Genomic DNA, 115,343 nt, shown 5'->3' with positions numbered 1-115,343 from the left:
CCGCCGCCGATCGAGGACGACTCGGAGTTCTCGCAGGCGGGCGACCCGCGCTACGCCGACCTGCCGCCGGAGCTGCGGCCGCGCACGGAGTGCCTGGCCGACGTCGTGGCGCGGATGCTGCCGTACTGGTACGACGCGATCGTCCCCGACCTGCGGCGCGGCCAGACGGTGTTGATCGCCGCGCACGGCAACTCGCTGCGGGCGCTGGTCAAGCACCTCGACGACATGAGCGACGAGGCGGTCATCGGTCTCAACATCCCAACGGGGATCCCGCTGCTCTACGAGCTGGACGAGCAGCTGCGTCCGGTCAAGGTCGGCGGGGAGTACCTCGACCCAGAGGCCGCCGCGGCCGCGATCGAGGCGGTCAAGAACCAAGGCCGCCGCTGAGCCACGGTCCGCTACTGAGGCGCAGTCCGCTGCCGGTCACCCGTTTCCTTGACGGTGCCCCGGGCCACTCCTAGCTTGGCGAGAGAGGACATGGGACGTCCTACCTCTAAGGGGCGTCCCATTTCCTGTCCAAAGACCGGCGGTCGAGGGGTGACCCTGGAGGCTTCTTCAATACCCCTCGCCTTGGGCGGGGTTCCGCTGGATCCGGTCGAGCGAAGTTGATCAACGGCGGCCGAACCGGACACCCGCAGCCGTGAACGCCCGAAGTCGGCACCGTTGATCAACTTCACGGATGCGCGGGCCACCACGAGGAAGAGATCTCGGCGCTATGTGACCAAGCGGGCAAGACAGTGGAGCATTTCCCCATGCGGAGCAACGGAAAAGCTCCACTGCTCTGGGCCTGCCCCCGCGGCGGCCAGTTGTCTCACGAACCGGGCGACTGGCGACCAATTCAAGATCAACATGCAGTAACTGTCCAGGACCCGCGCGATCAGGTGCGGCGGACCCGACAACTGTGTCCGGTGCGGAAGCTTCCGGCCTCGCCGCACCGCGACCGGGGAGGTTGTGCTCGCCACCCCGGGGGGAACCTCAAACTCCGTTGCAGGGAAATCGCTTCCCTGGCGCGGGTGCGGCGTTCGTCGGCAGGTTCGAGGGACGCGACGACCAGTTCATCGGAGGCCAGGTGGCGGGAGATTCACCCGGACGGCTGGTGGTAGCGCCGGATCGAAAAACTTGGGATCGGTACGCAACCGGCGCAAGGCGTCAGACGTTTGAGTGTGCGAGGCAGGCCAGGTGATTTCGCGTCCGTGTGGGCCGGAACCACCACCGTCCAAGATGTGGAAAGCGGTCGCGGACCACGTCGGGCGGGGCTAGCCTCGTACACCAAGGGACGATGTAGTCCAGCTCTTCTTGCCCGCCCACAGCTGCAGTCGAGGTGCGTGCGCGCCATGCAAGCGTCACATCGGACGCTCCGTAAAGATCTCGCCAACCGACCCGTCGTCCGACACTACCCGCGCGTTCCCGCGTACTTCTTCCCGTCCCTTCTGTGACAGGAATTCCCTGCACGGGTGCCTAGAGCCCAGTGCGGGATAGGGAACCGCCGGATACGGGCGAGCTTCATCGGTCAATCCGTTCTCGTGGTCAGGCCACGAGCCCACGACAGCAGGGCAACCAACCCCGTCGCGACTGCGTTGTCGCCACATGTCAACCGTTCCTTGCCTGGTTATGGTTAGTGCCAGGGCGCGTTGACGTCGGGGAGTGGGAACACACGGCCTCTTCGCGGGTGAACGGATTTCGGCGGGTGGCTCGCTTGATGCGGTGGCGCCTTGTCTCGCCGTGGGCTCGGCTTCGGACCAACCTCGCCGTCGGTGGGGGCATCCGTGCGTGGGTTCTTCCCGACACACCTTCATCACCACCGTCGGTGGGAAAGTCCTACCGTGTTCCCGTCACGGGCTCATACCCATGCCCGCTCGAATTCCACCATCCCATCACCTCGTACCACTCGCCTCTCGACCAACAACAGCAAACGAACGCAGGAAGACCCGCCTGCTGGTGAAGCGACGCCGGACTCGAACCCTCCTGTCAAGGGCTGGTTGCGCTGGCTCTCGCCGTACCTCGGGCGGCACAGACAGGCGCTCGTTCTGTCGCTCGTCGCGGCCGCCGTGTGGACCGCGGCGCTGGTCAGCGCACCGTTGCTGCAGAAGGTGGTGGTCGATGACGCGATCATCGCCCACACCCAGCCGGTCCTGCCCTGGGTGGCGGCGCTCGTCGCGATCGTCCTCCTCCGGGCCGTCACCAGCGGTCTGTGGCGTGAGGCCGGCGGCCGGCTGAGCATCCACGTCCAGAACGACATCCGCGACGACCTTTACGCCCATCTACAGCGCCTTGACGCGGCCGCGCACGAACGCATGCAGAGCGGCCAGTTGGTTGCCCGGGTCAACTCCGATCTCGTCCTCATCCAGCAGGCGGTGGGTCTGCTGCCGCCTGTGCTCGGCACCGTCCTTCAGGTGGTGCTGGCGCTGGTCATCATGGCGCTGCTGTCACCCCTGCTGGCCTTGGTGTTGTGCGGGATTCTCGTCGCGCTGGTCGTGATCGCCCGGCGGATGCACATGCGCGTGTACGCCGCTTCCTGGGACGGCCAGCAGCGCGAGGCCGACATGACGACAGTCGCCGAGGAGGCGATGACCGGCGTTCGGGTCGTGAAGGGTTTCGGCCAGGAACAAGCCGAGCTCACGCGGTTCATCGAGTCGTTGACGCAGATGTTCCGCTCGCGGGTCCGGGCGATCCGCGAACGCGCGCCCCTGCTCGCCACCCTCCAGGCGTCGCCGCTGGTCGGTCAGGTCCTGGTGCTCATGCTGGGTGGCTGGCTCGCCCTCAACGGTCACCTCACGGTGGGAACGTTCTTCGCCTTCCTTGCCTACCTTGCCGACCTCAACGGTTCGGCCCGGCTGCTGGCGATGGTGCTCACCTTGCTGCCACGGGCCCGCTCGGGTACGGAGCGGGTCGCCGAGGTGTTCGCGGTCGAGCCGTACGTCAAGGATGACGCGGCGCGGTTGGCCGCGGAGCAGCCGGCGCCGGGCGTTCAGCGTCGCGATGCCGACCCGCGTGACCGCGGCCGGCTTCCCCGCGCTGAATGCGGCGACGTCGAACGCGGTGCGTTCGTGTCCTTCGAGGACGTGTCGTTCAAGTACCCCGAAGGCCCGCGGGCCCTCAACGGCTTCAGTCTCGACGTTCTCCCCGGTGAGACCGTCGCCATCGTCGGGCCGACCGGCTCGGGGAAGTCGACGGCGCTGCAGTTGGTGTCCCGCCTGCGGGACGTGACGGACGGCCGCGTCCGGCTCGACGGCGTCGACATCCGCGACCTGCCGCTCGCCGACCTGCGCCGCCGGGTCAGCGTCGTGTTCGACGAGGCGATGCTGCTGTCGGGGTCGATCCGGGACAACATCGCCTATGGCCGCTCGGACGCGACCGATGCCGAGGTGGAGAAGGTGGCGAAGATCGCCGCCATCCACGATTTCATCGTCGGCCTGCCTGAGGGCTACGAGACGGAGGTTGGCCAGGAGGGGCTCAGCCTGTCGGGCGGCCAACGGCAGCGGATCGCGCTTGCTCGTGCCCTGCTGGCCGACGCCGACGTCCTGGTGCTCGACGACGCGACGTCCGCGGTCGACGTCCATGTCGAACGCCGGATTCTCGACGCGATGCAAGAGATTGTTGACGGTCGTACGGTGATCGTGGTGGCCTACCGCGAGTCGACCGTCCAGCTCGCCGACCGGGTGATTCTGGTCGAGGGCGGCCGAGTCGTCGACCAGGGCACGCACGAGGAACTCCTCGACCGGTCCAGGCTCTATCAGGACCTGATGTCAGAGCTGCCCGACCATGCGGAGGACCTGCCAGGCGACCGTCAACCCGACCTTGCGGCGACGGTCACTCCCGAAGCCTGGCAGCCGTCGGACGCTCCGGTCGACCCCGTCCGTGCGCGGGTCGGTGACCCCGTCTCGCCGGAGTTGTTGCACGCGCTCGCCGAACTGCCGCCGGCAACGGACGAGGTGGGCGTGGACGACACGCATGAGTCGACACGGAACGAGCGGTTCCGTCTGTGGCAGATGGTCCGCCCGCAGCGGTGGCCCATCATCCTGGGTCTGGTGCTGCTCCTGGTGGACGCGCTCGCCGTCCTGGCCGGGCCGCTCCTCGTCCAGAAGGGCCTCGACGGGGCCCTCGGTGACCGGTCGATGTCCCTGCTGCTGCTCACCTGCGCGGCGTTCGGGGTGGTGGCACTGATCGACTGGGGTGATGTCTGGGCGACGCACTTCGTCACGTCCCGCACCACCGAACGCATCCTGTACGCCTTGCGGGTAAGGCTTTTCGCCCATCTGCAGCGGCTCGGGATGGACTACTACGACCGGACCCACGCGGGCCGGATCATGACCCGGCTCACCTCCGACGTCAACGCGGTGGCCGAGTTGATCCAGGCCGGGTTGACGAACGCGTTGGTCGCCATCGTCACGTTCACGGGCATGACGGTGGTCCTGCTCGTCCTCAATCCGACGCTGGCCCTCGTCGTCCTCGCGGTGATCCCGCCGGCGACGATCGCGACGATCTGGTACCGCCGGGTCGTCGGGCCGGCGTACGAACAGGCCCGCGAGCTCAACTCGGCGCTCAACACCTACCTGCACGAGACGCTCGCGGTGCTGCCGGTGACACAGGCGTTCCGGCGGGAGGCCGCCAACCTGGCGCACTTCCGTGGCCTCGCCGATCGGCAGTACGTCGCCCGCCGGACGAGCAACCGCGCGACCGCGATCTATGTCGCGTTCATCGAGTTCCTCGCCGGCCTCACGGTGGCCACCACGCTGGTGGTCGGGTGGCAGCTCATCGACGCGGGGCAGCTGCGGGTGGCCGAGCTGGTGCCGTTCCTGCTCTACCTGGCGTTGGCGTTCGCGCCGATCCAGCAGATGGCGACGGTGTTCGACGTCTACCAGCGGGCGAAGACCGGTGTCACCCGGATCGCAGCGCTTCTGGCCGAGGAGGTCAGCGTCCCGACGCCCGATGTCCCTGCCCAGGTAGGTAAGTTGCGCGGCAACATCGAACTCCACGGTGTCACCCTGCAGTACAACGGCACCCGCAAGCCCGCCTTGCGCGAGGCCGATCTGCGAATCGACGCGGGCGAACGCGTCGCGTTCGTGGGCCAGACCGGCGCCGGGAAGTCGACGATCGCCAAGGTCATCACGCGGTTCTACGACGCGACCGGCGGGCAGGTCGAGGTTGACGGTACGCCGGTGACGAGGTTCGACCCGTCGGAATACCGCCAGGCCATCGGCTACGTGCCGCAGGAGCCCTTCATGTTCTCGCGGACCGTCCGCGACAACATCGCCTACGGCATGCCGGATGCGTCGGATGAGCTGGTGGAGGCGGCGGCCCGAGCTGTCGGCGCGCACGACTTCATCACGCAGCTCGACGGCGGCTACCTGCACGAGGTCCAGGAACGCGGTCGCTCGTTGTCCGCGGGCCAGCGGCAGTTGCTCTGCCTGGCCAGGGCTCTGGTGCTCGACCCGCGGGTGCTCGTCCTCGACGAGGCCACCTCGCACCTTGACCTCAAGAGTGAACGCCGGGTCGAGCAGGCGATGCGGAAGGCGGCGAGCGGGCGTACGACCATCGTCATCGCGCACCGGCCGCAGACACTGCGCTGGGTCGACCGGATCGTGACGGTGCATGACGGCCAGGTCGTCGCGGACCAGGGCGCGGAGGAGTTCCAGGCGGCGCGCCTGTCAAGGGTGTCCTAGGCCCCGGCAAGGGTTGGTTGACGGAGAGGCGCTCCACGGGGGCGCCTCTCCGTCGTTCCACGGAAAAGCCGAGTTGTCAGGACACAGCTAGCTGTCTGGCGCTGGGCTCAGCGGGTGTGCGTGGGCACGTCACCCGTCACGAGGTAGATGACCCGGCGCGCCATGGAGACGGCGTGGTCGGCGATGCGTTCGTAGTAGCGGCCCAGCAGGGCGATGTCGATTGCCGCCTCCACGCCGTGCGACCAGTCCGTGTCGAGCAGGGTGTGGAAGAGGGAGCGCCGCAGCCGGTCCATCTCGTCGTCCTCCTGCACCAGGTCGACGGCGCGGTTGACGTCGGAGGACTCCACGGTCTTGGCGACCTTCTGGACCATGTTCTCGGCGACCGTTCCCATCTGGGCGATGGTCTCGCGGAGCTCGTCCGGGATCGCGCACTCGGGGTAGCGCATCCGGGCGATCTTCGCGATGTGCTCGGCGAGGTCGCCCATGCGCTCGAGGTCGGCGACCATCCGCAGAGCCGCGACCAATGCACGCAGATCGCTCGCCACCGGTTGTTGTAGGGCGAGCTGCTCGAAGGTGCGTTCTTCCACGAGCGTCTGCAACCGGTCGATCTGGGCGTCGGCCGCGATCACCCGCTCGGCCCGCCTGGCGTCGGCATCGAGGAGCGCGGCCGTGCCCTCCCGCACCGCGACCTCCACCAGGTTGGCCATCTCGACCAGCCGGTCGTTCAGGTGTTCGAGCTGCTCGTGGAATGCGTCTCGCATAGCGAACACCGTAGGCGATACTGGGCGGCCGGGCGAAGGCCAGCGCTGAACACACGGTGAACTCTGGACGTCAGGATCGCCGTATGGCCGACCGGATGGGAGCACTGGCCCGAAACGCGGCTTACCATCGAGGACGTGGACGCGACACTCGCCGCCACCCTGGGTGGCCTGGTGGGCCTTGCCATCGGCGGAGTGGCTGCCTTCGCGTTCCGGTACAGCGAGCGGGACCTGGCTCGGGGTCCGGAGCTTCCGGAGCCAGCCGTTCCCCCCGATGTCGCCAAGGTCCTGGCAGTGCTTCGTTCTGCCGCGGTCGTTGTCGGTCCGCATGATGACGTACGCCAGGCCAGCGCGCCCGCCTGGTCGTTGGGCATCGTACGCGGCTCCCGGATCGTTGTCTCCGAAGTTCTCGATCTTGTCCGCCAGGTGCGGCGCGACGGTGAGATCCGGCAGTGCGACCTGGAGATCCAGCGCGGGCGATTCGGACATGACGTGGTGTCGGTGTCCGCACGGGTCGCGCCGGTGGGGAGCCAGCTCATCCTCGTTCTGGTCGAGGACCGCACCAAGGAACGCCGTATCGACGCGATCCGCCGCGACTTCGTGGCCAACGTCAGCCACGAGCTCAAGACTCCGATCGGTGCGCTGATCCTGCTGGCGGAGGCCGTGCAGCACGCCGCCGATGATCCCGAAGCCGTCCAGAGATTCGCCGGCCGGATGCAGATCGAGAGTGACCGGCTGACCCGCCTGGTCCAGCAGATCATCGAGCTGTCCCGCGTCCAGGCAGACGACCCGGTGGAGGAGGCGTCCCCCGTCTCACTCGACGCGGTGGTCGACGCCGCCCTCGACCGCTGCCGGGTCGACGCACAGTCCAAGAGCATCCCGCTCGTCCGCGCGGGCGAGCGGGATCTCGTGGTCCACGGCAGCGAGCAGCAGTTGGTGATCGCGGTCGGAAACCTGGTCGAGAACGCCGTGAGCTACAGCCCCGAACACACCCGCGTCGTGGTGGACGTACGCCGGAGCGATCCGGTCGGTGACGACGCTGACGGCGCGACTTCGTTCGTCGAGCTTGCCGTCAGCGACCAGGGTGTCGGCATCCCCGAACGCGAGCTGGAGCGGGTCTTCGAACGCTTCTACCGCGTCGACCAGGCCCGCAGTCGCGAAACCGGCGGCACCGGGCTCGGTCTCTCCATCGTCAAGCATGTGGCCGCCAGTCACGGGGGCGCGGTCGCGGTCTGGAGTGTCGAGGGCGAAGGTTCGACCTTCACTATCCGGCTTCCGCTTCGCGGTGAGTCGGTCCTCGACTCCCTACCACGTCCTGGCCAGGAGTACGCACAACCGGCGGGGCCAGAGCCCGCACCGCAGGACGGCGCGGCCGGCCACAGCGCCTCAGGACAAAAGCGTCCGTCGGTGCTGGCCAGTTCGAGCGTCGTACGTCGCCAGAAGGAGGCAACCCGGTGACTCGTGTTCTCGTCGTCGAGGACGAGGAGAGCTACAGCGATGCGCTCTCGTACATGCTTCGGAAAGAAGGGTTCGAGGTCGCACTGGCCGCGAACGGCAACGTCGCTTTGGAGGAGTTCGATCGCGGTGGCGCCGACATCGTCCTCCTCGACCTGATGCTGCCCGGCATTCCCGGGACGGAGGTGTGCCGTGAGCTGCGGCGCCGCTCCAACGTTCCGGTCATCATGGTGACCGCGAAGGACACCGAAGTCGACAAGGTGGTGGGTCTCGAACTCGGCGCCGACGACTACGTCACGAAGCCGTTCAGCCCGCGCGAGCTCGTGGCGCGCATCCGGGCCGTCCTACGGCGGGGCACCGAGGTGAGCGAGGTCGTCCAGGCGGTCCTCGAAGGCGGGCCGGTTCGGATGGACGTCGAGCGGCACGTGGTCACGGTCGGTGGGTCCGACACCCGGCTGCCGCTGAAGGAGTTCGAGCTGCTGGAGATGTTCCTCCGCAACACCGGGCGGGTGCTCACCCGGGGGCAGCTCATCGACCGCGTGTGGGGCGCCGACTACGTGGGTGACACCAAGACGCTGGACGTCCATGTCAAGCGACTGCGGGCGAAGATCGAACCCGACCCGTCCAACCCGCGGCACCTGGTGACGGTCCGCGGTCTCGGCTACAAGTTCGAAGCCTGATCACGAGGGCGACGCTTGCGGGCGGTGGGGAATGATCACGTTTACGTGATCATTCCCCACGATGCGTCGTGAATTGAGCTTGCATCGTGGGGATTTGCCAAGCAAACGTGATCGTTCCCGAGCGGAACGCTGTCAGCGAGGGCTGACCGTCGTTCCGTGACCGTCGTTCAGTGGCCGCCGTGGTCCTCAGCCTTGGGAGACGGCGTGGCCGGGACCGGAGGCGCGCTGACCGTCGGCCTCAGTGTGGCGCCGGGCGCGGGCACCGTGGCGTACGGTCCCTGATCCGGGACCACGAGGACGTCCAGCGTGACGCTGCCGGCGCGTTCGAACTCGAACGTCAGTGGAACGACCAGGCCGCTCTTGAGCGGGCTCCCCTCGAGCGCGACGGGTACGGCCCGGCCGAGGCTGGAGTCGACACCGAGCACCCGCGGCTCGCGAGCCGGCAGCGTGATCGGGGACGTCCCGAACGCCGCCCGCCCGCCGCGGAAGGTGACGTTGACCAGCCGGTCGTCGCGTGACCCGCCGTTGAGGATCGTGCCGATCAAGGTGGCGGAGCCATCCTTCGGCGAGACCGCGAGGATGTTGCGCAGCTCGAGACCGTCGGAGTTGGCCCACACCCCGTCGGAGGGTGTGTAGGGCTGCTGGGTCTCGGCGCCGTAGCTGGCGGCACAGGCGGCGAGGGCGGGAAGGCTGATGGCGACCAGGCCCGCCACGAGCCCGCGCTTGACCTTCGATGACAGCACGGCGTTCCTTCCTCGGTCGAGCACACTCAGCGCGGACGACAGCGTATCGGGCCCACCCGCGCGACCGGCGCGAAGGTGACCCGCCACCGGCGCGACCTCCACGTCGGTGGCCCGGTGGCGTGCTAGCGGTGGCGGTGGCGTTCGTGGTGAGGGCGGCGATGGATGGTGTCTGGCTGGTGACGGAACCGCTCGTAGGTCCGTTCTGAGTACGTCTGGTACGAAGTCGACTGGCCTCTTGATGCCGTCGGGCCGTTCACGCTGCGTCCTCGGGTCCCGCGGTGGGATTCCGGGGGTCGGCGCCGGCCGGTCGTGACCGGTCGACACTGGCGGTGGTCACCAGCCATTTCGTCCCTGTGACAAACGGCACTGAGTCGCCCGCAACCAGCGCCATGGCCCGCGCGAGCACGACGACTGACGGCTTGTCAAGCCCTCATCGGGGCCCTGACCTGCGGAAACGCCGAGGGCGTCACGATCGCCCCGTGTTACCCTTGTCACCAAGGAAGGGGTACCTGACATATGACTTTCAAGGTCGGCGAGACAGTGGTGTACCCCCATCATGGGGCTGCCGTCATCGATGACATCGAGACTCGCAAGATCAAGGGCGAGGACAAGACCTACCTCGTCCTTCGCATCGTTGCACAAAGCGATCTCATTGTCCGGGTCCCGGCGGACAACGTCGACCTGGTCGGCGTCCGCGACGTGGTTGGTCAGGATGGTCTCGAGAAGGTCTTCGAAGTTCTTCGCGCACCGCATACGGAGGAGCCCACCAACTGGTCGCGGCGCTACAAGGCCAACCTCGAGAAGCTTGCTTCGGGTGACGTGATCAAAGTTGCGGAGGTCGTTCGCGACCTCTGGCGCCGTGAGCGCGACCGCGGGTTGTCCGCGGGTGAGAAGCGGATGCTGGCGAAGGCTCGCCAGATTCTCGTCTCCGAGCTCGCACTTGCCGAAAACACCAACGAGGACAAGGCCGAGACGCTTCTTGACGAGGTGCTCGCCTCCTGATGCCGCACAATCCTTGGCTCCGGTTCCGACCGGGGCCAAGGATTCTCGGCGGCACCATTGACGTTGGATGTGTCGTCCTTCTGCCTGCCCTCTGGCTCTGAGCCCTGCCCGACTGAAGTTGATGAGAACCGCTGCGATCGTTCCTGCCGCCGGGCGTGGTGAACGCCTTGGTCCTGGCACTCCCAAAGCCCTTCGCACCATCGGCGGCGCGCCGTTGCTGGTGCATGCCGTTCGTGCGCTCGCCCGGGCCCGGGCGGTCGACCTGATCGTCGTCGCGGCACCGTCCGACGACGTCCTCGCGGTCGAACGCCTGCTTGCCGACTTCGAGTGGGGTGCGGAGGTGCGGGTACTCCCGGGCGGCGAAGACCGTCGCGAGTCTGTGGCCCGTGCTCTCGCCGCGTTGCCGGCCGAGGTGGACGTCGTTCTGGTGCACGATGCCGCGCGGCCGCTCGCACCACCGGAACTCGTGGATGCGGTCGCGGCAGCGGTACGCGAGCGCGCGGATGCATGCGTACCCGTCGTACCCCTCGCCGACACGGTGAAGGAGGTCGCGGGCGGCACCGTCGTCCGTACGCTCGACCGCCAGCAGCTGCGGGCCGTCCAGACGCCACAGGGCTTCCGGCGTTTCCTGCTCGCCAAGGCCCACGCCTGGGCGGCTGAGGCAGGTGAGCAGGAACTCGCCACCATCACCGACGACGCCGGCCTGGTCGAGAAGCTGGGCGGCTGCGTGGTGGCGATCCCGGGCGCCGAGGAGGCGTTCAAGGTGACCCGGCCACTTGACCTGGTGGTTGCCGAGGCTCTGCTCGCGAAGCAACGGGCCGATGGCGCTCGCTGATCCCATGCCGCTGCCGAGGGTCGGCACGGGCGTCGACGTCCACCCCTTCGCGTCGGGGCGCGAGATGTGGGTGGCTGGTCTGCTCTGGCCCGATCAGGACGTGGGCCTGTCCGGACACTCCGACGGTGACGTGGCCGCACACGCCTGTTGCGACGCCCTCCTGTCGGCGGCCGGGCTCGGAGACCTTGGAGCGCAGATCGGTACGTCGGACCCCGCGTGGGCGGGTGCCTCCGGTGTGGCGTTGCTCACAGAGATGGCCCGCCGGGTCACCGAGGCCGGGTGGCGGATCGGGAACGTCGCGGTGCAGATCGTGGGCGTTCGTCCACGGATCGGGCCGCGTCGCGAGGAAGCCGAGCAGGTCCTCAGCGCGGCCTGCGGAGCGCCTGTCTCGGTCGCGGCGAAGACCACCGACGGGCTGGGCTTCACCGGCCGGGGCGAAGGGTTGGCGGCGTTCGCCACCGCGCTGGTCGTACGCCTCGACACCGGCGCGTAGGCGGCGCCGCGAATCAGGTGATCGGCGGACGTCAGTCCTCCGTTTGGTGGATGTCCTCAGTCCTGTTCGCTCATTAGCGTCCAAGACGGTCTGAACGTGTATCCACGCATCCTGGGGGAGTTGCTGTTCATGTCTGAGGTCACCCGTCGCGGACTTCTCGGCGCCGCCGGTGGAGCGGCATTCGGCCTGGCCGGGGGTGTTGGGCTGGCCCCGGCCGCTCCAGCGCACGCGGCCACCACGCCTGCACGCGAAGGCGCGCGCGTCGTGCCGGACGATCCGCGATATGCCGACCTGGTGCTGCGCGGCAACAACCGCCGGTTCGTCGGCACGCCCGACTACGTCACGGTGGTCGACTCCACCGAGCAGGTGGTGCGGGCCGTCGAAGACGCTGTCAGGTCCGGAAAACGGATCGCCGTACGCGGCGGCGGTCATTGTTTCGAGAACTTCGTGGACGACCCGAAGGTCAAGGTGATCCTGGACCTTTCACAGTTGTCTGAGGTCACCTATGACGCGCGGCGGCGGGCGTTCGCGATCGGCGCTGGCGCGACGTTGGATCAGGTCTACAAGGCGCTCTACTACGGCTGGGGGGTGACCGTTCCCGGTGGCGGGTGCCTGTCGGTGGGCGTCGGCGGGCATTTCTCCGGGGGCGGATATGGTCCGCTGTCCCGGCTCTTCGGCTCCGTCGTCGATCACCTGTATGCCGTCGAGGTTGTCGTGGTGGACCGTGCGGGTCGGGCCCGCCCTGTCGTCGCCACCAGGGAGCCATCCGATCCGAATCGCGATCTATGGTGGGCGCACACCGGCGGTGGCGGAGGTAACTTCGGCGTCGTCACCCGCTATTTCATGCGGAGCTCTGGTGTGTCTGGCACGGATCCCAGCCGGGCGCTGCCGAAGCCGCCCGCCGCGTTGCTGAGTAGCTATGTCGTCTGGGACTGGAAAACGGTCACGAAGGCGGGGTTCGCGCGTACCCTCTCGAACTTCTTTGGCTGGTACGAAAAACACTCCGCACCGGATTCGCCGTACGCCAGTCTCTACAGCCCGTTCCTGATTCCCACCAGCGCCAATGACGGATTCCTGCTGTCCACCCAGATCGACGCGGGGATCCCGGACGCGAAGGCTCGGCTCGCGGCGTTCCATGCGGCCGTCGTCGAGGGAGTCGAGCCCACGCCGTATGTCGGTGAGCCGGTCGAAGGGCCATTCCTCGCCTCGACCCGGGCCCGGTCGATCCAGGAGACCGCCACGCCCAACCGGGCGAAGCTGAAGGCTGCCTACCTCCGGAAGGGTTACTCGGATGGGCAGATCACGACGCTGCACAAGCACCTGACCAACCCCGACTACCGCAACCCGAACTCTCTGGCGCTGCTCGTGCCGTACGGCGGACAGGTCAACACCGTCACGCCATCCGCCACCGCGACCGCGCAGCGGGACTCCATCATGAAGGTCGTCTACACCGCCTCGTGGGACAACCCCGGCGAGGACGCCGAGAATCTCGCCTGGGTCCGGTCGGTGTACCGCGAGGTGTACGCCGACACCGGTGGTGTCCCGGTGCCGAACTCCGTCAACGACGGCTCGTACGTCAACTATCCCGACGTCGACCTCGCGGATCCGGCCTGGAACACCTCAGGCGTGCCGTGGCATGCGTTGTACTACAAGGAGAACTACCCGAGGTTGCAGCGGATCAAGGCGCGGTGGGATCCGCGTAACCTCTTCCGCCACGCGCTGTCCATCGAGTTGCCGGACTAAGAGGTCGCGGGACCTCTGAGGGGTCGCGGAGAATGCCCCGGTCGATCGTGGCTCACTGGACGTCGGAGGCCGGGGCCTGGTAGCTGTTGCAGCGGGCCGCGTCGTTCGCGTCGAACCCACGGAAGATCCAGCGGCCCTGCGTGGGTGGGGATCCGTGGCTTCGTTCCGTTGGCGGAGCGCTCTCGGAGTCGCCGAACGCACGGGTGGCGTAGTAGGCGAACGCCCGCCGCTGCGTGCCGGTAAGCGGATAGCTCGCCTCGATCGACCGGACGAACATGCCGGCGAAACAGGACGCCTGGACCTCCGTACGCCGGGACAGCTCCATGTCAAGCTCGGGTTGCGTGTAGGCGAGAGCGCTTTCGGCGTTGAGGATTCCCGCGACGTTCTGGAGATGGTGGCCGTACTCGTGGGCGATCACCAACGCGTAGGCGATGTGGTGCTCGCTGGGGAAGCTGCGGGCCATCTGGCGTACGTCGGCGTACATCGTCGCGTTCACCGGGCAGTAGAACGCCAGCGTGGTGCCCTCGCGCGGGCGGAACGAACCACACGGGCTGCTGCCGGGCGAGTCGAAGACGAACAGCTTCGGACTGGTGGTCGTCAACCCCGCCTTGCCGAGGAGATCGGACCAGGCGCGGACGAGGCAGCCGAAGACGCGTTCGTCGTACGTGCGCTGGGCGCGGGTGGTCGCGCTGGCCAGGGAGGGCGCCGGGCAGTCCACCTGGGAAAGCCCGCCGACCGCGTAGAAGCGATTGCGCTGCAGGACGGTGACCGCCGAGCGGGCGTGAGATGACGTGCCCACCCGATCGTCAAGCCCGCCGGACGCCTCGGGGTCGGTGGTTTCTTGAGAGTCGCCAGGAACCCGTGAGCTGTCAGGAATTCCGGGGAACGTGCCGCCCGGCGTACCGCTCCCGGGCAAAGTACCGGCGAATTGGTTCTGCAGGATCGAGGCGACGAACCCCAACAGGGACAGGAAGACGACGACGCGAACCAGTCGAGCGAAGAGCCCCGGACCGCGTCGTTGTCGGCGGCGGCGCATGCGGGCGTGGTAGGACCCGGAAGGCCATCCGCCGTAGTCGTACGACACGCTGCCTCCTTCGGGTCCGCGGCTGACACTACTGTGTGGACATGGTTCGCGGACGGCTCTCCTTGATCGCCGTGGCCCGCGGGTCCGCCCTTCTGGTGGTACTCCTCGCGGTGGTGGTCGCCACGCTGGCGGTGGCGCTCCGCCCGGTTCCGGCCGCGGCGGCGGTTTCCGCGCGGCTGATGGAGCTCGATGCCAAGGTGCGCCTCGCCGCCGATGGCTCGCTGCACGTGGTCGAGACCCATCGATACGACTTCGGGGCTGAGCCGGCCGGCGCGGTCCGGCGTACCCTCCAGACCCGGGCTCGCTACGACGAGGCACACGACCAGGTCTTCACGGTCACCGGTCTGAAGGCGTCGCTGGATGGCCGGCCGGTCCGCGCGGAGCGGTCAGACGAGGACGGTGTTGCCAGGGTCGCGCTCGCGTTCACCAGGGCGCAGACCGGGCGGCACACGGTGCGGCTGGAGTACGCGATCAGCGGGGCGGTCCGGCGTACACCCGAAGGGCTCGAGCTCAGCTGGCCCCTGGTGCAGGGCATGGAGGCAGAGGTCGAGTCGGTGCACGCCACCGTGTCCGTGCCGAGGGTCGCGTGGGCGGCCTGCCTGGCAGGCGGGGATGGCTCGAGCATGCCCTGCACGGCAGCGACCGCGCTGCCTCATCCGGAGTTCGTCCAGGAAGATCTCGCTCCGGGTGAGCGGATGAGGATCATCGTCGGGCTGCCGGTGAACGCTGGCGTGCACGCTGACCAGGTGCTCGCCCGGCGCTGGTCGCTCGCGCGGGCGTTCGCCCTCACACCGGTGGCGGTTGGGACCGCGCTCGGCCTGCTCGCGCTGGCCGCGGCCGCGGTGGTCGCCTTGTGGTGGACGCGCGGCCGCGACACGAGGTCACCTGGCGGCGAGCCGTACCACCCGTTGGTCGATGTGGATGGCCGGCTGGAGTTCGTGCCACCGGATCGCGTCCGGCCCGGGCAGCTCGGGACCATCGTGGACGAGACCGCCGATGTCATCGACATCGTGGCGACGGTGCTCGATCTCGCGGTCCGCGGTGTCCTCGTGATCGAGGAGGTCGGCCGGACGTCGCCGCATCGCCGGCCGGACTGGCGGCTTCGCCGCACCGACGCTGGCGAGCAGGAGTTGCTGCCGTACGAACGCGTCCTCCTCGATCTGCTCTTCGAGGGGCGTGACTCGGTGCTCGTCTCTGGGCTGGCGGGTACGTTCACCAACGGGTTGCGGCGGGTGCAGGAGCAGTTGTACGCCGACGTGCACGCGCGTGGATGGTTCCGCCAGCGTCCTGACGCGGTGCGCACCCGGTGGACAACAGCGGGCGGCGTCCTCGCGCTCGCGGGACTCGTCATTACGGTCGTCCTCGCGGCGTTCACCGACCTGGGTCTGGTTGGCTTGGGCCTCGTCCTCGCCGGCGGGGTGCTGGTGTGGGGAGGCGACGTGGCGCCTGCGCGGACGGCGCGGGGAAGTGCGCTGCTGTCCCGGCTGCATGACTTCCGGGCGTACCTCGCGCGTGCCGACGGCTCCGAACTGCCGGAATCCTCGCGGGCCGAACTCGTCGCGCGGTTCCTGCCGTACGCCGTGGTGTTCGGGCTGGAGGACCGCTGGGCGGAGATATCGGCCGCGTCGGGACGGCCGGGCGAACCCGATGCCGGGCTTGGTTGGTATCACGCGCCGGAGAACTGGCACCGCGTTGACCTGGCCGATTCGGTGGACGCGTTCGTCACCACGCTGTCCGGTGCGATCTCCGCGTCCAGGCGGCTACGGATCTGAACGCCGCTCCTTCGCCCGTTGCGTACAACCCGCTGACCTCGACGGGTTGGTTTCGGCGGCTGGGACGCCAAGGAGTGGAGACCTTTCTGCGCTGACCTGAATGATCACGTATACGTGGTCAATGCATGCCTTGCATGGCACCGACACCATGCGAAGCAGGTAATGACCACGTATACGTGATCATTTGGGTCCCCAACCAAGGGGAACTGGCGCGTGACGTCGCCTCGTCTCGCATCTGGCTCATCAGCTGGTGGTGCGAGTACGCGCGGCTCGGTGGATCAGGTAGGCGGCCGTGGCAAAGGGGGCGAGCACGAGCAGGATCCCCACCGGTATGCCCGCCCACAACGGGAGGACGAAGCCCGACGTCACGCAGTCCATCTGGTCCCCAGGCGCAGAAGCACTCTCGTCCATAGCTCCGCTGTCCGTGACCACGGTGCCCGAACAGGACTCGTAGCCCACGGTCAGGGTGTCGAGCAGGAAAACGCTCATTAGGCCGCCGGGCCAGACGAGGGTGCCGAGGAGCTTCTCGCGGATGGTCCAGCGTGCCGACGACCACGTCATGACCAGGCCGACGATCCAGCCAACGCCCAGGGCGAACCCTCCGACCAGGAGGAGGATGACGGCGATCATCTCGAACGCAGGTGCGCGTGAGCGGGCCGGCGTGGAGCGCGGGGCTTCCGTAGCGCCAGGGGCCTCGGACCCGCTTCCGAAACGCGGGGATCCGTCGGCCTCCATGGCTTCGCGGACGATGTCGTCGGGGTCGCCTAGCCGGTCGAGGGCCTGGCGGACCGCCGCCTCGTCCTGGTCGTCGAGCTCTCCTCGCAGCGCGTCGAGATGCTCGCGGACCTGTGCCAGAAGCTCGGCGCGGGGTCCCGGCGGAAGTGACTGGGCCGCGGCTTCGAGCCGGCGGAGGTAGTCGTCGAAGGCTGTCCCGGTGGAATTCATGCTCAGCTCTCCGTTTGGCCGGCAAGGAAGGAATCGACTCCGTCGCGGAACCTCGTCCACTCTTCGGTGAAGTCGGCGAGTGCGCGCCGGCCGAGACGGGTGAGGCGGTAGTAGCGGCGAGGCGGACCGGCTGGCGACTCCCGCCAGGTGGTCTCAACGAGGCCCTGACGGCGCAGGCGGGCGAGCAGCGGATAGATCGTGCCTTCGCTCGTCACCATGCCGTCGACAGCGCTTAGGAGCCGGACGAGTTCGAAGCCGTACCTCTCACCGCTGCGTAGGACGGCGAGCACGCAGTAGGCGAGCGTGCCGCGTCGCATCTGCGTGAGCACATTTCGTGCGTCGCCGGGATCCATGCGTCGCATGGTAGCTGTCACTGCCGGGGACGCGGAAGGTGCACGGGCACACCGCCAGCCGGACCTCGCTACGTTCGGAGAGGCTCCTGACCCGCCCCCAACCGCGGCACTGCGGAAGGCGCTGGTCTTGGGTGGTGGCCTCCGAGAACCTGCTCCTGCGCCTGACGTAGTGCCGGGTGGGGTTCGGGTCACACAGCGGGCGCCAGGGCCCTCAGTTGTCGGGCGTGCCCGGGCAGCTCGTTGGTGCTCAGGCCCTCAAGGAGGCGCCGCGTGGGCAAGGCGGAGGAGGGAGGCGCACTGGTTTTGTGCGCTGACTGACGCCGAACCGGCTTACCCGGTGCTGTTTGGCGCGTGCAGCGATCATGGCTGCTGGCGAGATCTGATCTCAGCGTGAGAAGACCGGCCCGCCTACGGACGGCTTACCGACGTTCTCCACCAGAAGTGGTGTTCAGTTGGCCTCGACGATTGTGCGGGTCCGGGAGGTCGGCATAGAAGTTCTCCCACAGGAAGGTGCAGCCCAGCCCGGCGTCGCGGATCAGCTGCTCGGTGTGGAAGCGGGTTGGGTTGTCACCGGGCCATTCGCGCCAGGCTGGTGGGCTGCTACTGGCCGACCCGGCCGTCGATCCGCTCGCGGATCAGGTCGGCGTGGCCGCAGTGCCGGGCGTACTCCTCGATCAGGTGCACCAGGACCTCGCGGACGGCGATCCCGTCACCGGACGCCAGCCGCTCGCCCACGTCCGGGTGCGCGGCGACGGCGGCGTCGGTCGCGGCCATCTCCTGGTCCCACAGCGCGAACGCCTCGGCGACCACAGTCTCGTCACCCACAGCGCCGTCGAAGTCGTCATCGCCGGTGAACGGCCGCGGCCCGTCCTGGCCGCCGACCACCACGGTGCCCCAATAGTGCTCCACCCCGGCGAGGTGCCGGACCAGGCCGAGCAGGGACATCGTCGACGGCGGCACCGAACGGCGCGCGAGTTGTTCGGCGTCCAGCCCGTCGCACTTCATCCGCAATGTCAGCCGGTAGTTGCGCAGATAGTCCAGCAGTGTCGGCAGCTCCCCGTCCGGGACGGCTTCGTCGCTCTCCCGGGGGTCATCGGCCGGGTCCACCCACATGTCGTCGTACACGGTGCCCTTGGTCCAACGGTCGGGCACGGACTCGGTCGCGGCCGCGGGGACCTGCTCGGCTTCGGTCACGCCGGCCATACTCGCGGCAACCGGCCGGATCGGCCACCCGTTATCGGTCCACCCGCACCCAGTAATCGGAGGGCCGCGCGGAGTAGGCGGGGTGTCGTTCCACGGTTGTTGCCTGGCCGGACTCTTCATCAGACCCGCTAGCCTCCGTCGCTGGCACGCGTGGAAAGGGGCGGGAGATGGCGACTGGGTGGCGGGCGGCGATAGCCGTATCGATGTTGGCGGGTTTCTATGTCCTCGCGCTGGCGGTCGTCGGCGCACTGGGTCTCGCGGGTTATCTGATCGTCACGAACGCGAACGGCGGACTTCAGATCGTCATCGCCTTGGTGGCAGCCGCGGTAGCCATCCTGGTCGGCCTGGCCAAGGCGCTCAAACGGCCGCGCTTCACCCCGCACGGAGTGCAACTGCTCGAGCACGACCAGCCTCAGCTCTGGGCGATGGTCCGGGACCTCGCCGCACGGGTGGTGACCCGCCCACCGGATGAGATCTGGCTGGTGCCGGAGGTCAACGCCGCGGTGACCGAGGACGCGTCGATGCTCGGCCTGCGCGGTGGCCGGCGCTACCTGCTGATCGGCCTGCCGCTGCTGCTCACGTTGAACGCCGACCAGCTGAGGGCGGTCCTCGGCCACGAGCTTGGGCACTACTCGCACGCGCACACCCGGCTCGGTGAGATCAACTATCGCGGCCGGATCACCATCGGGCGCACGATCGAGCAGCTCAACAGCGGCGGCATCCTCCGCACGCTCGTACGAAAGATCTTCGAGTTGTACGCCCGGCTGTACTTCCTGGTCGAGAGTACGGTGAGCCGGCGCCAGGAGCTGGAGGCCGACCAGGCGGCGGCCGCCGTAGCCGGACGGGTCGCCATGCAGACGGCGCTGCGAGAGCTCCCCGTCCTTGTTGCGGCCTGGAATTTCTACCTCGAGAACTACGTGTCCTGGGCGCTCGACTACGGGATCGCACCGCGCGAGGTCTTCGCCGGGTTCCCCCGGTTGCTCCAGGCCCGGCACGCCGAACTCGCGAACCTACGTGGGCAGGACCTCAACGAATCCACCTCCCGGTGGGACAGCCACCCCTCCACGGCGGACCGGATCGCGGCGCTGCACACCGCACCGGACAGCGGCGCGGTCACCGACCCGCGCCCGGCCTGGGCGCTCGTCGCCGGCATGGACCGCCTGCTGGCTGAGCTCGAGCGGTCGGTGCTCGACTTCGGGGACCGACAGCTTCTCGACTGGCCGGCGTACACGGCGAACGGAATCCTCGCCAGCGAGCAGCGCAGCGTGGACGCGATGTTCCGTGCCCTCTCGCGGGTGACCGGACGTGTGCCCGAGTCGTTCGCGACGATCCTCGCGGCCGGTGAAGCCGGGCGGCTCGGCGAGCTGACTGACCAGCTGTCCAGGGCCGGTGCGCCTGAGGGTGGTCTGGGTTCGGCGCTGGTCGTCGCTGCGGTCAGGAGCGGCGTGGTGCAGGTCGAGCACCGATGGGATCGTCCGGCGGTGCTGCGGTTTGCCGACGGCGAGGAGTTCGATCCGCAACCGGTTCTCGACATGCTCGCGTCGGGTCCGGACGGCGCGGCGCGGGTACGAAACTGGCTTCCGCAGGTCGGTATCGACCCGTCGCGGGCCGCTCCGCAGCAGGCTCGCGCGGATGCCGCCACCGCCAACGTGGTGGGCGCGATGGCCAACCTCAAGGTCGGTAAGCAGAGCATGGATCTGGTCATCACCGATGAGGGGTTCGTCTTCACGCCGTGCCCGAAGTCAGCTGACAAAGGCAAGCAGCGGTTGACAGAACTGATCGGTGGTCGGCCCGTCGCACAGCTTGCCACCGAGCCGGGGAACGTGTGGATCCCGTACGAGGAGATCGCCTCGGCCACGCTGCATCGAGCGGTGCCGGTGAAGGCCGCGTTGGCGCTCCACAACGGAACGACGTTCGACTTCCACGAAACGATGAGCGGTGAGGAACTCGGCAAGTCGAGCGAGACGCTTCGCAAGGTGCTGGAGAACTTCGCGGAGCGCGGCTGACCGAGGCGCCGCCCTGATTGGCCACAAAATCTGGCCGTGCCACTCATCCTCCTTCGCGGGTACGCCGTCTTCAGTAGTGAGACGACACCTTTCGAGGGAGGAACGTGGTGCAGGCACGACGTGGTAGGTGGGTCCGGGGCTTGATGGCGGTGGTGGTCGCGACGGCCACCACCGCCACCATGGCCGCCGGTGCGGCGGCCGAACCACCTGGCCAAGCCAGCGGCAACGATGCTGGCAAGCGAGGCGTGGGCCCAGGTGGAGCGGCGGAGGGAACGCCCAACCCGCGCGGGACAACCAAGACGGTCACGCTGGTCACCGGTGACCGCGTGGACGTCACGACACGGTCAGCAGGGCAACAGACCGTCGTGGTGCATCCGGCCGCGGGCCGGAAGGGCACGAGTTTCGTCGAGCAGCGGCACCAGGACGGCCGGCTCACGGTCATCCCCGGGGACGCGTTGCCGCTCATCGCGGCCGATCGACTGGACGAGCGGCTCTTCGACGTGACGGCGCTGATCGAGTACGGCTATGACGACCGAAGCCGGCCGGAGCTTCCGCTGATCGTGAAGTACGCCGGAAGCGCGGGTGCCCGCAGCGCCGCGCGGCAGGACCTGTCCGACGCCGGTGCCCGGATGGTTCGCGGGCTCCCGAGCGCGGGCGCCGCCGCCATGCGTACGCCGAAAACGCGGGCGGCCAAGCTCTGGAAGGAACTCACCGACACGACGGCCACCGCGACCACGCTGCAGCCCGGGATCGGCAAGGTCTGGCTGGACGGTCCCGCTCGGGCGTCCTTGGACGAGAGCGTTCCGCAGGTGGGTGCGCCCGCGGCGTGGCGAGCGGGGTTCACGGGCGACGGTGTGAAGGTTGCCGTCCTCGACTCGGGCATCGACGCCAACCACCCGGACCTCGCGGACGCCGTGGTCGAGGCGCAGGACTTCACCGAAGGGGGAAGCACCCAGGATGGCTTCGGCCACGGTACGCATGTCGCGTCCATCGTCACGGGGAACGGCGCGGCGTCCGGCGGGCAGTACAAGGGTGTGGCACCCGATGCGGGCCTGCTGGTCGGCAAGGTGCTCGACGATGGCGGATACGGGCTCGAGTCCTGGATCATCGCCGGCATGGAGTGGGCGGCCGGGTCCGGTGCCCGGGTCGTCAACATGAGTCTCGGCGGTTGCGCCACCGACGGAACCGACCCGCTGTCCACGGCGCTCAACACGCTTTCGGAGCAGTCGGGTGCGGTGTTCGTGGTGGCGGCCGGCAACCATCCGAACAACCCGTTCTGTGCCGACGATGACCGGGTCTCGACACCGGCCGCCGCCGACCGCGCGCTCGCGGTGGGCAGCGTCACCAAGCAGGACGCGCTGAGCGACTTCTCCAACACCGGCCCGCGGGTCGGCGACGGTGCCGTCAAGCCAGACCTCACGGCGCCCGGTCAGTCGATCGTGGCGGCGAAGGCGGAGGGCACCTGGCTCGGCGAGCCGGTGGGTGATCAGTACGCCCGGATGTCAGGCACCTCCATGGCCGCGCCCCACGTCGCCGGCGCCGCCGCCATCCTCGCCGAGCAGCACCCGGACTGGAATGGCGAGCAGATCAAGGCGGCCCTGATGGCCAGCGCGGCACCCAAGGGTGACCTGAGCGTCTTCCAGCAGGGCGCGGGTCGGCTCGACATCGCGGCCGCCATCAAGGGCAGCGTCACGACCACGCCCGCCAGCCTGAGCATGGGGGTCGCCCGCTGGCCGCACACCGACGACCAGCCGGTGACCAAGGCGTTCAGCTACCACAACAGCAGCGACACGGCCATCACTCTCGACCTCGCGATCAGCGCCACCGGCCCGGATGGCACGGCCGCACCGAGCGGGATGTTCAGCCTCTCGGCCGAGACGGTTGTCGTTCCGGCAGGTGGATCGGCGAAGGTCAGCGTCACCGCCGACAGCCGGGTCGCAGGCCCCGACGGCAGGTACAGCGGATGGGTCACCGCCAGCCGGGCCAGCGAGGTCGTCGCGCGTACGCCGGTCGGCTTCGACAAGGAGGTCGAGTCGTACGACCTCACCCTCGCCGTACTCGACCGGGACGGCAACCCCGCCCCGGGACCCGTCAACCTCGTCGAACCCGCGAAGAGGTCCGTGCGGACCTACGACCTGACCGGCGAGCCCGTCACGTTCCGGCTGCCGAAGGGAACGTACGACCTGACCAGCCCGATCTGGTCCGGCGAAGGCGATCTGGGGAGCCTCACCCTCGCGGCGCGGCCCGAAGTCGTCCTCGACCGCGACACGACGGTCACGCTCGACGCCCGGAACGGCAAGCCGATCAAGGCGATCGTCGACAGCGCCACCGCGACTCCCGGGCTCCGGCGGGCCTACGTCAACAACGGATCGTTCCAACAGGGCATCGGCACCGACATCGACACGTTCGGCCTCTACGCGACACCGACGAAACCGGTGACGGCCTATCCGTACCACTTCGTCTTCCAGACCGCACTCGCCGAACCCGAGTCGCCCGCTGCCGGCGAGGACGCCTTGCCGCGCGGCTACAACCTGTTCCTCACCAGGGACGGGCAGATCCCGGATCCGGCGATCCGGGTGCGCGACAGCCAGCTCGCAAGGTTCCGGACCAGCCTGCACAACCAGGGTGAGCGGACGAAACGCGTGGGCACCATGACGAGCTTCCCGTGGCCGGCGGGAGCCGACACCTCCTGGGGCCAGCGGTACGACGTACGCCTGCCCAGCAGGCGGATCGACCTCTACTCCGCTGGCAACGGTCTGCGGTGGGACAACGAGCTCGCTACCGAGCAGGGTTACGAGCTGGACTACTACGGCCAGGCCGGGTCGACATACCGCCCCGGCACGACCCAGGCGAGGGATTGGAACACCGCACCGCTTGGCCCGGTCGCCCGCCCGATCTTCGCGTATGACCGGCTCTGGATGACCCTCGCGTTGTTCTCGCCGGGTCGGGTTCCCAACACGTTCTACCCGGCGACCGACGAGGGCATCACCGCCCAGACGACGCTGCACAAGAACGGCGAACTGGTGGGCACGAACGACAGCGTGGACGGCGGGATCTTCGCGATCCCGGCCGAACGCGCGACGTACGAAATCACCACGCAAGCGACCCGGGACGTCCCCTGGTCCGCCCTCGCGACCAAGGTCGAAGCGCGCTGGAAGATCACCGCCGGGCCCAACGAGCGCGGCAACCTACCGATCCCCAGCCTCTGGATGAGCGGTCCCGTCGACCTGCTCGGCCAGGCGCCGGCGGACGAGCCGTTCCCGCTGGGGGTGCGGCTGCTGGCGGCTGACCAGCCGGTCACCGGGGTGGCGTCCCTCGAGGTGGCGGCGTCGTTCGACGACGGGGCGACGTGGAAGCCCCTGAAGGTACGCCCGGCCAAGGACGGTTACGAGGCGATCGTCCCGCCCGCACCAGAGCGCGGCCGGTTCGTGTCGCTTCGTGCCAGCCTGCGTGGTACGGACGGAAGTGAGGTGGACCAGACGGTGATCCGGGCGTACCAGCTGGCCCGCTGACGCCCGGGACCGCTGGCTGACGCCATCGCCGTACGAAGATCAGGGGGAGGCACAACTCAAGGTCACCGGGCCGGTCCCGCGTGGAGCGGCCCGGTGGCCAGAGTCGGTACTCTGAGTCAATGACCCTGCGCCTGTACGACACGCGCGCGCGTGCGATCCGTGACTTCGAGCCGCTTGAGCCCGGCAAGGTCACGATGTACGTCTGTGGCGCCACCGTGCAGAGCCCGCCGCATGTCGGACACGTCAGATACGCCGTCAACTTCGACCTGCTCCGGCGCTGGCTGGTCCACAACGGCAGCGAGGTCGTCTACGTCCGCAATGTCACTGACATCGACGACAAGGTTCTGGCGAAGTCGGCGGCCGAGCAGGCCCCGTGGTGGGAGCTCACCTACCGCAACGAGCGGGCGTTCTCCGAGGCCTATGACCTGCTCGGCTGCCTGCCCGTCACCCTCGAGCCGCGGGCGACCGGCCATATCCCGGAGATCCTCGCGCTGATCCAGCGGTTGGTCGATGCGGGCCATGCCTACGCCAGTGGCGGTGACGTGTTGTTCGACGTCCGGTCCTTCGCCGACTACGGCGCGCTGTCGGGTCAACGGGTCGATGAGGTCCAGCCGGCGGGTGACACCGAGAACGCCGCCGCCAAGCGGGACCCCCGCGACTTCGCGTTGTGGAAGGGCGCCAAGCCGGGCGAGCCGAGCTGGGACTCGCCGTGGGGTCCGGGCCGGCCCGGCTGGCACATCGAGTGCTCGGCGATGTCGACGAAGTACCTCGGTGCGGCGTTCGACATCCATGGCGGCGGGATCGATCTCGTCTTCCCGCACCACGAGAACGAACGCGCCCAGTCGCAGGCCGCCGGCGACCCGTTCGCGCGGTACTGGCTGCACAACGCCTGGGTCACCCTGGCGGGCGAGAAGATGAGCAAGTCGCTCGGCAACTCCCTGCTCGTCACCGAGGTGGTACGCCGTGGGGTCCGGCCGGTCGAGCTCCGGTTCTACCTCGTGGCGCCGCACTACCGCTCGATGATCGAGTACTCCGAGGAGGCGCTGCAGGAGGCGGCCGCGGGCTACCGCCGGCTGGAGAGCTTCGTCGAGCACGCCGTCGAGTTCGTTGGTGACTCGCTCGGTGCGGCCCCGTTGGGTGAGCGGCCGGCTCTTCCCGAGGCGTTCACCGCGGCTATGAACGACGACCTCGGGGTTCCCCAGGCCCTCGCCGTCGTCTACGCGGCGGTACGCGAGGGCAACACCGCGCTGGCCGCCGACGACAAGGCAACGGTGCAGGCGAAGCTGGTCGAGGTGCGCTCCATGCTGAGCGTGCTGGGCCTGGATCCGATGGATCCACGCTGGCGGCGCAGCGGTGGCGAGGATGACGCGCTGCGCCGGGCCACCGACTCCCTCGTCCGCGCGCTGCTCGTCCAGCGCGAGGAGGCGCGGGCACGCAAGGACTGGGCGGCGGCTGACGCCGTCCGTGAGCAGCTGCGGGCGGCCGGCGTTGAGGTCACCGACACCCCGCACGGTGCCCGGTGGTCCGTCGCGGACGGTGCTGGCGCCGGCGGCGCCTGACGCCAGCTCGACGACTCGACAACAAGACAAGCAGGAAACGACGTAGGTGGAGGCCGCTGTGGCCGGTAACAGCAAGCGCCGTGGCGCGATTCGGCAGCGCCCGTCCGGCAACCCGACCGCTGGTTCGGGCGGGCGGGTCAGGCGCGGACTGGAAGGCAAGGGGCCAACCCCGAAGGCCGAGAACCGCCCGAATCACAAGGCGTACAAGCGGGTCCAGGCCGAGAAGCGCGCTGCCGCGGCCTCGGAGGCGCGGCGGTCGTCCGCGCCCGGCCGGAGTGGCAGCGACCGCGCGGAGTGGATCGTCGGGCGTAACCCGGTCGTGGAGGCGCTGCGGGCCGGCGTACCCGTGAAGGCGGTGCATGTCGCCGACCGCGTCGACCGCGACGACCGGGTACGCGAGGTGCTGCGGCTCGCGGTCGATCTTGGCGTCCCGCTGCTGGAGGTGACCCGCACCGAACTCGACCGGCTGACCAGCGGGGCCGTGCACCAGGGCGTCGCCGCGCAGGTGCCGGCGTACTCCTACGCCCACCCCGACGACGTGCTGCGGGAGGCCTTCGACAGTGGTGAGTCGCCGCTGCTGGTGGCGCTCGACGGCGTGACCGACCCGCGCAACCTCGGAGCGGTCGTCCGTTCGGCGGCGGCGTTCGGGTCGCACGGCGTGGTGGTGCCCGAACGCCGGTCGGCGGCCATGTCCGCGGCGGCGTGGAAGGCCTCGGCCGGCGCGGCGCTGCGGGTGCCGGTGGCCCGGGCGGTCAACCTCACCCGCACCCTGCGGGCGTACCAGCAGGAGGGCCTGGCCGTGGTCGGGCTGGACGTCGAGGGCGCCGTTGACCTGACGAAGTCTGACGAGCTGGCCGGGCCGGTCGTCCTGGTGATCGGGTCCGAGGGCAAGGGGCTCTCGCGGCTGGTACGCGAGACCTGTGACCAGCTGGTCCGGATCCCGATGCGGTCAGGCACCGAGTCCCTCAACGCGGGGGTGGCCGCGGGCATCGCGTTGTACGAGATCGCCAGCCGCCGATCCGCCGGCTGAGAGCCGATTCCCGCGAGCGGGGTGTCCCGCGTGGCAGAGTACGTGCGGTACGCACGGTACGCATGCCAGGAGCCGGTCTCGACCGGTCTCGAGCTGGCTCGGGCTGCTTGACCTCGCCGCGGGAGGGCTCCGATGACAGTCGAACGTCTACTTCCGAGCGCGGAGGCCTACGACCTGCTCGCGCTGGTCCGCGAGATCGCGGCGGACGAACTCGCTCCGAAAGCTGCGCAGGTTGAGGAAGCCGCCCAGTTTCCGCGCGAGACGTTCCGGTTGCTCGGCCGGTCGGGGCTGCTGTCGCTGCCCTATCCGGAGGAGTACGGCGGGGGCGCCCAGCCGTACGAGGTCTACCTGCAGATGTTGGAGGAACTCGCCTCGGCATGGCTCAGCGTGGCCGTCGGCGTCTCCGTCCAGTCGCTCGCCTGCTACCCGCTGGCGGTGTACGGCACGGATGCCCAGCGGGACCGCTGGTTCGCTCACCTCCTCGCGGGTGACCTGCTCGGTGCCTACTGCCTGTCCGAGCCCCAGGCGGGTTCGGACGTCGCGGCGATGACGACCCGGGCGATGCTCAGCGACACTGCCGAGGAGTTGCAGGGTCCGGCGTACGTCATCGACGGCACGAAGGCGTGGACGACCCACGGCGGTGAAGCCGATTTCTACACGCTGTTCGCGCGTAGCTCACCCGACCGGACCCACGGGATCAGCTGCTTCCTCGTCGACGCCACGACGCCGGGCCTGTCGTTCGGCCTGCCCGAGCACAAGATGGGGCTCACCGCGTCCACGACGACGCAGGTGCACTGGGATGGCGTCCGCGTCCCCGCCGAGCGGCGGATCGGTGCGGAGGGAGCCGGGCTCCGCATCGCCCTGTCGGCACTGGATTCCGGCCGGCTCGGCATCGCCGCGTGCGCGGTCGGCCTGGCGCAAGCCGCCCTTGACGCCGCGGTGACGTACGCGAAGGAGCGGACGCAGTTCGGGCAGTCGATCATCGACTTCCAGGGGTTGTCCTTCCTGCTGGCCGACATGGCCGCCGCCGTCCAGACGGCCCGGTCGACGTACCTCGACGCGGCCCGCCGGCGCGACAGAGGTCTGCCCTTCACCACCGAGGCGGCGATCGCGAAGCTGGTCGCCACCGACGCCGCGATGAAGGTGACGACCGACGCCGTGCAGGTCCTTGGCGGCTACGGCTACACCCGCGACTTCCCGGTCGAGCGCTACATGCGGGAGGCGAAGGTCCTGCAGATTTTCGAAGGCACCAACCAGATCCAGCGCCTCGTCATCGGGCGTGCCCTCGCCGGCTCGCCACCGGGCGAACGCTGAGCGATCTCCGCGCAGGATTGAGGCTCCTCCAAAACCTCCTCCGCGATGAGCCCTGCCGTCCAGAATCTGGATGCTTTCGCTGTACACAATGTGGCTTACTCAAAACCTCTGGAGCCGGACAGGGTTGTTGGATCTGAGCGGAACCGGACCATGATCAACTTACAGAAATCGCTCACCGAGGTTGCGATGAGTTGGCGGAGGAGTTTCGGCATAGAGGCCGAGACGCCTCCGCCAAGTTGGCTCGCTGTCCTCACGATGCCGCGACCTGTCGGTGTGAGGGTTTGAATAGGTCTCAATGAGGCCTATCCAGAACCCGTCGCGACGCCCACTTCTGCGCGGGAACTGGGCAGCTACTGAAGGTTTCGCGCTGCGACACCTTCAGGTCTGGCCGCGATGTGAGGCAAGGCGGGTGCTGTCTCACATTGTGTACACCTTCTGAGGTGCGAGGCGGGGTAAGTTCTCACCGGGCAAGGCAAATTCGCCCAGTGAGGTGGGGAATTGCCGCGTGAGGTTCACCAAAGGGTGTAAACAATGTGAGACAGAAGCCCGGTTTCTCGTTGGCGACGACTCTGCGTTATCTCCCCTAAGACCGTGAAAACTTTGGGGGGTTAGAGCACCCGGAAGTCTTCACAATCTCCGCGAAGGACCTCCGCGGCTAGGTCGTTTACCTCCAACCGCAGGTCTTCCGGTATCTGCGGGCGACCGCCGTAGGCGGGTCAGGCTGTCGGAATGGAACTCCTTCCAGATAAGGGCGACAGACCACGAAGACAAATATCCCGGCGCGACTTCCTGGTGCCCGCCATACTCGCCCCCGCGCTGGGGCTGGCACTTCCAACCGCATTCGCGGGATCAGCGGCACACGCGTCAACGGAGCGTACGACATCCACGGCGGCATGGTTGCGAAAAATGCCTCGCACACCGTCGTTCCCTGCGTCCATTGACGCGCACGCGCTCTACGTCGGCGGCACCACCTGTAGTCCCACCGCGAAGCCAGGCGTGGTGGATATCAAGAACCTCATCATCAAGACGTACGGCAACCGCTGGTGGGGAATCGTCACGTCCTGTACGGCTCGGGTGACCGAGCACAAGGAAGGGCGCGCCCTCGATATCGCCTTCGACGCGACGTCTTACACCAGCCGCAAGAACGCGAACGACTTCCTCTACTGGCTACTGCGCCCCGACAGGCACGGAAACGGGAATGCGATGGCACGCCGGCTCGGCGTCATGTACGTCATCTGGAACGCCAGGATGTGGCGCGCCTACCGGCCGTGGCTGGGCTGGCAGCCGTACACAGGCACCTCCAATCCGCACAAGGACCACATCCACATCAGCCTGAGCTGGCGCGGTGCACGGAGACAGACGAGCTGGTGGACCATGGGCGGCGGCGCCCTGCCACCGCAGCCACCATCGTCGAGCTGACGCGGGTTTCGGTCGCGGATCAGGGCTCGAGTTCGGACAGCGCGGAGAGGTCCTCCGCCGATGGCAGGCGCTCCCGCTCGTCGGGCCTGGTCCGCAGCACGTCGTCGACGTATGACCGGGCCGCCTCGACCAGCGGCACCTCGCGGCCGGCGTTCTCCGAGAGGTACCACCGGTGTTCGAGGACCTCGTGGAACATCTCGGCGGGTTCGAGCTTGCCGCGCAGGTCGGCCGGCACGGCTCGCACGACGGGCTCGAACACGTCAGTGAGCCACTGGTGTGCGACGATCTCCTCGTCCTCGTTCTGCTGCTCGGTCGCGGCCCGGAACGCGTCGAGGTCGTTGAGCAGCCGACGGGCCTGGTTTTCTTCGACGTCCAGCCCGGTGAGGCGCAGCAGGCGGCGCGAGTGGTGGCCCGCGTCCACGACCTTCGGCTGGATGCGAATGTGCCGCCCGTCGAAGTCGGTGTGGATGTCAAGCTCGGCGACGTCGAAGCCGAGGTCGTTCAGGCGGTTGATGCGCTGTTCGAGGCGGTACATCTCGCCGGTGTCGAACTCCTCCGGCTCGGTCAGCTCGGCCCACAGCTTCTGGTAGCGGTCGACCACCGTATCGGCGAGCTCGAGCAACTCGGCCTCCTCGGCCAGGAATCCGCCGGCCTGCAGGTCGAGCAGCTCGCCGAAGATGTTCGTGTGCGCCAAATCCAGGTCGTACGAACGCTGGCCAGGTGACAGCTCATCGTGCAGGTCACCGGTCTCGGCGTCGACGAGGTACGCCGCGAAGGCGCCGGCGTCCCGGCGGAACAACGTGTTGGACAGCGAGCAGTCGCCCCAGAAGAAACCGGCGAGGTGGAGGCGGACCAGCAGGGCGGCGAGCGCGTCGACCAGGCGTACGACCGTGTCGGGGCGCAGCGTACGGGAGAACACCGCGCGGTACGGCAGCGAGAACGACAGGTGCCGGGTGAGCAGGATCGGGTCGATCGGCTCGCCCTGCGCGGTGGTGCGGTCGAGGACGATGCCGACGGCCTCGACCGCGGGCACGTCGAGGCGTTCGAGGTCGCGCAGGAGGCGGTTCTCGCGAACGACATACCGCTCGGCGGATTCCTTCAGGGCGTAGACGTGCCCGCCGAGCCGGATGAAACGTACGACGTGCCGGGAGATTCCTCGGGGGAGCGCGACGAGATGCTCTTGGGGCCACTCGGCCAGTGGGGTGTGCCACGGCAGGGCGAGTAGGCCAGGGTCGGCGGCAACCGAGACGAACCGAGGCATGAGTTCAGTAAATCCGGTATGTCAGGTGAGGACAAAACGCGGGGGTTCGCCGGCCGTGAGACCGGCGAACCCCCAGTGTCTTGGAGCGTGGCTCCCCAACCGCTCGGGGTGGGGGCCCGGGTGGGCGAAGCCCGCGTGGGGTCGGAACCACACAGGCCATGCCCGTGATCGTTCTCAGCCGCTGACGCGCTCGCCAGTGGTGGTGGAGAACACGTGGATGCGCTCCGGGTCGGCCGCCAGCTTGACCTTGGCGCCCTTCTCCGGAGGACGACGGGCGTCGATCCGGGCGATGATCTCCTTCTGCTCGTCGGTGCCGCCGTTGAGCAGCCCATAGAGGTAGGCGTCGGCGCCGAGTTCCTCGACGACGGCGACCTCGACGGTAAGGCCGTTCTCCTCGGAGCCCACGATGCGGAACGCCTCGGGCCGGATACCGATGGTGGCGGTGGTCTCGCTGCCGAGCTTGGTCTTGACGGAGGCCTCCAGCGGGACGGTGTAGGCGCCGACGTCGACACCGCTGTTGGTGACCTTGCCCGTTAGCAGGTTCATCGCGGGGGAACCGATGAAGCCGGCGACGAACAGGTTGTTGGGCTTGTCGTACAGGTTGAGCGGGGTGTCGTTCTGCTGGAGCAGACCGTCCTTGAGGACCGCCACCCGGTCGCCCATCGTCATCGCCTCGGTCTGGTCGTGGGTGACGTAGACCGTGGTGATGCCGAGGCGGCGCTGGAGGGCCGCGATCTGGGTACGGGTGGAGACACGGAGCTTGGCGTCGAGGTTGGACAGCGGCTCGTCCATGAGGAAGACCTTCGGCTCCCGGACGATCGCACGGCCCATCGCGACCCGCTGCCGCTGACCACCGGAGAGAGCCTTCGGCTTGCGGTCGAGGAACTCCTCCAGGCCGAGCAGCTGGGCGGCCTCCCGGACCTTCTTCAGCCGCTGGTCCTTGGAGACGCCCTGCATCTTGAGCGCGAAGCCCATGTTCTCGGCGACGGTCATGTGCGGGTAGAGCGCGTAGTTCTGGAAGACCATCGCGATGTCGCGGTCCTTCGGCGGGAGGTGCGTGACGTCGCGCTCGCCGATGCGGACGGCGCCGTCGTTGATCTCCTCGAGGCCGGCGAGCATCCGGAGCGAGGTGGACTTACCACATCCGGAGGGACCGACGAGGACCATGAACTCGCCGTCGGAGATCTCGAGATCGAGCTTGTCGACGGCCGGCTTGTCAGAGCCGGGGTAGATCCTGGACGCCTGGTCATAGGTGACTGTGGCCATGGAGTTATCCATCCCTTCACCGGCAGGAACGTGCCGGACGATCCGAGCAAAGGGTTGCTGGCGCGCCTCTCGACGTGCCACGGGCAGGGTCATGGTGGCACGACGTTTACCTGGATGTCATCAGTCAAGTGGTGGACGAGCCCGGAACTGGCCGGACACCGGTGCGCCGAGCGTACGCGGGCGGCTGCGCTGAGCGACCGGAGCGTCTGGGTCGGGTAAGCGCGCCCTCGCGGACGGCAACTGGGGCACAATCCTTGCGAAGGATTTCAGCAAGACCCGTCGGGTTCAGCACAGCCGCTGCGCCTCGTCGATGGTCCGGAGGTTGGTACGCCCGCAGGCGGAGCGGACATCGAGGGAGGTGCCGAGGGGATGCAGCCCGGCATGAGGCCCGGCATGGGACCCGGCACGTCGCCCGGCGGTGTGTCCGCGTCGTCCGGTGTGTCCGCATCGTCTGGAGGAGCGGCGGGCGGGTCGGCCGGCCCGGCGAAGCGCGCGCGGCTCCTTGACATCGCCAAGCAGGCCGGGGTCAGCGAGGCGACCGTGTCGCGCGTCCTCAACGGCCGGCCGGGAGTCAGTCCGGCGACCACGCAGGCCGTGCTCACCGCGTTGGACGTCCTCGGTTACGAGCGCCCCGCCCGGCTCCGGCCGCGCAGCGCTGGCCTGGTGGGTCTGGTCGTACCCGAACTCGACAACCCGATCTTTCCCGCGTTCGCCCAGGTGATCGAGACCGCGTGCGGGCAGCACGGCTACACGCCGGTCCTGTGTACGCAGACGCCGGGCGGTGTGGGTGAGGACGAGTACGTCGAGATGCTGCTGGACCGGGGCGTTTCCGGCATCATCTTCGTCTCCGGCCTGCACGCGGACCTGTCGACTGACACCGCGCGCTACCAGAAGTTGACAGGTCGTGGGCTTCCGGTCGTCTTCGTGAACGGGTACGCCGAGTCGGTGGACGCGCCGTTCGTCTCCACCGACGATGTGGTGGCGGTCGAGCTGGCCGTCCAGCACCTGGTGAACCTCGGGCACCGACGGATCGGCTTCGCGTCCGGACCTGACCGCTTCGTCCCGGTGCAGCGCAAGCTCGGGGCGTTCCAGGCGTGCCTGACCAACCCGGCGTACAGCGAGATCACGGGCGTGGTGGAGCAGTCGCTCTTCTCTGTCGAGGGTGGGCACGCGGCGGCGGTGCGGTTGCTGGACGCCGGGGTCACCGGGATCGTCTGCGGGTCCGACCTGATGGCGCTCGGGGCGATCCGCGCCGGCCGGCAGCGAGGCCTGGAGGTGCCTCGGGACGTTTCTGTGGTGGGGTACGACGACTCGCCGTTGATCGCGTTCACCGATCCGCCGCTGACGACGGTGCGGCAGCCGGTCCACGGGATGGGGCTGGCGGCGGTCCGGGCGCTGGTGGACGAGATCAACGGACATGGGGCGCCGCACGCGGAGTACCTCTTCCGGCCGGAACTCGTCGTACGCGGGTCGTCGGGGCCGGCGCGAACACCGCACGGGGTTCGCTGATCTACCGGCGTTCGTCTACCCGGCGTTTCGTCTACCGGCGTTCAGCCAGCGCCACGAGATCTTTGAGCGCGGGATTGGTGTTGCTCGCCAGCCAACCGAGCCCGAGCGTCCTTGGTGTGAGACCTTCGACCTCCCTGGCAACGATGTCTGGTCGGGGGTAGGTGTGCGGCAGGTGCGCCGCGACGAAGGACACGCATCTGCCGGTCGCGACCTCGGCGAGCATCGCCTCCATGCTGTTGGCGACCGGTCCGCCGAGTGGGGTGCGGCCGTCCGGCCGCGGGCTGACCCGCCAGAAGTCGGTCCAGACCTGGGCGACGTCGGGCCGATGCTCGAGCGTGGGAAGGTCCCGCAGGTCGTCGAACGTCAAGGTCTCCTTGCCGGCCAGCGGATGGTCAGCGGCCAGTACGACCTGACGCGGCTCCGTCATCAGCGGCACGATCGTGAGACCGGCATCCTCGGGCACGGGCAGGCAGAGGACGCCGAGGTCGGCGCGCTGCTCGACGAGGTAGCCGGGTTGTTGGTGATAGTCGAAGCGTTGGTAGCGGAGTGAGACGCCGGGATTGTCGGCGCGGAAGGCGCGCAGCAGGCTGTCGACGGCGGGAGGGCGAGTTCGTTGCCCATGAAGCCGATCGCGAGCTCGCCGGTGCCGCCGGTGCGGTGGAGTTCGGCGATCGAATGCACGGACTCGGCGGTGGCGAGCGTTTCCCTGGCGCGTTCCAGGACAGCGATTCCGGCGGCTGTCAAGGACACCTTGCGGGAGTCGCGGTGGAGCAACGTCACGCCGAGTTCGCGTTCCATCGCCTTGATGGCGTAGCTGAGCGCCGGCTGGGAAAGTCGCAGGCGTTCGGCGGCCCGTCCGAAATGGAGCTCCTCGGCGACCGCGACAAAGTAGCGAAGGGTTCGAAGCTCCATCTGGGCAATGATAAACGGGCTTGATCGTGCGATCAGGAATCGGTCTTGGACGATTCGTGAACGTCCACGTGGGATGGCAGGTGGGCGCTACCGGGCGTGGGCTGGCTGCTCTCGTCCGGCTGGCGCACCGCGTGAGATCTCAACGGTGAAAGGACGTTCCACATGACAAGCACAACCCTGATGCGGATGGCTCGGGCACGACGGGGGTGGCGGCTGGCCGGGGCGGCGGTCGCGGTGACGGGCGTCGTCACCGGGCCGGTCGCGATTGGTCCGGCCGCTCCGGCGGGTGCTGTCGGCGCGGCCGGTGTGCCTGGCGCGGCCGGCGCAGTTGGTGCGGCCGGTGTGCCTGGCGTGGGTTCCTCGGGACAGATTTCCGACCCGACGCCGCACGGGCCGCAGCGGCCGTACGAGCCCGACGTACCCGGCCCGGTGACGACAGACACGGTTGACGTCACGATGGAGCGGGTGGCGGGGACGGCGACCGGAGTCAGGGTGCGCTTCGACCGGTCGAGTCGTACCCTCACGGGCGAGAAGCCCGCGCCGGTCCGCAGATTCGTGATCACCTTCGACAAGAAGATCGGCATCAACGCGTGGGCGTTCCCCACTTGCTCGCTCGAGGCGCTCAAGGAGCGCGGGCCGTCGGCGTGTCCAGCGGGATCGCAGATCGGCTCGGGCTTGTACGTCCCCTGGGTGCCAGCCGGCGAACCACAACCCGAGCCGGCCGAGGTGTACGCGCTCAACGGGTGGGCGCACGGCTATCCCGCGGTCTTCGTCCACGTTGCCGGGATCACCCTCGTCCAGACCATCGAGAAGGTGACCGGCCCGCACGCGCGGACGTACGGGTTCGGCAAGGACGAGATCATCCCGCCGAGCGACACCCCGCCGATGGAGCGGGCCTCGACCGCGCGCTTCGTCCTGGACTTCGGCGCGACGACAACGGTCGCTGGCGTCCCGGTGAGCTACCTGACGGCCAAGCCGGCTCCGGCGTATGACTTCGGCTATTTCACGCAGTTCGTGACAGGGCAGGAGATCATGCCGACCCCCCGGGCGACCGTGGACTGGGGTACGACGAAGGCGCCTGGCTCCTGATTGGGCCGGGTCGCAGTGCCGGCCGGTTTCTGTGGTGTAGCCGGGGCCTGGACCGTCGCCGCACACGCGCGGGCCGGGCGCTGGACGGGACGGGAGCGCGGCTAGGCTGACCCCCGTCCCGCCAGCGTGGCGCAATTGGTAGCGCACCCGACTTGTAATCGGGCGGTTAGGGGTTCAAGTCCCCTCGCTGGCTCAGATAAAAGGCCAGGTCAGACGGCATTCGACCTGGCCTTCTTCCTCCCCACGTCCGAGTACTGTCCATGGCTCTGTCCACGAGTACACTTTCCTCATGCCAGGCAAAGCCGGACGAACGCCCCGGACTCGCGCGTCCGTGCGCAAGCGGGGAAACTCATTCCAGGTCCGGGTTTACGCCGGCGTCGACCCTCTGACCGGCAAGGACAGCTACCTCACCGAGTCCACCCGCGACGAGCGCAAGGCCGAGAAGATCCGGACCCGCCTTCTCGCCCAGGTCGATCAACAACGCCAGGCCGCCACCAAGGCGACTCTCGCGTACGTCCTCGATGCCTGGCTGAAGGTGCACGAGGCCGACCCCAGCACCCTCGCCGGGTACCGCCGCGCGGCGGAGACCAGGATCAAGCCGGCCCTTGGGCACGTGCCGGTTGCGAAGATCACCCCTCGGGTGCTGGAGGAGTTCTATGCCGAGCTTCGCCGGTGTAGGGCACGTTGTGATGGAAAGCCGAACGTCGAGCATCGAACGAGCAAACCGCACGACTGCCATGCCGACGACAAGTCGACAAGGCGTACGTGCAAGGCGCATGTGTGTCGGCCGTATGCCGCGTCGACGATTCGAGAGACGCACGTCATCATCAGCGGAGCATTGTCGACTGCGGTGAGGTGGGGATGGATTCAGAACAACCCCGCCGAGGTCACCAAGAAGCCCAGGCAGCCGAAGCCCGCGCCGAAACCGCCGACACCGAAACAGGCAGCGCAACTGGTCGAGGCCGCCATGGGGCAGGACCAGGCCTGGGGCACGCTGGTCTGGCTGACCATGATTACCGGCGCCCGGCGTGGCGAGATCGTCGCCCTTCGGTGGCACGACGTCCACCTTGACACCGGCATGCTTGAGATCCGCCGCAACTACGTTGACGGCATCGAGAAGGACACCAAGACCCACCAGATTCGTCGGATCGCGCTCGACGACGACACCTGTCAACTCCTACGCGTACACCGCGACCGCTACGAAGAGCAGGTACGGGTTCTCGACGAGGGTCCACGAGATGATGCGTTCGTGTTCTCCTACCAGCCCGATCACGCCCGTCCGTGCGATCCCGACGGGGTGAGCCACCGCTACAAAGCGATGGTTGATCGGCTCGGCATCGATACCCATCTGCATGCCTTGCGGCACTACTCCGCGACTGAACTCATCACCGCCGGCGTGGACGTCCGCACGGTAGCTGGACGCCTCGGTCACGGCGGAGGAGGAACGACTACGCTCCGCGTCTACACCGCCTGGGTCGCCGAATCAGACAAGCTCGCCGCCGACATCCTCGCTCGCAGGGTGATGCCGGCACGGCAGGCGAGATCACCAGGGACAGGCTCGGCTGCGGCTGATTCGGAGGAGGAGGCTGGCTGGCCTCGGGGAACCGTCACGTGAGCGCGGTCCGTTGGCGCTTCTACCGCACAACTAACGGCAGAGATGTCGTCCGCGAGGAGCTTGAGTCGCTGGGCGTACAGGCGCGAGCTGCCGTGGCCGAAGCGATGAAGCGTGTCGCGCGTCGCGAGCATTTCCCGTACGAGCAAGAACACCTCGACGGTGACCTGCTCGCCGTGCGGGTCTTCCTGGATGGCTGCACCTACCGGATGCTCTACGCCAGGGAAGGCGCCCGCGATCACATCCTGCTCGGCCTGCATGTGTTCCAGAAGAAGGACAGAAAGCTGCCGCCGCCGGCCAGAAGGCTCGCTGAGCGTCGGCTCCGTGATTGGCGTGGCCGCCGCGTCTGAGCATGCTGCGGTTATCGGTTACAACCGATATCATGGTTCCGGACCTCAGGTAGCCTCCAGTCGGGCGTGTTGGGCAAATCGGACATAGAGGAGTGCCAGACGTGGGCTCGCGCCGGGATGATCTGGACCTTTTCCTCGACGAGCAGCGGAATGATCCCGCGTTCGCCGCGGCCTATGAGGATGCGCAGGCTCGTGCGGATCTCCTCGCCCGTTGCGTGCGTCTCCGCAAGGAGAGCCGCAGGAGTCAGGCTGAGGTTGCTCGAGCGATGGGGAGCACTCAGTCGGCGGTGTCGGAGTTGGAAAGTGGAGCGACCGATCCGCAGTTCAGCACCCTCCAGCGTTATGTCCGGGCGGTTGGTGGGCGACTGGACGTGACGATTCAAGGCCCAGCCGGAACGAAGAAGGTTACGTCGAAGCCGCCCGCGCGCAAGCGATCGGCCGCGTGATCAGGCGCACCGAGAGGGCCGTCCAGCCCCGGACGACTGGTCTCACGCCTGCTGGCCTGGCCATGAAACGGAGAAGTTCGATCACGGGGTTGCGCGAAGGTCGACGTGAGGGGCCGTTCTACGGCCGGCCGGCGATAGTCGTGCCGACGATGAGCACGACCAGGGCGACCGGGGCCCACGCCGTGTCGCGGGTCACTGCGTCGTCCCGCTGATCAAGGGAGTCGATTTGGCGCGGCCCAACCGTCGCGTGAGGTGCTGAGCGTCCAGGTGGTCGAGCAGCGTGCCGGCCGCGGTCTGACACCATTCGTCGACCGTTGCACCACAGAAGCCGCACGGCCGGGCGAGTACCCGGCGGAGGGTCTTCTGGTCAGCCTCGCTGATCGGTTCCTCGGTCATCGTTCGCCGATGCCGGCCGCGCGTTCGAGGATGGCGACGGCAACGGCGGTCTGTCCGTCACGGACTGCCTGGATTGCCTCGCGGGCGACCTGCGCCAACTGCTCCGTCTGCCCCGGCTGGTCCACCCCGTCCCCCTTTTACCTTCAGGTGGGGTCCGGCGGCCACCTCCGGCCGCCGAACCTACGGTTGAACTGTAGGCCTAGGGGGTTGTGGGGACAACCACCCAGGCTGTGAGGCGGACATAGCGTCACGGAACGATGATCGACCCGCACGCCGACCGGGCACTGTTCCGCCAGCTGGCCGACCTGCTCCGCGACAGGATCGCCGCTGGCGAGTTCGAGGCCGGAGACCAGCTGCCCAGCGAAGCCGCGCTGGGCCAGCACTACGACCTGGCGCGCACGGCCGTACGCGCCGCGCTCGGCGTGCTCAGGGGTGAAGGTCTGGTCGAGCCGGTGCGTGGGCTGGGCTGGGTTGTCCGGGATCGTGGTGAACCGCGGCCGGTCCGGCTCCGGCGCGGCGACGAAGCGACCGTAAGGCTCGGCGAAGGCCTGCCCCAGGTCGTCGTCACCCGCACCGACGGCACCACCGAGCAGTACCCGGCCGACACCGTGATCCTGCGCGGCACCTGACACGTTCCCACACGCGAAGCGGCAAGTCGCCGCCTGTGAGTTCCAGGGAGGCCGCCGCCCGGACGGCTGGCGAGGCCTGTGCTGACGCCTGCTGTTCTGGGAGCCGTAGATCGTGCGGGCGTAGGAACTCGAAGCTCGCGCCGGAGCCGTGGCCCTCTGGGTGAAAGAAGCGATGGGCCAGTAAGCGTGGCCAGGTTCATCGCCGCTCAGAGGAGCGAGCACGGGATACCCCATGCGGTGGCCTGCCGGGCGTTGGGGGTTTCCACATCCTGGTTCTACAAGTGGGTAGGTGAGGACACCTCGCCGCGTAGGGCCAGGCGCAGGGTACTGGCTGCGCTGGTCAGGGGGCGGTTCCACCAGCGGAAGGGCTGCGCGGGTTCCCCAGGTATCCATGCCGACCTGGTGGAGGCCGACCTGGTGGAGATGGGGTGGGCGGTGAGCAAGAACACCGTGGCCGTGTTGATGGCCGAACAGAATCTGGTGGCCAGACGGCGCAGAAAACGCCGTTGCACGACGAAGCAGAACGCGAGTGCGCGCAAGGCCCCCGACCTTGCGGGCCGCCGGTTCTCCCCACCACCTGAAACTGTCGTGGAAGCGGCCTAGAGGTCGTTGCCGGCGTAGGAGAGGTTGAAGCTTTTGTTGGTGAGGGGGAAGTCGGGGACGATCGTGTCGGCGAGGGCGACGGGTAGTGCTGGCCAGTTGAAGAATGACGGGTCGACGACTTTGACTCGGGTGAGGACGCCGTGGGTGTCGAGTTCGACTCGGTGGGTGATGGTGCCGCGCCAGCCTTCGGCGATGCCGACACCGGATCGTGGTTGCGCCGCAGTTCCAGCGCGTACCTCGAGGTGGCCCGTGTGCTTGCTCGGCTCCGACGCCGGTGTCAAGGTGAGGTTGTCATCGAGAAGTTCGGCGATCATTGCGACGCTGGTTTTGATTTCCTCGGCGCGGACGAGGAATCGGGCGAGGACATCGCCGTCGGTGTGGGTTCGCACGGCGAAGCTCGGCCCGAGACGGTGGAACGGGTGATCACGTCGGGCGTCGATGTCGATTCCGCTGGCGCGGGCGACGTAGCCGAGGGTTCCGAGGTCGGCTGCTTGCTGGTTGTTGAGGATCGCGGTGCCGGTGAATCTCTCCCGTACGACGGTGTGGCCAAGCGCCAGGCCTGCGATGTCGTCGATGTCGGTGGCGATGGCTGCCAGCTGGTTTAGGTCGGGCGCTTGGCGAAGGTTTGCGGTGCCGGGTCGGATCGCGCCTCGGAGCAGCCGGTGCCCGGTCAGGTGCGCGTTGATGCGCAGCAGCTGTTCGCGGATGTGTTGGGCGTGGGCGTTGAGGATGCCGTGGCCGACGTCGTTGCAGAGGGCACCGATGTCGGTGATGTGGTTGTAGATGCGTTCGAGTTCGAGCAGGATCGCTCGCGTCGCGCAAGCGGCCGGTGGCACGTCTAGGCCGAGTGCGTCCTCGACGGCCAGGCAGAAGGCCAGGGTGTGGCCCACCGCGGTGTCGCCGCTGATCCGTTCGGCGAGTTCAATGCCCTCCTCGGGTGTGCGTCCGTGGAAGAGCTTCTCCACGCCCTTGTGGACAAACCACAGGCGGGCCTTGAGGTTGAGGATCGTCTCGCCAACGACGGAGAAGCGGAAATGGCCAGGCTCGATAAGCCCGGCGTGGACAGGACCGACGGGTATCTCATAGACGCCGTGCCCCTCGACGGTCCGAAACGGATAGGGGCCTTCGATGTCACCGAACCCAGGCGGATCACCGGCGTCGCGGCGCATCGGGTGCCAGCCGCGCGGCCAGTGGAAGTGCCGCACCAGGCGAGCCGGCAGGGGGTGGTCATCGGGGACGATCCCGAACAGGTCGTACATCTCCCGTTCGAAACGGCCAGCGGGGAACGACATGGCGGCCAGGCTGGGTACGTGCGGCTTGCCCGCCTCCAGCGGCAGGTGCAGCTCCACCCGGCGGTCCGGCTGGGCCGCGACGAACAGGTACACCGCCCGGAGGCTCTCGCCATCATCATGGCCAGCCACCAGCGCCACCCGGAACCCTTCGCTGAGCAGGCCGGCGGCCAGGTCGGGCAGCTGCGCGGGCGTGATGGTGAGAGCGGTACGGCGATGGCCAACAGGTTGCCCGTGCGGCTGCGTAACCGTGCCGGCGCTCGCCGTGGCGTCGTGGTGGCCGTTGCCAGAGACGTTGTCAGGTATGGCGTCGTTCACGGTGTCGGTCATGGTGTCCCCACAAGGGTGGCCGCGGAGTGAAGGAGCTGTTGCAGCGGTCCCAACGTGATACCGAGGGCGGCGCAGGCGGTCAGGCCGACGAGCAGGGGAACGGCGCCGGAGGCTGGCAGGGCCAGGTTGACGGCGCCGCGGTCGGCGGGGTCCGTGGCCGGCGCGTCGGATGGGGGTGGGGGGCCGAGCAGCATTCGACCTGTGTGGGTGAGCACGGCCGCTGCGATCACCAGGACGAACACGAACGAAGCGGCCGTCACCCAGCCAAGACCCTCGGCGAAGCCGGCCCGGGCGATACCGAAGCCGCTCGCGAACAGGCTGAACGGCGGCAGACCAATCAGGGCGAGTACGCCGAGCCCGAAGCAGCCGGCAAGGAGCGGTTGACGGGTCGCAAGGCCGCGTACCTTGCCGATCTGGCTCGTGCCGGTCACCTGCAGGATGCGTCCGGAGCTGAGGAAGAGGACGGCTTTGCCCAGCCCGTGTCCGAGAACGTGCAGGAGTACGGCGGCCAGCGCAAGCCGGCTTCCCGCCGCCGCACCGAGCGCGAGCAACCCCATGTGCTCGATGCTGGAGTAGGCCAGCATCCGCTTGTAGTCGCGTTGGGCGAGTAGCAGTGACGCGGCGATCGCCAATGTGGCAAGGGCGATCACGGCCAACAGGGTTCGGGTGAAGGCCACCCCGAGAGCGGCGTCCGCGATCACCTTCACCCGAAGGATCGCGTAGAACGCGACCGACAACAACACCCCAGACATCAGCGCGGAAACGGGTGCCGGTGCCTGCCCGTGCGCGTCGGGGAGCCAGGCATGCAGGGGAGCGAGGCCCGCTTTGGTGCCGAATCCGATGATCAGCAGCGCCACCGCGATGCGGGTGACTCCCGGGTCGAGGCTGTGCGCTCCGGCGGCGAGTGCCGCCCAGTCCAGGCGGTTCCCCGCCAACCCTGCGCCAGCGGCTCCGGCATGGGCCGAGGCGTAGTTGAGGAGTACCGCACCGAGGAAGGCGAGCGCGATGCCGACCGAGCAGATCACGACGTACTTCCACCCCGCCTCGACCGCTGCGCGTGTGCGCCGCTGCCCGACCAGGAACGCGGTGATGATCGTGGTGGCCTCGACCGCGACCCACACGGTGCCGAGGTTCGCGGCGAGCACCGCCAGCGCCATGGCCGCCACGAACGCCTGGACCAGCAGGCTGTGCCACCGGGCGCTCCGGTGGTTGGCCCGGCCCGCAGTGATCTCGGTGCGCAGCCAGGCCGGGCTGGCCGCTGTGGCGAGCACCGAGATCGCCCCGATCACGATCAGCATGAACGCGCTCAGCGCGTCCACCCGCAGCTGTCCGCCAAGACTCGTACGCGGCCCGGTGAGCGTGGTTTCGGCCGCGAGCACGACTCCGGCGGCCAGGACCGCCGCAGCGCAGGCAACGCCAATCCACGCGGTTGCGCGGCGCCAGCCGAACACGGCGCACGTCACCGCACCCAGGGCCGGGATCAGCACCGGAGCAAGCATCAGCAGGGTGAAGCTCATCCGCGTCCTCGCTCCGCTCCGGGCGCCCATGGGGCACGCCACTCGCTGTACTGAATGGTTCGCTCGCTTGGCTCGCTCATGCGTCGCGTAGCTCCCTCAGCTCATCCAGGTCGGTATGGCCGAACGTCGCCCGCATCCGGGTGGTGAGCACCTGCAGGACAAGCGCGGCGAACAGCACGTCGAGGGAGACGCCGAGTTCGACGATGAGTGGAACGCCCGCGGTGGTGAGGAAGGCGATGGCGGTGATGCCGTTGTCGATCAGCAAGAACCCGACCACCTGGGACAGCGCTCGTCGTCGGGTGACCAGAACGAAGAACCCAATCAGCACCACCGCAAGGCCGACCGGCACCGCGCGGGTGGCCGGGGAGGGAGCGAGCGCGATGAGCGGCTGGGACACGGCGTATGCCACCAAGGTGAGGACCGCCGCGGCCAGCAGGGACGCGGCCACGTTGACCAGCGGCTTGGTCTCCCGGCCGGGCCCGGCGCGGTCGAGTGCTCGCCGGACCAGGTACGGCAGCAGCACCGCACGCAGCCCCGCGATACCCGCGGCGACCAGCCCCAGCTCCAGCGAGCGTTCATGGGCGGCGAGAACAGCGACGATGCCGGTCAGCGCGACGCCCTGTAGGGCGAACAGGCGGACGATCGCCGCCAGTTCCCGGCGCCATAGCACCAGCACGGCCGCGAGCAGGAACGCCCCGCAAGCCAGGTAGAGGAGTTGTGAGAACGTGGTCTGGGTCATCAGCTTTCCACCGAACGTTGGTGCCTAGGCGAGGAAGAAGGACGCGGCAACGGCAAGCAGGGCAAGCAGGAACGACCCGGCCAACAGCTCGGGTACCCGGAACAGGCGCAGCTTGGCCAGGAACACTTCGCCGACCGCGAGTAGGAGGCCAAGCAACCCCACCTTGACGGCGAAGACGATGACCGCCAGGACCAGCCCGGCCAGGCCTGATCCGGTGGCGATTCCCCACGGGGCGAACAGGTTCGCGAGCAGCCCGAGGAACACCGTCAACCGCATCGCCGAGGCCCACTCGACCAGCGCGAGGTCGGGCCCGGCGTACTCCAGCACCATCGCCTCATGCACCATCGTCAACTCCAGATGCGTGGACGGGTTGTCCACCGGCAGCCGGCCGGTCTCGGCGATGATCGCGACAGCGAGCGCGACGGCCGCGAGCAAACTGACCGGGGACACCACCCGGGCCGGATCGTGCAAGGTCGAGTTGACGATCGCGCCCAGGTTGGTGGAGCCGACCGGTACCGACAGCGCGAAGATGGCGACCAGCAGAGTGGGCTCCACCAGCGCGGTGATGGTCATCTCCCGGCTGGCGCCCATCCCACCGAACGCGGTACCCGTATCGATACCGGCCAGCGCCAGCGCGACCGTACCCAAGGTTAGTAACGCCACCACGGCGAACAGATCCGCAACGGGATCCAGCGGCGACGCGGTGGTAAGAAACGGCGCCACTGCGGCCACCAACACAGTGCTGGCGACAAGGACCGCCGGAGTGAGCCGGAACACCTCGCTGGTCCCGTGCGGTGTCAAGGATTCCTTGCGTAGCAGCTTGCGCAGATCCCGCCACGGCTGGGCAACGTCTGGGCCGGCCCGCCCTTCCAGGCGGGCTCGTACCTGCCGCATCGCACCAACCAGATACGGCGAGCCGACGGCAATGACGGCGACCTGCAGGACGGCGCCCAACGCCCCTGTCACGCCGGTCACCGCGTCACCGCCAACACGACGAGAAGCCCGGCAACAGCGTAGAAGCCGTAGCCGAGGTAGCGGTGCACGCTGCCAGTCGCAAGCTGCCGACCGGCCTGACCCCACGCCCGCGCGAACGCGAGCAGCGGCTGGTAGAGCCGGCGTTCGATCCGATCGGGCACCCGGCGCCGATACTCGATGCTGTCCACGAGGTAGCGGGACTCCTGCAGGTGGGTGACGTCAACATCCTGTTCGGGTTCGAGTACATCGTCGAAGACCCGCTGCAGGGGTTCAGCGAAGGACGTCGCGGTGTACTCCATCCGGGCGGTCAGCGGACCAGCGCCGCAGTCCCACAGCCGTGCGTCTCGACGAGTTGGGCGTGCGCGGTGTGTCAGGCGTCCGTGCCGGGTGCGGCGTACCGTGGCCAGCCGCAGCCCGGCCACGACCGCGGCCACACCTACGAGCAGCGCCGCCGTCACAAGCAGCGGCGACAACGAACCTGCGAACCCAGCCAGCCGCAGCGTCACCGCACCCCGGACCGCCGGCTCCCCCAGCATCGAGTCGGCCGCGCCGGCGGCCCGGGCCAGCCCCGGCATCACCATCGCGGGCACAACGGCCAGCGCCACACAGGCCAGGGCAGCGAGACCCATCCCGACACGCATGCTGACCGGACTTTCCGTCGCCCGCTCGGCGGCGCTACTACGCGGCCGTGCCAGGAAGCCGATACCGAATGCCTTCACGAAGGTCGCCACCGCAAGTCCGGCCGTCAGCGCTACCACCGCCACCGCCGCCGGCATGGTGATGGCGGTCGCCACCCCCGACACCGGCAGCCCATGAACCAAGCTCTGCAACAGCAGCCACTCGCTGACAAACGCATTACCCAATGGCAATGCGGACGCCGCGAGTGCTCCCACCGCGAATAACCCGGTGGTGACTGGCATCCGAGCCCGCAGCCCACCCAATCCATCCAGGTCACGAAGTCCAGTTGCGTGCAGGACCGATCCGGCAGACAGGAAGAGCAACGTCTTGAATGCGGCGTGGTTGATCACATGCAGCAGAGCGGCGGTGAGCGCGAGTCCAGCTAGGACGTGGGCGCCAGCGGAGGCGAACACACCGGCGGCACCGACTCCGATGAGAACCAGCCCCAGGTTCTCAGTCGTGGAATAACCCAGCAGCCGCTTCAGATCGGAAGTCATCGCCGCCTGCAAGATGCCATACACCGCCGATACCGCGCCGACGACGAGAACGAGTAGCCACCACCACCGCGGCCCACCACCCAGCAGGTCGAATCCGACCCGGACGATGCCATAGACGCCGAGATTGACCATCGCCGCCGACATCAACGCCGACACCTGGCTCGGCGCCTCGGGATGAGCCCGCGGTAGCCACGCATGCAACGGAACCGCTCCTGCTTTCGACGCGAACCCCACCAGAACCGCGAGAAAAATGGTGCTCCTGACCGCGGGTGAAAGCTCTGCGCCAGCCTGCCGTAAAGACGCGAACGTGTCGCTCGAGGCGTGGGCGATGAACAGCATCAGCCCGATCACGATCGCCACCACGCCGAAATGGGTCATCACCGCCTACCACAGGCCAGCGTCGGCCACCGCCGCCCGCCGGCGGTGCTCTGCCACCACGAGCAAGAGCGAGGCCAATGCCATCAATTCCCAACACAGCAGGAACGTGCCGACACTCGCCGCGACCGGCACCAGCACCATGGCCGCGACAAACAACGGCAGCAGCGCCTGCACCCCGCGCCCGGACAACCCGTGCCGGGAATAGCCGATCCCATAGATAGCCGCGGCGACCGCGACGCCACCGGTGACCGCGACGAACAGCCCGCCCAGCGGATCGAGCACGAGCCGTACGCCAAACAACGGGAGCAGATCCGGCAGTTCCACCGCGAATGACTGCCCTGCCAGCGCCGCGATACCGGCGATGACCGCGGCGATCCCGCTGACCGCCGTACAAGCGCCGGCGATCACTACCCGGGCACGCTCGCCCAATACCACGGCCGTCAGCGCGCCCAGCCCAGCTATGCCAAGCGAAGCCGCCAACCCCACACCTGCGAGGTTCATCGACCGGTCAACCCCCGCAGCGCCGCGACGATCGCGTCCGGTGGCGGCGGACAGCCTGGCACCTCGACGTCAACGGGTACGACATCGCCGACCGCGCCCACCACGCCGTACGCACCCGCGAACACACCACAGTTCCGCGCACAGTCACCGACCGCGACCACCCGCTTCGGACCCGGAACCGCTTCATAGGTACGGCGCAACGGCTCCGCCATGTTGCGGGTCACCGGCCCAGTCACCAGCAGCGCATCAGCATGACGGGGCGAGGCCACCAGCCGCGCGCCATACCGCTCGGCGTCATACACCGGACCGAACGCCTGCCCGATCTCGATCTCGCACCCATTGCACGACCCGGCATCGACATGCCGAACCTGCACCGAGCCCGCCAGATCGCCCACACCCTCGGGCAGACCTTCCGGCGCCGCGGCCGGCGCCGGCTCGGCAATCCGCCCTGTCGCCCGGATCCGGCGCAGCAAACCCCTGGCAACGCCCACGACTCTCCCTAGTGCCAACCCCAACGTTCCGTCGGCACGCCGATGTGCCAGCACACCCACAACACGGAGCGGTTCGTCGAGACCTATGCCTCGGCTGCCCGCAGGTCTTCCAGCAGCTCCATCTGACCCGACAGAACGCCCGTCAAGATCGCCCGCGCGACCGCCAACAGCTCAGCCACCTGCGGACTGGTCAACCGGTAGTAGGCCGTCGACCCTTCCTTGCGGGACACCACCAGATTGGCCCGCCGTAACACCGCCAACTGCTGCGACAGATTCGGCGGCTCGATACCGACCTCCGGCAGCATCTCCGCCACCGAGTGCTCACGCTCACTGAGCAGCTCCAACACCCGAATCCGGGCCGGATGCCCCAACGTCTTGAAGAACTCAGCCTTCAACTGATACAGCGGCGCGGTCACCGCAACCACCCCCGCAGACGCTCCCCTGCCGCGCGCACCAAAGCACCCTCGCCCCCTGAACGCACGCCGCCCGCGGACGCGACGGTGAGGAGGACGAACAGCTCAATCCGCACCGCACACCCTCCACGACAGCAGTTCACCGCACGGCCCTCGAAGCGCGCCGGCCAGTCAAGCGTACTATAGCAATTGCGAACCTTCGCATATGCGCTAGGTCTTAAGGGGGTAGAGATGCGAGTGACGCCGATCCTCGGCGCGAACGCCGTACGACTTCTCTGCCTCGCCTGCCGAGCAGTGTTCAGCCCAGCCGCCCACGCCACGGCCATCGGCTGTCCCCGCTGCGGCCACCCCCGTCTCCTTCAGTTCAACGGAGGCGGGACCTTCCGCCTACTTCCCGCGAATCAGGCAGCCGGACCCTCACGTCCACCAACAGACCAGGACAACGACACCGGCAAGGAGCGGTGCCCGTGACCCTCGAATGGCAACACGAAGCTCGGTGCGGCGTCGCCGTCCTCCGCCTCACCGGCTACCTCGGCGAGCGTGCTATCGACAAGTTCGCTGGAGCAATCGGCTGGGCGCTCGCCCGCGGAACCGGCCCCATCATCCTCGACCTCACCGACCTACACGGCTGGAGCGCAGAGGGCGAAACCGCTGTCCTCGACGCCGCCACACGCCTCGCCTTACACAATCGGCCCCTGACACTCTGCGGCCCCCGCCTCATCGCCGAGCCAATGCCGAAGGGCAACCCCTGCGAGGCCATCACCGTCTACCCCGACATCGAAACCGCCCTCGCCACGCTAGGCAGCGCCCCAAATCTGGAGCCCACCGTCCCCCCAACGAGCGATCCTGACAACACACACAGCGGCTAAGACGCGGGTTGCATGGACCAATGCCAGCGTCGCAACGCCTCAGAACCATGCCTTATGAGCTGGCTCCCAGTCCGATCCCAGACGAGCATGAGGTCATGCGCCGCTGCGGCCAGCCGCGCGAGGTCCGGCCGATCACCGTCCGTCCCCTTCGTAGCGCCCCAGTTCGCCACCCATGGCCGCGGTTCTGACATGCATACGCATCTGGCTACAGTGCACGGACACTAAGCTAAGGCGCCCCGACCCGTGCAGGGGCCGGGGCGCGTCAGCTGGGTGACATGGGTCAGCCACGGCTGGCCTCCGGTTGACCGAGAGCGCCATGGCCGGCTGAGAGCGAGCGGCCGGCTACCTCGACCTGCTCGACCCCGACGAGGTACGAGGAGCTTCCGTTACCGGGGTGCTTTCGCACATTTTGGATCTGTCCTTCCTGTGTGGCCCGGCCGCAATCCGGGCTGTGTGTTGTTGCTGAGCCCAGATCCGGCGCCTTGGTGGGTCTGGGCGGCTTCGTGTTGTAGGCGCGGGGCGGCCTCGTCCCCCGGGACGCCCCGAGCCTGACAGGGGACTCGGCGGGAGAAGGCGGGCGGCGATCCATTCGTGGGGCCCGTGTCAGGCGAGTGGGTTCAGCACCAGCTCGGCCATGCGGGCGTGTGGGCACATCCACGGCCGGCCACAGGAGACGCACCAGGCGTCGCGCAGGGCGGGGACGGGGACGATCCGCCTCCAACGGATCGTCAGGCGTGCCCGGTTGGGGCGTTGGGTGCGTTCGAGTTCCTCGGCCAACTCGCGTACGCGGGTCGTGCCGTACTCACGCGAAAGCACCGCGACAGAGATGTCAGCGTGGGTCACCTGCAACGGGATGGCGGCAGCCATCAGAAGACCTTCGGGTCGGGAAGCAAGTTGCGCCGCATGTAGGCGATCACGCCGTCCAGGTCCCGCCCCGGAACGCTCCAGACAAACGAGCGGATGAAACTCCAGCGGGCGTCGCCCGTCGTCGGTGACCGTGCAATAGGCGGTGACCCCCGTGTCGAAGGGGAGCTGAGGGTTGCGGGCGTGGACGCCCCAGCCGCGCATCGTGTCGTAGGACAGCTCTACGTGCCTGTCCAATTCGTCGGCCAGTCGGTCACGAACCTTCTGGGCCCACTGCTCGCTGATGGCCAGGTTCGCCTCCAGACGCCGGCACACGCGGGCCTCGGCATCGCTGTAGGTGATCCCCACCGAAACCTCCCCGATGAGGTGCGGCGCCGTCGGCTACGCCGTCACGTTCGGCGACGAGTTGAGCGACTTCGCCGGCCACCCTGTGAAGAGTTGCCACCACACGCTCTTTGTCCACAACACGCCAACATCGCATTTCCTGACGCTGTATAAGGCGCGCGCATGGGGAGGGAGAGTGCGCCGGGGGGCATCGAATGGCAGGGAAGGCGCAGATCGTGCCAAGCTGCACATCTGAGTCCAGGAGGATCCGACGAGATAGACGTCCTTGAGCTTCCCGCCGGCGAGCCCGTGATGGTCCTGCGTAGATGGACCCGGACCGCAGAGGGGCGGGTCGTCGAGTTCGCGCGCGAGGTGAATGCGGCGAGCCGCTTCGCCTGGTCGTACACGTTCAAGATTCCCGACTAGCATGCACGCGGTCCGCAACCCGGGTAGAGGAGCCATCATGACGACCGCGACGCCTGTCCTGACTGACGATCTCTACGCCGACCTGCAGACCCTTTGGGACTATCACCAAGTACGCGAGGACCCGCGCCCCTCGTCGGTCGCCATCGGCCTCGGAAGCCATGACCTCGGAGTCGCCACCTGCGCGGCGGACCTCTACCACCGGGGGATCTTCCCGCTGATCGTCTTCACCGGAGCCAACAGCCCGACAACCATCGACCGGTTCCCACGCGGGGAGGCCATCCAATACCGCGAGCATGCCATCACCCTTGGTGTCCCCGCCGAGGCGATCATCGTTGAGCCCCAGGCCGTCGACACGGCGCAGAACATCGAGTACTCGCGGAAGCTCCTCGAAGCACACGGGTTGTCTGTTGACCTAGTCACCCTGATCTCGCGGCCATACCAGCTTCGTCGATCGTGGGCGATGTTCCGGAAGCTCTGGCCCACCGTCAACGTCCAATGCGCCTCCCAGGAACTTCCGCTGGCTGACTACCTCAACGCCATCGGTGACACCAAGCGGGTCGTCGACCGCATCGTGGGCGACACACAACGCATCTTCGAGCTTCCCAAGCGCGGCCTTGCCATCAGCCAGGACATGCCGGACGAGGTACTCGATGCGTACAACCGGCTGTGCGCCGCCGGCTTCACCAGCCGCCTCATGAACCATTGACATAGGTCCAACTCGTCCTCGCGGCTTGCGTAGTAAAGGGAGCCAAGAGTTTCGCGGCATTATCGCCGGCTTACGGTCTCGGGCACCGCAGCGGGCGCGGTGAGCCGGTTCGCGCCGATGCGGCGCCCGAGATGGTTGGCGAACCGCAGTGCCGGTCTTTCGACCAACCGGTAGAACACAGCAGCCACCAGCAGGGACGCCGGGAAGGCGACTGCCGGACCCCAGCCGGGCAACCGCACCGCCGCCAACACAATCGGCACGTGTATGAGGTAGAGGCTGAACGACCGGCGCCCGACCCATTGAGACACCCGGTGCTCCCCGACCGTCCGCGCGGGTGCCCAGGCGAGGAACAAGAGCACCACGACACCGGCGCTAACCACGGACATCAGGACGTCGGCAACGCCCAACGGGAGCCACCAGCGGCCCACCAGAATTCCACCGCCGGCCACTGCGACCAGTGGCCACCACCTGTCGAGCCTGGCGGCCATTGCGCGCAGGGAGTGCAGGTTGGTGGCCATCAGTACCCCGACCGCGAACATCGGTAGGTACAGCAGGGCCGCCGAACCAGTCACTGTGCCCGCCAGGACCAGAACGGCCGGCACCACCAGGCCGAACAAGCCGACCCGTCTCAGGCCCTTGGCTACCGCTAGGTAGGCGGGGAGCAGCAGCGAGAACACCACCTCCCATTTAAGGGACCACAGCGGCGAGTCCAGGGCGGTGGGCCTCGTCAAGGTGGCGTCTTTGAGCATGCTGGCCCAGGTGGGGTGTACGGCCTGGACGTTCACCCACCGCGACTCCGTCTGATGGACGCGAGGAATCATTGCCATGACGAGCAGCGCAAACACCAGTGCCCCCCACACCGGTACGTAGAGCCGCACCAGCCGACGTGGGTAGTAGGCGCGCCATGACGGAGTGGCGCTGACGAACGGCAGGGTGAGCACGAACCCAGACAGCACGAAGAACACGTGGACCGCATCGCCGCCGGTCCAGAACAGGTGCAGCGGTGTGTGGATCATCCACCAGGCCCACCCATGGCTGGCCGGAGGGTTGGGCAGGTAGCCGGCCGCCAGTTGCGGGTTGAGTAGCGCCGTATGAGTAATGACCACAATGAGCGCGCACAGACCGCGCAACCCATCGAGCGCAGCAATTCGGCCACGTTCCCCCGTTTGCATCTCCACATCATTCACCTCCCCCTATCCCCGTGCGTCGGAAACTGACCGACCCACACCCGACCCAGGAGGCGACCCCGTTCCATGATCCAAGAAACACCGCCTAGAGACCGCGCGATCGACGGTCTGCGCCCGGAGCAGACCTCGCCCACGTTGTGAACGTGGATGGGAGAGCCCAGCCAGACCTGACGGCTCACGCCCCGTTTAGCGATATCGCGTGATGGTCATGAGGTAAGGCGATTTGACGCAAGGCCGGGCTGCCCGCATCACCGTGATCGCGGCCGCCCCTTGGGGTGCCATGCACGTACGAATCGGTCCACTGTTCGTTGGCGTCGAACGTTCTGACCCTTCTCGGCGGAGGAGACACCGTGTTCAAGAAGCAGACGGCGGGCGATGCTGAGACTCAGCACCAATGCCTGGTAATAGGCACATGACTCCTGTGGGGCTTCGAGTTCTCCGAGAGCCTCTCGGCCTGACCGAGGACTGGCTCGCCGCATACCTCTGCGTGAACCGGCGCACCGTGCGGGCATGGGAGCGTGGGCACGCCCCAATCCCAGGCAGCGTGCGAATAGCAATCGAGGACCTGACGCAGCGGACCGCTGCATTCATCGCGGAATACGTCCAGCAACTTAGCCGCGTGCCAGAGCCGAACATTGTCACCTTCCACGACGACGCCGACTTTCACCTCGCTCGCTGGGCCAGACGATGGTCGTCGCACCCCACGATCCCGTTCCCGGCATCATGGCACCGCGCTGCCGTTGCGCGGATCGCGCGCAGGGTGCCCCGGCTGACGATCACCTATGCCGACGCCAAGCGCGTGATCAGCACAGGCAGCCTGGCGTACATCGAAGACCCGGAAAGCGCCTCCGCTGACAACTGAGCATGCATGCCCCACCGTCGCCGATGCCCACCCAACTACCGCACAATGCATCGGCCGACGCACGACACGGCGCAGGGCAACGGCTGAGGTGCCCCGCGCGTCCTGGACACGGACCCAAGTAGGGTCAATTGACTGTCTGGAGGGATGGGTTCGTGTCGAACATGCCGCGGATGTATTCGCCTGAGTTGCGGGCTGGGGTGGTGGCGTATGACGCGAGGGTTCATATTGACCCGGAAGTTTCAAAACGCGGCTACCCAGGTCATAGTGCCCTCGAAATGAACGTCTTGCTGCTCGGTTGCTGCTCGCGCCGCACCAGTTGAATCGAAAGCCCCGGCTGAAAGCGTCAGAAGTGCTTCCTGGACTTTCGAGAGAGCCGCTTGTGAGACTCGAACCCACGACCTACGCATTAAGAGTGTGTTCTCGTCCACAGGCCACCCCTGGATTCTGAATAGTCCAGTACCCGGATAAGCCAGACGGTCGAGGTCAGCCGGCCGGCGAATCCGGTCGCACATGACGGGCGCAGAAATCGAGCTGGAGTGCCATCTGGTGGATCTGTTCCTCGACGACCAGGCTGAAGTGACCGGCATCGAATAGGTACGACTCGTATTCCTTGCCGAGCTCAGTGAGTGTGGCGAGGTAGTTGTCGACCTGCCGGATGGGGCAGCGTGGGTCGTTTCGGCTGGCGATGATGAGGATGGGCGCCTGGACTCGATTTGCGTAGCTGATCGGCGACGAACGTGCCCATTTCTCCGGCAATTCCTCGGGTGAGCCGCCGAACAATGACCGGTCGTGTTCACGGACGGGTTCCATCTCGTCTTCGTACAACGCGACCAGATCGCCGATGGGTACGGAGGCTACGCCGGCGGCCCAGCGCTCGGGCTGGGTGCCGAGGCCCAGCAGGGTGAGGTAGCCACCCCAGGAGACCCCAGCGAGCACGCACCGGTCGGGATCGGCGATCCCGGCGCTGATTGCCCAGTCCTGTACGGCTGCGACGTCCTCCAGCTCGATCAGCCCGGGTTGCTCTCGGTCGGCGTACAGCCAGGCCGAGCCGTAGCCGGATGAGCCGCGATAGTTGACGTGGATGACGCAGTAGCCGGCGTCTACGAAGGCGGCCCGAGCCGGCCAGAATCCGTCTGCGACCTGGCCGCCCGGCCCGCCGTGCAACATGAACACTGTCGCCGCAGGAGCATCGGTACGCGGCTGGGCTACGAGCGCGTGCACCCGGCCGCCCGGGCTGTCGACCCAGGCATCGGCCAGCGGCACCGATGGCGGTGCGGGCGTGGGAGGTGTCAGCACCTGCGAGCCAGAATCTGCCAGCAGGACGTGTGGGTGCTCCCCAGACGACCATTGGTATTCAAGCGACCCGTCCGGGCGTATCTGACATGCGTCGACGACGCCTCTCGGCGTATCCAGGCGGGTGAGTTGATCGGCGGTCAGGTCATATCGGTAGAGCTCGTCCCGTCCGTGCCGGTGGTGCCGGAGCAGGAGTGCCTTGCCGTGGGGGTACCACGAGCCGACCAGTTCGCCGGGCAGGTCAACGCGCGGCTCGTTACAGGCGCCGCTCTCGAGATCCCAGACCAGCGGTTGGGAGCGGCCGGAACGCTCATGTTGGATGAGTAGCCGGGCGTCCCCGCTGAGCGGAGCGAAACCCACCACCCGCAGCCCGCGCCCTGGCCCGTCCCACAGCTCACCGACCGTCTTCCCATCGGAGTCGCCGTTGATGCTGGTCCGGAGCACCCGGACTGCCGGATTGGACGCGTCACCGTGCTCGGAGTGCTCGATCGCGCACCAGCGTCTCGTCGTGGGACAAGGACCTCACCGAGGCGTGCCTGGTCGCGGCGTACACCGTGGTGGTGGAAGAGCCGTACCGGTGCAGGTAGACACTGACCCCGTCGCGGGTGGAGAGTCCGATCGCAGCGAGCGTACGCCCGAGTGCCAGTCCGACGGGATAACCCGGCGCCAGCTCGGGCACCGCCGGCTCGGGCTGCGCATCGCCGGTGAGGACGTCGAATTGTTGCCGCATCCAGCGACCGCATTCGTCGCCGTTGGTGTCGTCGAACCACCAGACCCACTCGCCGTCTGGAGTGATCCGGCCCAGTCGGGTGCCCTCGGGGCGATCGGTGAGCCGCGCGTGCTGATCACGTCGACGGTCCCAGGCGTACAACTCGGACGTACCGCTGGCGTTGGACTGATAGGCGCAGCGATGCGGCGCATCACGAGCACATTCGGGAAAGGTGATAGAGGTGGCGTGAAACCGCCGCACCCACGCTGGCTCGGCCATCCCCGGGATACTGCCACATGAACCGGCTCGAGCGCACTCACCTGTGCTGGATCACGGGAACGCCGGCGGCTTTGAGCTTTCGTCCGGTCAGCCAGCCGCTGTCGGGTCCGACGAGGAACGCGGCAATGTCTGCGAGGTATTGCTCGGGCAGGTCCCGCCACGGGTAACCGGTCCGAGTCCGCAAGAACACACCGTTGATCGTGCGACGGTGGTCGGCCCACCGGCCACCACGACCAGGATCACGCGGTAGCAGCGGCTCTAACCGCACCCACTCCTCATTGGAAAGTCATGCCGATCCAGCACCCACCACGAACTACACGACAGCCAACTCAAGGTCCAGGAGACACGTCCTAGGCCTTGCGTGGCCTGCCGGGCTTGCGCTCCCACTTCGACAACCACGTCTCGACCTGCGAGCGGACCCGAAGCGGCCCCGGAACGTCGGGTACCGCGGGCGGGAACCCGGGGAGCTCGGAGAGCTGCTGGGCACGCTGCCGGGACACATCGGCCATGCGGGCAATCTCGGCGTACCCCACCAGCGGCGGGATGCTCGGCAGCGTCAACCGGCGGGCGAAGGTGTTCTCGTCGAGCACCTCGACACCGTGTGGCGCGAACGGCAGGTTCTGCCCCTGTACCGCGTACCGTACGACGCGCAGCGCCCCGTCGATCGCCTGGCGCAAGCTGTTCGCCTCGACAGCGACGGTCGCGGACACCCTGTCGGGTTCGCGCTCGCGGCCTACCGATCCAGCGTTCTGCGCGAGCGCCTCAGCGATCGTCTCCAGGTCGTCATCGCTTGGCGCCTGCTCGGTGCCGTGCCACTCGACACGTGCAACCCACGTCGCCATGGTGGTGACTCCTTCCCTTGTTGCTGACACCTCGAGGTCGAAGGGTGGCGGCCCCGGGTTCTGCCTGGGGCCGTCTTGTCGCTGACAAGACTTATCCGAGGTTAGCGTCCACCAAAGTTCCTGCTCGCCCAGGGCGAAGAGAGCTTCGTCATGATCCATGCCGACCACGCTGCCATGACCTCGGTGACGTACCTCGGCCGAGCAGTGAGATTGTGGAGAACGGGTCCGCCGCCGCTTGGTTCGGCGGCGGACCCTTCACCCGGCTACGGGCGGTCGGTGCTCTGCTCGAAGGTCTTCCGCTCACGGGCCTCGAACTCCGCGTCGTCTGACCCGAAGGCTGCCTCGGCGTAGCCGCGTGCACGGTCGAACGCCTTCGCGAAGGCGTTCAGCGCGGCACGGTCCTCCAGGTAGAGGAGAACCCGGCCCACCCGAACGGAGACGTACGGCTCGCCCGTCGGGCTCGCATCGGCGGTCACGGCCTGGACCCGGGAGTCCTGGTCACCGCTGACGATCGCCTGAACAGCCACCCGCATGTCGCCGGTCCGGTGCTCACTGCTCGGCATCGTTACTTCACCTCCTTTCCTTGTCGCTGACAAGAAAAACATACTGAATATCTCTTGCGTTCGTCAAGAGTTAATCGGTGGAGTCGAAGACGTCAGCAGCAAGGAAGAAGGGCGGAAGCCATGGACACCAAGGACATCGCCGCGAACGTCCGGCGCGAGATCCGCAAGGCCATCAAGGACGGCCGCATCAACCTCCCCGAGGGCGGAAAGGTCAGCGTCCGCACCGAGCTGGCATCCATGTACAGCGCCGTTTCCGTCAGCGTCGCCGCCCCCGAGGCGTGGCTCTACCGCCGGGTCGACGACGCCACCTACGCCGAAACCGGTTACCGGCACCAGATCAGCCCCGAGGCCAAGCAGCTCGGCGCCGCGCTGCGCCAGTTCTTCACCGGCATCCAGAAGCCCGGCTACAACCAAGAGAGGGACTGCTGGTCACTCGGCACGTGGTGCAACGTCAACATCAACGGCACCGTCTTCTGACGGCCCAACTGTGCCGACGATGCCCCGGCCCTACGGTCGGGGCATCGTGCACACTGGGTGATGTGATCCCCGCCCCCCGTTGCTTGCCGCGTTCCTCTGCATCCCGGAGGGCACTATCCGGCGCTGGGCCGTGGAAGGCCACATCGCCCGGCGCGGTACAGGCCCGCGAGGCGTGGCCCTGTACAACCTCGACGAAGTTTTGGCGTGCGCACGCACCCTCGGCCGCACACGAATCGATCTCGGGCGAGCCAGGCAGGCCGTGCCGACCAGGCTTCCTGATGGAGACATGAAGGGCTCTCGACGCCCCAACCAACCCGGTGAGAGCGCGGTGACAGCGCAGTGGGAGAGCCGTGGGAGTGGGAGTTGGTCTACTCCTTGGCGTGTGGCGGATCTCGTACGTCTAGCGTCATCGTGCCCCATGGATGGCCCCCGGGAGAGATCCGTCCCCGCGTTCCAAGAAGTCGAGCGAAGGGAAGAAGATCATCGTGGTGCGGAGTATCGGGCTTCGTCGTGGATCGGTCATGCTGGCGGCGGTGCTCGGGATGGCCCTCGCCACGCTCATAGGTGCGCCGGGCCAGAGCGAGGCGAGACCCATCGACGATGGGTCGATCACGGCACCGACGGCGGAGCGTCAGGCAGAGCCAGCCATGCAGGCCCAGGTCAGCGGACCTTCATACACCTGGAGGTTGCGCAACGGCTACACGCGTAAGTGTCTGGACCACAGTAGTTCCCGTGGCCTGCGCGCTTTCGACTGCAACTTCGGACCCAACCAGATATGGGACATCTACTTTGGTGCTCCCGGCGGCTCGCACATTCTGAAGAACCGCGCAACTGGGAAATGCCTCGACCACAGCAATAGCTACGGTCTACGAGCAATTACCTGCAACGGGGGCGGTTACCAATCCTGGTGGTATGGCACCAGAGAGAGGTACATGAATCACAAGACCAGTCGCTGCCTGGACCACAGCTTCAGCTATGGCTTGCGTGCCTATGGGTGCAACGGCAGCAACTACCAGCGGTGGGAAGTGAATTATGTCAGTTGGTAGGGGACGACGGTTGGCCCATGCGTGGTCGTCTCTGCATGGTGGGGCGGGTCGGCTTGCATCCGCTTAAAAACTGGTGAACACTCAGCCCCGGATACGTGTATCCACAGGTAGGCCCCGGACATCCCAGTTGCCGGGGCCTTTCTCATGCCCAGATCCGGGAGCACATACATGGCCGTACGCATGGTCACCCTCACCTCCGAAACCGACTCGACCGGGTTCTTCGAAGAGACATTGCGTCGGTGGTGCGAGCACTTGAGTTCTGGCCGGACTACTGAGCGGGACCGGTCTGGGATGACGAAGGTCGGCAGACCGACCTCGACGAGCTAGGCCTACCAGGCGCACTGACCGAGCACTACGCATCCGTCGCTCGATGCCCGGCACCCGCGTAGTGGTCACCGAACCGTGGTGGGAGAGTCTGTCTGAGCACCTGTCCGGGCCCGCCATGAACAGATCCAGCGCGGCAGCCGCCCAGACGTCGGGGATGGGACTGAGGGGCTAGCGTGCCCCCCGGCGTGCCTGAAGACATGGCGGATCATGGTTCGAGACGGTCAATTATCAGTGACGGACACATCGTCCGGGCTCTGACGCGCGGACGATCCACGCTCGGGCCAGCGGGAGGCCGTGAATGGCTTTTCCAAAGAGGTAGGCGCCAAGGGCCGTACCGCGGACCGAGGCTATGGCTGCTCCCTCGTTTCGAGGTCCAGATCGAAGGGCACCTGGTCTGGTGGCAAGTCTCGAACTCTGAGGAATCGCACGGCGTGCCGCCAGCGCTGTCCGCGATCGGTTGCAAGGTCGGCGCTGACCTCTACAACCACAGTGGGCTCGACCCGCACATACTGGGTTGGGCCGCCTCGCCAGTCGAGTGGCAGTTCCTCTGGCCACGGGTGTGGGCCGACCGCGACTGTCATGGCAGGGGCTACATCGGCTGCCGCCTGGTCGGACAGCTGGGTCGTGCTCCCGATGACGCGCAGCCGGCCGGTCTCGGAGTCGTAGCGGCCAAGGATCAGGCGGCGCGGCCGGTGGAGGTGGCCGGTGACGCCGCCGACGATCGACTCGGTTGTCGCGCGGGTCTTCAGTTTCCCTTGGGGCCTCCGGAGGTGTCGTGCACTGTCGCAGTGAGGGCCTGGCTGAGGCCGTGCGCGACACGCTGCCCAAGGGCACCGATCGGGACCTGTTAGGTGCCTAGGTTGGGCGCTCGTGCGTGCATTCGTGGTTCGTCTTCCGTCTGGGGCACCTGGAGCAGACAGAGACTCTGTCGGCGAACCGGCGCCTGCAGATCGTCCGGCACGTCCGCACCCTGCTGCGAGACGCGAGGGATCTCGGACTGACCCGCGCGGGTGGCTGCGCTGCAGGGCTGCCGGGCGAGTTCGCCGTCCGCGCGGACGACATCCCTGACCAGCAATCGGTGGACGGACCGGGCCGCGCGTTGCCCAACGAGGTCATGAACGCCCTCAACGATGCCCTGTCAATCCTGGAGGAGATCAGCGGCCGCGCCGCCCGCGTCGCCGTCGAGCTGCTGATGGACACCGGCCGCCGCCCTGACGAGGTGTGTCAGCTGCCGCTGGACTGTCTCGACAAGGACGCCGACGGCAAGTAGGTGCTCATCTACACCGACTACAAGGAGAACCGGCTGCAGCGGCGGCTGCCTATCCCAGACAGCACCGCGAAACTGATCCGCGAGCAGCAGGCCACGGTTCGGGCCGCGTTCCCGCACTCCAAGCCGGCGCAGCTGGTGCTGCTGCCGGCGGCCACCGCCAACCTTGACGGCACCAAGCCGCTGCGCGCACGCGTGCTGACAAACATCCACCGCACGTGGGTCGACCGGCTGCCCGAGTTCGTGTTGTCCGACGGTGGCGTCTTCCCGGCGTCGACTGTGGTCGCCTACGCCTACCGGCATAGCTACGCCCAGCGGCACGCCGACGCGGGCACTCCGATCGACGTGCTACGCGAGCTGATTGGACACCGCAGCGTCCACTCCACCGAGGCCTACTACAAGATCACCGAGGCCCGCACGCGCGCCGCCGTCAACAGGGTCGCCCAGCACCAGTTCGACGGGGCCGGCAACCGCATCTGGCGCAATGTCACCACGCTGTCGGACAGCGAACGCACCCGGATGCGAGTTGGCCAGATCGCCGTCCCCTACGGCGTCTGCACCGAACCATCGAACGTCCAAGCCGGCGGCGGCGCCTGCCCGTTCCGGTTCCGCTGCCTCGGCTGCGGCCACTTCCGCACCGACGTGGCGTATCTCCCCGAGCTCAAGGCACACCTTGACCGGCTGCTCGCCGACCGCGAACGCGTGCTCGCGGCAACCGAACTCGAGGCATGGGCCAAGGAAGAGGCCACGCCCAGCGACATAGAGATCGACAAACTTCGCGCCCTGATCCGACGAGTTGAAGCCCACCTGGACGACCTGGCCACCGACGAACGTGACCAGATCAGCGAGGCCGTCAACGTGCTACGCGCCACCCGTCGAACCGTGTCTACCGTCATCGATCTCGGCATGCCAACCAGACCCGCAGCGGATCCCCGCACTGTCCGAGCGGCGGGGCGGTGAAGCGTGATGACCGAACCTCTCCACCCCGGCACTACCGGCGACGACGAAAGCCCGCTCATCCGAGCCCGACGCCGAGACACCGCCAGGCGCCGACTGCAAGTCCACAACGCGATCGCCCAGCTGCGTGCCGAAGGCTCGCACGTCACCGTGTCCTCAGTAGCCCGGGCGGCCCGGGTGCACCGCAGCTTCATCCACCGCCACCCCGACCTGCACGCTGCCGTCCTCGCCGCAGCCGAGCAGCCGGCTCAGCCATCACCGACCAACAGCGCCACCAGCATGGCAACGCTGCGCGCCGATCTACTCAACACCAGAGCCCAGAACACCCGGCTCCACGACCGCATCCGCAGCCTCGAAACCCGGCTGTCTGAGACCCTCGGCGAGGCCGTCTTCCGCGGCAGCGGCCTCGGCGCACCAGACGACATTCGAAGTCTCCAGCAGTCACTGTCCGAGGCCCATCACCAGACCCTCGAACTACGCCGCCAACTGGAGGAACGCACCGACGAACTCGCCGCCGCTCGTGCCGCCAATCGAGAACTGATGACCCAGCTCAACGCGACTTCCACTACCTCCTCAACACGCCGACGCTGAAACGCGGTGGCGACGATCACGTACTTCCCATCCTGGCGATCAGGCGCTCCCCACGGACACGACGTACGTGAGGCAGCGAACACCATCCGGGAAGGAGGGCTCACTGGTCCGGGTCGGTGATGTCGTGGTCTGGGCTGTGCATCCAGAAGGTGAGGCCGATGGAATAGAGGAGCAGGCTGGTGAGCAGCGCGCCGGTGCTGGCGTGGGGTTCGATTATCCATGCCCAGGGCGCTGTTTCGCCGGTCCTGGACGTTCCGAAGGTGGCGGCCGCGGCGAGGTGGGAGGTGGGGAGTATCCAGGCAAGTTTGGTGCCGACTCGGGAGGCCAGCAGCATCCCTTCGCCGATGAGGGCGAGCACCACGACCAGGGTGAATCCGGCAGCCACGGGTCGGGCTGCGGTCAGTGCGGCCGCGGCAGCGGCGGTGGCTAGGAGGGCGCGGGTGGCACGTAGGCGTGCCCAACCGCGTGGCGAGGTCCGTGCGACGGAGGCGGCGGGTTCGGTCAGGGTCGACAGCGCGAGCAAAGCCGCGACCGCTCCCGCGAGCAAGGTCGTGGTGGTGAATACCGGGATAGTGGTCCGGACCTGCGGCAGGGTCACGGTGGTGGGGGCGATCGACAGGCCAGCGGCCACTGCCAGGATCGCCAGGCCTGCCGGGGCGACCCGGTGTCCTTTGCACACGACCAGCAGGTAAAGCAGGAGGCGCGTCCTGGCTTGTCGGACGTTGCGGTTCAGCATGACCGTAGGTCGTCTAGGCGCTGCCGAACCCATTGGCGCTGTCGTGCATCAGACTGTGTCAGCACGTTCGCGACGTCTTTGTCGTCCAGGGTTTCCGGTCCGACCACGCGGCCGGCAATCCATGACCGCAGCTGCTTCTCGGCGGAGGGAACCACGCCGGACCCGGGCCGATTCGACCCGCAGGTCGATCGAGGGGCCACCGCGTCGACAGCCTGGTAGATATCCGAGCGGGGGACCTGGACCTGGCCAGTATCGTAGACGCCGGCACCCGCCATTCCTCTACCTGCGACGCCTGGTTCTGCGAAGGTCGTCGGTGTCGAAAGGATGGGGTCGACTCGCTCGATCACCTGCGCCAGCGCCCGTGCTGCCGCGGGCAGCGCATCCCGGTGCTCAGGCCATCCGCACATCTGGATCTGCTTCCCGGCGCCCTGTCCGCCCACACAGGCAGGCTTGCCGGTAAGGCGGCGTAGGCTGACGACCTCTTCGCCGTGTGCCGCCAGCGACGTCACACATCCCGCGGCCACCACGGCGGCGATTCCGACGGCGATGAGGCGGGTGGGGGTGCGGGTCAGGAGACAGACGGCCGCACATACCAACATCACAGCCAACCCAAGGCCGATCTGTGCGGCGACGAGGCGGATATTGGGTTGGGAGTAGATCCGATAGTAGGTACCGGCGTAGGTGGGTGCGAGCCGCGCTGGCCAGCCATCGGCGTAGATGGAAGCGAAGATCCAGCCGAACTGCGCGAGCGCGAGCGCTGGTGCGGTGAAGATGCCAGAGGAGAACAGGCCGACGCATGCACCGACCGCGCACGAGGCGATGACGGCGACCGACCCCAACGCCACGAGGGACAGGCTGGATAGGCCAGGTATCCCGCTGGGTCCGGCGCGCAGGATGGCGAGCGTGGTCACCCACCAGTAGGACATCAGACCCCACCCCGCGGTTACCGCCACCGCGAGCAGGATGGCCCGTGATGGCCCACCTGGGCTGGTGCGTACGACAGTCAAGACACCACCAGTACGCAGCACCTGCATCTGCACGGTGGCCAACCCAGCGCTCACCGCGCCGATGAACATCACCGAGACGAGTGCGGCATTGAGTGGGTTGGCCCACAGAGCGGGCCCGCTGGACAGGTCCACGCCAAGCCCGGCCGCCGTGGCAATGGCTAGAAGGACAAGTCCACCCGCGAACGGTGCCCCCGCGGTGGCGTGCTCGAGGAGCACCCGCCACAGCGCCTTGACCTGCAAGGAGCGCACAGGACTCACGCGGCGCCGCCATTCATCACGTGAAGGTAGGCCGCCTCGACGGCCGCGCCATCGACGATATTGCGGCCGGTCAGCTCGACCAGACTGGGCAGTGGGCCGCTAAAGGCGACCTTGCCGCGGTCGAGGATGACGACCTCGTCGCAGACCACGGCCACGTCCTCGACCAGATGTGTGGCCATCAGCACCAGTGATCGCTGCCCTACCCTCGCCAACGCGTCGCGGAACTCGGCCCGCTGTTGCGGGTCCAGCCCCACCGTCGGCTCGTCCAGGACAACCACATCGGGCTCGTTGACCAGGGCTTGAGCAAGACCGAGGCGGCGGCGCATCCCGCCACTCATCTGCCTGATCTTCAGCCCTCCCTCACCGGCCAGGTCGACCGTGGCCAATGCCTTCTCGACCAGGCCCGCAACCCGACCGGCTGGGACCTCACGCAGCCAGGCCACGTACCGCAAGAACTCCTCAGCGGTGTATCCCGGGAACGGCGCGAACGACTGGGGCAGGAAACCAAGCGACCGTTGCAACATCCGGACCTGTCGCCGGTCGCTGGAGTCGTACCCCCGCACCTGGATCCGGCCGCCGCTGGCCCGCCGGGCACCGGTCACGATCCCCAGAAGGGTCGACTTACCTGCGCCGTTCGGCCCTAACAACGCCACCCGCCGGGCCGAGCAGCTGAACGTCACGTCGACGAGGGCCTGACGCCCACCTCGATAGGTGAACGTCAAGCCCTCAGCTACCATCTGGGCCCGCTCGGAGCGGCCGTCGAACTCATCGATCACAACTACTGAGCTTCTACCCTGGAATAGCCGTTCGCACCCGCCCCATAGGCCGGTTCATAGGGCCAAACCGCATCCGTGTGGTAATCGTTGCTCGAGCTGGTCGCGACCGCTGTCGAGCAGTACCGCGGATCACTGAAGTACGCGGTCCTACTGCGAATGACCTCATCAGGCGCCAGTGGAACGTTACGCAAGAACGAACCACCGAAGGTCTTGTTCGATGACACGCCAGGCGTGTCCGCGCAGAACTTGAATGTCGGGCCACCGGCGATGTCGTTGCTGCGCGCATTACCCGCGGACACCCCGTAATAGAAGACGACACTGCCTGGCCCACGAACGAACTGACCGGAGTCAGCGAGAGCCGTAGTCACACCACCAGCAAGGGTGGCACATAACACACCGATAACGACGCGAACACGACGGTTCATGATTCCCCCAGTACGAATGTGTGTCCTGCTCTCGAAGCCCTGACGGTACTGTTCTGGACCTATCTGATCAACAAGCCCCAGGGACGTATTACGGCCGAGATCGGAACGGGCCGAAAATTAGCCTGCCTTCGTGACTCCGCGCGTCTCTTCGTCCTGATCAAGGAGCTCTCCGGGGCCGGCTTCGAGCGGGCGGCGGCCGCAGTCCCGCACGGGATGCAAGTGCAGCGCCTGTTCGGTGACCCTGGCTAGTCTTGCGTCGCCGCTGCGGACCTGGGCGGCCTCCCAGCAGCTCCGTTGACCAGCGGCACCCTGGCCAGGCATCTAGGGCTCGACCTCCACCCGTGTCATGAAGCACGTAGCGTCAACGACCGGCCGTTGCTGTGCGCGACAGGTGTCGCGCACAGCAACCTCGCAACCGACCCGCCCGCGACCTCGCTGGTTGCTACTCCGGCCACCGACCCGGACGGAGCTCACCCGACAGATTTGAATTTGTACCAGCCGCGGCGGTCCTGCTCGTACCGGCTGGATGCGGGTTTGATCACGAGGCCTTCGACGCCGACGACCGACAGTTCGTCGAACCAGCCTCGTGCCACGCCGATGTCGCTCGTCTGCATGCCCAGCGCCAACGGCAGCCCGGCCGGGGCGCGGCGGAGGACGCCCTCGAGGGCGCGGCGACGTTCGGTCAGCGGCTGCCGCCTGTAGTCGCGTCCAGCGAGTTCGAGGAGGTCAAACACGATCAGGTGCGCGGGCTCGGTCTTGGCGAGCTTCGCGGCGTACCGACGGCGCGCGTACCGGCGTTGCAGCGCGGAGAAGTCCAGCTTGCCGCCGGTCCATCTGACGATCTCCCCGTCAACGGCGGAAGCCTTCGGTACGGTCGCGAACAGCGCCCCTACGATCTCGGGGAACACGTCAGTGAGATCGGTTCCATGTCGGCTGACGATCCGTACGTTCCCTTCGTCCGTGACGAGCGAAATTGCTCGGTAGCCATCCCATTTCGGCTCAAAGCGCCAAGCTCCGGAACGTTGTTCGGGCTCGGGAAACTGTTCGGTGCTCCGAGCGAGCATCGGCTCAATCGGCAGCCGAACATGCACACCTCCACCCTCCGCCGCAGGCAACGCGCGGAAAACGCCGGGGTAATGCCAGCCCCTTACGACGACCGGAGCCGTAGCTGCAGGCGCCCCGATCGCGTGGGTTACCTCCCTGTGGTCCTGTCGTTCTCCTTCGACACCGCTTGTCGGCTTAGTTCGACTCCACCGAGCTCCTCGCCGATTGGATATCGATGACCTTCGACACCGCCTGCAGAACAGGCCCGGGATCCGTATGATACGGAACGTGTCGTATGTGTATGGATCTCATCCCTCCGCCGAACGTCAGCAGCGTTCACGAGGAGGGCGGCCCCGTGATGCTGAAAGGGAGGCCGAAATCCTGGCGGTGGTGACGGCACTGCTGGCCGAGCGCGGCTACGAGGGGATCACCTTCGAGGAAGTGGCCCGGCGGGCCGGTGCCTCCAAGCCCACTCTCTATCGCCGTTGGAAGTCTCGGCGAGAAATGGTCGTGGCCGCCGTGAAGGCAGGGCCGGCGCGGCGAGACGACCAGGACGAGATCAACACCGGCAGTCTGCGCGGCGACCTCCTAGCCCTATGCGAGCGCCTGATCAGAACAATGCACTCGACGGACAGCCAGACCGCGCTCCTCCTTCTCCAGGCCGGGCTCGAAGATCCCGAACTCTGTGAAGACATCGAACGTGCAGCCGGTCCAACTGGAGCCAGGTTGCCCACGGCGGTTGTCGACGCCGCCATCCGCCGCGGCGAACTACCCGACGATGTCGATCCATTTCCCTTCGAGGAGGTCGCAGGAGCAACGCTGCTCCTACGCCGCCTCAACGGGCTCAGTACCGACTCGGCCTACCTCACCGCGTTGGTGGACTCGATCCTCATTCCCGCCCTGCGCGCTACCTCCCAGCGGTCTGCAGCACTTCCCGCCGGAATCTTCTCCGGACGCCCCACGCCCGCACCCACGAGCAGTGAAGGACACCCATGAACACGCCCACCATCGACGGATTCCATTACCAGAACCTCCCCGGCCAAGACGCCATCGAACTGAACGTCGCATCCGGGGGGAGCGGACCGGCCATCGTGCTGCTCCACGGCTTCCCCCAGACCCATTACATGTGGCGCGAGGTGGCACGGGACCTGGCCACCGATTACACGGTGATCGTTCCCGACCTGCGCGGCTACGGTGCAAGCGGAAAGCCTCCCGCGCGTGATGAGACCACTTACTCCAAGCGCACCATGGCAGCCGACGTCGTCGCGATCGCCAATGCGCTCGGCCACGACCGCTTCGGCGTGGTCGGCCATGACCGAGGTGCGCTCGTCGGTGTGCGCGCCGGTCTGGACTATCCGGACCATGTGCGGTTTCTCGGGATCCTCGATGTGCTGCCAACCCTCGACACCTGGAACGTCCTCAAAGGAGTCGACGCCAAGGTGGCTTGGCACCTGTACCTGATGGCACAGCCAGCGGGTCTGCCCGAGAAGATGATCAAGGCCGTTGCCGAGGACTTCTTCACCTCATTCCTCGACGCCTGGGACAACGACGGAACGAGCTTCCCCCCTGAGATCCGCCGGTACTACATCGATAGCTCCATCGGAGCCGTCGACTCGATCGTCGCCGACTATCGCGCCACGGCAGGGATCGACCTAGACATGGACAAAGCTGACCGCGCCGCCGGCCGAACACTGCCCATGCCCGTGGGCGTCATCTCCCAAGACTGGGGAAGTCAACTCGGCTTCGATGCATCCGGCCTCTGGCGTGCGTGGGCTCCCGACCTGACCTACCAACCCATCGATGCCGGCCACTTCATGGCAGAAGAGAAGCCGAGCGAGATCGCCCGCTTCGTTCGCGACCTCGCAGATCACGCCTCAACGAGCGCTCGTTCCTAAGACTGTGCTCCCAGCCTAGGCATGAGCGCTGATCAGCCCGGGCCAATGGTGAGCGGAACTGTCAGATGCCGTCCGGGGATTCAAGAGTCGCGCTCTTCGCCGCTATCCGACGCGACGCCAAAGCGGGACTGTCGAACCGTGCCCTGCAGCGCAAGAACGGTGTTGGCTACCGGACGGTGGCCGCGGCGCTGGAGTCGGCGTGGCCCAAGCGACCGAAACGACCGCCGAAACGTGGATCAAGGCTCGACCGCTACCGGGACGTGATCGACGGCTGGCTGCGTGAGGATCTGGACGCTCCGAGGAAGCAGCGGCATACCGCGAAAAGGATCTTCGAACGGCTCCTGGACGAGCACGACGCCGCTGGAGTGGTGTCGTACGGGATGGTGCGTGACTACGCCACTCGTCGCCGTCAGATCCGCGTCGGGGCCGGCCGCGAGCCAGCGAAAACGTTCATTCCGCAGACCCACCGGCCTGGTCGTGAGGCCGAGGTCGACTTCGGCGAAGTCGTCGTCAGGCTCCGTGGCGAGCTGGTGACGTGCACCCTGTTCAGCCTGCGGCTGTCGTACTCCGGGAAGGCCGTTCACCGGATCAGCGCCTCGGCTGGCCAAGAGGCCTTCTTCGAAGGCCACGCGCACGCCCTCCGAGTCCTCGGTGGTGTCCCCACAGGCAAGATCCGTTACGACAACCTCAAAGCCGCGGTCGCGTCCGTGATCGGGTTCTCCCGCCAGCGCGTGGAGGCCGACCGGTGGACCGCGTTCCGCTCTCACTACGGGATCGAGGCGTTCTACTGCCAGCCCGGGATCACCGGCGCACATGAAAAGGGCGGAGTCGAGGGCGACATCGGCTGGTTCCGCCGAAACCACCTCGTCCCCATCCCCGAGGCCGACTCCATCGACGAGCTCAACGCCATGGTTGACGCCTGGGACCTCGCCGACGAGCAGCGGCGGATCGCGACCCGTGCCCACACCATCGGAGAACACTTCGCCACCGAGCAGCCCCTCCTGGCTCCGTTGCCGGTCGAGGCGTTCGAGACCGGCCGCTGGTTCACCCCAAGGGTCGACAGGTTCGCCCAGGTCACGGTCCGGATGAACAAGTACTCCGTGCCCGCCCACTACGTCGGCCGACAGCTCCGGGTGCTGCTGCACGCTTCCGAGCTGGTCGTCTACGACGGTCAGGCCGCTGTCGCGCGGCACGAACGCTTGATGACCAAGGGCGGCGTCCGGCTCGACCTCGACCACTACCTCGAGGTGTTGTTCCGCAAACCCGGTGCACTGCCCGGAGCCACCGCGCTCGAGCAGGCCCGCAAGGCGGCCATGTTCACCCCCATCCACGACGAGTGGTGGGCTGCCGCGTGCAAGACCCACGGCGATGCCGACGGCACCAGAGCACTGATCGAGGTGCTCCTGCTGCACCGCCACCTACCCGACCAGCACGTCGTCGCCGGACTTGCCGCCGCACTCCAGGCGGGTGGGTATACCGCCGACGTCGTCACGCTGGAAGCACGCAAGGCCCGCGACACCGCTGTGGATGCCGATCGCGATGGCGACGAGGCTGCCTCGGTCAACATCCCCGGCGGCATCGCCTCGCTCACTGAACGACGGTTGCGTAAGCCGCTGCCCGTCGACACCCGTCCGCTGCCCACGGTCGATCAGTACGACCAGCTGCTACGCCGAACCTCTCGCGCCCAGGACTGAAGGGATCCCCGATGACCACTCGCCGCCGCGGCATGACCGAAGAAGCCGCTGACACAGCTATCGACCAGGCTTGCCGCATGCTGCGGCTTCCCACCATCCGTCAGGGCTTCGCCGACGGAGCCGACCGGGCCGCGGCCGAGCAGATGTCCTATCGCGGGTTCCTCGCCGAGCTACTTCTCGCCGAATGCGACGACCGAGCACGACGTCGCTCAGAGCGGCGGATCAAGGCCGCGAAGTTCCCCCGCGAGAAGTCACTGCGGGCGTTCGACTTTGACGCGAACCCGAACATTGATCCCGCCACGGTCCACACCCTCGCCAAGTGCGAGTGGGTGAAGAAGGGCCAGCCGCTCTGCCTGATCGGGGACTCCGGCACCGGCAAGTCCCATCTGCTGATCGCGCTCGGAACCGAGGCCGCGATGGCTGGCTACCGGGTCAAGTACACCCTGGCGACGAAGCTGGCCAACGAGCTGGTCGAGGCCGCCGACGAGAAGACCCTGTCGAAGACCATCGCCCGCTACGGCCGTGTCGACCTGCTCTGCATCGACGAACTCGGCTACATGCAGCTCGACCGCCGCGGAGCCGAGCTGCTCTTCCAAGTCCTCACCGAACGCGAAGAGAAGGCCTCCGTCGCGATCGCGTCCAACGAGTCCTTCTCCGGCTGGACCAAGACCTTCACCGACCCGAGGCTCTGCGCCGCCATCGTCGACCGGCTCACCTTCGGCGGCACCATCATCGAAACCGGCACCGACTCCTACCGCCTCGCCCACACCACACGACAGCTCGCACAGCAGTAGAGCAGCTCCAACGTGGTGTCGAACCAAGCCGACATTCCTAGCCCGTCACGCACCCAAGTGATGTCGAACGAGACCTACAAGCGGTGTCGGACGAAGCCGACATAGCCATCCCTGCCCTCTACTGCACCTTCACCTGTGGATACTGCCGACGCCGTAGGACCCGAAATAGGGCATTGTGGTGCGGTGCCTGGGACAAGCCACCCTCGTCAACCGCCGGCCACCCTCGCACGAAGGTGGGGCGGAGGAGTCGGAAGCAGCACCCTGGCGTCATGAACGCGAGCGGCCTCGACGAACTCTCCCCGGGGTCGCTCGCGTTCAATACCTGTCACCGTGCCGCGCGTTCGAGAAATTCCTTACTGGTGGTTCGATCCGCCGATGGCCGGTCCGGATGGCCAGAAGTTGGCAAGGTCGTCTGGGCTGAGCGGTTCGCTGTAGGAGGCCCGCAGGACGGTTTGGATGGTGTCGTGATCGGCGACGGCGAGGTTGGCGAACCAGTCGAACCCGGCGGGGTAGGCCCACAGGTATGTGCGCAACTGCGGGTTGACACTGCGGTCGGTGAGGAAGTCAGAGACCTGCGCGTCGGTCCAGTACGGCACTCGTTCCCGTGCCTGCTGGGCGCATTCGTCGATCGTGGCGCCGCTGTTCCATGCGAGGTGGAGTTCACCGCGAACGAGTTGGGTGTAGTGGTCCAGCCGCACTCGGGTGGTGAGCAGCTGGTCGTCGGGCGTGACGAACAGTGGCATCGCCTGGGCGAGACCTTCCAGCAAGACCTGCTGGTTAGCGTGGACGGACATCAGCCGGACCCAGGGCACGTCCTCGAAGGTGCAGCGGGCATGCCAACTCGCCCCTTGCAGACCGTGGCCAAGGACTTCGTGCAGCGCGAACTGTCGCGCGGCCACCTTGGTAAAAGTTGCCTGCTGAAGGTTCAAGCGCAACCGCACGCGATCGCCAGCCCCGTCCAACCAGTACGACCAGTAGGAGTCGATGTTGGTGCTCTCAATCGTGAGCTGGAATGAGGCATCCGTGCCAGTCACGCGTCGGACTGCCGTCTCATGCTCGGTGACTGCCTCGCGGATCGCGTCCGGTGCGTCTTCGACTGCGATCGGGCCCTCGACTTCGCGGAGCTCCTTGTCGGTGTGTGGGCCCCAGCCGATGCCGATGTCAGCGAGGGCGGCGCGTGCGGTATCTCCACAGGCGGTTATGTAGGTGTCTGCCCAGCCGGTGGCGCTACAGCCTTGGGTGGCCCTGACGTAATCGGCGAGGGGCGGACGTTCACCGAGCAAGGCCCGTAGGTACGCGATGTCGGCATTCACGCGTGCGACCAAGCGGGTCGCGCCGGCGGCCGCAGCACGATCTCGCAGTGCCAGGAACTCACGGTAGACCTCGAGCCGACTCGAAGCGGGCTCGGGAACTTCGGCTGACGGGTAGCAGTCGAAGTCGACTACAGCGGTCGACCCGCGCCTGACCTCGTAGAGGTGCCAAGCCCTGATCACTGCTTCGATCTCATCCCGGAGCTCCACGGATCACTTCCCAACGCAACGTGATGTACTGGTTGGGGCGCAGATAGTCGCGAGTCAGGGTCATGGTCGCATCGTTGCCCTCGTAATCCCAGATGAGCGTATCCGCAGCGGACTCCTCGGATCCATCAGGGCGTTCCTCGATGGCCGTGCATCCGGCGAGCTGTATGCCCTTCTGACGTACGCGCAGGGTGAAGTGCCGGGTGAAGCGAGGGAAGAACTGTCGCCAGTAGTGCTTGACGTCGAACCTGCCGCCACGGCAGGAGTAGCCCACGCGCGCCGACTCGCCCGGCTTGAGCGGCGGAGAGATCTGGAAGGCAAACTTGGCCATGTCCGCCGTGTCATGGATGCGCTGGATCACCACCCTGCGGTCGGAGTCGGGCGTTGGATCGATGGCTAGCGCGTCGCCGTCGACGCATTGGAACCAGATCTCTCGGGCGACGCGGGCAAGCGGACGATCGCTGAGGTTCAGCAGATCGAAGTGGTACACGATCAGTGCGCGCCCGTCCGCGTCGATCTCGATGTCCATCGTTTCGGCGAGTTCGACGACGTGACCAGCCAGGCCAGCGAGTTCTTTGATCTCGCTGTCGCTGAAGCGCCGGATCTTCTGCAGTTCCAGCAGCCTTCGTCCGAGGATTCGGGCCTGGTCACTCGCGGGATCCCCGCCGGCGCTGAGCACGTCAGGTATGGCCAGCGGGGTTCCGTTGGCTTGCCGTTGTTCCGCGTTCTGGATCATGCCCCAGGCAACGTCAGTCGATTCCGGGGTCTCCAGTCGTCCGTCAAGGACAGCGAGGAGCGCACTCACGTTCTCAGGTCGGGGGTCGACCTCTTCGCCCGGCACCCGCGCCGCCTGGTCCGGCTCACTGGGCTCGAACAGCTGAGGGGCCGTGAATCCAGGAAACATCTCCTCCAGCACACGACAGTGGTCGGGGTACGGAAGTCCTCTGAGTTCGCCGGACAACCAACGGTGAAGCTGAGCCCGGCTTGGCCAGCGGCCGACCAAGGCTGGATCAACTGACTTCGCTGCTTTGTCGTACTCGGCGCAGAACGTTCGATAGGTCTGCCAGTGGCGTACCTGCAGGAGTGTCTTCAGTCTGATTGGAGGGCTCCCCATAATCCACCCTTCGCCGGATCTAGGCGAGACACAGACGAAGCATAGAAGAGACAGTTCGAGTACGAGAAGTTTGGGAAGCAACACGCGCGGTGTAGCAACGCAACGTGTCTCGCCCGTTGACTACCTGATGTCAGCAGCGCTTGCGCCGCCAGAAGGCGGCTGAGTTGTCAGGAGGAGGCATCAGATGGGAGCGAGGCGCGAGGAGCAGCAACCAGGTAGACACGAGGAGTCGCAGGATGCATCGCTGGAGGACGAGTACCGCGAGATCTCAGAACGCTTAGCGATGCTTGGACGACAGCTCCATGACCTTCATGTCAGGTTGCAGGCCGTTGCTACGAAGTCGGACCCGAACCTTGGTCCACTCTCTCCTCTAGATGGCGAAGTCGTGCAGCAAGGTCCCGCATGCTCTCCTGAAGATCGTCGAGCTGTCGCATGATCTCGACATACTCGGGTGAGCGCTGCTCGGGCTCGCTACCGGAACCGCGGACGAAGATCCCGAGCGGCGGATGCGACTCCACCATTCCAGCCGCCTTCAGTGCATCAAGCACTCGCTGCATGGTGCCGCGGCTGACGTCGTACTGCTCAGACAGCGCGCGCACGGATGGCAGGCGCTGCCCGGGTCGGTACTCGCCGGCATCGATCGCTCGCCGTAGCTCGTCGGTCAGCTGCACGTACGGAGGACGTGGATCGTCCCTGCTCACCCTCACCCGACGAGATTAGTTGACCAGGCCACCCCAAGCCATGTTGGGCCACCGCAATCAGTGCAAGCAAGACAGGCCTAGGCTAGCTTGGGCTATACTGAGCCAAAGGAGGTGACGAGATGCATCTGGTCCAGCGCGGGGAGGACGAGGAATCGGAGCCCAAGGATGGACCGGGCGAGGTGATGCGCCTAGATGAGGCGTCGGCTCGGCGGCTAACGGAGCGGATCCGTGTGCTGCTCGAAGCGGTGCAAGAGCAGGTTGATGAGCTGGTTCGTCTCGTGGAAGAGGCTCGCGACTGCAGTGCTCATCTCGCCCTTGGATATCGGTCGTGGACTGAGTACGCCGAGCGGGAGTTCGGGCAGATGCCGCTCCGTTTACCGAAGCAAGATCGCCAGGAGTTGGTTGTTCGGTTGGGCGATATGGGGATGTCGTCGCGCGCGATCGCGCCTATAGCCGGTGTCGATAGCGCGACCGTACGACGTGATCTCTCAGGTGGTGCAACTGCACCACCTGACTCAAGGGCTGGAGGCGGACGCCCTGCTGACGACGACCCAGCACCTGTCTCGCCTGTCTCAGGTGAGACAGGCGAGAAGCCTCGCGCGGTGACCGGCCGAGACGGCAAGGAATACGTCGTTCACCCGAAGCAAGAACCGGAAGCGGATGAGGAAGTAGTCGACTCGGCCCCGGTGGATGAGCCCGAGCCGAGGCGTCAGCCGGAGCAGCGGCCGCGTGGGTCGCGGACGAATGTGGTTGCGGTGATGGCGAAGGTCATCAACAAGTCGGCCGACGCTGCCGCCGCGGCTGGGCAGATCCGGCGGGAGCACTTGAAGTCGAGAAGCGAAGAGGCCACGCGGTGGGCGCGTGACCTCAACGATGCGATCCAGTCGTTGCAGCGACTGGCTGATCTCTTGGAGGAGACCGAATGACTGCGAGCATGTTTGCACGCTCGTCGAGGGGTTCGCAACAGCCTGCGCATGAGTTGGTGATGCTCGACCCGGCGCTGGCGACCAAGTGGCTGGAGCGGAACCGTCACAACCGGAATCTGCGGTTGAGCAAGGTGGATCAGTACGCCCGGGATATGGCGGCGGGTAAGTGGCAGTTCAACGGTGACCCGATCAGGTTCGCCGTGAACGGGAGCATGCTGGATGGCCAGCACCGCTGCCACGCCGTGGTTCGGTCGGGTGTGACTGTTCAGGTGCTGGTGGTTTACAACCTGGCGGCTGACTCGCAGGACACGATGGACATCGGCGCGGCACGGCTGATGTCGGATCAGCTCATCCTGGCCGGTGAGGCGAACGGGTCGATGGTCGCGGCGATCCTTCGCCGTCTGGTGGCCTACCAGGCGGGGTTCCGGTCGTTCGATGGTGGCGCGAAGAACCCTACGCACGCGGAGATGCGCGAGTACCTGGAGGCGCATCCGACGGTGCGGTCGGCGGCGGAGGTCGCGAACAAGGCGAAGAGGTTTCTGCCGTGTAGTCCGTCGATGGTGGGTGTGGCGTATCACCTGTGCTCGCAGGTCAACGGGGAGCAGGCGAATCAGTTCTTCGTCACCCAGTTGATCGAAGGGATCGGCCTGAGGGCGGCGGACCCGGCGCGGGTGTTGTACAAGCGGCTGAACGACATGGGCACGGCCCGTGGCCGCACGAACGCCGATGACACGCTGCGGTACATCTTTCTGGCCTGGAACGCGTTCCGCACGGGCCGGAGCCTGACGAGGCTGCAGGCGCCTCGTGGCGGATGGTCGTCGACCAACTTCCCCGAACCCCTGTAAACCCACGGCCGCGCGGCCGGACAGGTCGCCTGTCTCATGAGCGGCGCGGGGGCGGCGCTGGACCTTTGGCGAGGGATACCCGCCGTCCCCGTGCTTTCCAACCCGAACAAACCTTCAATCCGGACCTCTCGAAGAAGGGGACGAATGATGAGTGACCGTCTACGTGTTGACCGGCCGGTCACGGTGTATCGGCAGCCAGTCGGGCGGTGGGGGTGGCGCTGCGGCTTGTGTCCGCTGCCACTTCGCCTGCTGATCTCCGAAGCCGACTCGTGGCGTACCGCCTACGACGACGCCGACTCCCACGTACGCAACCAGCACCAGCGGACCGGCTGGAGGTTGGCCGCATGAGCAGCGCGAGGGACTCGGACCGGAAGGGCTATGACGACAACGACGGCACCTTCCCGGATGACTCGCTAGTGCTGGTGCGCTACCCGCTCGGCCAGGCCGTATCGGAACGGGATAGGTGGCCCTGGCTACCGGGCTCGATCCTCGGGCAGTGCGGCCCGAACGAGTGGCATGTGCGCATCGATGTCGACGAGCTCGCCGAGATCGAGGACGGCGAGGTCTGGTACCCGGCGTGTTTCCGCGACCGGAGCGAACTCCAACCCATGACGGCCGACGACAGCGACGAAAACGCTGACGGCCACGGCACCTGAAGAGCGGTGCGGGGGCGGCGCTGAACCTTTGGCGAGGGATACCCGCCGCCCCCGCTCCTTCCAACCCCTAACCCCATCGAAGGAGTGGAGTGGCATGCCCAAGAGTAGCGAGGGCCAGGACCTCGAGCGCGACAACACCGACGTTGGTGGCCGCGCGACGTGGCGGGCCCAGATTCGTGACGTGGCGTTGCGGAACGCGCTGCGCAAGCGGGAGGCCGGGGTCCCGACGTACTCGGTCCCGGAGGCAGCGGCACTGCTGAGCATTTCGCAGGAGCACCTGTACCGGCTGGTACGGGCGGACGCGTTCCCCGCGGTGCGGATGCGGATCGGCGGTGATCAGGGCCGCTACGTCGTTCCGGCCAAAGCTGTCGAGCAGCTGCTGGACGCCGCGACCGGCGCGGGCGCGTGCGTGGACGTCATGGAATTCATGCCGGCCTGGCAGCAGGCGACCGACGGTGGGTCGCGTCGGGGCGGTGGTGCCGCATGAAACCGCCCGCAAAAAAGGTCGTGTTCGTCGACGAGTTCTATGACCGGGACTACGCATCGGATGGGATCAGCCGCTACGGCGCTTACCTGCGCGACCGGGCCCACCTGTTCAACACCGCGAGCGACCCGCTGGATCCGGTCGACTTCGCGTGGACGGCGTGGCGGATCGCATCCGGGCCGGTGATGAGCCCCGGCTACATCCGCGTCCGTCCGGACATCCCCTGGGTGACGTGCCACCCAAGGGAGGACCGTGACCGTCTCGTCGCTGAGCTCGAGGTGCGGCTGCCTCACCCGCCCCAGGTGCGCGGCCTGCGCCGGTTCGGCTGGGCGGACTGGGCCCGGCAGCGGCCGTGGAGTGACGACCCGAGCCCGTATGTCGAGCCAGAAGAGAACCGTTCCACGCTGTTGTTCACCGCCCGGTTCGTGGCGGAACTGCCGGCCGAGGGTCTTCCAGCCCCGCAGCGGCCGGGCGTCAACGTCGGCATGGCCAAGGCCGCGGTGCGCGAGATCTGCCACCAGATCAACTCCGCCGTCGCCCCCGACCTGAATCGGCTCCTGGCCGGTTGGCGGGAGGTGCCCCGATGAGCCGCTCTGTGCGGGACGCGGCGTTCGACGCCGCACGGGCTGTGCACCGCTTCCCATGGCCGCTGGGCGCGGTGTCGGCCGCCGCGGTCGGCCTGGGCGCCGGCATGAACGCGGCCGGGATGCATGACCCGGCCCTGTATGCGGCGGCCGGTGGCGCCGCTGGCGGTGTCGGCAGCTGCTGTTGGTGGTGGGGCCGGCATGTGATGCGGCCGGGCAGCGCCAAGGCGCTGTTGGCGCGGATGAACGAGTACCACCAACGCTCGGGCGGCACCGCGTCGCGGCTGGACATCCAGCAGCACGCCTCACCGGCGGCGCTGCGACGCCAAGCGCGGGTGGTACGCCCGTCACTGCGAGACGTTTCGTGGTGGCGGCTGCGGCGTACGCCGATGCGTGAACTGGGGGTGCAGCTGCTCGAGACCGGGCTGGGCTGGTTGCCCGGCGAGCAGGTGTGGTCCACCCCAGAGGACACCACCACCGTGGTGGGCGGCCCACGCACCGGGAAGACGGGCCTGTTGGCGTGCTTCGGTAACGACGCGCCCGGCGCTTTGGTGACCACCTCCACCAGGTCCGACCTGGCCGAGTGGGTTCATCAGGTCCGCAGCGGTGACGGGCGGGCGGTGCACCTGTTCAACCCGTCCGGGTACGTCGACGTGCCGAGCACGGTCCGCTGGTCGGTGCTGACCGGCTGCGCCGACTACGCCACCGCCACCCGCCGGGCCGCCGCGCTGATCCCCTCCGCAGGGGAGGGGGAGGCGGCCCGTTGGGACGAGGCGGCCCGCCCCGTGCTGGCGCTGCTGCTCCACGCCGCCGCCCTGTCAGGGCTCCGGATGATCGACGTGCTCCGCTGGGTCGGGGACGAGCCGGACCGTAACGGCCGCTGCCGGGCCCGGGACCAGGTGATCGAGGCCGTCCTCACCGTCGCCGACGGTGGGCCGATCCGGGCGGCGCAGGCCCGCCACTTCTGGGGGCTGAACGACCGGACCCGTACGTCGATCACGCACACGATGCGCCGCGGCCTGGACTGGATGTCCCACGACCAGGCCCGGGAACTGGGCGACGCCCCCACCGAAACGACCACCCTCGACATCGGCCGGCTGATCGTCGAGCGGGAGACGCTGCACCTGTTCGGCCACGAATCCCAAGAAGGCCTCGGGCCGCTCAACGCCTGCCTCGTTGATGAGATCGCGCACCAAGCCAGGCGGGCGGCAGGGGCGATGCTCGAGGGGCGGCTCGACCCGCCGCTGACGATGGTGTTGGACGAGGCCGCCCTGGTGTGTCCGGTGCCGCTGGACAAGTGGACCGCCGACATGGGCGGGCGGGGCGTGACCATCCACACCTCCGTGCAGTCGCTGGCGCAGCTGCGGCAGCGGTGGGGCAGCGATGGGGCCGGCACCATCCTCGGCAACACCAACAACCTGCTCGTCTACGGGGGCGGGAACGGCGCGGACGACCTGCGCGACATCTCCACCCTCACCGGTGACAGCCGACACCGAGTGGCAGGCGTCGACGATGATGACCCCAACAGCCACCGATGGGCCGCAGTCCTCGACGAAGCGCAGCTGCGTGCCCTCGGCAAAGGTCAGGTCCTCCTGCTGCGCCGTGGCCTGCTCCCCATCGTGGGGTGGGCGCCCCGCATCTGGGAACGCGGCAAGCCACCCGCCCGAATGCCGCTGACCGACACCCCAGCCCCCTCCACCACCTCACGGATCGCCCTGCCCGAACAGGCGAAAGCCGGTGAAGCCCCGTGAGAGCCCTGACCGTACGACAGCCATGGGCGTGGGCGCTGATCCACGGCGGCAAGAACGTGGAGAACCGCACCTGGTCAACCGGCTACCGCGGGCCCCTCGCGATCCACGCGGCCGCGTTCCCCACCCGCGCGGGCGTCTACCGCGAGCTTCTCGCCAACCTCTGCGAACCCGAGGTGCGTGACGCGCTCCACCGACGCTACGCCGGGCAAGGCGTGAAGCTGCGCGACGTCCTCACCTTCGGCGCCGTGATCGGCGTCATCGACCTGACCGACGCCCACCCCAGCAGGGGCTGCTGCCGGCCCTGGGCCCACACCGCGCCCGGCGTCATCCACCTCGTCACCGCAAACCCCCAACCCGTCCAGCCGATCCCGTGCAAAGGACGGCTCGGTCTGTGGACCCCCACACCCGACCTCGCCGCCGCCATCACGGCGGGCCTCGATCAGGCGAAAGCAGGTGAGACCCAGTGAGCCGCGACTACACAAGCGAACCCCCGCAACTGAAGGACGTTCTCACCGGAGAACAGTCCTGCCAGATCGCACCCGACCTGTTCTTCCCCGACGACAACGACATCGAAGACGCCAAACGGCTCTGCCTCGGCGATGACCGGATGCCGGCCTGCCCCGTAATGGAGGACTGCCGCCACTACGCCCTCCACCACGAACAACACGGAATGTGGGGCGGCCTCTCCGGCAACCAGCTCAAGAAAACAAGGCGAGACCTCGGCATCCGCCTCACCGCGCCCGTGCACCTGGGATTCGACGTCTTCATGTCCACCACCCCCGAAGCCGTGCAGAAACGAGCCGAACGGCAACGCCACCGCCAACACCAGCACGACGTCAACCCGCACGACGTTGATGAGTACGAGGTTGACTCGGCAGGCCACACCCGCCAAGACGACGGGTGGTGTGCGGCATGAGTCTCACGTTCACCGACATCTTCTGCGGCGCTGGCGGCTCCTCCATCGGGCTCGCCTCCGCTGGTTTCGAACTGAAGCTGGCCGCGAACCACTGGGCCCGCGCGATCGAAACCCACAGCGCGAACTTCACCGACGCCGAGCACCTGTGCGCCGATGTGAACAACTACGACATGCGACGGCTACCGACCACCGACGTCTTGTGGGCGTCGCCGATCTGCACCGAGGTGTCACCAGCTGGAGGGCGACGCAGGAAAGGCCAAGCGCACAAGCGGACCAAGCCGGCGCCCGGGCAAATCGACCTGCTCGAGTTCGGGCCGATCTCCCAGGCCGGCTACGAGCGCACCCGCGCAACGTTCCACGACGTCATCCGCGCCACCGAAGTCCACCGGTACAAGGCGATCCTGGTGGAGAACGTCGTCGAGGTCGCCTCGGAGTGGGAGCTGTTCGACTGGTGGGTCAACGGCATGCTCCTGCTCGGGTACGAGGTCCAGTTCGTTTCCGTCTCCGCCGCGCACATCGGCGGGGGAACCATCCCGTACGCCCCGCAGTGGCGTGACCGGCTCTACCTGGTCTTCACCCGCAAAGGCATCCCGCTGCCGGACGTGGACCCGCGGCCGGTGGCGTGGTGCTCCAGCTGCGACGAGGACGTGGAAGCGTTCCAGTCCTGGAAAAAGCCCGGCCGGCGGATCGGGAAGTACCGCGCCCAGTACGACTACCGCTGCCCGAGCCACCGGCGACAGACCGTCGAGCCGTACGTGCTCCCAGCCGCGACCGCGATCGATTGGAGCGACCTCGGCACCCGCATCGGCGACCGGAAACGACCGCTAGCGGCGGCGACCATGCGCCGCATCCAGGTCGGGCTCGACATGTTCGCTCGCGCGTCCGTCGTCGCTGTGAACCATGACGACTTCCGGGCCTACCCCGCCGAGTCGGCGCCGCTGGCAACCAGAACAGGCAAGATCGGAGACGCCCTCGCGATCCCGCCGATGGTTGTCCCCTCCGGCGGCACGTGGAACGAGGACGCCCGCACGGTCGACGAGCCGTTCCGCACCCGCACAGCGAACCCCAAAGGCATGGAGGCGCTCTTCTGCCCGCCGTACGTCGTGGAGCTGCGCAACAACTGCAATGCCCGTGGCGTTGACGAGCCGCTGACAACGATCGCCGCCGAGGGCAACCACCACGCGCTCGTGAACCCCTTCCTGGTGAAGAACCACAGTGGGTTCCTCCCACCCGAGCGTGCCATCGTCGCCACCGACCAGCCGATGGGCACGGTGACGACCGGGAGGCACCACTCGCTGGTCTACCCGCCGTTCCTGGTGAAGAACTACGGCGGAAACTGCGCCCCGAAGGACACGATCGTGCCGGCCGGGCGGCCGATGGGCACTGTCACCGCGCGGGATCATCACGCTCTTGTCATCCCGTACCGGCGTGCAGCCAAGCCGTACCGGGCTGTTGAGGCGCCGCTGTCGACGGTCGCGACGGTGGAACAGCACGGCGTCCTCGACCCCGCGGTGAACATCGACGACTGCCACTTCCGGATGCTCCAACCCCGCGAACACCTGCGGGCCCAGACGTTCCCCGACACCTACATCGTCCACGGCAACAAGGGCGAGCAGACCATGCAGGCAGGCAACGCCGTCGCAACCAATGTCGCCCAATGGCTCGGCACCGCACTCGCCGCCGCCCTCGGCGGAGGGGCGGCAGCGAGATGAGCAGAAGGTACGAGCCTGCCGATCTGGCCGGCGTGGTTGATCACCTGGTTGGGCGGGTGGACGACCTCGACAGCCGGTTGTCCGGGATGCACCGCCTCGTCCACGAGAAAGTTGAGAAGGACGTCGAGGCGTTGGGCCGTGGCCTGGGCATGCTCAACGCCACCCTGCGCGACATGGCCGACGGTGCCGCCGGCGGACCCGCAGGGCAGGGCGGGGAGTCGGAGGAGGGGCAGCAGGACTGGTTCGCCGTCACCGACCCCGAGGTGGCCCGGGGGTGGTTGGCCGAGGTGGGGGACTGGCATGGCCGGGTCTACCGGTGGCTGGCGACTGACCCGCTGCCGGACTGCTGGCCGTGGCACCCCGCGGTGGTGGTGGAGATGCTCGCCCTGCACGCCCACTACGGCGCCGCCTACACCGGCACCGCCCCAACAGCGGTGTCGGACCTGCTGACCAGATGGCTGCCCGCGGCGGAAAGCCGCATGGTCAAGCTGCTCCAGGACTGCTCCCCGCGTAGCCACCTCGGACGAACCCGAGTCGACACCACCGCGATCGACGAACTCGCGTACTGGTGGACGGTCAGCAAGGAAGGCGAACCGCCCGGCCTGGCAGGTGTCGCATGATGCCCCGCCAACGCGATGACGACCAGGACAAGAAGGCTCCAGACAAGGAGGCTCCGACCAAGAGCGACCGGGACAAGAAGACGGTGGCCGCGGTCGCGGCGCTGATCGCGGAGCTGCGGCCAGACATCCCGCCCCCGATCGCCGGTTCCTTGGCCGCTGAAGCTCTCGACCAGGCCGATGAGCCCAGCATCGACGAGCTCGACCCGGACCGGAGGTGGGCCCAGATGCGGGTCAACACCTACCCGGCAGCGGTGCTCGAGGCGCGGCGGGCCGCCGCCTACATGGCGCGTACCGGCCCGTTCGTCCACCCTCCGCCACCTGATGTCGAGGACTACGACGTCGACCGCCGCGGCCACTACCGCGCCACCCGCGACGGCCACTGCGACGGAGACGCCCTCGGCGCCTGACCCGGCAATCAACAAACGGGAGGAAACCGATGAGCAACAGCGCCAGCCCGGACCTCGTAGCACACGTTTCACCGGCGTGCGGAGACCAGTGGCTTGGCTCCACCTGCGGCCTGCCGGTCGGCCACGACGGCATGCACCGTGCCACCTGCCCGTGCGGGTGCGCAGCGCTCAACGCTGAACGGCACAAGGCATCCAACGCAGAAGCCGACCTGCACCGCGATGTCGCAGGCTCCGGCGCCGACGTGCACCGCATACCGCCCGAGGAGCGGTCGGTCGACCGCGGCGACACCTACGAGCTGTGAAGGAGACGAAGCCGATGAGTGCGACGAGCGAATCTCGTCACGAGGTGTTGGAGGAGGCCGCGCACCGCCACTACGCCGGCTGCCCCGAATGCCGGCTCCTGAGCCCCTGCCCTGATTACCAGACGTTGGCCGAGCGAACGAAAGTCGCCTGGCGCGACACGTCAGCTGCCTACCGGGAAGTGACCAATCCCCGTCTCAGATCGCTCGAGGTCCCGGACAGCGCTGAAGCATTCGGCCGGGCCATCGCCGAGATCCACGAGCAGCGGCACGACGCCGCCGACGACTACGGCGCCTGACCGTGCGGTGCGGGGCGGCTCTGAACCTTCGGCGAGGGATACCCGCCGCCCCGCTCTCTTTCCAACCACCCGCATCTGACCAAGGAATGGAGTGACATGAGCAGAGCCGAAAGCCCGTTGCAAGGTGAGGATCTTATGCGGGCGGAGTTGCGGCGAGACCTGAGACTGGCCGTGGAAGGACTGGAGTTCGCCCGCCAGTCCGCTGAGTCGTTGAGCCGATCCATCAGGCATCGGATCGCCTCGAACGTCGGTGAGGGGGAGGATGCGTTGCTCAAAGCGCTGGCGGCGGACAAGCCTTACCGGATTGCGGCCTCTCGCGCGGACACGGTCGCGCAGCTGCTCGACCAGGCCCGCGGCGCCGAAGCGACGCTGGTGAACGCCGAGATCGACGGTGCACGCCGGGTCGTTGAGCGCGAAGTCGCCGACGAACATCAGCAAGCCTCCCGACAAGCCGACGTTGACAGCGAAGCGCGTACCAGCTCAGCGGTCGCCCGTCACGAGGACGCTGATGCGGGCCAGCAGGCGCCCGCCGCCGGCTTGACGGCAGCCGATTCAAGCGACGCGGACGAGGACGGTGAGGAGGACGACGATGCCTGGACCGAGGGCCAGGACGTCTTCCACTACACCGTCGAGGAGTCGCAGTTCACGCGGCTGATCGCCGAAAAGGTCGAGAACCTCGACGACGATGCGGCCGGGCTCTAGCGAGCCACCACCGGTCACCGAGCGAGTGGGGCGGGGCGGCGCTGAACCTTTGGCGAGGGATACCCGCCGCCCCGCTTCTTCCAATCCCAACCCTCATTTCGATCAAAGGAGAAGGAGTGCCATGAGCGAGTTCGAGCAGGATCCCGAGGACATGTTCGAGCGCGCGCGCTGGGGCGATCCGGCAGCCGACATCATCGACCTCGCCATCCACGGGTGGGCCGTCGATGAAGACTCCAACATCGTCAAGGCCGCCCCCGGTACCGCGGCCCACCTGGAGGTAATCGAACGGTTCGCGAAGGCCGAGCGGGCCCAGGAGAGCTGGGGGCCGGGCGCGCACATCGGCTTGGACGTCGATGCGGTCGCTGCTGGGGTGCCTGGTGTAGATGGCGGCCTCGACAGTTGGGCGGATGCGGCCCGCTGGACACCGCAGCTGGGGGAGCTGGCGGATCAGATCGATGCCTTTGAGCGGGCGCGCGCGGCGTGGCTGGAGGTGGAGCTCGGCGACGACGTGGCGGAAACGTGTGAGAAGGAAGAGACGAGCACACCAGCGGAAGGCATGCGAAACGAGCAGGCGTACGACGTGTTCGCGCCGGAGACGCTTGCGGAGCCGTTCAACATGTGGCCCCGCGACAGGCTTGAGTATGTGACGTCCAGCCAGTTCGACGGGGACGAGTACGACGCTTACGCGGCGAGGCTTGAGGCAGAGCACGAGGCTCGCGACGCAGACGAAGCGGTGAGCACGTCCACGTACGACGACGCGGCCGACTGCGGCATCTGATTGAGCGGTGCGGGGGCGGCGCTGAACCTTTGGCGAGGGATACCCGCCGCCCCCGTGCCTTCCAACCCCCAACGGTTTCGAGGAAGGGACGTGCTGTGCTGAGGTTGTCGACCCGCGGTAAGGCTGCGATGGACCCGGCTACGGCCGCGCAGGTGGCGCAGGCGCGTGCGGCCGAGACCCGCGCGGAGATCGAGCGGGCCCGCGCGTTGGCGCAGCTGCGTCGAGAACAGGACGCCGCGCAGCGGGCCGCGGCGCGGGAGTCGGCCCGGCTGGCGCGGGAGGCTAAGCGGGAACGCACCCACGAACGCCGACGGGAACGGGCCGAGCAACGTGAGCGCCGCAACCTGGCCTGGCGCAGGTTTGGTAGCCGGTTGCGTCTGTTGGCGCCGCTGCTGATTGTGAACTCCGCCGCTGTGTACGGGCAGATCGCCTACGCGTACGAGTCGATCGCCCCGCAGGCCTGGCTGATGCCCGCGCGGCTGGGCCTGTCGGTGCTGTTCGCCGCCGCGGTGGAGTCGATCGCGATCTATGTGGGCTGGCACGCCCATGACGCGTTGTTGTCGAAGGCGACCGCCACTGCGGCCAGGCTGCGCCGCGCGTCGTACGCGCTCGCCGGGATCGTCGCAGGCATCAACTACGCCCACTTTGCCGGACCGTCCCTTGCCCCCACAGCCGCGGCTGTGGCGTTCGGGCTGCTGTCGCTGCTGTCGCCATGGCTGTGGGGATTGCACACCCGCCGCGCCCAGCACGTCCAGCTCCTCGACGAAGGTGCGGTCGACCGCACCGGTGCGGTGTTCAGCGCCGAACGCAGGCGAGCCTTCCCCCTTCGTACGTGGGGCGCCCGGCGCTGGTCCATCGAGCACAACATCACCGACCCGGCGGCCGCCTGGGCCGGCTACAACGCCGACCGGCTCCTGCGCCAGCTGCACACAGCCCCGACCGGTCGCGGCAGGACCGCGTGGGCCGTCGTCAGCGGCCAGCTGAGGGTCGCGCCGCACGCTGCGCCGCTTGGGGTTGACCAGGTCGACCCCGCCGCCCGGTCCGCGAACAGCGAATCCGCGGAACCCCCGAGTCGGGTCCAGGCCGACCCGACTCCGGTCGTGCGCGGCCGCACCGAGTCGGGCCAGGGAGAGTCCGGTCGGGCTGAGCCGTCGAGGGGCGAGGTGGAGTCGGGTCGGGTCGACGCAGACCGGCCGGCGCAGTCGCGCGACGTCGTGGTCGGGGGAGTCGACTCACCGAACTCGCAATCGAGTGGGCGGGCCGAGTCCGAGGCGCCCGAGTCGAGTCGACCCACCAAGAGCGAGACCAAACCGCGCCGTCGCCCGACCGCACGCCCCGAACACGTCAAGCGCCTCCTAGCCGCCTGGGAGGCCGGCGAACTCCGCCCCAACGCCGGCGCCGACCCCATCCGAGCATTCCTCGGAACCGGCATGGCAGAAGCCAGAGCCGCCCGCGACGCAGCACGCGCCGCCCTCAACAACCACACCTGACCAGAGCTGCACCAGCGCCCAGCACAGCAGCCAGCCCCCTCCCGAACACTCGAAAGAAACCCCAGCATGCCTCTATCACGAACCGATAACACCGAATTCACTACCGCCCGCCGAGAAAAGCACCCGCACCCATTCCGAAGAACACAGACCAATGCATCTCGATCGAATAGGCCCTCCGGGTGGGTCGCGCCGCGTATTTCCGGAAATCAAGTTGATCTTGATCTGCTGGTTGATGGGGAGGCTTTTCGGTGATCACGGCGAGCAAGGTGACCGACGTCGAGTACTACGTGTCCAGCGTCGGCGGCGGCCGGGAGTCCTACTACCTGGACGCGGTGACGGCGGGGGAGCCGCCGGGCCGCTGGTCCGGGAGCCTGGCCGAGCAGGTCGGTTTGACCGGCGAGGTGGCGGGTGCGGACATGCACAAGCTGTTCGACGGTTTCGAAGCACCGGACGGGACGCAGCTGGGGCAGCGTCCTGGACGCTACGGCTCAGTCGAGGCCCGACTCGACTCCTGGAAGGCCGACCACCCCGACGCCCTACCGGAAGAAATCGCTGAGACGCGCCGGTCGATCGAGTCGAGTCAGCGGAGGGCGACTCTTGGGGTCGACCTGACGTTCAGCGTCCCCAAGTCGGTCTCAGTCGTGCACACGGCGGTGCACCGGGCCGAACTCCAGGCGGAGCGGTCGGGTGAGACGACCCGACTCGACTCCGCGAGGTCGACCCGACTCGCGATCGAGGCGGCGATCGCCAAAGCCAACGACGCCGGACTGCGATACGCCGCGAAGCTGGCGGTCGCCCGGACGGGCCGGCACGGCGGCACCGGAACGGCGGGCCGGTGGGTCGGGGCGCCGGACCTGATCGTCGCGTCGTTCTTCCAACACACCTCGAGGTCGATCCAGCCGCAGCTGCACACCCACAACGTGATCTTGAACCGGGCCAGCTGTGCCGACGGTGAGATCCGGGCCCTGGATACCGTCGACCTGTTCGCCCAGCAGCACGCCATCTCCGCGGTCGTGGACCGGGTACTCGCCGAAGAACTCGCCGCGCTCGGCCTCCGGCTGAAACTACGGCACGGGGACCGAGAGAAACCCGCCTGGGAGATCGCCGGGGTCTCCCAGCAGGTGTGCGACCTGTTCTCCGCGCGTACCAAGGTGATCAAAGGCGAGCTGGACAAGGCGGTAAAGACGGCGGAGGAGCGGCTCGGGCGGGAGCTGACCGACGTCGAGATCGCGCGACTCCACAAACAGATCACCGTGAATACCCGGCCGGGCAAGACCCATGACGGTGAGATGACCGAGGAACGGCACGACCGGTGGCAGGCCGAACTGAAGGCCGCGATCGCCACCGGGCTCGAACCGATCGCCGACCAGGCGATAGCCGCCGTCACCGCCGAGCCGCCCTCCGAGTCGCGGGAGGCGCCACGGTGGTCACCGTCGGCGGTGTGCACGACCGCGGTCGCGGCGATGGCCGAACAGCGATCCACCTGGCGTCGCGCGGACCTGACGCGCGAGATCGAACAACGGCTTCCCCTGTTGGGCACCGGGATGGACCCAGACGATCTCACCGAGCTCCTCGAACGGCTCACCGACCAAGCACTCACCGACCCCCGGCTGGTAACGCAGGTGTCCGGCCGCGACGGTCCCCCCATGCCAGCCGAACTCGGCGACCCCGACACCTACACCCGCCCAACCGCCCGCCGATACGCGGCCACCGCCTCGCTCGCTGCCGAGGAGGCGATCCGGCAGGCCGCGATCACCCGCGGCCGCCACCGCCTCGACGCCGCGCAGGTCGACGCCTGGCTGGACACGCACGAGAAATACCAGACGGTGGGGGCCGACCAGCGGGCCGCGGTACGTGGCCTGGCCTCCTCCGACGCCGCCCTCGCCGTCCTCGTCGGCCCAGCCGGCACCGGCAAATCCTTCGCCGTCGGTGCCCTCGCCGAGGTGTGGAACGACCTGTCCGAGGGCGGGCGCGTGCAAGGTTTGGCCGTGTCGCAGATCGCCGCGGACGTCCTCGTCCACGACGGGGTGAAGATCACCGCGAACATCTCGGCCTGGCTCGACGCCCAGCGGCGGCTGGCCAACGGCAAGGCACGCCCGACCGACCATCGCTACGCGGTCCGGGAACGCGACATCGTTCTCGTCGACGAAGCCTCGATGGTCGGCACCGCCGACCTCACCCGGATCCGCACAGTCATCGAGGCAGCAGGTGCCCGACTCGTACTCACAGGCGACCCCCGACAGCTCGCCGCCGTCCAAGCAGGCGGGGCCATGGGGCTGGTCAACGGGCACGCCGAGACCTACACCCTCACCGACGTACGCCGCTTCCACGCCGCATGGGAACGCGAAGCCTCCCTCGCCCTGCGCGACGCCGACCCAGCCGCCCTCGCCGAATACGACCGGCACGGCCGCATCATCGACGCCGCCTCCGTGGACGACGCCATCCAGCAAGCCGCCCGCGCCGCCGCCGCGGACCGGCTCGAAGGCCGCGAGGTCGTCGTGGTCGCCGGCACTAACGAAGAGTCGGCGGAGGTTGCCGCCACCGTCCGGGAGATCCTCGTCGCCGCCGGCGTTGTCGACCAGGCCGGAGTCGACCTGGCCACCCACGGCGGAACCGCAGGGGTGGGAGACGACATCATGTGCCGGCAAAACGACCGGCGGCTCGGCGTCACCAACCGACAGCTCTACCAAGTACGCGAGATCGGCGAGGACGGCAGCCTCACCGTCGCCGGCCGACGCACCGGGGAGATCCTTCGACTCTCAGCCGCCTACGTTCGCGAACATGTCGCCAGCGGCTACGCCGGCACCGTCCACGCCGCCGAAGGCCTCACCGTCGACGCCGGCTACGGGGTCACCGCAGGGCAGCTGGATGCGGCTGCCCTGTACGTGATGATGACCCGCGGCAAGACCATCAACAAAGTGTTCGTCGCCCTCGACCGCGAACCGGCCGACCCGTCAACCCCACAAGCCGTACGGCGACTCGCGGGCCAGGACGACAAGGCCGCCGTCGTCGAAGCCTCCGCCGATCATGAGCGTCCGTCTGGGCGGGCGGTGCTCGAGGATGCTCTCGCGCGTGGCGGCGAAGACAACGACGCGGCCCTCGTTACCCGCGAACGTGACGACGCCCGGCTCGCCTCGCTCGACACCATCCACGGCCGCATCGAAGACGCCGTACGCCTGGCCTGCCGCAACCGGCTGGAACACCACCTCGACCAACTCGTCGAAGACGGCGCACTCGACAACACCTCACGAGCACGGCTCTGCGCCGACCAAGCGACCGAAAACCTCTCCCGACTCCTACGTGCCGTCGAACAAGGAGGCGAGGACCCCGCCGCAGTGCTCCGCGAAGCCGTGGTCGACCGGCGCGGCCTAGGCGATGCCCGCTCCGTCGCCCAGGTCCTCTCCAACCGGATCAACGCCGCACGCCCACAATTCCTGCCGCCCAACGCGATGCCCGTCCCATCCGAGTTATCACCACAGATCTCTGCCTACCTGCAGCGGCTCCACGCCCGCGCGGACCAGCGGCGCAGCGAGCTTGGGACCCAGGTCTCGGAGAACCCACCGGACTGGGCGGTGCGTGCTCTTGGCCCAGTCCCCGAAGGTGCTGCGGAACGGCTGGAATGGGCAGACCGCGCCGGCATCATCGCCGGACACCGCGAAGCCACCGGCTGGACCGACGAACACCGCCCCATCGGAGACCCACCCGGCATCCACTCCACCGAACGGCGACCATCCTGGTGGCGGGCATGGGAAGCACTCGGCCGACCCGAAGAAGCCCGCGAAGAAGCCGCCATGACCGACGGTCGGCTCCGAGTACGCGTCGAAGCATGGAAACGCGAACAAGCCTGGGCACCACCCCACGCAGACGACGCCCTCCGCGCCGCATCCATCGGGGCCGAAGACGCCCGCATCGCAGCGATCCTCACCAACACCGACAACGAGAAGAACGAACAGCAGGCGCACCACGAGCAGCGCGCCGCGATCGCCCGTGTCGCCGAACAAGCCGCTGACGCCCGTGCGGCGTGGGCAGCAGAGACCGCAGCCACGCGTGCTGCCGCCGCGCGAGCCGAAGCAGAATTGGAAGCACGCGGCATCCCCCTCGACCGCGAGCCCGACCGCACCACCGCCGAAGAATGGCTCGCCGCCCAACGCGCCGCCGACCACGCCGAAGACCCCTACCGACCCATCACCGAACCAGACCTCCACAACCCCGAACGAGACGCGACGCTCGCCGAAGGGGTCGAAACACGTGCTGGAGACCTCGCCATGCTCGAACCGCCACCACTTAAATCAGTAGCCGGCGGGGCACACGAGGTAATGTCCGCCGACCCCGACCAGCTAGAAGTCGAGCTGGGCACCCAGCGCTCCGCCGCGGCGCTGGAACGCATCGCCGCCCGTGCCTCGCGCAACCAACCCGCCGACAAGCTCCACGACGCCAACACCCCCGACCGCCTCGAGGTGGAGCGGTACGAGCTCGACCCCGATGGCCAACACCACGAGGAGCAGAAGCGGCAAACCGAGTGGGTTCACGAATCGGTCGCCGACTGACGACTCAGCCGCTCCACGCCCAAAGCTGTGCAGGTGGCATGCGACAAGCCGAACAGGAGGAAGTCTCTGGCTCGCTGACGGCACGGGATGAACACAAGTTCGAATGACTGGAGTAGATTTCGAGAAGGAAGGAGCTCCATCGATGGGCGACCGAACGGCGATCGAGTGGACGCAGGCCACCTGGAACCCGACGACTGGGTGCGACCGCGTCTCGCGCGGCTGCGACAACTGCTACGCGATGACGTTGGCTCGTCGGCTGAAGGCGATGGGTCAGCCGCGCTATCAGCGCGATGGCGACCCGCGTACGAGCGGTCCCGGCTTCGGTGTTACCTGCCATCCCGACGCGCTGCGGCTGCCATACAAATGGCGGCGGCCACGGCTGGTGTTCGTGAACTCGATGAGCGATCTGTTCCACGCGCAAGTGCCACGGTCGTTCGTGGCGCAGGTGTTTGAGGTCATGGCGGCCACGCCTCAGCACACCTATCAGGTCCTAACCAAGCGGGCTCGTCGCCTTCGAAGGCTCGCGCCTGGTCTCCGCTGGCCAGAAAACGTGTGGATGGGCGTCTCAGTTGAGGATGCCGAGGTGCTACATCGCGTCGATGACCTCCGCATCGTGCCGGCCGCCGTACGGTTCCTATCCTGTGAGCCACTCCTGGGACCGCTCGATGGTCTATCGCTGAAAGGTATCGACTGGGTTATCGCGGGCGGGGAAAGTGGACGAGGTGCCCGGCCTATGCAGGCGGCCTGGGTTCAGCAGCTTCGTGACCAATGCGCAACCGAGAAGGTCCCATTCTTCTTCAAACAATGGGGTGGCCGCACACCGAAGGCCGGAGGCCGCCAACTAGACGACCGTACCTGGGACGAAATGCCCGTCTTCGCTACGGAAAACTGATAGTCACCCCGTCAGCAAATTGTCTCTTTCCTGGTGGTCGGTTCACCACGATGCAACCGTCGCTCTCCAGTTGCCGAAGAACGGGACGTACGTGGGTCTCACGGTATGGCGTATGCAGCAGTGTGTACCACTCGATATCCTCCACCGCGATCCTCTTCTGGCCGGCGTAATACCTGAGTAATTCCTGGCGCAGAGGCGAAAGATCAGGTTCCAGTGCGAAAAGCACATCTTCGCCGGCGAGCCGGTCCGAGAAGGTGAACCCGCCGCCAGGATCGACCGCCCACATCGCGGCCTTCATGCGCTGCACACCGACGCGGTGCCTGGTGCCATGGAATAGGTAGTACCCAACGTTTCCAGTCGCGTTGATCATCGCGAAAGACTGCACATGGTCAAACCCTGCCCGGGTCTGAAGCTGCCGCCCATACACCGAGCGGAGATGCTCTACCCGATCTCGCCGCCCGTCCCAACCGTCGAGGACGTCCCGCACATCCATGCCGAACAGGCCGCGCATCGCGGCCTCCTGGCCGTCACGCTCGATGAAGCGCATGACGTGGCCGACCATAAAGTTGACAAACACCTCGGAACGTGGATAGTCGAGCAGGCCGGCGAGCAGCTCCAAAGGCATCCCGCTGTAACCGAAGGGATCCACGAACGCGAACGTCGGCGCCAGGGTCTGCTTCTGCTCGCGGAGACGCGAGATGATCGCGTTAGCGGTCACATCGAACTTCTCGTTCAGCACGTGGGCCTTGACCGTGGCCGGCCACGGAGCAAGCTCGACCTTCAGCTGGTTGATCTCATGCTGAAGCGCTGCTGCGTTGTCGCGATTCGCTTCGACGAAGTAGAACAGAAACTCCCGGTGCGCCATCTGCGGGAAGAACCTGTGCTCTACCAGCCGCCGCAGGGCGATCAACGGCGAGCCCTCCGAGCCATCGTTGTAGCGGCCGCGCCCAGCAAACCCGTCCAGGAACAGGATTCGACCGTTCCACTTGGACAGGATCGGATACCAACCATCGAGATAACGGCGCAGCATTTCGTGCTTAGCCTTGGTGTGGGCCGGGCAGTTCCACTTCGACGGATCGGCATCGCTGGCCACCGTTGACCCCTCCCCGCAGGTCGCCATGTAGCTCGAAGCGTACGAGCAGTAACCGCACGGTTCAACGATCTAACTCGCAGATCACACGGCCTGTGAGTCCGGACGCTTGCGGGTTGCTCAGCGAAACCGCCGCGCGATCAAGCTGGAAAGGCTGAAGCAAGCCACTAACCACGCCGCGACGGACGGCAGGAACGTGTCGGCGATTGCTGGCACGCTGGAAGGACCTGGCATGCGGGTTGACGGCCGGTGGCCACTGGGAAGGGGACAGATTCCGATGAGCGACTCTATCTATCCGCTGTTCCTCGACGGATGGGACAACCTCAGCACGTGGGGGCGCGACAACGGCATCTGGTACGCGCAACTGACCCGCAACGGCAACTCCGACGATGACGGTCCCGACGTCTGGATCACGCCGCCGCGCTATGTCATAGAACGCGTCGACGATTTGGCGAAAGCGATCTCCGCGGCGACCGGTGTTGGCCAGCCGACGGTCGAGGCAGCAATGTGTGCTGGTCTCGAGTTCAGCAGACAGCACGGCTGACCTGCCTTCACAGGGACTTCTACTGGCGGTGATGACCGGCGTCGGGGAGCCCAGCAGCGCGGGCGAGGGTGCGGATACGTTGGTTGACCGCGGCCGGGGACATACCACCAGGTTGCAGGCGCCCCGACCGGTTCACCCTGCGCAGTAGCGGCCCGTCCATGACGCCCTGCGCGGCGAGCGCGTCCAGCCATGCCCGAACGACCCGCACCGGATCAGTCGACGGGTGCATACCGGGCGGGATCGTCACCACCGCGCCGACGGCGATGATCCACCTGATGGCCACCCGACTCGCCGGCGAAAGTCTGCCGCTGGAGCGATCACACCGCGAAGCCACCCGACGACTCAACATCGATACCCAACGCGCACCGTAATCACTCACCATGCTCAACAGCCTCTGGGGTCGAGGTCGCCGAGACCACCTACACCGCCTTCGCCGGCACCGCCACGAGGATCGACAGCACGCCGCCAGCGAACCACCTTCGCCGCCCTCATCGACGGCCCGCTGGCGCCACCGAACGCCTGCACGTCGAATATGTGTCCAGTTAATGATGAGGGCGCGGGCGGGCAGGGTAGGTATGGGCGGTTGGTCGACGGCTACGAGATCGGAGAGTTCGGTGACGTCATCCTCGCCAGTGCCCGTCCCTCCGAAGATGACGAACAATGTGATCGGCGAGTCCGCGGCCTACATCGCTGAGTTCGAACCTCCAGCCAGACTGTGTTCTGCGGTGGAGTGGCGACGCCGAGGGATCCACTCTAAGGTTGACACTCGGCTGTCTCCTCGGCCTTGAGCTGCGGCGCGTGGGGAGTGGCAAGCGCATGACCTTCGGGCTACGGGGCGAGGCCGAGCTGTCGGCCTGGATGGGTGCACACGCACGTGTGTGCTGGGTAGAGTGCCCCGAACCATGGAGGGCCGAGGCTGTACTGATCTAGGGGTGTGACCTCCCGCTCAACCTCGACCAGAACCGGGGAACTCCTTCCCACTCGCACTTCAGCCATGCCCGCGCGGCTGCACGCGAAGCACGATCTCTCGAGGTCTTGGATCTACGACTTGCTTGAGGGCGGGTCGACCTTGCCGAGGACGCGCAGGCCGGTAAGGGCCCGCGTACGGCCGGAGTCGTCGTGCCACTCGTCGACCCAGAACGAGTCAGCCAGGTCGAGGCGGCTGGCGTGCCGGGTTAGGTCGAGCACGGCGAGGAAGGCGAACGGGGCGCCGGTCTTGGTGTACTCGGTGGCTTGGGGCCCGTACTCGGTGGTGAGGGCGTCGTTGGTTCGCTTGGCGGTTATGCGCTTGACCTCGATAACGAACTGTTCGGTGCCTATGGGGATGAGGACATCGGCGCGGCCACCGCCGGTGTTGTGTACTTCGACGTGGCAGCGGTTTCCGGTGGCGAGCTGGATGCCGAGGGCGAGGTAGTCGGCGAGCTCGGCCTCCGGCGGCTTCCGTTCGTCAGGGTCGCGATGCCACGGGAGGTTGCGTGCGCCGCCCTGTTCGCGATCGATGGCGATCGTGACGACACGGATGACTGCTCGCAGGACCTGGGTGACTCGTGGCCCCCAGATGTCGAACTCGTCCGGGAGCAATGCGGAAAGCTGGGCCGTTATGCCGGCCAGGGTGAGCTCTTCGGCGAGCGGCACTGGGCGGTCGTCGGTGATGCCGGCGCGGACGATGGTCGCGTCGGCTGGCGTCAGCAGCGGCCCGAGGGTGTGCTCGACGAGTGCGAGTTCGGCTTCGTCGAGTCGTTCGGAGAGTGCCTCGCGGATCTCCTCGGGGATGAGGCTCTCACGCGAGGCGCCGGCTTTTCCCGTGGGCGGAGCGCTCCTGATGCGTTCACGAGCCCGATTGATGGCATCGACGGCGGCTTCTTCAACGTCGTCGGGCAGGCGCTGCGTCATCGCGTCGAGCCACCGGTCGACCAACTCCAGACTGTCAGCGGTGCGGACGAGCGCTGCGTCGAGGCGCGGACTGACCGCAACCGGGATGCCGACAGGGTGGTCGACTCGGTCGGCGTCAGGAGCGACGGGGAGCGGGAGGATGTCACCGAACAGGGACGGGAGCTTGCGCGGGTCGGCGACCATGATCATGGAGTTGTGGGCGCTGTACAGGTGGCCTACATCGGCGAGGAGGCGGGTTGCGTCGAGCCAGGGGCGGTCGAGGTCGCTGAGCTTGCCGAGGTCGGTGAGGAGCGCGGCCCATGCCCCTGCGGTCTGCGCGCGTGCTTGCCGCCATTCGGGGACAAGTCCGAGATAGCCGTTGTACCACTCCGTGATTGCACCTTGGACCTTGCTGATGGTCTCCTCCGCGACGGGCTGTCCGATCAGAAAGGCGCCGACGGCCGATGATGCGGTTCCGAAGGCGACGGCGTCTGGGCGTTCTCCTTCGAGGTTCGCGCGGTTGAACATGTCGTAGGCGGCGGCGAAGACCCCAGCCGCATCGGCGAGGTCGTCAACCGAGACGGCTTGCCGGAGCAGGGCCATTCCGAGCTCGAACGCGACGTTGCATTCGACTTCCTCGATCACGGCGAGGCGTTCGAGCGAGTTGCGGGATTCGGCGTCGGGCCACTGATCCAGAACGGCGCCGAGGCTGCGGACGAGGAATCCGTCGGCTTGAGCGTGGGCCTGGGCGGCGCGTGCAGCTCGTTTGCCGAGGGCCGCGCGGATGGGAAGGCTCTCGGTCCAGCCGGCCAGCGCGAGTCGAGTCCAGCCTTCCAGCGCGACGTTGCCCCGGGACCCGTCGTCGGCGCTGATGACCTCCCAGATCTTCGCGAGGACGTCTGCGAGGTCGCCGAGCGCGGCCGGGGAGGTCAAGACGACGTTGTTGAAGTCGATGAGGCCCTCGATCCCGAGCAGTGGAACCGCGGATTCGAGCCAATTGGTCACGCCGGCACGGTCGGTCAGGTCGGCCCAGGATGCACAGAGGGCGAGGACGCGTTCGTACAGGACGTCGGGCTCTAGTTCGTGGGGTGGGTTAGTGACCACGGTCGTCTCCCCGCCCGCCCCCTCGACGGTAGGGAGTTCGCCAGCTGTGCCGTAGCCGGGGATGAGGGTGAGGGTCTCAGCGTGGCTGGAGGGAACGGGCTGGTCGTGCGCGTCGTCCATGTTCGCTGCCTCCTCGAGTGGGGCCGTGGTCTCGTCAGAACATCACGTCGCTGCCTTCAGGTGGTGTCACGACATCCCCGGCGTCGCCGGCTGCTTCGGCGAGGGTGGAAGCGTAGGTGGACGCGGTGATGATCTGTAGGCCCGGGATGGCGACGAGTTCACGGGTCATGGCGGCGGCGTTCTCATGGTTGATCTCCTGAGTGGTGAGGTCATCAACGACAAGGAGGCCGGGGTGGCGGCCGGTTCCGGTCTGATCGCCGGCTCGCAGGAGCCCGACAATGAGCGCGATGCGCAGTCGCAAGCGTTCTCCGGGTGCGAGATCGCTGAACTTGTCGGTCTTGACGCCCTTCATCACCGGCAGGTGGCCGTTGGCGCCGAGCTTGGCACTGATGAGGTTGCGGACACCGAACTTGGCGCCGAGGTCGGTGATGACTTCAGAGACGATCTTAAGGGTCCTGTGTTGTTCGAGGTCTCGCTGTTTGACGGCGTACTCGCCAGCGGCCTTGAAGACGCTGCAGGCAAACTCGTGCTCCGCGACATTCGGATCGCTGGCGCTGGCGTCGATCGCTTCGCGTTCCTCGATGCGACCGATCAGGACCGAGATCCGGTCCTCCATCTGGCGGCGTTCAGCCGCAGCCGCCTTGTCGTACTGGGCAAGAACGGCAGCGGATGCTGCTGCGGCTTCGCGAAGCTGGTCGTACGTCGCTTTAGTCGACTCGTCCAGGGCGCTGGCCGTCGCGAGTTGCTTCTCCAGCTCGGCGACCTGGACGCGGACGGCAACGATTTCGTCCTCGTTGTCCTCGTTGTCCTCGTTGTCCTCAGTGGCGTCGACCTCGGAATCCTCGACGGCCGGCGGCTCGTCCACGTCGGGCGCGATGGCTACTTCGATGAACTCGCCGTCGCACAGGGAGCAGTGGCCCTCCTGCTCGCGCGCCCATTGCTGATTGTCGATGACCTTGTCGCACCGGGGGCAGCACGATGGGCGCAGCGAGTGCCAGAACTTCTTCGTCGCGGCCGCTTCAACGAGCGCGTGCAGGTCCTGCTTGGCACGGTCGAGTGCACGTTCCACTTCGCCGTACTCGACTGCCGCGTCGAGCCAGGCCCGCTGTGCCGCCGACGCAGCTAACGCGTCGTTCGACGCGGTCTCGGTGACGGCGAGCACGTCAAGGAAGGCAGGCACCTTGCCGAGGGCATCGAGCGCAACCTTGGCCTCGGCGAGTTCGTCATTGAGCTTATCCAGGTTCTCCCGGCGGGCCTTCTGGTCCTCGGCCACCCGACGGCGCGCACCGGACACGATCTGCTCCGCTCGACGCTGCTGCCACCGCGCTGTGACAGTCGGAACCGACCATGTCGAGCCGAGGAACACGGACATCAGATGCTGGGTCGCGTAAACCTGCTCCCCGAGAACAGAACCGCTGGTCGGGTCGGTGATGGCCAGCGCAAGTGCGAGGGTCTTCCAGCCGTGCTCGACCACGGTCGCGTCGTGCTGATCGACCGCACCCGGACGCTTCTGCCACACCTTGACCGGTTCGAGGTCCATGCGAGGCAGCATCACACCGGCGACGGCTTCCTCGAACTCACCGTCGTTCTCGAACTTCGCAAGAATCCTCGCGCCACCTGCCTCGTGCAGGTCGTCGACGAGCGCCTGGCCAGGCCAAATGACCGCACTCTCGTTGATGGACGCGGCGTCGTCGGTGTTCCCGGGCGGGTGGTTGGCAGCTTCCCATTCCTGCGTCGCCGTCCATAGGCCTGCGGCGCGCAGCTGGGCCAGGTCGACGTCGCCTGCGACGGTGTAGATGCCGCCTTCGGGACGCCCGTCGTCGATGAGCCAGTGGATGAGGATGGTTGTGCCATCGATGTCGAGGGTCACGACCGCTTCGCGCAGCCAGCTGTCGCGGATGTCGCCCTGAAGGGTCGGGTTCGGGGCAGACCCGCGGATCGCCCACAGCAGGACACCGAGAATGGTGGACTTGCCGGCGTCATTGATGCCGTCGGTCGCGAACGCGGTGAATCCGGGTCCGAACGTGTGCAGGAACGAGAACGGGACCGTCGTGACCTGCGCGTCGGCAGCATCGTCGGCCGCGCCCGGTTCGCCCCCGCCGTCCTCGGAGGGGCAGCCCCGGAGAACCTTGATGCCGGCGAAGTAGATGCCCTTGACCTTGAGGTGATGCTCCTGAGTCGGCGGTCGTCCGGCGGTCACGCCGGCCTCCGCGAGCACATTCTGCACCCGGTCGATGTCGGCGGGCTCTTCCAGCCCCATGGCAGTGGCGACGATTTCTGCCCAGGCGCGCTCAGACAAGACCGCGGCGCGGGTGGACACGGCGGTGTTAATCATGGGGTATCTCCGGCGGGCGCGGCGATGGTGTACGCGCAGGCTGCGGCGACCTCGGCGAAGCGTAGGCGCACCCGCTCCAAGATTGGAGCGATGATCCGGCCGACCGGCGTCGCCTTGTACTCCGGCTGGCAGTACTGCCGGCTCTTCGCGGCCGCGCCGCTCGGGCCGAGGTTGAGGAGCTTGATGGAGTCAGCCTGCTGGTCGTACCACTCAATCTGCTCTACCTGCGCGCGCATGTTCGCCACGGCCCTCTCACCGTCGGTGAGGAGGAAGTAGTCCCGCCGAGCCTGCGACGCCGCCTCGGTGTCGACCTCCTTGGCGCGCCGCTGCGCGACGAACCCGTATGACTTCAACACCGCGATCGCGTTGTCCGGCAGTTCCCACGCGCCGTACTTGTACCGCTGCATCGGGTACAGGTGGAGCAGCGGCGTGGACCCGGCCAGCATCCGCTCGACGTGCGGCAGACCCTCCTTCGGGTCGATGTCGCCGGCCACGATGTCGGTCAGGACCTCATCGGCCAGGTAGTCGGGGTTCCGAAGCCAGAAGTCGAGCTTGGCGAGCCGCGACGTCGCACGGATAACCTTCACGGCGTCCGGGAACTCGGCGAGATCGGCGGCGCTTGAGGCCTCTCCGAGTTTGTCGAGAATGATGAGCAGCCGGGCAGCGGTCTGGCTCGTCGAACCGCCCGATGCCCGCGGTGACCCCATCACGCCCACCCGGACGCCTCGGCGCCCGCGGGTACGAACACACCCGTGACGGAGCAACGGCAGCGGCCACCGGCGAACGAGCAGGTGATCACCATGCGCTGAAGCTACAACTTTTTCGACAGGCGTACCGGCCAGTTGCGGAATCCGCGAGTCTCGCTGTCCGTTCCCGCCCAAGGCCTCCTGTTACCTTCGGGCGCGATACCGATTCTTCCTGGGCGGTGCGATCCCCTGGTCGTCACTCTCGATCGCTCCACTCCGGTACAAACACTGGCCAAGATCTCGAGACGGACCGGCATCGAATTCCACCTCGACGTACGCCATGGCGACGTCATCGTTGCATAGCCGCCGAGTCGGAATCACACTGCAGCGTGTGTGTAAACGCAAGCGCAGAGCTTCGTTTCGCCTGCGGGAAGGCGACGAGGAGGCCCTGGCCGAGTGCCGCAAGCACGGCCGGATCGTCGACGGCGGTGCGGTCGAGCAGGCCGAGCAGGCCGCGATGCGCGGCTGGCTCGGCGACCATCTCGCCAGCCGGCACAGCCTGCTCATCACCGACACCAACGAACAAGCCGCACGCGTGTCCGCGCAGGTCCGCGCCGAACTGGTGCGGCTCGGGAAAGTCGCCGAGACCGGTGTTCCGCTCGGGCTGCAGGGCACCCTCGCCGGGGTCGGCGACATCGTGCAGGCCCGCCACAACGCCTGGCACTTGGCCGGCTACCAAGGCAACAAACGGGGCCCGATCAACCGGGAGCTCTACCGCGTCATCGGAACCCGAGACAACGGCGGCCCAGTACCGTCGCGCTCACCCGCGGCCGAGACGGCAACACCTGCTACGTGGTCACCCAGGCGATCCCCGACGACGCACCGGTCGGGACCACGAACCTGGTGGAGCACCGCGACCCGATCGCCGTCCTGTCCGCGGCGTACGAGGTGGAACATCTCGAGGACGTCGCCGCGGTGGTCGAGGCCGAAGAAAGCGCCGAGGAGGCCGCATCGATTCGGACGGCTGGTGAACGGTTCGCCGATGTGGCCGCCCTGGCCACTGCCAGCCGGGCGGCTACGTCGCTGGACCGCCTCGTCGACGACGGCCTCCTCACCTGTGAACAGCGGCAAGCTGTCGCCGCCGACGAAGCCATGCCCAACCTCGCTCGTGTACTCCGTCAGGCCGAGATCGCCGGCCACGACCCGCACCGCGTGCTCACCGAGGCGGTGACCCTGGCATACCTGAACAACGTGCGCAGCCTGGCCGGTGTCCTGCACCACCGGATCAGCGAACGGGTCAACCTCGAACCGGTCGGTGACCGGTACGCCGACTGGATTCCCGCCGTCGCCGACCCGGCCTGGCACCAGCACCTGGCCGACCTGGCGCTCGCCGCCGACACCCGCCGCGACATCCTCGGAGCCGAAACCGTCGCCGAAACCCCTGCGTGGGCGGTGGAGGCCTTCGGCCCAGTACCCGACGATCCGACGCAACGTCTGGAATGGCAAGAACGAGCCAGCGCCGTCGCCGCGCACCGTGAACTCGTCGGCCACGACGACCCCGCCGTCGCGCTGCCCGGACCACCCAAGCCCGGCCAGGTCGAGGCATACGCGTCCTGGCGCGCCGCCTGGCGAGCCCTCGGCATGCCCGAGGCAACCCGAGCCGAGGCCGAGATGAGCGACGGGCAGCTACGGGTGCGGGTTCGTGCGTACGAACGCGAACAGACCTGGCAGCCCGCCTACGTCGCCCACGAACTCGCCGGCACCATCCAGGCAGAACAACGCCAGCGGCACAACGCGACCATCCAGGCGACCGCCGCCGGCGCCGCAACCGACCCGGCCGAAAAGACGCGGCTGGAGCGCGAAGCCGCCCAAGCCACAGCCCTGGCTGACGCTCTCGCCAAGCAACGAGACCAACTCGCCGAAGCCGACCAGACACGAGCCCTCTGGTACGCCCACACCGCAGAAACCCGTACGGCCGCTGAACGCGCCCGCGACGAACTCGCCCGGCGGGGAGTCGACGCAGACCAGCTCGACGACCACACCACCGCCGACGAATGGCTCGCCGCCCACGCCGAAACCGAACGCCTCGAAGACCAGCACCGCAGCGTCACCGACGAGGCCGACCTGGCCGACGTCGCCGAAGCCCGCGCCAGCGACGCCGCGGTCTTCGCCGACCGAGCCGCCGACGCCGGTCGCGCCGAGTCGGCCCCGGCCGACATTCGCGCCGAGACCACCGAAAAGCCCGCGGCCGCAGACCTAGGCTCGGAGGACTGGACACGCGTGCCAACCGCGGACCAGACCGCCAACGCGGTGACCCGTGCCCAGCGCGCCCTCCGCGAAATCGAGCAGCGCAAGCAGCTCGAGGAACGACGTACCGCCGACGACGCACGCATCGACCAGCTCACCCGCTGGCACGCCGACGACCGCGCCGACGAGCACAACAACACCCGCGAAGTCGAGAACGCGCCTCAGCTTCAGCTGACGACACCGATCGACTGAACCGACGCACGAAGGCCGGTTTCGACGCGACGACGCCCGGCTGCGGACTCAAAAGGTCCGTGGCCGGGCGCTAATCGTCCGGCCCGTCTATTCGGCTCGCAGCTGCTTCACCAGTGTCGCGCGGGACCAGTATGTCAACTCCGGGTTTCCGGGGTGGCCGTAACAGCGTTCGGTGACCCCACCGGGACGACGTGAGTCAGGCAGAGGGGGAAAAACGCCCTGATCGAGGGAACATCGTGGTGTGCGAGACGCCCCATGGAGGGCTCCGGAGCGGTAACGGTTGACCAGATTCGGACGCGTTCCTCGCTGGGGCAGCGCCAAATCACTGCCAACCCGGACATCTCCCCATCGGCGCGCGACGGCAGGTTCTGGAAACCGCACAAAACTTGCGGGACTGTCGCTACTGTTCGTCAGCCGTTTCCATCGGGACGGCTGAGTTTCTAGTTGAGAGGGCCGGTATGGCTTCAGTTCGTGGTCCCGCTGTGTCTTTGATCGGGTCCTCTGCACGATCACCGTTCAAGGTGGCCTGGTTGTTCGCAGCCCTGTGCTTGCTTGCCTCTGCGGTGGTCGGCATGCAAGCGAGCAGTGCACGTGCCGCGGACGCGCCGATGGCGTATGTGCCGCTGGAGCGGCTTACCAATCTGACGACGCTATCGTTGACCGATGCGCAGACCCAGCAGGTCCAGGTGACCGGTAAGGCTGGTGTCCCGGCCAACGCCCGAGCGGTCTTGCTGGATGTCACGGTCGCGCATGGCACGGCGACGAGCACCTATCTGACGCTGTGGGCGAGCGGGACCCGGCCAGATACCAGCAACGTGAATGCGCCGACCGGCACGACTGTCCAGAACACGGCAGTCGTGGAGCTGACGAATACCGGGACGCTACAGGTCTACAACAACGCCGGCTCGATCACTGCCGGCCTGAACGTGCAGGGCTACTTCCTCGATGACAGCGGCTCGGGCACAGGCGGCTTCGTGGCGATCAATCCGGTGCGCATCCTCGACACCCGCACGACCGCATCCATTCCAGCCGGAGGCACCCTCGACGTAAAGGTTGCTGGGGTGAACGGCGTACCGGCGGACGCGAGCGCCTTGTTCGTCAACCTCATTGCCGCCAAACCGACCGTGGACGGATCGGTGAGCATCTCCACCCGCGGGACTCCACCGGGAGGGTCCGGACCGGCCTATACGGCAGGTGGCTCGGTATCCCAAGCTGTGTCGGTGAAGCCGGACGCCAGCGGGTACGCCACAATCAAGAACTTTCAGACCAGCGGAACTCTTGATGTTCTGTTGGACGTTCAAGGATACTTCTCCGCGACTTCGGGCTCCGGAGACTTGTTCACACCCACAACCGCGCGGATTCTTAGCCCGAAGAAGACCCTTGCGGCAGGAGAGGTCCTCACTGTTCAGGTTGGCGGTGTCGCCGGCTTGCCAAAGCGGGGGATGGCCGCGGTGTTCGCGAACGTGACCGTTGTCACCCCTCCCCTTAACGGTGGCCTGCTGGTGTGGTCGCCCGACGATCCAGAACCCAGCCTCAACAACGTGTTCTTCCCTGCGGGTCCGTCTCGTGCGACGCTCCTGGCGACACGTATCTCCGGTGACGGGACACTCTTCATCAAGAACCCGACCAATGGGTCATTCGACGTCCTGATTGATGTCCAGGGTTGGTTTGATGGGAAACCAGGTCCGGCCGTAGAGCCCTCGGTACCGCCCCAGCCGACGCCTACACCTGAACCACCCCCGACCGCGGACCCAACCGACCCTGCGGTCGTACGCGGAAAGCTTCAGCAACCGAATGGCGGTGCGGCCGCAGGATTCGTGGTGAGCGTCTATGCGGAGACGGTGGCTGAATCGGACACCGTGCCGACTACGCCGGAGACTCTCACGCCTCTGGTGCAGGCGACAACTGCTGCCGATGGAACCTGGTCAGCAACCTTGCCGACTCTGCCGAGTGAGTTTCAGGCTCAGGCGGAGGCCAACGGCGGTGTCCTTAATCTGGAAGCCGTCGCTGAGGGCTCCGGCGGAGCCGATCAGCGGCCGTTCGTCTCGAGTCTCGGGGTGCGCGCCGGCATAGCGGTGAATGGCACGCTGAGTGAGGCGGCCGTCGATGCGAGGCAGGACCCTGTAGCCTCCACTAAGCTCTATCCACTTCTTCGCACCAGCGAGTTGACGGCCCCACCAACTGTCGCCCAAACCAGCGACGACGCATTCGAAGCGGCCACGGACGCCGAACAATATGCCCCGCCTGAGGGCAAGTTCACGTCGTCCACATCGCTCGTGCCACAAGAACAAAACCCGTACCTGATCGGGTCAACGAACTACTCAACGACCACCGTGACCCCCAGCATCGGGGACTACGGCGCCTCGGGGGTCATCCCTGACGGCGGCAAGGCATCCGCCACGAACTGTACCTACGAAAACCAGGTCGTGAGCTACATCGTCCAGTATCTGTACAGGTACGGGAGGGTGCTCGAGGGCCACGCATACTGGGACGCCACACACTCGGTGAACTACAGCAACTACGCCGACACGTCATGGCAGTGGGGCGTCAGCTATAACCACAAAAAGGGTTTTCAGGTTGGCGGGGACTACACCACCGCCCATTCTCTGGGAATGTCGACCGGGTGGTCGGGCCGCGGACCATACGATGCATATCAGCTCAGGATTCCGGTTCGCTGGGTCGATAGGGCGTACTACAAGTGCAAGTACGACTACCGCATCGATGGGCTACGACCGTATTACTGGAAGAACACGGTAAAGCCGCAGAAAGTCAAGGCCCCAAACGGTGGCGATCTCTGGAGGTATGGAGACAACGTCGAGAGTCGAGACGGCTACTCCCGTTTCGACGCGGCTCCGTATAAGAACAAGATCCCAGAAAATGGGGACTATTGTGTAGACATCGGAAGACACAAGAAGTACTCGGCTTCGTTCTCCGTCCTCGGCTTCAAGGGGTCGGCGTCAACGAACCGGTCAACAAACAGAAAACAGTGTATCCATATGGGCAGGAAGACCTGGGCCAAACATTGGATCTTCGCTGATCAGCCTCTCGGCTATAAGCCAAAGGTGAAGGTCTTCTACTCGTGGTAACACGACGCAGAGTCCTGCTCGTAGTCGTTGCCGCCGCACTGCTGGTCAGTGCGGCGGCCGGCTACATCACTGTCACGAAGCGGTCGTGGCATGGTGGTACGGCTATCGAGGCCGGCATGGGTGGCGACTCGATGGGCGTGCCGGCTCTGGTGGGCGACAGGCTGTACTACATCGGGCCCGGCATCGTGAACAGCTCCGACACACCCATAACTCTGCGGGCCATCCGGCCTTACAAAAGTCCGCCTGGCTTGGACTTTGTCGATGTGCGCTCGTATCGAGTCGCGGACTTCGATGGCGGGAGCCTCATGGCCTGGTTCTCCAGCACTACAGGAGTGGGGGTGGGCGATGACCCGGCAAAGCATCGGTCCGAGCCTGTGATCGGCAAGACAATTGAGCCTGGACGGTCTCTTGTCAGTGTCGAGCGAGAGTTCATCATGCTGGAATTCCGGGTCTCACGCTCGGGCAACTTGTACATACCGTGTTTGGAAGCGGAATACGACGCCAGGGGTGTCCGCTACAAGCAAACGATCGGCGCGCTCTACGAAACTCGGGTATACACGACTAAAGAAGAGCTGGACAAGGCGGAAGATAAGCGCTTTAAAAACTTTCCAGGAGTGCCGAACCTTTCGTGCCCACATCGAGCAAGCGACCCACAAGACTAACCAGAACGGACCTCCGGCTTTGTCGGAGAATGTAAGGCAAGAGTAATGGTGACAAAGCCGAAGCTCGGATCTGGGGTGTTGGCGGCCGCCGCGGTATTCGGGGGTGTGGACTCCATAGGATTGGGTTCGCCACAGGTGGGGAGCTTGGAGGGGCGTGCACATCAAGTGCACGCCCCGTTCGTCGTTATTGCGGCGCTCCTGTGGGTTGAGTGAACCCCAGCCAACGATCTGCTCGAAGGCTCGAACAATCACTCGAACAGTTGAACAATGCCTCCGACTGGTCGGATCGAGACGAACGATCGCACCAAGCCGCATCGGCCCTATCAGGGCAACGACAACCATCACGGTACCTATCAGCAACGGCCACCCGACCGAGCCAGTGACCGTGACGAAAGGCTCGCAAGTCAGCCTCGTGGCCCCGGACTACACGGCGCTGAGCTATTCGCCCCTGAGCAACGCGGTGGAGGCCACGTCGGGCTGACTGTTCGGGCCCGCCGTCCCTTCGCGGCGGCAGCCCGGCAGCCGAGGTCGATTGACCGGACACGCGACCATGCAGACACAGGTACGAGGGTGCCCGGCCGCAGACCCTATAGGATCTGCGGCCGGGGCCTCTGTCGTCTGGCCGGTCTATCCGGCTCGCAGCTGCTCGAACGCTTCCGAGGCGGGGATGAGCTCTTCGGGAAGGTCCCGGTGGCCCAGCCACCAGGCGAGCCATACGTAGACGCCGAGCGCCACGCTCTCATCACCTGCCCGCCGGTGCTCCAGAATGTCGATCGCGTGCAGCACCTCGTCGCCGATCGTGGCGTGGTTGGCGTGGTTGGCGTGGTTGGCGTGGTTGGCGGGGTGGACCAGGTCCGGGTCATCGGCTACCGCGATGCGGACGATGTCGTCGTCGGTCAGGCTGGCCCGCGGCAGCGGGCGCACGTCGGTGAGCTGAAGCGTCCACTCCGCGGCCGTGTAGGCGCCGACCACCAGCGGATGCTCCGACTCGTGCCGCAGCGTCGACACCGCCGCCCAGGCCCCGTGGGCCTGCTCACGTGTCGGGGCCGCTGTACCCGGTATCCGCCGGTACAGCTCCTTGATCCCCATCACCTCAACCCCCTCTGATATGCCGGCCGTGGATTTCTCTTCAAAGTCAGTGTGAACCTGAGCACCGACATCCAGCAGCCCTGCTCGAAAGTCGCACGAGCCCTTGAACTGCAGAAGGGTGCCGGCTTCGCCGGGCGCAGCTGTTGCCCCCTTTGGGGTGGGGTCCCGGAGCCTGTCGCCGGCGCTCTCGACGTCAAGGGCCGCGCGAGAGATCTTTTGCGTCCCTTCGGGCCCGCTGCCGCTCGCAAAACATCTTCACGCCTTTCCCTTTGACGTCGAGCCTCTGCGCCCGCGACGGGCGGCTCCCAGGCGGGCAGGCCCAATGGCCTGCCAGGCGAAGCCGGGACCCCAGCACCCTCACAGGGAAGGAGACACGCGCATGTTCGCCGCACAGGTCACCGTCGAGGGAAATCTGGCTTCTGATCCGCAGCTGCGGTACACCCCGGCGGGCACGGCCCTGGCTGAGGCTGTCGTGTTGGTCAAGACCGGCCGCAGGGTCAACGACGAGTACCACGAAGATGAGCCGACGCGGGTCCGGGTGATCGCGTGGGAACGTCTCGCCGAGAACCTCGCCTCCAGCGCCGGCACTGGTGACCGTCTGATCATCGTGGGCAGGCTGCACACTGAGGCGCACGCCGACCGTACGACGGGGGAGAAGCGCACCACGCAGAAACTCACTGCCGACGCCATCGGGTTCAGCTTCAGGTTCCACGCCGTCACGGCGCAGAAGAACCAGCCCACGCGCCGCTACGACGACCAGGCCCAACACGTCGACATCGCGGCGACGGCGAGCACGGCATGTACCCGGCCGGGCAAGAAGCATGAAAAGTGCCCTAGGGGTCCTTCGGGAAACTCGCACTCGAAGGACCCGCGGTCAGTCATTGGGTTGGAAGAAGGCCGAAAGAACAATCGGAGCGCCTTCGGCGCACAGCCCGCTGCCCCAGGGTCCTTGCCTTCCCGGCCCTCCAAGTCTGCGGGCGCGCTCCCGCCACGCAAGATCGTTCGTCCTCGCTCCGCAAGCTCCGCTGCGGGCGCTCCATCTTGCGCTCTGGTCGCTTATACGCCCGCTGATTCTTCGGTGCCGGGACGGCAAGGAAAAAGGTTGGCCAACCGTAACCGCGTGGTGGAGGGCTGCCGGCAAGTAGAGGAGGGAGACGGGGATGGCGAAAAGGAAAGGCAGGAGAAGCGTAGTCGAGGAAATCGTCTGGGAGTGCCAGAAGCACAAGGTGAAGGCCGGCAGCAGGTGCTGGCAGTGCAGGGATCAGGGCGAACTGTTCGGGATCGAGGACGTGCTGACCCCGGCACAGCGGGCGTGGCGAAAGACGCAGAGGAGCGGCTGACGATGGGTCGCGAGCTACCGCTAGAGGACCTGGACCTGGAGCAGATCCTGCGGCATCTACGGCTGGCGGAAGAGGCGTTGGACGCGGCCACGCTCGACCACCCAGATTACGTCGCAGCTTTCGAGAGGACTGAACGGCTGGCCGGCCTTCTGTCGGCGGTGCGAGAGGAGATCAAGCGATGACCCTGTTCGGCAAGAGCAGTGACCGGCAGCGGGTGGTGATCACGTACAAGGATGGCCGGCGGACGGTGCACAAGTCGGTGCCCGCCTCGGAGGTCCGCCGGGTCGAGAAGGAGTTCGAGTGGAACAAGGAGATCGCCGTGATCAAGGTGACCCCGGAGAAGTGAGGACGTGATGGCCGTGAGCCAGACGAGTGAGTACGTGACCGTGGAACGGGCCGAGCTGTGGCACTTGACTGAGTACGCAGAGCTGGTCGGTGACCAGATGCTGGCCGGCTGGCTGCGCAACCTGGCCGGCACCGACGAGCCCGAAGACGAAACGAGTGACGACAACTGTTGGGGCCCCGACATGAGATGGATGCCGGGGCCCTTCGCATTGTAGGAGGCGAAGCAATGACCAAGACGAGCAGCGTGCGGGACCTCCCGTTCCGCCAACAGACCACACGACAGGTGAGATCGCACAGGAATTGTTGGCACGCCTCGCCGCTGAACGTGGCACCGTGATCCCCGTGAAGGCTCACGTGGTGCGTTGGACTCGATACGGCCATGACCGGCTGTATGTGAAGGGCGTGAACGGATCGGACCGCGGCTATGTTGACCTGCGCACCGGGCAACCACACCCCAAGGGTGGGCTGGCCTGGACCGACGACATTGGCGTACTTGTCGGTGGTTGGCTACGCGAGAACGGGTTCACGGTGTACGCGGCACGCTGGCCGACCTCGGTGACATCGCCGGTAGGCCCAGCGAGCGGTTCGGTCGATTCTGGTGATACGGCGGTCACTGGACCTCGTACAGAAGCCACTGGTACCGGGCCTCGGCCCGCCACCGCGCAACGCCAACGAGAGGCGCGAGAACCGGTCAAGGGTTCCGCGGTGTGGGGTGACCTGGCACAGAACAAGCCTGGCCAAGCCGCCCTCGACGCGGCCAGGAGTCGTACGACGGGATGGACTCGCCTCGGCAAGCTGCTGGGGTTTCGTACCCGGGACGTGTCGTGGCGGGTCGGTGCTCGAGGTGAGCGGCTCGTCGGACGGACCCTTTGGTGGGCTCGTCTGCTGGGCTGGCGGACGTTGCACGCTGTCCCTCTTGGCAGGGGTGACATCGACCATGTGCTCATCGGGCCCGGTGGTGTTCTGACCGTCAATACCAAGCACCATCGTGGCGCGGTGGTGAAGGCTGGCCGAGTCGCGATTTTCGTACGCGGGGAGCAGACCAGGTACGCCGAGAAGGCGCGGTACGAAGCTCGCAGGGCAGCCGAGCTGCTCACCCGTGCCGCTGGACGGCACGTCGATGTCGATCCGCTCGTCGTCATAGTCGGCGCCGTCGGAGTCCGTGGCCGCCGAGCCGCCGGCGTCCGCGTACTTACCCGGTCAGGTCTACTGTTCCACCTGCTAATCCGGAGCCGCCGCCTGGACCGAGAGACACAAGACCAGCTCCACGACGTGGCCCGACGCTCGACGACGTGGCAGCGAGTCGGCCGGACCAGGTAACGACTCGGAAGAACGAGAAACGTGCTATCTGCGTGCCGGGCGCGGGCTTCTACTTGGCGGGGGAGGGACAGTTCAGCTCAACGTAACGGTCGAGTTCGCCGAAGTCACCTGCCCTCACTGCGGTGATCGCCGGATGATGGCGCAACTCGGGGACCTGAGAAAGTCGCCCGAGCACGGACACCCGCTCAGCCTCGGAGTCCGCCTGCCGCAGCTGCCGAAACCATGCGCATCGCCAATGACGCTGCGCGAGGTCGCGCCCAGTCCCGGCCCCATACATGATCCCGGCTCCGTCCGGCGCCTGACCCGAAAGTGGCTCCTGAGGCAGGACGTAGCCGGGCGGAAACTCGAGTTCGGCAGCTTCCTCGCGGAACTGCGCATTCGCCTCATCGGCCGTCAGCGCCGTGCGTTGTGGTTCTGATCTGACCAAGCGCCGAACCGCTTGCCCTGCGACCTTCGCCAAGTCCACAGCCACCACGCCCCTTCCAGGCTCAACGATGTGACTGTCGCGTTGCCCGATTTTAGGCACGCTGTCACTCAGCGCACACCCCTCTTCGCCACTGCCAAGCACGTCCTGCGAAGCGCGAGAACCACAATCGTCCGCCCGATGCCATCCACGCGTGCTGTTAGGCCGAGTCCGCACCGGTCATCAGCGGTCTCTCAGGAGTAGCCGCCACGCGAGACCGGAGGCACGACCAAGACGTCGCGACCAAGGCCGGGCGCAGCCGAGCGTGCGGCCAGATCCAGGACCGACGTTGCTGAAGGTCGCGTGCTAAGTACGTGCCAGATTACGGGGCTGATCATTGTCCCCAGCGGTCAAAGACGGTCACGACAACCGGGCTCAGACGCGGTGACGATCTACGCTCAGTCGAGCGCGAGACCTATAAGCGCCTTTGCAAGGCCAGACGTAGCGTCAACAGACAGTCCCAAGCAAAGGTCGGGAACCCAGCGCCCTGTGCCCCGAATGTGAGAGTTGTTGTGGCCGTTTGCGGTCGTTTTGTGTTGACTTTGGCGCATAGGACTCGATGGCCTGGTCATGTCGGCGTTCCTGCCGAGCTTGTCGGCGGAGGGTTGGTGAGGGGTGAGGGCTTCGTGGTGGCGGCGGTTGTGGGCGTACTGCCGGGCACATCCTTCGACGATCTTGCTGTCGTTGCTCGGTGGTGTCGGTGGCACCGTCATTCCGGCATTTACACCGCTGATTGTTCGGCAGGTCGTCGATGAGGTGATCCTGGCTCGACGCTCGCCGCTTGCCCCGTGGCTGATGCTGCTGGCTCGCCGCGGGTGTCGCACGTTTCGGCCTGAGCATGCTGCGTCGCTACTACGCGAGTCAGTTGGCGAACCGCGTCGGCTATTCGCTGCGTACCGATCTCTTCGCCTCGCTCCAGCGCTTGGACGGGCACCAGCAGGACAGGCTGCGGACAGGCCAGGTCGTGAGCCGCAGCACGTCGGACGTGGCGATGATCGAGCGGTCGATCGAGACAGCTCAGCAGTTGGTCACCAATCTGGTGTGGTTCGTCATGGCGCTGGTCATCATGGTCGCGCTCGCACCGCTGTTGTCGCTGGTGGCGCTCGTGATGATGCCCGTGCTCTACCTGGTGGCCCGCCGGGGGAACTCGGTGTTGTTCCCGTCGTCGTGGGACTACTCGCACCAGTCCGGGCGGGTCGCGGCCGTGGTAGAGGCGGCGGTGACGGGTGTGCGGGTCGTGAAGGGTTTCGGCCAGGAAGGGCAGGAGCTCGCGAAGCTGGAGGCGGCGGCGCGTGGGCAGTTCGCGTCCGGGATCAGGCGTACGCGGTTCACAAGTACGTACGTCCCTGCGCTGACGGCGATACCGGCAGCGGGCCAGGTGGGTGTGCTCGCCTTCGGCGGCTGGCTCACTGCGCGCGGCGACATCACGCTCGGAACGTTTCTGGCGTTCGCGAGCTATCTGGCGCTGATGGTGCCTCCGGTGCGTACGTTCGTGGGCCAGTTCGCCCAGTGGAACATCACCAAGGCCGCGGTCGTACGGGTGTTGGAGATCATCGATGCCCGGCCGACGATCGCCGACGCAGCCGACGCGGGTCGGGCACCGTCCGGCGCGGTTCCGGTTGAGCTCGCCGACGTCACGTTCGGGTACGACCCCGACCATCCGGTGCTGAAACGCGTGTCGCTGCGGGTTGACCCGGGCGAGTCGGTCGCGTTGGTGGGAGGTACCGGGTCGGGCAAGTCGACGGTCGCCCTCCTGCTCGCTCGCTGCTACGACCCACAGGCCGGTGCAGTCCGTCTCGACGGCCGAGACATCCGCGAGTTCACGATGAGGTCGTTGCGAGCGCGGATGGGCACGGTGCTGGAGGAGAGCTTCCTGTTCTCCGACACAGTGCGGGCCAACATCGCGTTCGGACGCCCCGAGGCGACAGACGCCGAGGTCCGTGCGGCGGCGCGGGCGGCGGAGGTCGACCGGTTCGTCGACGGGCTGGCCGACGGCTACGAGACGGTGGTGGGGGAGCGGGGTCTCACGCTCTCCGGCGGCCAGCGGCAGCGCATCGCCCTTGCCCGCGCACTGCTGACCGATCCGCGGATGCTGGTGCTCGACGACGCGACGTCAGCCGTCGATGCCGGGGTCGAGGCCGAGATCCACGCCACGCTACGCCGGGTGATGCAGGGACGCACAACACTGCTCATAGCCCACAGGCACAGCACCCTGCGGCTCGCGGACCGGATCGCCGTCATGCATCACGGCGAGGTCGTCGACGTGGGCACCCACGCCGAGCTGCTGGCCAGATGCCCACGGTATCGACTGCTGTTGTCGGGACACGACGAGGAGTTCGGCGCGGACGAGGACGACGCCACGCAGGAGTTCGTCGACCCGTGGTCCCACTCGCCGCGGGCCGACAGCGATGGGCTGTTCGGCGGTGCCGCACTTCCGCCCGACCAAGCCGCCAGAGTCGCCGCACTAGCAGGTCGGGCTTGGCGCGACCGAACATCTGCCTCTTGAGCATTTTGATGCGGTTGACGTGCCCTTCCACCGGGCCGCTGTTCCACGGCAGCGTCAAACCGGTGGTGACGGCGTCCTGGTCGCGGCGCAGGCCGGTGACGAAGGAGTGCAGAGCTGGTTGGTCGTCGGCGTCGACGGTGGCCATCCACCCCTCCAGTTGATGACCGCGCAGGTCGCACATCATGGTGGCCCGGACATGGCCGGCCAGCGCGGCGAGGGGTGCGCTGACCGCCAGGATCGCATCGAGCCGGTGTTGATCGGCCGACCCGACGGCCGTCGGGTCGCTCATGATCCAGCCTGTGACGCGACGAACCGACGGCGGTTGAGGTGTAGGTCTGGGAACGTGACCGCTGGTGCGGAACGGATGCAGGTATTGGCGCACGATCTTCTGGCCGCCGCGATAGCCCCGGGCCTTGATCTCAGCGAACAGCTCGGTGGAATTGGTGCACCCCTCGTTGAAGCGTTGGTGTAGATAGGGTTTGAACTCCTCCAGCAGACTGGGGCGGCGTCCCGTGCCGTTGCGGGTCAGCAGTTCTTCGACCGTGGTGGCGCGCGCGAAGCGGCGCACGGTCCCGCGCGAGAGCCCCAGTTGAGCGCCGATGGCTCTGATGCTGGTGCCCTCGGCCAGTAGCGCGTGCACCGCGGCATGTCGTTCACGCGCTCGAATCGCCCACCGATCCGTTCGGTCTGCCGGCCGAACGGAGGGCGCTGTTCGCGGGGGAGCGCTTGGATCGGGCTGGTCCTCGCCGTGAGTTTCGTTGCCATCGCTTTCGTTGCCCGCACCAGCGTTCCTACCCTCCTGAACAGCCAGGGCGGCGGTTAAGCAGTTCCGGTGCCGGGCCACGGTGCGTTCCACCGCCTCGCCCAGGTTGTGCCAGACGTGCCACCGGTCGGCGACCTGCAGAGCATCGGGCGCGCCCTCGCGGGCTGCTTCGGCATACGCGCCAGCTCGGTCTCGGCAGACGATCTCCACACCGGGATGGGCTTTCAGCCACGTGGTCAGGGTCTGGGCAGTGCGGTCGGATAGCACATCGACCGGGCGGCGGGACTCGATGTCAATCAGGATCGTGCCGTAGTTGTGTCCACGGCGCAGGGCGAAATCATCCACACCCAGCACGCGCGGAGTTGATCGTTCAGGGTCGGGCAGGGCACGGATCAGGCGTAGCAGGGTCATCCGGCTGACCGCCGCGGCCAAGCGTCCCGTCAACCGCGCACCGGCGCGTCCACCCAGCGCCAGCGCGACCGCACACAACACCCGCTCCAGTACTGGCGTGCGCCGGGCATGCCGTGCCGCCACTCCCGGTACCTGCTCGGCGAAGGTCCTTTTACCGCAGTTGCCGTTGTCGCAGAACAACCGCCGTACTCGCAACCGGATCAGCATCTCCCGACCGGCGATCGCGGTGTCGGCAAGCCGCCGTTGGTAGCGGCTGTGCACCCGGCCGGACGGCATCCTGCATCCAGGACAAGCCACCGGTGCGTCCTGGGTGCTGGCCTCGATCCGCACCGCTGGCCCCGCAGCCCGTATGCCCTCGATCCGTAGCCCGCTCAGATGAGGAAACAACACCGCCAACGGCTCAAGATCAGCGCACTCGAACCATGATCAACTACACCGTCTCCCGCCAGCGGCCGGGGTCGATCACGGAAAACGTGCCAGAACCTGAAAACTGAGCCGTAGGCGTCGGGTGAAACTGAGCACCCCGAGTACGTCTGGGGGTTCGATCACGTTGGAGGACTGCCCCGGGTCGGGTGCAACATCGAGTGGACCTCACCGCGGGCACGGCACTGGGTCTAGGTCGGATTCAACAGCCAGGATCCACAGACCATCGGCGAACCGGATCTCGAACAGGCGCTCTCCGCGTGCGTCGACACCAAGCTCGTTAGCCTCAAAGAAGGGCTGGCCGTGACGCCTGCGTGCCTCCCCGTCGCGGGTCGAGACTGCGGAAAAGACTCCGAGCACGATCTCCATGTCAGCGCCTCCCTTCCCACAGCCGATGGCTGGCTGTGCCACTCACACGCCACAACTTACGGGGCTGGCACGAACAAGATCGGAGACTCGCGGTCACAAACCTGCGGCATCCGCGCCTGATGCAGCCTGACGGAGCGTCACCTTACGGACGGGCCTTGGACCGTGAGGTGCCCCGCGCGTCCTGGAAACGGACCCAAGTAGGGTCAATTAACTGTCTGGAGGGATGGGTTCGTGTCGAACAAGCCGCGGAAGTATTCGCCTGAGTTGCGGGCTGAGGTGGTCGCGTATGTGCTTGATGCCGATCACACGCCGGCGCAGGCCGCGAGGGATTTCGGTCTGGTCGCTGAGACGGTCAGGAACTGGGTGAAGGCGGAGAAGGAACAGCGGCTGGGAAACACTGAGGAGACTCGTGAGGCGGGTGGCCGTGCCCGGATATCCGAGCTCGAGCGGCGGGTGCGTGAACTGAGCAGGAAAATGCCTTCTTGAAAAAAGCCGAGGCCTTCTTCGCGAAGGAACAGCGGTGAGCGAGAAGTATGCGCTCGTTCGCGCGGAGAAGGCTATCTTCGATGTGGTCATGATGTGCCGGCTCCTCGGTGTGTCGAAGTCTGGGTATTACGAGTGGGAAAAGCGATCGGTGTCGCAGGCCGCGCTGTGGCGGCTGGAGCTGGCCGGCCTGGTGGAGGACAGGTTCGTCCAGTCCGGGCGCACCTACGGCTACCGCAGGGTGCACGCCGAGCTGGCCCGTGATGGCATCGCCGTGGACGATGAGACGGTCCGCGCACTGATGCGGGAGCAGAACCTGACACCGGTCCAGGTCAAGCGCCGCCGCTGTCTGACCAGGGCGGACGCCGCCGCCGGACCGATCCCGGACCTGGTCGAGCGTGACTTCACAGCCACCGCGCCGGGGGCGAAGATGGTCGGCGACATCACCGAGATCACCACCGGCGAGGGGCCACTGTATCTGGCGACAGTGNTGGACTGCTTCTCCAAGGCTGTGCTCGGCTGGGCGGTCGACGAGCGATATCCGGCGAGCCTGGTCTGCGCAGCGATCGAATCCGCCGCGGACCGTATTCGGTTTCTGACGGCGCCATATTTCATTCCGATCAAGGCAGCCAGGGCGGATTCAACTGGTCGTCGCAACACCTCGATATCGGAGGTGTTGATGGGCAGGCCAGCAGGCTGGATGAAGGAGTTGACGGGCCGGGCGCCGATGAAGTCGCCTGGTAAGCCGTCGCTTCGCCGCGATGTGGAGCGCTTGTTCTGGCGCGAGATCGCCAAGGGGCTGACCAGCGAGGACGCCGCGGTCGCGGTCGGCGTGTCGCAGGCGGCTGGAAGCCGGTGGTTCCGGGAGCGTGGTGGCATGCCAACGTTCCTGCGCACGTCGCTGACCGGCCGCTACTTGTCGTTT

At 67.2% G+C, this 115,343-nt stretch carries 107 protein-coding genes, 1 tRNA gene and 3 pseudogenes (1 of these 111 running past the window's edge); 67 read left to right on the top strand and 44 right to left on the bottom strand.

All coding sequences use genetic code 11. The annotated features are described in order from the left end of the window. Nucleotides 1-387, top strand: the 3' portion of a protein-coding gene (locus B141_RS0130470; RefSeq protein WP_020578984.1) for a phosphoglyceromutase. Its footprint begins 372 nt before the window's first position; the window shows 387 of its 759 coding nt (coding positions 373-759); the start codon falls outside the window, past its left edge; the stop codon is at nucleotides 385-387. A gap of 1,592 nt (nucleotides 388-1,979) precedes the next feature. Beyond that, nucleotides 1,980-5,663, top strand: a complete 3,684-nt coding sequence (locus tag B141_RS43690; protein WP_020578983.1) for an ABC transporter ATP-binding protein — start codon at nucleotides 1,980-1,982, stop codon at nucleotides 5,661-5,663. 107 nt (nucleotides 5,664-5,770) lie between these two features. Here the strand turns inward: B141_RS43690 and phoU are convergent, their stop codons facing one another. Continuing rightward, entirely contained in the window at nucleotides 5,771-6,424 is a 654-nt protein-coding gene (gene phoU, locus B141_RS0130460) for a phosphate signaling complex protein PhoU (protein WP_020578982.1), read from the bottom strand. 135 nt (nucleotides 6,425-6,559) lie between these two features. On the opposite strand from phoU, the gene B141_RS0130455 reads away from it, so the two are divergent. Both B141_RS0130455 and B141_RS0130450 read left to right on the top strand, forming a co-directional pair. Continuing rightward, nucleotides 6,560-7,879 carry a sensor histidine kinase gene (locus B141_RS0130455; protein WP_020578981.1) on the top strand — a complete coding sequence of 440 codons (1,320 nt, stop codon included), beginning with the start codon at nucleotides 6,560-6,562 and terminating at the stop codon, nucleotides 7,877-7,879. Then, a complete protein-coding gene (locus B141_RS0130450; protein WP_020578980.1) occupies nucleotides 7,876-8,556 on the top strand; it encodes a response regulator transcription factor in 681 nt (226 codons plus the stop codon). Before B141_RS0130455 ends, B141_RS0130450 begins: the two co-directional genes overlap by 4 nt. A gap of 167 nt (nucleotides 8,557-8,723) precedes the next feature. On the opposite strand, the gene B141_RS0130445 is transcribed toward B141_RS0130450, so the two are convergent. Next, a complete protein-coding gene (locus B141_RS0130445) occupies nucleotides 8,724-9,299 on the bottom strand; it encodes a copper chaperone PCu(A)C (RefSeq protein WP_020578979.1) in 576 nt (191 codons plus the stop codon). A gap of 516 nt (nucleotides 9,300-9,815) precedes the next feature. Here B141_RS0130445 and B141_RS0130435 point away from each other — a divergent pair. The 4 genes from B141_RS0130435 (at nucleotide 9,816) to B141_RS0130420 (ending at nucleotide 13,372) form a co-directional block, all read left to right on the top strand. Continuing rightward, nucleotides 9,816-10,301 carry a CarD family transcriptional regulator gene (locus tag B141_RS0130435; protein ID WP_020578977.1) on the top strand — a complete coding sequence of 162 codons (486 nt, stop codon included), beginning with the start codon at nucleotides 9,816-9,818 and terminating at the stop codon, nucleotides 10,299-10,301. 121 nt (nucleotides 10,302-10,422) lie between these two features. Then, nucleotides 10,423-11,136, top strand: coding sequence for a 2-C-methyl-D-erythritol 4-phosphate cytidylyltransferase (ispD, locus tag B141_RS0130430; protein WP_020578976.1), 714 nt, complete (start codon nucleotides 10,423-10,425; stop codon nucleotides 11,134-11,136). Further along, nucleotides 11,123-11,629: a 2-C-methyl-D-erythritol 2,4-cyclodiphosphate synthase gene (gene ispF / locus B141_RS0130425; protein ID WP_020578975.1), complete on the top strand. Its 507-nt coding sequence runs from the start codon at nucleotides 11,123-11,125 to the stop codon at nucleotides 11,627-11,629. The genes ispD and ispF overlap by 14 nt, the downstream gene beginning before the upstream one ends. A 96-nt stretch (nucleotides 11,630-11,725) precedes the next feature. After that, complete coding sequence (locus B141_RS0130420) at nucleotides 11,726-13,372, top strand: FAD-binding oxidoreductase (protein ID WP_020578974.1); 1,647 nt, start codon at nucleotides 11,726-11,728, stop codon at nucleotides 13,370-13,372. Between the two features lie 52 nt (nucleotides 13,373-13,424). Here B141_RS0130420 and B141_RS0130415 read toward each other — a convergent pair whose 3' ends face one another. Continuing rightward, nucleotides 13,425-14,456 (bottom strand): neutral zinc metallopeptidase, encoded by a 1,032-nt coding sequence (locus B141_RS0130415; protein ID WP_020578973.1) that lies wholly within the window; start codon nucleotides 14,454-14,456, stop codon nucleotides 13,425-13,427. Between the two features lie 41 nt (nucleotides 14,457-14,497). Here B141_RS0130415 and B141_RS0130410 point away from each other — a divergent pair, with 41 nt between their 5' ends. Then, entirely contained in the window at nucleotides 14,498-16,228 is a 1,731-nt protein-coding gene (locus tag B141_RS0130410) for a DUF2207 domain-containing protein (RefSeq protein WP_020578972.1), read from the top strand. 243 nt (nucleotides 16,229-16,471) lie between these two features. Here the strand turns inward: B141_RS0130410 and B141_RS0130405 are convergent, their stop codons facing one another. The 3 genes from B141_RS0130405 to B141_RS0130395 all read right to left on the bottom strand — a co-directional run bounded on the left by B141_RS0130405 (nucleotide 16,472) and on the right by B141_RS0130395 (nucleotide 18,729). Further along, nucleotides 16,472-17,173, bottom strand: a complete 702-nt coding sequence (locus tag B141_RS0130405) for an HAAS signaling domain-containing protein (protein ID WP_026257690.1) — start codon at nucleotides 17,171-17,173, stop codon at nucleotides 16,472-16,474. A 2-nt stretch (nucleotides 17,174-17,175) separates the two neighbouring features. Beyond that, nucleotides 17,176-17,526 (bottom strand): PadR family transcriptional regulator, encoded by a 351-nt coding sequence (locus B141_RS0130400; RefSeq protein ID WP_026257689.1) that lies wholly within the window; start codon nucleotides 17,524-17,526, stop codon nucleotides 17,176-17,178. Nucleotides 17,527-18,126: 600 nt separating this feature from the next. Next, nucleotides 18,127-18,729 (bottom strand): DinB family protein, encoded by a 603-nt coding sequence (locus tag B141_RS0130395; protein ID WP_020578970.1) that lies wholly within the window; start codon nucleotides 18,727-18,729, stop codon nucleotides 18,127-18,129. 167 nt (nucleotides 18,730-18,896) lie between these two features. Here B141_RS0130395 and B141_RS0130390 point away from each other — a divergent pair, with 167 nt between their 5' ends. The 6 genes from B141_RS0130390 (at nucleotide 18,897) to B141_RS0130365 (ending at nucleotide 29,569) form a co-directional block, all read left to right on the top strand. Continuing rightward, nucleotides 18,897-20,735, top strand: a complete 1,839-nt coding sequence (locus tag B141_RS0130390; RefSeq protein WP_026257687.1) for a M48 family metallopeptidase — start codon at nucleotides 18,897-18,899, stop codon at nucleotides 20,733-20,735. A 107-nt stretch (nucleotides 20,736-20,842) separates the two neighbouring features. Then, entirely contained in the window at nucleotides 20,843-24,247 is a 3,405-nt protein-coding gene (locus tag B141_RS43685; RefSeq protein WP_157181414.1) for a S8 family peptidase, read from the top strand. Nucleotides 24,248-24,366: 119 nt separating this feature from the next. Beyond that, complete coding sequence (cysS, locus tag B141_RS0130380; protein WP_020578967.1) at nucleotides 24,367-25,806, top strand: cysteine--tRNA ligase; 1,440 nt, start codon at nucleotides 24,367-24,369, stop codon at nucleotides 25,804-25,806. Between the two features lie 46 nt (nucleotides 25,807-25,852). Beyond that, nucleotides 25,853-26,836: a 23S rRNA (guanosine(2251)-2'-O)-methyltransferase RlmB gene (gene rlmB, locus B141_RS0130375; protein ID WP_020578966.1), complete on the top strand. Its 984-nt coding sequence runs from the start codon at nucleotides 25,853-25,855 to the stop codon at nucleotides 26,834-26,836. Nucleotides 26,837-26,968: 132 nt separating this feature from the next. Further along, nucleotides 26,969-28,150: an acyl-CoA dehydrogenase family protein gene (locus B141_RS0130370; RefSeq protein ID WP_020578965.1), complete on the top strand. Its 1,182-nt coding sequence runs from the start codon at nucleotides 26,969-26,971 to the stop codon at nucleotides 28,148-28,150. 906 nt (nucleotides 28,151-29,056) lie between these two features. After that, nucleotides 29,057-29,569 carry a VldE C-terminal domain-containing protein gene (locus tag B141_RS0130365; RefSeq protein ID WP_020578964.1) on the top strand — a complete coding sequence of 171 codons (513 nt, stop codon included), beginning with the start codon at nucleotides 29,057-29,059 and terminating at the stop codon, nucleotides 29,567-29,569. A gap of 19 nt (nucleotides 29,570-29,588) precedes the next feature. Here the strand turns inward: B141_RS0130365 and B141_RS43680 are convergent, their stop codons facing one another. Then, a complete protein-coding gene (locus tag B141_RS43680) occupies nucleotides 29,589-30,830 on the bottom strand; it encodes a DUF4032 domain-containing protein (RefSeq protein ID WP_020578963.1) in 1,242 nt (413 codons plus the stop codon). A 174-nt stretch (nucleotides 30,831-31,004) separates the two neighbouring features. Continuing rightward, nucleotides 31,005-32,096, bottom strand: a complete 1,092-nt coding sequence (locus B141_RS0130355) for an ABC transporter ATP-binding protein (protein ID WP_020578962.1) — start codon at nucleotides 32,094-32,096, stop codon at nucleotides 31,005-31,007. A gap of 393 nt (nucleotides 32,097-32,489) precedes the next feature. Between B141_RS0130355 and B141_RS0130350 the strand changes: the two genes are divergently transcribed. Beyond that, a complete protein-coding gene (locus tag B141_RS0130350; protein WP_020578961.1) occupies nucleotides 32,490-33,605 on the top strand; it encodes a LacI family DNA-binding transcriptional regulator in 1,116 nt (371 codons plus the stop codon). Between the two features lie 31 nt (nucleotides 33,606-33,636). Here the strand turns inward: B141_RS0130350 and B141_RS46400 are convergent, their stop codons facing one another. Together B141_RS46400 and B141_RS48090 are read right to left on the bottom strand one after the other, a co-directional pair. Next, complete coding sequence (locus B141_RS46400; protein WP_237742851.1) at nucleotides 33,637-34,188, bottom strand: LysR family substrate-binding domain-containing protein; 552 nt, start codon at nucleotides 34,186-34,188, stop codon at nucleotides 33,637-33,639. Nucleotides 34,189-34,346: 158 nt separating this feature from the next. Then, a pseudogene (locus B141_RS48090) lies at nucleotides 34,347-34,517 on the bottom strand (LysR family transcriptional regulator); the annotation flags it as partial. A 162-nt stretch (nucleotides 34,518-34,679) separates the two neighbouring features. Here B141_RS48090 and B141_RS48795 point away from each other — a divergent pair. From B141_RS48795 to B141_RS43670, 5 genes are all read left to right on the top strand, one after another. After that, a complete protein-coding gene (locus B141_RS48795) occupies nucleotides 34,680-35,606 on the top strand; it encodes a hypothetical protein (protein WP_051114223.1) in 927 nt (308 codons plus the stop codon). Nucleotides 35,607-35,726: 120 nt separating this feature from the next. Continuing rightward, nucleotides 35,727-35,799: transfer RNA gene (locus B141_RS0130330), tRNA-Thr, on the top strand. A 96-nt stretch (nucleotides 35,800-35,895) separates the two neighbouring features. Further along, nucleotides 35,896-37,221: a tyrosine-type recombinase/integrase gene (locus B141_RS0130325; RefSeq protein WP_157181413.1), complete on the top strand. Its 1,326-nt coding sequence runs from the start codon at nucleotides 35,896-35,898 to the stop codon at nucleotides 37,219-37,221. Next, the gene (locus B141_RS0130320) at nucleotides 37,218-37,568 is read left to right on the top strand and encodes a type II toxin-antitoxin system RelE/ParE family toxin (protein WP_020578958.1); all 351 of its coding nucleotides are present in this window, start codon (nucleotides 37,218-37,220) and stop codon (nucleotides 37,566-37,568) included. The genes B141_RS0130325 and B141_RS0130320 overlap by 4 nt, the downstream gene beginning before the upstream one ends. A 101-nt stretch (nucleotides 37,569-37,669) precedes the next feature. After that, complete coding sequence (locus tag B141_RS43670) at nucleotides 37,670-38,014, top strand: helix-turn-helix domain-containing protein (protein WP_020578957.1); 345 nt, start codon at nucleotides 37,670-37,672, stop codon at nucleotides 38,012-38,014. A gap of 192 nt (nucleotides 38,015-38,206) precedes the next feature. On the opposite strand, the gene B141_RS0130310 is transcribed toward B141_RS43670, so the two are convergent. After that, a complete protein-coding gene (locus B141_RS0130310; RefSeq protein WP_020578956.1) occupies nucleotides 38,207-38,410 on the bottom strand; it encodes a zinc finger domain-containing protein in 204 nt (67 codons plus the stop codon). Beyond that, on the bottom strand, nucleotides 38,407-38,535 hold the full coding sequence (locus tag B141_RS52415) for a hypothetical protein (RefSeq protein ID WP_020578955.1): 129 nt from the start codon (nucleotides 38,533-38,535) through the stop codon (nucleotides 38,407-38,409). Before B141_RS52415 ends, B141_RS0130310 begins: the two co-directional genes overlap by 4 nt. Nucleotides 38,536-38,667: 132 nt before the next feature. Between B141_RS52415 and B141_RS0130300 the strand changes: the two genes are divergently transcribed. Next, nucleotides 38,668-39,039 carry a GntR family transcriptional regulator gene (locus B141_RS0130300; RefSeq protein WP_020578954.1) on the top strand — a complete coding sequence of 124 codons (372 nt, stop codon included), beginning with the start codon at nucleotides 38,668-38,670 and terminating at the stop codon, nucleotides 39,037-39,039. 186 nt (nucleotides 39,040-39,225) lie between these two features. Beyond that, complete coding sequence (locus B141_RS43665; RefSeq protein ID WP_020578953.1) at nucleotides 39,226-39,642, top strand: IS3 family transposase; 417 nt, start codon at nucleotides 39,226-39,228, stop codon at nucleotides 39,640-39,642. Here B141_RS43665 and B141_RS0130290 read toward each other — a convergent pair. From B141_RS0130290 to B141_RS0130260, 8 genes are all read right to left on the bottom strand, one after another. Further along, nucleotides 39,639-41,261 carry a hydrogenase large subunit gene (locus tag B141_RS0130290; protein ID WP_020578952.1) on the bottom strand — a complete coding sequence of 541 codons (1,623 nt, stop codon included), beginning with the start codon at nucleotides 41,259-41,261 and terminating at the stop codon, nucleotides 39,639-39,641. The genes B141_RS43665 and B141_RS0130290 overlap by 4 nt on opposite strands. Next, a complete protein-coding gene (locus B141_RS0130285; RefSeq protein WP_020578951.1) occupies nucleotides 41,258-42,778 on the bottom strand; it encodes a proton-conducting transporter transmembrane domain-containing protein in 1,521 nt (506 codons plus the stop codon). The genes B141_RS0130290 and B141_RS0130285 overlap by 4 nt, the downstream gene beginning before the upstream one ends. 76 nt (nucleotides 42,779-42,854) lie before the next feature. Then, nucleotides 42,855-43,517, bottom strand: coding sequence for a hypothetical protein (locus B141_RS0130280; RefSeq protein WP_020578950.1), 663 nt, complete (start codon nucleotides 43,515-43,517; stop codon nucleotides 42,855-42,857). 24 nt (nucleotides 43,518-43,541) lie between these two features. Continuing rightward, a complete protein-coding gene (locus B141_RS0130275) occupies nucleotides 43,542-44,492 on the bottom strand; it encodes a respiratory chain complex I subunit 1 family protein (RefSeq protein ID WP_020578949.1) in 951 nt (316 codons plus the stop codon). After that, entirely contained in the window at nucleotides 44,489-46,045 is a 1,557-nt protein-coding gene (locus B141_RS43660) for a proton-conducting transporter transmembrane domain-containing protein (protein ID WP_020578948.1), read from the bottom strand. Before B141_RS43660 ends, B141_RS0130275 begins: the two co-directional genes overlap by 4 nt. A 6-nt stretch (nucleotides 46,046-46,051) precedes the next feature. Further along, complete coding sequence (locus B141_RS50965) at nucleotides 46,052-46,546, bottom strand: hypothetical protein (protein WP_202805977.1); 495 nt, start codon at nucleotides 46,544-46,546, stop codon at nucleotides 46,052-46,054. Then, nucleotides 46,543-47,037 (bottom strand): NADH-quinone oxidoreductase subunit B family protein, encoded by a 495-nt coding sequence (locus B141_RS0130265; RefSeq protein WP_020578946.1) that lies wholly within the window; start codon nucleotides 47,035-47,037, stop codon nucleotides 46,543-46,545. Before B141_RS0130265 ends, B141_RS50965 begins: the two co-directional genes overlap by 4 nt. Nucleotides 47,038-47,120: 83 nt before the next feature. Next, nucleotides 47,121-47,453 carry an ArsR/SmtB family transcription factor gene (locus B141_RS0130260; RefSeq protein WP_026257682.1) on the bottom strand — a complete coding sequence of 111 codons (333 nt, stop codon included), beginning with the start codon at nucleotides 47,451-47,453 and terminating at the stop codon, nucleotides 47,121-47,123. A gap of 464 nt (nucleotides 47,454-47,917) precedes the next feature. Between B141_RS0130260 and B141_RS43655 the strand changes: the two genes are divergently transcribed. Beyond that, complete coding sequence (locus B141_RS43655; RefSeq protein WP_020578944.1) at nucleotides 47,918-48,319, top strand: STAS domain-containing protein; 402 nt, start codon at nucleotides 47,918-47,920, stop codon at nucleotides 48,317-48,319. Between the two features lie 603 nt (nucleotides 48,320-48,922). Here the strand turns inward: B141_RS43655 and B141_RS51845 are convergent. Beyond that, complete coding sequence (locus B141_RS51845) at nucleotides 48,923-49,531, bottom strand: hypothetical protein (protein ID WP_020578943.1); 609 nt, start codon at nucleotides 49,529-49,531, stop codon at nucleotides 48,923-48,925. A gap of 159 nt (nucleotides 49,532-49,690) precedes the next feature. Between B141_RS51845 and B141_RS52410 the strand changes: the two genes are divergently transcribed. Continuing rightward, nucleotides 49,691-49,933, top strand: coding sequence for a UTRA domain-containing protein (locus B141_RS52410; RefSeq protein ID WP_084678613.1), 243 nt, complete (start codon nucleotides 49,691-49,693; stop codon nucleotides 49,931-49,933). A gap of 37 nt (nucleotides 49,934-49,970) precedes the next feature. Then, nucleotides 49,971-50,639, top strand: coding sequence for a YdcF family protein (locus B141_RS0130240; protein ID WP_020578941.1), 669 nt, complete (start codon nucleotides 49,971-49,973; stop codon nucleotides 50,637-50,639). 59 nt (nucleotides 50,640-50,698) lie between these two features. On the opposite strand, the gene B141_RS0130235 is transcribed toward B141_RS0130240, so the two are convergent. Further along, on the bottom strand, nucleotides 50,699-51,811 hold the full coding sequence (locus tag B141_RS0130235) for an acyltransferase family protein (protein WP_040422755.1): 1,113 nt from the start codon (nucleotides 51,809-51,811) through the stop codon (nucleotides 50,699-50,701). A 409-nt stretch (nucleotides 51,812-52,220) separates the two neighbouring features. Here B141_RS0130235 and B141_RS52405 point away from each other — a divergent pair, with 409 nt between their 5' ends. Then, the gene (locus B141_RS52405) at nucleotides 52,221-52,688 is read left to right on the top strand and encodes an Aca2/YdiL-like domain-containing protein (RefSeq protein ID WP_063828680.1); all 468 of its coding nucleotides are present in this window, start codon (nucleotides 52,221-52,223) and stop codon (nucleotides 52,686-52,688) included. A gap of 483 nt (nucleotides 52,689-53,171) precedes the next feature. Here the strand turns inward: B141_RS52405 and B141_RS43640 are convergent, their stop codons facing one another. The 5 genes and pseudogenes from B141_RS43640 to B141_RS0130210 form a co-directional block, all read right to left on the bottom strand. Further along, on the bottom strand, nucleotides 53,172-54,425 hold the full coding sequence (locus B141_RS43640; protein ID WP_020578938.1) for a S9 family peptidase: 1,254 nt from the start codon (nucleotides 54,423-54,425) through the stop codon (nucleotides 53,172-53,174). A 22-nt stretch (nucleotides 54,426-54,447) separates the two neighbouring features. Continuing rightward, nucleotides 54,448-54,969: a TolB-like translocation protein gene (locus B141_RS50955; RefSeq protein ID WP_085944492.1), complete on the bottom strand. Its 522-nt coding sequence runs from the start codon at nucleotides 54,967-54,969 to the stop codon at nucleotides 54,448-54,450. 37 nt (nucleotides 54,970-55,006) lie between these two features. Beyond that, nucleotides 55,007-55,243 (bottom strand): annotated as a pseudogene (locus B141_RS53020) (transposase); the annotation flags it as partial. 76 nt (nucleotides 55,244-55,319) lie between these two features. Further along, a complete protein-coding gene (locus B141_RS46390; RefSeq protein WP_020578936.1) occupies nucleotides 55,320-55,811 on the bottom strand; it encodes a hypothetical protein in 492 nt (163 codons plus the stop codon). Nucleotides 55,812-56,074: 263 nt separating this feature from the next. Then, a complete protein-coding gene (locus B141_RS0130210) occupies nucleotides 56,075-56,374 on the bottom strand; it encodes a hypothetical protein (protein WP_020578935.1) in 300 nt (99 codons plus the stop codon). A 120-nt stretch (nucleotides 56,375-56,494) separates the two neighbouring features. On the opposite strand from B141_RS0130210, the gene B141_RS0130205 reads away from it, so the two are divergent. The 5 genes from B141_RS0130205 to B141_RS46375 all read left to right on the top strand — a co-directional run bounded on the left by B141_RS0130205 (nucleotide 56,495) and on the right by B141_RS46375 (nucleotide 61,039). Next, on the top strand, nucleotides 56,495-56,851 hold the full coding sequence (locus tag B141_RS0130205; protein WP_020578934.1) for a hypothetical protein: 357 nt from the start codon (nucleotides 56,495-56,497) through the stop codon (nucleotides 56,849-56,851). Nucleotides 56,852-57,336: 485 nt separating this feature from the next. Next, nucleotides 57,337-57,897 carry an RICIN domain-containing protein gene (locus tag B141_RS43625; RefSeq protein ID WP_237742848.1) on the top strand — a complete coding sequence of 187 codons (561 nt, stop codon included), beginning with the start codon at nucleotides 57,337-57,339 and terminating at the stop codon, nucleotides 57,895-57,897. 1,201 nt (nucleotides 57,898-59,098) lie between these two features. Further along, complete coding sequence (locus B141_RS46385) at nucleotides 59,099-59,494, top strand: hypothetical protein (protein ID WP_020578931.1); 396 nt, start codon at nucleotides 59,099-59,101, stop codon at nucleotides 59,492-59,494. Next, complete coding sequence (locus B141_RS46380) at nucleotides 59,495-60,451, top strand: site-specific integrase (protein ID WP_020578930.1); 957 nt, start codon at nucleotides 59,495-59,497, stop codon at nucleotides 60,449-60,451. 6 nt (nucleotides 60,452-60,457) lie between these two features. Then, on the top strand, nucleotides 60,458-61,039 hold the full coding sequence (locus B141_RS46375; RefSeq protein WP_020578929.1) for a DUF6262 family protein: 582 nt from the start codon (nucleotides 60,458-60,460) through the stop codon (nucleotides 61,037-61,039). 100 nt (nucleotides 61,040-61,139) lie between these two features. Here the strand turns inward: B141_RS46375 and B141_RS0130175 are convergent, their stop codons facing one another. The 4 genes from B141_RS0130175 to B141_RS43605 form a co-directional block, all read right to left on the bottom strand. Next, nucleotides 61,140-61,775 carry a hypothetical protein gene (locus tag B141_RS0130175; protein WP_020578928.1) on the bottom strand — a complete coding sequence of 212 codons (636 nt, stop codon included), beginning with the start codon at nucleotides 61,773-61,775 and terminating at the stop codon, nucleotides 61,140-61,142. Further along, nucleotides 61,769-63,040: a hypothetical protein gene (locus tag B141_RS0130170; RefSeq protein ID WP_157181412.1), complete on the bottom strand. Its 1,272-nt coding sequence runs from the start codon at nucleotides 63,038-63,040 to the stop codon at nucleotides 61,769-61,771. Before B141_RS0130170 ends, B141_RS0130175 begins: the two co-directional genes overlap by 7 nt. Then, entirely contained in the window at nucleotides 63,037-63,816 is a 780-nt protein-coding gene (locus B141_RS43610; RefSeq protein ID WP_020578926.1) for an ABC transporter ATP-binding protein, read from the bottom strand. Before B141_RS43610 ends, B141_RS0130170 begins: the two co-directional genes overlap by 4 nt. An 895-nt stretch (nucleotides 63,817-64,711) precedes the next feature. Further along, nucleotides 64,712-65,332 carry an ATP-dependent DNA ligase gene (locus B141_RS43605; protein ID WP_020578923.1) on the bottom strand — a complete coding sequence of 207 codons (621 nt, stop codon included), beginning with the start codon at nucleotides 65,330-65,332 and terminating at the stop codon, nucleotides 64,712-64,714. Between the two features lie 343 nt (nucleotides 65,333-65,675). Here B141_RS43605 and B141_RS0130145 point away from each other — a divergent pair, with 343 nt between their 5' ends. The 4 genes from B141_RS0130145 to istB all read left to right on the top strand — a co-directional run bounded on the left by B141_RS0130145 (nucleotide 65,676) and on the right by istB (nucleotide 69,668). Further along, complete coding sequence (locus B141_RS0130145) at nucleotides 65,676-66,281, top strand: TetR/AcrR family transcriptional regulator (protein ID WP_237742847.1); 606 nt, start codon at nucleotides 65,676-65,678, stop codon at nucleotides 66,279-66,281. Then, nucleotides 66,278-67,180, top strand: coding sequence for an alpha/beta fold hydrolase (locus B141_RS0130140; RefSeq protein ID WP_020578921.1), 903 nt, complete (start codon nucleotides 66,278-66,280; stop codon nucleotides 67,178-67,180). Before B141_RS0130145 ends, B141_RS0130140 begins: the two co-directional genes overlap by 4 nt. A 65-nt stretch (nucleotides 67,181-67,245) precedes the next feature. Next, nucleotides 67,246-68,874 carry an IS21 family transposase gene (gene istA / locus B141_RS0130135; RefSeq protein ID WP_020578920.1) on the top strand — a complete coding sequence of 543 codons (1,629 nt, stop codon included), beginning with the start codon at nucleotides 67,246-67,248 and terminating at the stop codon, nucleotides 68,872-68,874. Between the two features lie 11 nt (nucleotides 68,875-68,885). After that, nucleotides 68,886-69,668: an IS21-like element helper ATPase IstB gene (gene istB, locus B141_RS0130130; RefSeq protein ID WP_020578919.1), complete on the top strand. Its 783-nt coding sequence runs from the start codon at nucleotides 68,886-68,888 to the stop codon at nucleotides 69,666-69,668. 353 nt (nucleotides 69,669-70,021) lie between these two features. Here istB and B141_RS0130125 read toward each other — a convergent pair whose 3' ends face one another. From B141_RS0130125 to B141_RS43590, 3 genes are all read right to left on the bottom strand, one after another. Further along, the gene (locus B141_RS0130125) at nucleotides 70,022-71,188 is read right to left on the bottom strand and encodes a hypothetical protein (RefSeq protein WP_020578918.1); all 1,167 of its coding nucleotides are present in this window, start codon (nucleotides 71,186-71,188) and stop codon (nucleotides 70,022-70,024) included. Continuing rightward, complete coding sequence (locus B141_RS43600) at nucleotides 71,172-71,921, bottom strand: hypothetical protein (protein WP_157181411.1); 750 nt, start codon at nucleotides 71,919-71,921, stop codon at nucleotides 71,172-71,174. The genes B141_RS0130125 and B141_RS43600 overlap by 17 nt, the downstream gene beginning before the upstream one ends. Nucleotides 71,922-72,631: 710 nt before the next feature. Continuing rightward, nucleotides 72,632-73,006, bottom strand: a complete 375-nt coding sequence (locus tag B141_RS43590) for a GntR family transcriptional regulator (protein ID WP_084678611.1) — start codon at nucleotides 73,004-73,006, stop codon at nucleotides 72,632-72,634. Between the two features lie 113 nt (nucleotides 73,007-73,119). Between B141_RS43590 and B141_RS49850 the strand changes: the two genes are divergently transcribed. The 19 genes from B141_RS49850 (at nucleotide 73,120) to B141_RS0130010 (ending at nucleotide 90,908) form a co-directional block, all read left to right on the top strand. Continuing rightward, complete coding sequence (locus B141_RS49850; protein WP_157181410.1) at nucleotides 73,120-73,926, top strand: hypothetical protein; 807 nt, start codon at nucleotides 73,120-73,122, stop codon at nucleotides 73,924-73,926. Continuing rightward, nucleotides 73,923-74,771: a hypothetical protein gene (locus B141_RS0130095; RefSeq protein ID WP_157181409.1), complete on the top strand. Its 849-nt coding sequence runs from the start codon at nucleotides 73,923-73,925 to the stop codon at nucleotides 74,769-74,771. Before B141_RS49850 ends, B141_RS0130095 begins: the two co-directional genes overlap by 4 nt. Nucleotides 74,772-74,915: 144 nt before the next feature. After that, the gene (locus B141_RS0130090) at nucleotides 74,916-75,119 is read left to right on the top strand and encodes a hypothetical protein (RefSeq protein ID WP_169512987.1); all 204 of its coding nucleotides are present in this window, start codon (nucleotides 74,916-74,918) and stop codon (nucleotides 75,117-75,119) included. Then, nucleotides 75,116-75,427 carry a hypothetical protein gene (locus B141_RS0130085; RefSeq protein ID WP_020578910.1) on the top strand — a complete coding sequence of 104 codons (312 nt, stop codon included), beginning with the start codon at nucleotides 75,116-75,118 and terminating at the stop codon, nucleotides 75,425-75,427. The genes B141_RS0130090 and B141_RS0130085 overlap by 4 nt, the downstream gene beginning before the upstream one ends. Nucleotides 75,428-75,521: 94 nt before the next feature. Beyond that, entirely contained in the window at nucleotides 75,522-75,914 is a 393-nt protein-coding gene (locus B141_RS0130080; protein ID WP_020578909.1) for a helix-turn-helix domain-containing protein, read from the top strand. Next, nucleotides 75,911-76,498, top strand: coding sequence for a hypothetical protein (locus tag B141_RS43585; protein ID WP_020578908.1), 588 nt, complete (start codon nucleotides 75,911-75,913; stop codon nucleotides 76,496-76,498). The genes B141_RS0130080 and B141_RS43585 overlap by 4 nt, the downstream gene beginning before the upstream one ends. Then, a complete protein-coding gene (locus B141_RS0130070) occupies nucleotides 76,495-78,246 on the top strand; it encodes a type IV secretory system conjugative DNA transfer family protein (RefSeq protein WP_084678610.1) in 1,752 nt (583 codons plus the stop codon). The genes B141_RS43585 and B141_RS0130070 overlap by 4 nt, the downstream gene beginning before the upstream one ends. Continuing rightward, on the top strand, nucleotides 78,243-78,713 hold the full coding sequence (locus tag B141_RS43580) for an ASCH domain-containing protein (RefSeq protein ID WP_020578906.1): 471 nt from the start codon (nucleotides 78,243-78,245) through the stop codon (nucleotides 78,711-78,713). Before B141_RS0130070 ends, B141_RS43580 begins: the two co-directional genes overlap by 4 nt. Then, on the top strand, nucleotides 78,710-79,162 hold the full coding sequence (locus B141_RS46370; RefSeq protein WP_020578905.1) for a WhiB family transcriptional regulator: 453 nt from the start codon (nucleotides 78,710-78,712) through the stop codon (nucleotides 79,160-79,162). The genes B141_RS43580 and B141_RS46370 overlap by 4 nt, the downstream gene beginning before the upstream one ends. Beyond that, entirely contained in the window at nucleotides 79,159-80,874 is a 1,716-nt protein-coding gene (locus tag B141_RS0130055) for a DNA cytosine methyltransferase (protein WP_020578904.1), read from the top strand. Before B141_RS46370 ends, B141_RS0130055 begins: the two co-directional genes overlap by 4 nt. Then, complete coding sequence (locus B141_RS0130050) at nucleotides 80,871-81,494, top strand: hypothetical protein (RefSeq protein WP_020578903.1); 624 nt, start codon at nucleotides 80,871-80,873, stop codon at nucleotides 81,492-81,494. The genes B141_RS0130055 and B141_RS0130050 overlap by 4 nt, the downstream gene beginning before the upstream one ends. Continuing rightward, entirely contained in the window at nucleotides 81,491-81,901 is a 411-nt protein-coding gene (locus tag B141_RS0130045) for a hypothetical protein (RefSeq protein ID WP_169512986.1), read from the top strand. The genes B141_RS0130050 and B141_RS0130045 overlap by 4 nt, the downstream gene beginning before the upstream one ends. A gap of 29 nt (nucleotides 81,902-81,930) precedes the next feature. Then, a complete protein-coding gene (locus B141_RS0130040) occupies nucleotides 81,931-82,203 on the top strand; it encodes a hypothetical protein (protein WP_020578901.1) in 273 nt (90 codons plus the stop codon). A 14-nt stretch (nucleotides 82,204-82,217) separates the two neighbouring features. Further along, entirely contained in the window at nucleotides 82,218-82,499 is a 282-nt protein-coding gene (locus tag B141_RS0130035) for a hypothetical protein (RefSeq protein ID WP_157181408.1), read from the top strand. 96 nt (nucleotides 82,500-82,595) lie between these two features. Beyond that, the gene (locus B141_RS0130030; RefSeq protein ID WP_157181407.1) at nucleotides 82,596-83,201 is read left to right on the top strand and encodes a hypothetical protein; all 606 of its coding nucleotides are present in this window, start codon (nucleotides 82,596-82,598) and stop codon (nucleotides 83,199-83,201) included. A 151-nt stretch (nucleotides 83,202-83,352) separates the two neighbouring features. Beyond that, nucleotides 83,353-83,979, top strand: coding sequence for a hypothetical protein (locus tag B141_RS0130025; RefSeq protein WP_157181406.1), 627 nt, complete (start codon nucleotides 83,353-83,355; stop codon nucleotides 83,977-83,979). 95 nt (nucleotides 83,980-84,074) lie between these two features. Then, a complete protein-coding gene (locus B141_RS46365) occupies nucleotides 84,075-85,469 on the top strand; it encodes a hypothetical protein (RefSeq protein WP_020578897.1) in 1,395 nt (464 codons plus the stop codon). Between the two features lie 248 nt (nucleotides 85,470-85,717). Beyond that, a complete protein-coding gene (mobF, locus tag B141_RS0130015) occupies nucleotides 85,718-90,016 on the top strand; it encodes a MobF family relaxase (RefSeq protein WP_020578896.1) in 4,299 nt (1,432 codons plus the stop codon). Between the two features lie 142 nt (nucleotides 90,017-90,158). Beyond that, nucleotides 90,159-90,908: a DUF5131 family protein gene (locus tag B141_RS0130010; RefSeq protein WP_020578895.1), complete on the top strand. Its 750-nt coding sequence runs from the start codon at nucleotides 90,159-90,161 to the stop codon at nucleotides 90,906-90,908. Here B141_RS0130010 and B141_RS0130005 read toward each other — a convergent pair. After that, complete coding sequence (locus B141_RS0130005; protein ID WP_157181405.1) at nucleotides 90,895-92,001, bottom strand: three-Cys-motif partner protein TcmP; 1,107 nt, start codon at nucleotides 91,999-92,001, stop codon at nucleotides 90,895-90,897. The genes B141_RS0130010 and B141_RS0130005 overlap by 14 nt on opposite strands. Before the next feature lie 274 nt (nucleotides 92,002-92,275). Here B141_RS0130005 and B141_RS43565 point away from each other — a divergent pair, with 274 nt between their 5' ends. After that, nucleotides 92,276-92,542: a hypothetical protein gene (locus B141_RS43565; RefSeq protein WP_157181404.1), complete on the top strand. Its 267-nt coding sequence runs from the start codon at nucleotides 92,276-92,278 to the stop codon at nucleotides 92,540-92,542. 19 nt (nucleotides 92,543-92,561) lie between these two features. Here B141_RS43565 and B141_RS43560 read toward each other — a convergent pair whose 3' ends face one another. Then, complete coding sequence (locus B141_RS43560; RefSeq protein ID WP_020578892.1) at nucleotides 92,562-92,825, bottom strand: site-specific integrase; 264 nt, start codon at nucleotides 92,823-92,825, stop codon at nucleotides 92,562-92,564. A gap of 407 nt (nucleotides 92,826-93,232) precedes the next feature. Between B141_RS43560 and B141_RS53015 the strand changes: the two genes are divergently transcribed. Further along, a complete protein-coding gene (locus tag B141_RS53015; protein WP_420313610.1) occupies nucleotides 93,233-93,472 on the top strand; it encodes a GIY-YIG nuclease family protein in 240 nt (79 codons plus the stop codon). A gap of 111 nt (nucleotides 93,473-93,583) precedes the next feature. On the opposite strand, the gene B141_RS0129990 is transcribed toward B141_RS53015, so the two are convergent. From B141_RS0129990 to B141_RS0129970, 4 genes are all read right to left on the bottom strand, one after another. After that, complete coding sequence (locus B141_RS0129990) at nucleotides 93,584-95,638, bottom strand: hypothetical protein (RefSeq protein ID WP_020578891.1); 2,055 nt, start codon at nucleotides 95,636-95,638, stop codon at nucleotides 93,584-93,586. Between the two features lie 34 nt (nucleotides 95,639-95,672). Continuing rightward, nucleotides 95,673-97,973, bottom strand: coding sequence for a hypothetical protein (locus B141_RS0129985; protein WP_020578890.1), 2,301 nt, complete (start codon nucleotides 97,971-97,973; stop codon nucleotides 95,673-95,675). Further along, entirely contained in the window at nucleotides 97,970-98,689 is a 720-nt protein-coding gene (locus tag B141_RS46360) for a hypothetical protein (protein ID WP_020578889.1), read from the bottom strand. The genes B141_RS0129985 and B141_RS46360 overlap by 4 nt, the downstream gene beginning before the upstream one ends. A gap of 319 nt (nucleotides 98,690-99,008) precedes the next feature. After that, nucleotides 99,009-99,383 (bottom strand): hypothetical protein, encoded by a 375-nt coding sequence (locus tag B141_RS0129970; RefSeq protein ID WP_026257679.1) that lies wholly within the window; start codon nucleotides 99,381-99,383, stop codon nucleotides 99,009-99,011. A gap of 128 nt (nucleotides 99,384-99,511) precedes the next feature. Here B141_RS0129970 and B141_RS0129965 point away from each other — a divergent pair, with 128 nt between their 5' ends. From B141_RS0129965 to B141_RS0129955, 3 genes are all read left to right on the top strand, one after another. Continuing rightward, on the top strand, nucleotides 99,512-101,158 hold the full coding sequence (locus tag B141_RS0129965) for a hypothetical protein (protein WP_020578886.1): 1,647 nt from the start codon (nucleotides 99,512-99,514) through the stop codon (nucleotides 101,156-101,158). Between the two features lie 530 nt (nucleotides 101,159-101,688). After that, a complete protein-coding gene (locus B141_RS0129960; RefSeq protein ID WP_157181402.1) occupies nucleotides 101,689-104,244 on the top strand; it encodes a hypothetical protein in 2,556 nt (851 codons plus the stop codon). Next, complete coding sequence (locus tag B141_RS0129955; RefSeq protein WP_026257678.1) at nucleotides 104,238-104,906, top strand: hypothetical protein; 669 nt, start codon at nucleotides 104,238-104,240, stop codon at nucleotides 104,904-104,906. The genes B141_RS0129960 and B141_RS0129955 overlap by 7 nt, the downstream gene beginning before the upstream one ends. Nucleotides 104,907-105,533: 627 nt before the next feature. Here the strand turns inward: B141_RS0129955 and B141_RS0129950 are convergent. Further along, entirely contained in the window at nucleotides 105,534-105,995 is a 462-nt protein-coding gene (locus B141_RS0129950) for a hypothetical protein (RefSeq protein WP_020578883.1), read from the bottom strand. A gap of 379 nt (nucleotides 105,996-106,374) precedes the next feature. Between B141_RS0129950 and B141_RS48050 the strand changes: the two genes are divergently transcribed. The 4 genes from B141_RS48050 to B141_RS48045 all read left to right on the top strand — a co-directional run bounded on the left by B141_RS48050 (nucleotide 106,375) and on the right by B141_RS48045 (nucleotide 109,000). Continuing rightward, the gene (locus B141_RS48050) at nucleotides 106,375-107,517 is read left to right on the top strand and encodes a single-stranded DNA-binding protein (RefSeq protein WP_157181401.1); all 1,143 of its coding nucleotides are present in this window, start codon (nucleotides 106,375-106,377) and stop codon (nucleotides 107,515-107,517) included. After that, nucleotides 107,514-107,681 (top strand): hypothetical protein, encoded by a 168-nt coding sequence (locus B141_RS50435; RefSeq protein WP_020578879.1) that lies wholly within the window; start codon nucleotides 107,514-107,516, stop codon nucleotides 107,679-107,681. The genes B141_RS48050 and B141_RS50435 overlap by 4 nt, the downstream gene beginning before the upstream one ends. Before the next feature lie 13 nt (nucleotides 107,682-107,694). Next, nucleotides 107,695-107,895: a hypothetical protein gene (locus tag B141_RS0129925; protein ID WP_157181400.1), complete on the top strand. Its 201-nt coding sequence runs from the start codon at nucleotides 107,695-107,697 to the stop codon at nucleotides 107,893-107,895. A 127-nt stretch (nucleotides 107,896-108,022) separates the two neighbouring features. Further along, a complete protein-coding gene (locus B141_RS48045; protein ID WP_169512985.1) occupies nucleotides 108,023-109,000 on the top strand; it encodes a nuclease-related domain-containing protein in 978 nt (325 codons plus the stop codon). A gap of 49 nt (nucleotides 109,001-109,049) precedes the next feature. Here B141_RS48045 and B141_RS0129915 read toward each other — a convergent pair whose 3' ends face one another. Further along, nucleotides 109,050-109,427 (bottom strand): hypothetical protein, encoded by a 378-nt coding sequence (locus B141_RS0129915; RefSeq protein WP_157181398.1) that lies wholly within the window; start codon nucleotides 109,425-109,427, stop codon nucleotides 109,050-109,052. 874 nt (nucleotides 109,428-110,301) lie between these two features. Here B141_RS0129915 and B141_RS51830 point away from each other — a divergent pair. After that, the gene (locus B141_RS51830; RefSeq protein ID WP_020578875.1) at nucleotides 110,302-111,969 is read left to right on the top strand and encodes an ABC transporter ATP-binding protein; all 1,668 of its coding nucleotides are present in this window, start codon (nucleotides 110,302-110,304) and stop codon (nucleotides 111,967-111,969) included. A gap of 823 nt (nucleotides 111,970-112,792) precedes the next feature. On the opposite strand, the pseudogene B141_RS51825 reads toward B141_RS51830, so the two are convergent. Next, nucleotides 112,793-113,473, bottom strand: a pseudogene (locus B141_RS51825) (ISL3 family transposase); the annotation flags it as partial. Between the two features lie 261 nt (nucleotides 113,474-113,734). Next, a complete protein-coding gene (locus tag B141_RS0129895; RefSeq protein ID WP_020578872.1) occupies nucleotides 113,735-113,935 on the bottom strand; it encodes a hypothetical protein in 201 nt (66 codons plus the stop codon). A 231-nt stretch (nucleotides 113,936-114,166) separates the two neighbouring features. Between B141_RS0129895 and B141_RS43540 the strand changes: the two genes are divergently transcribed. Both B141_RS43540 and B141_RS51820 read left to right on the top strand, forming a co-directional pair. Continuing rightward, a complete protein-coding gene (locus B141_RS43540; protein ID WP_020578871.1) occupies nucleotides 114,167-114,421 on the top strand; it encodes a transposase in 255 nt (84 codons plus the stop codon). Between the two features lie 34 nt (nucleotides 114,422-114,455). Further along, a partial coding sequence (locus B141_RS51820) for an IS3 family transposase (RefSeq protein ID WP_157181397.1) occupies nucleotides 114,456-115,343 on the top strand: 888 nt, incomplete at its 3' end.

The sequence above is a fragment of the Actinopolymorpha alba DSM 45243 genome, from assembly GCF_000373925.1.
Classification (GTDB): domain Bacteria; phylum Actinomycetota; class Actinomycetes; order Propionibacteriales; family Actinopolymorphaceae; genus Actinopolymorpha; species Actinopolymorpha alba.
Note: the sequence above shows the minus strand (reverse complement) of the source record. Positions and strands in the feature narration are given on the sequence as shown.

Excerpts from the sequence above, each read along its gene's own strand:
- phoU (WP_020578982.1), bottom strand. The coding sequence starts at position 6,424 with ATGCGAGACGCATTCCACGAGCAGCTCGAACACCTGAACGACCGGCTG.
- B141_RS0130435 (WP_020578977.1), top strand. The coding sequence starts at position 9,816 with ATGACTTTCAAGGTCGGCGAGACAGTGGTGTACCCCCATCATGGGGCT.
- ispD (WP_020578976.1), top strand. The coding sequence starts at position 10,423 with ATGAGAACCGCTGCGATCGTTCCTGCCGCCGGGCGTGGTGAACGCCTT.
- ispF (WP_020578975.1), top strand. The coding sequence starts at position 11,123 with ATGGCGCTCGCTGATCCCATGCCGCTGCCGAGGGTCGGCACGGGCGTC.
- B141_RS0130410 (WP_020578972.1), top strand. The coding sequence starts at position 14,498 with ATGGTTCGCGGACGGCTCTCCTTGATCGCCGTGGCCCGCGGGTCCGCC.
- B141_RS0130405 (WP_026257690.1), bottom strand. The coding sequence starts at position 17,173 with ATGAATTCCACCGGGACAGCCTTCGACGACTACCTCCGCCGGCTCGAA.
- B141_RS0130400 (WP_026257689.1), bottom strand. The coding sequence starts at position 17,526 with ATGGATCCCGGCGACGCACGAAATGTGCTCACGCAGATGCGACGCGGC.
- B141_RS0130395 (WP_020578970.1), bottom strand. The coding sequence starts at position 18,729 with ATGGCCGGCGTGACCGAAGCCGAGCAGGTCCCCGCGGCCGCGACCGAG.
- B141_RS0130390 (WP_026257687.1), top strand. The coding sequence starts at position 18,897 with ATGGCGACTGGGTGGCGGGCGGCGATAGCCGTATCGATGTTGGCGGGT.
- cysS (WP_020578967.1), top strand. The coding sequence starts at position 24,367 with ATGACCCTGCGCCTGTACGACACGCGCGCGCGTGCGATCCGTGACTTC.
- B141_RS0130370 (WP_020578965.1), top strand. The coding sequence starts at position 26,969 with ATGACAGTCGAACGTCTACTTCCGAGCGCGGAGGCCTACGACCTGCTC.
- B141_RS0130365 (WP_020578964.1), top strand. The coding sequence starts at position 29,057 with ATGCCTCGCACACCGTCGTTCCCTGCGTCCATTGACGCGCACGCGCTC.
- B141_RS43680 (WP_020578963.1), bottom strand. The coding sequence starts at position 30,830 with ATGCCTCGGTTCGTCTCGGTTGCCGCCGACCCTGGCCTACTCGCCCTG.
- B141_RS0130355 (WP_020578962.1), bottom strand. The coding sequence starts at position 32,096 with ATGGCCACAGTCACCTATGACCAGGCGTCCAGGATCTACCCCGGCTCT.
- B141_RS0130350 (WP_020578961.1), top strand. The coding sequence starts at position 32,490 with ATGGGACCCGGCACGTCGCCCGGCGGTGTGTCCGCGTCGTCCGGTGTG.
- B141_RS48795 (WP_051114223.1), top strand. The coding sequence starts at position 34,680 with ATGACAAGCACAACCCTGATGCGGATGGCTCGGGCACGACGGGGGTGG.
- B141_RS0130325 (WP_157181413.1), top strand. The coding sequence starts at position 35,896 with ATGCCAGGCAAAGCCGGACGAACGCCCCGGACTCGCGCGTCCGTGCGC.
- B141_RS0130310 (WP_020578956.1), bottom strand. The coding sequence starts at position 38,410 with ATGACCGAGGAACCGATCAGCGAGGCTGACCAGAAGACCCTCCGCCGG.
- B141_RS0130300 (WP_020578954.1), top strand. The coding sequence starts at position 38,668 with ATGATCGACCCGCACGCCGACCGGGCACTGTTCCGCCAGCTGGCCGAC.
- B141_RS0130290 (WP_020578952.1), bottom strand. The coding sequence starts at position 41,261 with ATGACCGACACCGTGAACGACGCCATACCTGACAACGTCTCTGGCAAC.
- B141_RS0130285 (WP_020578951.1), bottom strand. The coding sequence starts at position 42,778 with ATGAGCTTCACCCTGCTGATGCTTGCTCCGGTGCTGATCCCGGCCCTG.
- B141_RS0130280 (WP_020578950.1), bottom strand. The coding sequence starts at position 43,517 with ATGACCCAGACCACGTTCTCACAACTCCTCTACCTGGCTTGCGGGGCG.
- B141_RS43660 (WP_020578948.1), bottom strand. The coding sequence starts at position 46,045 with ATGACCCATTTCGGCGTGGTGGCGATCGTGATCGGGCTGATGCTGTTC.
- B141_RS50965 (WP_202805977.1), bottom strand. The coding sequence starts at position 46,546 with ATGAACCTCGCAGGTGTGGGGTTGGCGGCTTCGCTTGGCATAGCTGGG.
- B141_RS52410 (WP_084678613.1), top strand. The coding sequence starts at position 49,691 with ATGGGGAGGGAGAGTGCGCCGGGGGGCATCGAATGGCAGGGAAGGCGC.
- B141_RS0130240 (WP_020578941.1), top strand. The coding sequence starts at position 49,971 with ATGACGACCGCGACGCCTGTCCTGACTGACGATCTCTACGCCGACCTG.
- B141_RS0130235 (WP_040422755.1), bottom strand. The coding sequence starts at position 51,811 with ATGCAAACGGGGGAACGTGGCCGAATTGCTGCGCTCGATGGGTTGCGC.
- B141_RS52405 (WP_063828680.1), top strand. The coding sequence starts at position 52,221 with ATGCCTGGTAATAGGCACATGACTCCTGTGGGGCTTCGAGTTCTCCGA.
- B141_RS50955 (WP_085944492.1), bottom strand. The coding sequence starts at position 54,969 with ATGGCCGAGCCAGCGTGGGTGCGGCGGTTTCACGCCACCTCTATCACC.
- B141_RS46390 (WP_020578936.1), bottom strand. The coding sequence starts at position 55,811 with ATGGCGACGTGGGTTGCACGTGTCGAGTGGCACGGCACCGAGCAGGCG.
- B141_RS0130210 (WP_020578935.1), bottom strand. The coding sequence starts at position 56,374 with ATGCCGAGCAGTGAGCACCGGACCGGCGACATGCGGGTGGCTGTTCAG.
- B141_RS0130205 (WP_020578934.1), top strand. The coding sequence starts at position 56,495 with ATGGACACCAAGGACATCGCCGCGAACGTCCGGCGCGAGATCCGCAAG.
- B141_RS46375 (WP_020578929.1), top strand. The coding sequence starts at position 60,458 with ATGACCGAACCTCTCCACCCCGGCACTACCGGCGACGACGAAAGCCCG.
- B141_RS0130175 (WP_020578928.1), bottom strand. The coding sequence starts at position 61,775 with ATGCTGAACCGCAACGTCCGACAAGCCAGGACGCGCCTCCTGCTTTAC.
- B141_RS0130140 (WP_020578921.1), top strand. The coding sequence starts at position 66,278 with ATGAACACGCCCACCATCGACGGATTCCATTACCAGAACCTCCCCGGC.
- istA (WP_020578920.1), top strand. The coding sequence starts at position 67,246 with ATGCCGTCCGGGGATTCAAGAGTCGCGCTCTTCGCCGCTATCCGACGC.
- istB (WP_020578919.1), top strand. The coding sequence starts at position 68,886 with ATGACCACTCGCCGCCGCGGCATGACCGAAGAAGCCGCTGACACAGCT.
- B141_RS43600 (WP_157181411.1), bottom strand. The coding sequence starts at position 71,921 with ATGATCCAGAACGCGGAACAACGGCAAGCCAACGGAACCCCGCTGGCC.
- B141_RS49850 (WP_157181410.1), top strand. The coding sequence starts at position 73,120 with ATGCATCTGGTCCAGCGCGGGGAGGACGAGGAATCGGAGCCCAAGGAT.
- B141_RS0130095 (WP_157181409.1), top strand. The coding sequence starts at position 73,923 with ATGACTGCGAGCATGTTTGCACGCTCGTCGAGGGGTTCGCAACAGCCT.
- B141_RS0130090 (WP_169512987.1), top strand. The coding sequence starts at position 74,916 with ATGATGAGTGACCGTCTACGTGTTGACCGGCCGGTCACGGTGTATCGG.
- B141_RS0130085 (WP_020578910.1), top strand. The coding sequence starts at position 75,116 with ATGAGCAGCGCGAGGGACTCGGACCGGAAGGGCTATGACGACAACGAC.
- B141_RS0130080 (WP_020578909.1), top strand. The coding sequence starts at position 75,522 with ATGCCCAAGAGTAGCGAGGGCCAGGACCTCGAGCGCGACAACACCGAC.
- B141_RS43585 (WP_020578908.1), top strand. The coding sequence starts at position 75,911 with ATGAAACCGCCCGCAAAAAAGGTCGTGTTCGTCGACGAGTTCTATGAC.
- B141_RS0130070 (WP_084678610.1), top strand. The coding sequence starts at position 76,495 with ATGAGCCGCTCTGTGCGGGACGCGGCGTTCGACGCCGCACGGGCTGTG.
- B141_RS0130055 (WP_020578904.1), top strand. The coding sequence starts at position 79,159 with ATGAGTCTCACGTTCACCGACATCTTCTGCGGCGCTGGCGGCTCCTCC.
- B141_RS0130050 (WP_020578903.1), top strand. The coding sequence starts at position 80,871 with ATGAGCAGAAGGTACGAGCCTGCCGATCTGGCCGGCGTGGTTGATCAC.
- B141_RS0130045 (WP_169512986.1), top strand. The coding sequence starts at position 81,491 with ATGATGCCCCGCCAACGCGATGACGACCAGGACAAGAAGGCTCCAGAC.
- B141_RS0130040 (WP_020578901.1), top strand. The coding sequence starts at position 81,931 with ATGAGCAACAGCGCCAGCCCGGACCTCGTAGCACACGTTTCACCGGCG.
- B141_RS0130035 (WP_157181408.1), top strand. The coding sequence starts at position 82,218 with ATGAGTGCGACGAGCGAATCTCGTCACGAGGTGTTGGAGGAGGCCGCG.
- B141_RS0130030 (WP_157181407.1), top strand. The coding sequence starts at position 82,596 with ATGAGCAGAGCCGAAAGCCCGTTGCAAGGTGAGGATCTTATGCGGGCG.
- B141_RS0130025 (WP_157181406.1), top strand. The coding sequence starts at position 83,353 with ATGTTCGAGCGCGCGCGCTGGGGCGATCCGGCAGCCGACATCATCGAC.
- B141_RS0130010 (WP_020578895.1), top strand. The coding sequence starts at position 90,159 with ATGGGCGACCGAACGGCGATCGAGTGGACGCAGGCCACCTGGAACCCG.
- B141_RS43565 (WP_157181404.1), top strand. The coding sequence starts at position 92,276 with ATGAGCGACTCTATCTATCCGCTGTTCCTCGACGGATGGGACAACCTC.
- B141_RS0129990 (WP_020578891.1), bottom strand. The coding sequence starts at position 95,638 with ATGGACGACGCGCACGACCAGCCCGTTCCCTCCAGCCACGCTGAGACC.
- B141_RS0129985 (WP_020578890.1), bottom strand. The coding sequence starts at position 97,973 with ATGATTAACACCGCCGTGTCCACCCGCGCCGCGGTCTTGTCTGAGCGC.
- B141_RS0129950 (WP_020578883.1), bottom strand. The coding sequence starts at position 105,995 with ATGGGGATCAAGGAGCTGTACCGGCGGATACCGGGTACAGCGGCCCCG.
- B141_RS48050 (WP_157181401.1), top strand. The coding sequence starts at position 106,375 with ATGTTCGCCGCACAGGTCACCGTCGAGGGAAATCTGGCTTCTGATCCG.
- B141_RS50435 (WP_020578879.1), top strand. The coding sequence starts at position 107,514 with ATGACCCTGTTCGGCAAGAGCAGTGACCGGCAGCGGGTGGTGATCACG.
- B141_RS51830 (WP_020578875.1), top strand. The coding sequence starts at position 110,302 with ATGCTGCGTCGCTACTACGCGAGTCAGTTGGCGAACCGCGTCGGCTAT.
- B141_RS0129895 (WP_020578872.1), bottom strand. The coding sequence starts at position 113,935 with ATGGAGATCGTGCTCGGAGTCTTTTCCGCAGTCTCGACCCGCGACGGG.